Origin of the sequence: Streptomyces sp. NPDC050738 (assembly GCF_040654175.1) — a bacterium.
Classification (GTDB): domain Bacteria; phylum Actinomycetota; class Actinomycetes; order Streptomycetales; family Streptomycetaceae; genus Streptomyces.
Genome location: NZ_JBFAHN010000020.1, coordinates 1 through 109,438, shown reverse-complemented (window position 1 = coordinate 109,438; position 109,438 = coordinate 1). Strand labels below are relative to the sequence as shown.

The 109,438-nt window shown below is 70.3% G+C and carries 114 protein-coding genes and 1 pseudogene (1 of these 115 cut by a window edge); 50 read left to right on the top strand and 65 right to left on the bottom strand.

The window, feature by feature from the left end:
- Together AB0H78_RS34745 and AB0H78_RS34740 are read right to left on the bottom strand one after the other, a co-directional pair.
- Positions 1–391, bottom strand: the 5' portion of a protein-coding gene (locus AB0H78_RS34745; RefSeq protein ID WP_363238781.1) for a YciI family protein. 164 nt of this gene lie to the left of the window's left edge; 391 of the gene's 555 nt are visible here — the first part of the coding sequence; the start codon lies at positions 389–391; the stop codon falls past the left edge of the window.
- A 160-nt stretch (positions 392–551) separates the two neighbouring features.
- Entirely contained in the window at positions 552–1,142 is a 591-nt protein-coding gene (locus AB0H78_RS34740) for an NAD(P)H-dependent oxidoreductase (RefSeq protein ID WP_363238780.1), read from the bottom strand.
- Between the two features lie 66 nt (positions 1,143–1,208).
- Between AB0H78_RS34740 and AB0H78_RS34735 the strand changes: the two genes are divergently transcribed.
- Positions 1,209–1,970: an aminotransferase class IV gene (locus AB0H78_RS34735; RefSeq protein WP_363238779.1), complete on the top strand. Its 762-nt coding sequence runs from the start codon at positions 1,209–1,211 to the stop codon at positions 1,968–1,970.
- 8 nt (positions 1,971–1,978) lie between these two features.
- Here AB0H78_RS34735 and AB0H78_RS34730 read toward each other — a convergent pair whose 3' ends face one another.
- The 6 genes from AB0H78_RS34730 to AB0H78_RS34705 form a co-directional block, all read right to left on the bottom strand.
- The gene (locus tag AB0H78_RS34730) at positions 1,979–2,770 is read right to left on the bottom strand and encodes a TSUP family transporter (protein ID WP_363238778.1); all 792 of its coding nucleotides are present in this window, start codon (positions 2,768–2,770) and stop codon (positions 1,979–1,981) included.
- 37 nt (positions 2,771–2,807) lie between these two features.
- Positions 2,808–3,014, bottom strand: a complete 207-nt coding sequence (locus tag AB0H78_RS34725; protein ID WP_363238777.1) for a hypothetical protein — start codon at positions 3,012–3,014, stop codon at positions 2,808–2,810.
- Between the two features lie 40 nt (positions 3,015–3,054).
- The gene (locus AB0H78_RS34720) at positions 3,055–4,581 is read right to left on the bottom strand and encodes a ferredoxin reductase family protein (RefSeq protein ID WP_363238776.1); all 1,527 of its coding nucleotides are present in this window, start codon (positions 4,579–4,581) and stop codon (positions 3,055–3,057) included.
- 143 nt (positions 4,582–4,724) lie between these two features.
- Positions 4,725–5,378 carry a response regulator transcription factor gene (locus tag AB0H78_RS34715; protein ID WP_363238774.1) on the bottom strand — a complete coding sequence of 218 codons (654 nt, stop codon included), beginning with the start codon at positions 5,376–5,378 and terminating at the stop codon, positions 4,725–4,727.
- 13 nt (positions 5,379–5,391) lie between these two features.
- Positions 5,392–6,642, bottom strand: coding sequence for a sensor domain-containing protein (locus AB0H78_RS34710; RefSeq protein WP_363238773.1), 1,251 nt, complete (start codon positions 6,640–6,642; stop codon positions 5,392–5,394).
- Between the two features lie 49 nt (positions 6,643–6,691).
- Positions 6,692–7,312: a hypothetical protein gene (locus AB0H78_RS34705; RefSeq protein ID WP_363238772.1), complete on the bottom strand. Its 621-nt coding sequence runs from the start codon at positions 7,310–7,312 to the stop codon at positions 6,692–6,694.
- 202 nt (positions 7,313–7,514) lie between these two features.
- Between AB0H78_RS34705 and AB0H78_RS34700 the strand changes: the two genes are divergently transcribed.
- From AB0H78_RS34700 to AB0H78_RS34625, 16 genes are all read left to right on the top strand, one after another.
- Positions 7,515–8,672: an FAD-dependent oxidoreductase gene (locus AB0H78_RS34700; RefSeq protein WP_363238771.1), complete on the top strand. Its 1,158-nt coding sequence runs from the start codon at positions 7,515–7,517 to the stop codon at positions 8,670–8,672.
- Positions 8,673–8,679: 7 nt separating this feature from the next.
- Complete coding sequence (gene nirB / locus AB0H78_RS34695; protein ID WP_363238804.1) at positions 8,680–11,181, top strand: nitrite reductase large subunit NirB; 2,502 nt, start codon at positions 8,680–8,682, stop codon at positions 11,179–11,181.
- Positions 11,178–11,549: a nitrite reductase small subunit NirD gene (gene nirD / locus AB0H78_RS34690; RefSeq protein ID WP_363238770.1), complete on the top strand. Its 372-nt coding sequence runs from the start codon at positions 11,178–11,180 to the stop codon at positions 11,547–11,549. The genes nirB and nirD overlap by 4 nt, the downstream gene beginning before the upstream one ends.
- A 28-nt stretch (positions 11,550–11,577) precedes the next feature.
- Positions 11,578–12,126 (top strand): hypothetical protein, encoded by a 549-nt coding sequence (locus AB0H78_RS34685; protein WP_363238769.1) that lies wholly within the window; start codon positions 11,578–11,580, stop codon positions 12,124–12,126.
- 105 nt (positions 12,127–12,231) lie between these two features.
- Positions 12,232–12,864, top strand: a complete 633-nt coding sequence (locus AB0H78_RS34680; protein ID WP_363238768.1) for a LysE family translocator — start codon at positions 12,232–12,234, stop codon at positions 12,862–12,864.
- A gap of 216 nt (positions 12,865–13,080) precedes the next feature.
- Positions 13,081–14,541 carry an ABC transporter permease gene (locus AB0H78_RS34675; protein WP_363238767.1) on the top strand — a complete coding sequence of 487 codons (1,461 nt, stop codon included), beginning with the start codon at positions 13,081–13,083 and terminating at the stop codon, positions 14,539–14,541.
- Between the two features lie 27 nt (positions 14,542–14,568).
- Complete coding sequence (locus tag AB0H78_RS34670) at positions 14,569–15,261, top strand: ABC transporter ATP-binding protein (protein WP_363238766.1); 693 nt, start codon at positions 14,569–14,571, stop codon at positions 15,259–15,261.
- Between the two features lie 195 nt (positions 15,262–15,456).
- Positions 15,457–16,461 carry a LacI family DNA-binding transcriptional regulator gene (locus tag AB0H78_RS34665; protein ID WP_363238765.1) on the top strand — a complete coding sequence of 335 codons (1,005 nt, stop codon included), beginning with the start codon at positions 15,457–15,459 and terminating at the stop codon, positions 16,459–16,461.
- Between the two features lie 186 nt (positions 16,462–16,647).
- Complete coding sequence (locus tag AB0H78_RS34660; RefSeq protein WP_363238803.1) at positions 16,648–17,931, top strand: extracellular solute-binding protein; 1,284 nt, start codon at positions 16,648–16,650, stop codon at positions 17,929–17,931.
- A gap of 6 nt (positions 17,932–17,937) precedes the next feature.
- On the top strand, positions 17,938–18,936 hold the full coding sequence (locus tag AB0H78_RS34655) for a sugar ABC transporter permease (RefSeq protein ID WP_363238764.1): 999 nt from the start codon (positions 17,938–17,940) through the stop codon (positions 18,934–18,936).
- Positions 18,933–19,775, top strand: a complete 843-nt coding sequence (locus tag AB0H78_RS34650) for a carbohydrate ABC transporter permease (protein WP_363238763.1) — start codon at positions 18,933–18,935, stop codon at positions 19,773–19,775. Before AB0H78_RS34655 ends, AB0H78_RS34650 begins: the two co-directional genes overlap by 4 nt.
- Before the next feature lie 26 nt (positions 19,776–19,801).
- Positions 19,802–22,021: a glycoside hydrolase family 3 N-terminal domain-containing protein gene (locus AB0H78_RS34645; RefSeq protein ID WP_363238762.1), complete on the top strand. Its 2,220-nt coding sequence runs from the start codon at positions 19,802–19,804 to the stop codon at positions 22,019–22,021.
- A gap of 50 nt (positions 22,022–22,071) precedes the next feature.
- Positions 22,072–22,656, top strand: coding sequence for a TetR family transcriptional regulator (locus AB0H78_RS34640; protein ID WP_363238761.1), 585 nt, complete (start codon positions 22,072–22,074; stop codon positions 22,654–22,656).
- A gap of 89 nt (positions 22,657–22,745) precedes the next feature.
- A complete protein-coding gene (locus AB0H78_RS34635; protein WP_363238760.1) occupies positions 22,746–23,510 on the top strand; it encodes a glucose 1-dehydrogenase in 765 nt (254 codons plus the stop codon).
- A gap of 95 nt (positions 23,511–23,605) precedes the next feature.
- Complete coding sequence (locus AB0H78_RS34630) at positions 23,606–24,547, top strand: expansin EXLX1 family cellulose-binding protein (RefSeq protein ID WP_363238759.1); 942 nt, start codon at positions 23,606–23,608, stop codon at positions 24,545–24,547.
- A 32-nt stretch (positions 24,548–24,579) separates the two neighbouring features.
- On the top strand, positions 24,580–25,503 hold the full coding sequence (locus AB0H78_RS34625) for an oxidoreductase (protein WP_363238758.1): 924 nt from the start codon (positions 24,580–24,582) through the stop codon (positions 25,501–25,503).
- 21 nt (positions 25,504–25,524) lie between these two features.
- On the opposite strand, the gene AB0H78_RS34620 is transcribed toward AB0H78_RS34625, so the two are convergent.
- Both AB0H78_RS34620 and AB0H78_RS34615 read right to left on the bottom strand, forming a co-directional pair.
- Positions 25,525–25,929, bottom strand: a complete 405-nt coding sequence (locus AB0H78_RS34620) for a VOC family protein (protein WP_363238757.1) — start codon at positions 25,927–25,929, stop codon at positions 25,525–25,527.
- A gap of 134 nt (positions 25,930–26,063) precedes the next feature.
- The gene (locus AB0H78_RS34615; protein WP_363238756.1) at positions 26,064–26,585 is read right to left on the bottom strand and encodes a hypothetical protein; all 522 of its coding nucleotides are present in this window, start codon (positions 26,583–26,585) and stop codon (positions 26,064–26,066) included.
- Positions 26,586–26,694: 109 nt separating this feature from the next.
- On the opposite strand from AB0H78_RS34615, the gene AB0H78_RS34610 reads away from it, so the two are divergent.
- Positions 26,695–27,318 (top strand): hypothetical protein, encoded by a 624-nt coding sequence (locus AB0H78_RS34610; RefSeq protein WP_363238755.1) that lies wholly within the window; start codon positions 26,695–26,697, stop codon positions 27,316–27,318.
- Here the strand turns inward: AB0H78_RS34610 and AB0H78_RS34605 are convergent.
- Genes AB0H78_RS34605 through AB0H78_RS34595 form a run of 3 tightly spaced genes read right to left on the bottom strand, consistent with a single transcriptional unit; the run spans position 27,302 to position 28,650 of the window.
- Positions 27,302–27,712, bottom strand: coding sequence for a VOC family protein (locus tag AB0H78_RS34605; protein WP_363238754.1), 411 nt, complete (start codon positions 27,710–27,712; stop codon positions 27,302–27,304). The genes AB0H78_RS34610 and AB0H78_RS34605 overlap by 17 nt on opposite strands.
- Before the next feature lie 10 nt (positions 27,713–27,722).
- A complete protein-coding gene (locus AB0H78_RS34600) occupies positions 27,723–28,172 on the bottom strand; it encodes an AraC family transcriptional regulator (RefSeq protein WP_363238753.1) in 450 nt (149 codons plus the stop codon).
- A 40-nt stretch (positions 28,173–28,212) separates the two neighbouring features.
- A complete protein-coding gene (locus AB0H78_RS34595; RefSeq protein WP_363238752.1) occupies positions 28,213–28,650 on the bottom strand; it encodes a MarR family transcriptional regulator in 438 nt (145 codons plus the stop codon).
- A gap of 111 nt (positions 28,651–28,761) precedes the next feature.
- Here AB0H78_RS34595 and AB0H78_RS34590 point away from each other — a divergent pair, with 111 nt between their 5' ends.
- The 6 genes from AB0H78_RS34590 to pcaC are packed head-to-tail and all read left to right on the top strand — an operon-like array spanning position 28,762 to position 34,119.
- Positions 28,762–29,562: a CoA-transferase gene (locus AB0H78_RS34590; protein ID WP_363238751.1), complete on the top strand. Its 801-nt coding sequence runs from the start codon at positions 28,762–28,764 to the stop codon at positions 29,560–29,562.
- A complete protein-coding gene (locus AB0H78_RS34585; RefSeq protein WP_363238750.1) occupies positions 29,562–30,326 on the top strand; it encodes a CoA-transferase in 765 nt (254 codons plus the stop codon). Before AB0H78_RS34590 ends, AB0H78_RS34585 begins: the two co-directional genes overlap by 1 nt.
- Entirely contained in the window at positions 30,323–31,099 is a 777-nt protein-coding gene (pcaH, locus tag AB0H78_RS34580; RefSeq protein WP_363238749.1) for a protocatechuate 3,4-dioxygenase subunit beta, read from the top strand. The genes AB0H78_RS34585 and pcaH overlap by 4 nt, the downstream gene beginning before the upstream one ends.
- Positions 31,096–31,608 carry a protocatechuate 3,4-dioxygenase subunit alpha gene (pcaG, locus tag AB0H78_RS34575; RefSeq protein WP_363238748.1) on the top strand — a complete coding sequence of 171 codons (513 nt, stop codon included), beginning with the start codon at positions 31,096–31,098 and terminating at the stop codon, positions 31,606–31,608. The genes pcaH and pcaG overlap by 4 nt, the downstream gene beginning before the upstream one ends.
- A complete protein-coding gene (locus AB0H78_RS34570) occupies positions 31,595–32,977 on the top strand; it encodes a lyase family protein (protein WP_363238747.1) in 1,383 nt (460 codons plus the stop codon). The genes pcaG and AB0H78_RS34570 overlap by 14 nt, the downstream gene beginning before the upstream one ends.
- Positions 32,974–34,119, top strand: coding sequence for a 4-carboxymuconolactone decarboxylase (pcaC, locus tag AB0H78_RS34565; protein ID WP_363238746.1), 1,146 nt, complete (start codon positions 32,974–32,976; stop codon positions 34,117–34,119). The genes AB0H78_RS34570 and pcaC overlap by 4 nt, the downstream gene beginning before the upstream one ends.
- Positions 34,120–34,236: 117 nt before the next feature.
- Here the strand turns inward: pcaC and ppdK are convergent, their stop codons facing one another.
- On the bottom strand, positions 34,237–36,957 hold the full coding sequence (gene ppdK / locus AB0H78_RS34560; RefSeq protein ID WP_363238745.1) for a pyruvate, phosphate dikinase: 2,721 nt from the start codon (positions 36,955–36,957) through the stop codon (positions 34,237–34,239).
- Positions 36,958–37,564: 607 nt separating this feature from the next.
- The gene (gene dusB, locus AB0H78_RS34555) at positions 37,565–38,692 is read right to left on the bottom strand and encodes a tRNA dihydrouridine synthase DusB (RefSeq protein ID WP_363238744.1); all 1,128 of its coding nucleotides are present in this window, start codon (positions 38,690–38,692) and stop codon (positions 37,565–37,567) included.
- 52 nt (positions 38,693–38,744) lie between these two features.
- On the opposite strand from dusB, the gene AB0H78_RS34550 reads away from it, so the two are divergent.
- The gene (locus AB0H78_RS34550) at positions 38,745–40,199 is read left to right on the top strand and encodes an MFS transporter (RefSeq protein WP_363238743.1); all 1,455 of its coding nucleotides are present in this window, start codon (positions 38,745–38,747) and stop codon (positions 40,197–40,199) included.
- Here AB0H78_RS34550 and AB0H78_RS34545 read toward each other — a convergent pair.
- Positions 40,172–41,026, bottom strand: a complete 855-nt coding sequence (locus AB0H78_RS34545; protein ID WP_363238742.1) for a helix-turn-helix transcriptional regulator — start codon at positions 41,024–41,026, stop codon at positions 40,172–40,174. The genes AB0H78_RS34550 and AB0H78_RS34545 overlap by 28 nt on opposite strands.
- 101 nt (positions 41,027–41,127) lie before the next feature.
- Between AB0H78_RS34545 and AB0H78_RS34540 the strand changes: the two genes are divergently transcribed.
- Complete coding sequence (locus tag AB0H78_RS34540) at positions 41,128–42,576, top strand: MFS transporter (protein WP_363238741.1); 1,449 nt, start codon at positions 41,128–41,130, stop codon at positions 42,574–42,576.
- Positions 42,577–42,663: 87 nt separating this feature from the next.
- Here AB0H78_RS34540 and AB0H78_RS34535 read toward each other — a convergent pair whose 3' ends face one another.
- Positions 42,664–42,867, bottom strand: a complete 204-nt coding sequence (locus AB0H78_RS34535; protein ID WP_363238740.1) for a DUF6243 family protein — start codon at positions 42,865–42,867, stop codon at positions 42,664–42,666.
- Between the two features lie 112 nt (positions 42,868–42,979).
- Here AB0H78_RS34535 and AB0H78_RS34530 point away from each other — a divergent pair, with 112 nt between their 5' ends.
- Together AB0H78_RS34530 and AB0H78_RS34525 are read left to right on the top strand one after the other, a co-directional pair.
- Entirely contained in the window at positions 42,980–43,987 is a 1,008-nt protein-coding gene (locus tag AB0H78_RS34530; protein WP_363238739.1) for an aldo/keto reductase, read from the top strand.
- Between the two features lie 52 nt (positions 43,988–44,039).
- On the top strand, positions 44,040–44,621 hold the full coding sequence (locus AB0H78_RS34525) for a TetR family transcriptional regulator (RefSeq protein ID WP_363238738.1): 582 nt from the start codon (positions 44,040–44,042) through the stop codon (positions 44,619–44,621).
- A 15-nt stretch (positions 44,622–44,636) separates the two neighbouring features.
- Here AB0H78_RS34525 and AB0H78_RS34520 read toward each other — a convergent pair whose 3' ends face one another.
- From AB0H78_RS34520 to AB0H78_RS34505, 4 genes are all read right to left on the bottom strand, one after another.
- Positions 44,637–44,855 carry a hypothetical protein gene (locus AB0H78_RS34520; RefSeq protein WP_363238737.1) on the bottom strand — a complete coding sequence of 73 codons (219 nt, stop codon included), beginning with the start codon at positions 44,853–44,855 and terminating at the stop codon, positions 44,637–44,639.
- A gap of 61 nt (positions 44,856–44,916) precedes the next feature.
- Positions 44,917–45,738: a DUF4097 family beta strand repeat-containing protein gene (locus AB0H78_RS34515; protein ID WP_363238736.1), complete on the bottom strand. Its 822-nt coding sequence runs from the start codon at positions 45,736–45,738 to the stop codon at positions 44,917–44,919.
- Complete coding sequence (locus AB0H78_RS34510; protein ID WP_363238735.1) at positions 45,735–46,385, bottom strand: response regulator transcription factor; 651 nt, start codon at positions 46,383–46,385, stop codon at positions 45,735–45,737. The genes AB0H78_RS34515 and AB0H78_RS34510 overlap by 4 nt, the downstream gene beginning before the upstream one ends.
- Entirely contained in the window at positions 46,373–47,611 is a 1,239-nt protein-coding gene (locus AB0H78_RS34505) for a histidine kinase (RefSeq protein WP_363238734.1), read from the bottom strand. The genes AB0H78_RS34510 and AB0H78_RS34505 overlap by 13 nt, the downstream gene beginning before the upstream one ends.
- Before the next feature lie 176 nt (positions 47,612–47,787).
- Here AB0H78_RS34505 and AB0H78_RS34500 point away from each other — a divergent pair, with 176 nt between their 5' ends.
- Positions 47,788–48,192 (top strand): hypothetical protein, encoded by a 405-nt coding sequence (locus tag AB0H78_RS34500; protein WP_363238733.1) that lies wholly within the window; start codon positions 47,788–47,790, stop codon positions 48,190–48,192.
- Between the two features lie 46 nt (positions 48,193–48,238).
- Positions 48,239–49,036 carry an AAC(3) family N-acetyltransferase gene (locus tag AB0H78_RS34495; RefSeq protein ID WP_363238732.1) on the top strand — a complete coding sequence of 266 codons (798 nt, stop codon included), beginning with the start codon at positions 48,239–48,241 and terminating at the stop codon, positions 49,034–49,036.
- On the opposite strand, the gene AB0H78_RS34490 is transcribed toward AB0H78_RS34495, so the two are convergent.
- Both AB0H78_RS34490 and AB0H78_RS34485 read right to left on the bottom strand, forming a co-directional pair.
- The gene (locus tag AB0H78_RS34490; RefSeq protein ID WP_363238802.1) at positions 49,033–49,506 is read right to left on the bottom strand and encodes a GNAT family N-acetyltransferase; all 474 of its coding nucleotides are present in this window, start codon (positions 49,504–49,506) and stop codon (positions 49,033–49,035) included. The two genes, AB0H78_RS34495 and AB0H78_RS34490, sit on opposite strands and share 4 nt — an antisense overlap.
- An 18-nt stretch (positions 49,507–49,524) precedes the next feature.
- Positions 49,525–50,112: pseudogene (locus tag AB0H78_RS34485) on the bottom strand (GNAT family protein); the annotation flags it as partial.
- Between the two features lie 80 nt (positions 50,113–50,192).
- On the opposite strand from AB0H78_RS34485, the gene AB0H78_RS34480 reads away from it, so the two are divergent.
- Positions 50,193–50,771 (top strand): helix-turn-helix domain-containing protein, encoded by a 579-nt coding sequence (locus AB0H78_RS34480; protein ID WP_363238731.1) that lies wholly within the window; start codon positions 50,193–50,195, stop codon positions 50,769–50,771.
- Positions 50,772–50,868: 97 nt separating this feature from the next.
- Positions 50,869–52,176 (top strand): MFS transporter, encoded by a 1,308-nt coding sequence (locus AB0H78_RS34475; protein ID WP_363238730.1) that lies wholly within the window; start codon positions 50,869–50,871, stop codon positions 52,174–52,176.
- An 89-nt stretch (positions 52,177–52,265) separates the two neighbouring features.
- Here AB0H78_RS34475 and AB0H78_RS34470 read toward each other — a convergent pair whose 3' ends face one another.
- Positions 52,266–53,648: a glycine--tRNA ligase gene (locus AB0H78_RS34470; RefSeq protein WP_363238728.1), complete on the bottom strand. Its 1,383-nt coding sequence runs from the start codon at positions 53,646–53,648 to the stop codon at positions 52,266–52,268.
- A 167-nt stretch (positions 53,649–53,815) separates the two neighbouring features.
- Here AB0H78_RS34470 and AB0H78_RS34465 point away from each other — a divergent pair, with 167 nt between their 5' ends.
- From AB0H78_RS34465 to AB0H78_RS34450, 4 genes are all read left to right on the top strand, one after another.
- On the top strand, positions 53,816–54,784 hold the full coding sequence (locus AB0H78_RS34465; protein WP_363238727.1) for a metal ABC transporter substrate-binding protein: 969 nt from the start codon (positions 53,816–53,818) through the stop codon (positions 54,782–54,784).
- Between the two features lie 44 nt (positions 54,785–54,828).
- Positions 54,829–55,596 carry a metal ABC transporter ATP-binding protein gene (locus AB0H78_RS34460; protein WP_363238800.1) on the top strand — a complete coding sequence of 256 codons (768 nt, stop codon included), beginning with the start codon at positions 54,829–54,831 and terminating at the stop codon, positions 55,594–55,596.
- Positions 55,593–56,501, top strand: a complete 909-nt coding sequence (locus AB0H78_RS34455; RefSeq protein ID WP_363238726.1) for a metal ABC transporter permease — start codon at positions 55,593–55,595, stop codon at positions 56,499–56,501. The genes AB0H78_RS34460 and AB0H78_RS34455 overlap by 4 nt, the downstream gene beginning before the upstream one ends.
- A 70-nt stretch (positions 56,502–56,571) precedes the next feature.
- Complete coding sequence (locus AB0H78_RS34450; RefSeq protein ID WP_363238725.1) at positions 56,572–56,991, top strand: transcriptional repressor; 420 nt, start codon at positions 56,572–56,574, stop codon at positions 56,989–56,991.
- A gap of 51 nt (positions 56,992–57,042) precedes the next feature.
- Here AB0H78_RS34450 and AB0H78_RS34445 read toward each other — a convergent pair whose 3' ends face one another.
- Complete coding sequence (locus tag AB0H78_RS34445) at positions 57,043–57,885, bottom strand: isoprenyl transferase (RefSeq protein WP_363238724.1); 843 nt, start codon at positions 57,883–57,885, stop codon at positions 57,043–57,045.
- A gap of 15 nt (positions 57,886–57,900) precedes the next feature.
- Positions 57,901–58,650 (bottom strand): DNA repair protein RecO, encoded by a 750-nt coding sequence (recO, locus tag AB0H78_RS34440; protein WP_363238723.1) that lies wholly within the window; start codon positions 58,648–58,650, stop codon positions 57,901–57,903.
- A 67-nt stretch (positions 58,651–58,717) separates the two neighbouring features.
- Here recO and AB0H78_RS34435 point away from each other — a divergent pair, with 67 nt between their 5' ends.
- Complete coding sequence (locus AB0H78_RS34435) at positions 58,718–59,068, top strand: DUF1304 domain-containing protein (protein ID WP_363238722.1); 351 nt, start codon at positions 58,718–58,720, stop codon at positions 59,066–59,068.
- Between the two features lie 15 nt (positions 59,069–59,083).
- On the opposite strand, the gene AB0H78_RS34430 is transcribed toward AB0H78_RS34435, so the two are convergent.
- Positions 59,084–59,299 (bottom strand): hypothetical protein, encoded by a 216-nt coding sequence (locus tag AB0H78_RS34430; RefSeq protein WP_363238720.1) that lies wholly within the window; start codon positions 59,297–59,299, stop codon positions 59,084–59,086.
- Positions 59,296–59,532, bottom strand: a complete 237-nt coding sequence (locus AB0H78_RS34425; RefSeq protein ID WP_363238718.1) for a hypothetical protein — start codon at positions 59,530–59,532, stop codon at positions 59,296–59,298. The genes AB0H78_RS34430 and AB0H78_RS34425 overlap by 4 nt, the downstream gene beginning before the upstream one ends.
- Before the next feature lie 117 nt (positions 59,533–59,649).
- On the opposite strand from AB0H78_RS34425, the gene AB0H78_RS34420 reads away from it, so the two are divergent.
- Both AB0H78_RS34420 and AB0H78_RS34415 read left to right on the top strand, forming a co-directional pair.
- Positions 59,650–60,483 (top strand): helix-turn-helix transcriptional regulator, encoded by an 834-nt coding sequence (locus AB0H78_RS34420; RefSeq protein ID WP_363238717.1) that lies wholly within the window; start codon positions 59,650–59,652, stop codon positions 60,481–60,483.
- On the top strand, positions 60,465–60,653 hold the full coding sequence (locus tag AB0H78_RS34415; RefSeq protein ID WP_363238716.1) for a DUF397 domain-containing protein: 189 nt from the start codon (positions 60,465–60,467) through the stop codon (positions 60,651–60,653). Before AB0H78_RS34420 ends, AB0H78_RS34415 begins: the two co-directional genes overlap by 19 nt.
- Before the next feature lies 1 nt (position 60,654).
- Here AB0H78_RS34415 and AB0H78_RS34410 read toward each other — a convergent pair whose 3' ends face one another.
- The 10 genes from AB0H78_RS34410 to AB0H78_RS34365 form a co-directional block, all read right to left on the bottom strand.
- Positions 60,655–61,035 carry a DUF4440 domain-containing protein gene (locus AB0H78_RS34410; protein ID WP_363238715.1) on the bottom strand — a complete coding sequence of 127 codons (381 nt, stop codon included), beginning with the start codon at positions 61,033–61,035 and terminating at the stop codon, positions 60,655–60,657.
- Entirely contained in the window at positions 61,036–61,578 is a 543-nt protein-coding gene (locus AB0H78_RS34405; protein WP_363238713.1) for a hypothetical protein, read from the bottom strand.
- A gap of 101 nt (positions 61,579–61,679) precedes the next feature.
- Positions 61,680–62,279, bottom strand: a complete 600-nt coding sequence (locus AB0H78_RS34400) for a hypothetical protein (RefSeq protein WP_363238712.1) — start codon at positions 62,277–62,279, stop codon at positions 61,680–61,682.
- 1 nt (position 62,280) lies between these two features.
- Positions 62,281–62,913, bottom strand: coding sequence for a hypothetical protein (locus AB0H78_RS34395; RefSeq protein ID WP_363238711.1), 633 nt, complete (start codon positions 62,911–62,913; stop codon positions 62,281–62,283).
- Complete coding sequence (locus AB0H78_RS34390; RefSeq protein ID WP_363238710.1) at positions 62,910–63,557, bottom strand: hypothetical protein; 648 nt, start codon at positions 63,555–63,557, stop codon at positions 62,910–62,912. Before AB0H78_RS34390 ends, AB0H78_RS34395 begins: the two co-directional genes overlap by 4 nt.
- The gene (locus AB0H78_RS34385; RefSeq protein ID WP_363238709.1) at positions 63,554–64,837 is read right to left on the bottom strand and encodes a putative T7SS-secreted protein; all 1,284 of its coding nucleotides are present in this window, start codon (positions 64,835–64,837) and stop codon (positions 63,554–63,556) included. The genes AB0H78_RS34390 and AB0H78_RS34385 overlap by 4 nt, the downstream gene beginning before the upstream one ends.
- On the bottom strand, positions 64,834–65,157 hold the full coding sequence (locus AB0H78_RS34380) for a hypothetical protein (protein WP_363238708.1): 324 nt from the start codon (positions 65,155–65,157) through the stop codon (positions 64,834–64,836). The genes AB0H78_RS34385 and AB0H78_RS34380 overlap by 4 nt, the downstream gene beginning before the upstream one ends.
- Before the next feature lie 115 nt (positions 65,158–65,272).
- Positions 65,273–65,950, bottom strand: coding sequence for a response regulator transcription factor (locus AB0H78_RS34375; protein ID WP_363238707.1), 678 nt, complete (start codon positions 65,948–65,950; stop codon positions 65,273–65,275).
- Complete coding sequence (locus AB0H78_RS34370; RefSeq protein ID WP_363238706.1) at positions 65,947–67,134, bottom strand: histidine kinase; 1,188 nt, start codon at positions 67,132–67,134, stop codon at positions 65,947–65,949. The genes AB0H78_RS34375 and AB0H78_RS34370 overlap by 4 nt, the downstream gene beginning before the upstream one ends.
- A gap of 17 nt (positions 67,135–67,151) precedes the next feature.
- Positions 67,152–69,248, bottom strand: a complete 2,097-nt coding sequence (locus AB0H78_RS34365; RefSeq protein ID WP_363238704.1) for an MMPL family transporter — start codon at positions 69,246–69,248, stop codon at positions 67,152–67,154.
- A 200-nt stretch (positions 69,249–69,448) separates the two neighbouring features.
- Here AB0H78_RS34365 and AB0H78_RS34360 point away from each other — a divergent pair, with 200 nt between their 5' ends.
- Complete coding sequence (locus tag AB0H78_RS34360) at positions 69,449–69,832, top strand: DUF488 family protein (RefSeq protein ID WP_363238703.1); 384 nt, start codon at positions 69,449–69,451, stop codon at positions 69,830–69,832.
- A 42-nt stretch (positions 69,833–69,874) separates the two neighbouring features.
- Here AB0H78_RS34360 and AB0H78_RS34355 read toward each other — a convergent pair whose 3' ends face one another.
- Entirely contained in the window at positions 69,875–70,555 is a 681-nt protein-coding gene (locus AB0H78_RS34355; RefSeq protein ID WP_363238702.1) for a TerB family tellurite resistance protein, read from the bottom strand.
- A gap of 222 nt (positions 70,556–70,777) precedes the next feature.
- The gene (gene leuA / locus AB0H78_RS34350) at positions 70,778–72,526 is read right to left on the bottom strand and encodes a 2-isopropylmalate synthase (protein ID WP_363238701.1); all 1,749 of its coding nucleotides are present in this window, start codon (positions 72,524–72,526) and stop codon (positions 70,778–70,780) included.
- 295 nt (positions 72,527–72,821) lie between these two features.
- Between leuA and AB0H78_RS34345 the strand changes: the two genes are divergently transcribed.
- From AB0H78_RS34345 to AB0H78_RS34335, 3 genes are read left to right on the top strand one after another with little or no spacing between them, the layout of a single operon-like run.
- Entirely contained in the window at positions 72,822–73,883 is a 1,062-nt protein-coding gene (locus AB0H78_RS34345) for a M4 family metallopeptidase (RefSeq protein ID WP_363238700.1), read from the top strand.
- Positions 73,884–73,903: 20 nt separating this feature from the next.
- Positions 73,904–74,173 carry a protealysin inhibitor emfourin gene (locus AB0H78_RS34340; RefSeq protein WP_363238699.1) on the top strand — a complete coding sequence of 90 codons (270 nt, stop codon included), beginning with the start codon at positions 73,904–73,906 and terminating at the stop codon, positions 74,171–74,173.
- A 28-nt stretch (positions 74,174–74,201) separates the two neighbouring features.
- Positions 74,202–75,002, top strand: a complete 801-nt coding sequence (locus AB0H78_RS34335) for a GNAT family N-acetyltransferase (RefSeq protein ID WP_363238698.1) — start codon at positions 74,202–74,204, stop codon at positions 75,000–75,002.
- A 276-nt stretch (positions 75,003–75,278) separates the two neighbouring features.
- On the opposite strand, the gene era is transcribed toward AB0H78_RS34335, so the two are convergent.
- A complete protein-coding gene (era, locus tag AB0H78_RS34330; protein WP_363238697.1) occupies positions 75,279–76,229 on the bottom strand; it encodes a GTPase Era in 951 nt (316 codons plus the stop codon).
- 166 nt (positions 76,230–76,395) lie between these two features.
- Here era and AB0H78_RS34325 point away from each other — a divergent pair, with 166 nt between their 5' ends.
- Complete coding sequence (locus AB0H78_RS34325; RefSeq protein ID WP_363238696.1) at positions 76,396–77,673, top strand: ammonium transporter; 1,278 nt, start codon at positions 76,396–76,398, stop codon at positions 77,671–77,673.
- Complete coding sequence (locus AB0H78_RS34320; protein ID WP_363238695.1) at positions 77,670–78,008, top strand: P-II family nitrogen regulator; 339 nt, start codon at positions 77,670–77,672, stop codon at positions 78,006–78,008. The genes AB0H78_RS34325 and AB0H78_RS34320 overlap by 4 nt, the downstream gene beginning before the upstream one ends.
- Here the strand turns inward: AB0H78_RS34320 and AB0H78_RS34315 are convergent.
- From AB0H78_RS34315 to AB0H78_RS34290, 6 genes are all read right to left on the bottom strand, one after another.
- Positions 77,974–78,924, bottom strand: a complete 951-nt coding sequence (locus tag AB0H78_RS34315) for a DUF916 domain-containing protein (protein ID WP_363238694.1) — start codon at positions 78,922–78,924, stop codon at positions 77,974–77,976. The two genes, AB0H78_RS34320 and AB0H78_RS34315, sit on opposite strands and share 35 nt — an antisense overlap.
- Before the next feature lie 58 nt (positions 78,925–78,982).
- Positions 78,983–80,311 carry a beta-xylosidase gene (locus AB0H78_RS34310; protein ID WP_363238693.1) on the bottom strand — a complete coding sequence of 443 codons (1,329 nt, stop codon included), beginning with the start codon at positions 80,309–80,311 and terminating at the stop codon, positions 78,983–78,985.
- Between the two features lie 174 nt (positions 80,312–80,485).
- On the bottom strand, positions 80,486–80,932 hold the full coding sequence (locus AB0H78_RS34305) for a hypothetical protein (protein WP_363238692.1): 447 nt from the start codon (positions 80,930–80,932) through the stop codon (positions 80,486–80,488).
- Positions 80,932–81,285, bottom strand: coding sequence for a cytidine deaminase (locus AB0H78_RS34300; protein WP_363238691.1), 354 nt, complete (start codon positions 81,283–81,285; stop codon positions 80,932–80,934). Before AB0H78_RS34300 ends, AB0H78_RS34305 begins: the two co-directional genes overlap by 1 nt.
- 38 nt (positions 81,286–81,323) lie before the next feature.
- Complete coding sequence (locus AB0H78_RS34295) at positions 81,324–82,058, bottom strand: hypothetical protein (protein ID WP_363238690.1); 735 nt, start codon at positions 82,056–82,058, stop codon at positions 81,324–81,326.
- A 60-nt stretch (positions 82,059–82,118) separates the two neighbouring features.
- Positions 82,119–82,940, bottom strand: a complete 822-nt coding sequence (locus AB0H78_RS34290) for a helix-turn-helix transcriptional regulator (protein ID WP_363238799.1) — start codon at positions 82,938–82,940, stop codon at positions 82,119–82,121.
- A 163-nt stretch (positions 82,941–83,103) separates the two neighbouring features.
- Here AB0H78_RS34290 and AB0H78_RS34285 point away from each other — a divergent pair, with 163 nt between their 5' ends.
- Positions 83,104–84,531 (top strand): MFS transporter, encoded by a 1,428-nt coding sequence (locus AB0H78_RS34285; RefSeq protein WP_363238689.1) that lies wholly within the window; start codon positions 83,104–83,106, stop codon positions 84,529–84,531.
- Between the two features lies 1 nt (position 84,532).
- Here the strand turns inward: AB0H78_RS34285 and AB0H78_RS34280 are convergent, their stop codons facing one another.
- The 7 genes from AB0H78_RS34280 to AB0H78_RS34250 form a co-directional block, all read right to left on the bottom strand.
- Entirely contained in the window at positions 84,533–84,886 is a 354-nt protein-coding gene (locus AB0H78_RS34280; RefSeq protein ID WP_363238688.1) for an MmcQ/YjbR family DNA-binding protein, read from the bottom strand.
- A complete protein-coding gene (locus AB0H78_RS34275; RefSeq protein WP_363238687.1) occupies positions 84,883–86,181 on the bottom strand; it encodes a hemolysin family protein in 1,299 nt (432 codons plus the stop codon). The genes AB0H78_RS34280 and AB0H78_RS34275 overlap by 4 nt, the downstream gene beginning before the upstream one ends.
- Positions 86,178–86,675 carry an rRNA maturation RNase YbeY gene (gene ybeY / locus AB0H78_RS34270; protein ID WP_363238686.1) on the bottom strand — a complete coding sequence of 166 codons (498 nt, stop codon included), beginning with the start codon at positions 86,673–86,675 and terminating at the stop codon, positions 86,178–86,180. The genes AB0H78_RS34275 and ybeY overlap by 4 nt, the downstream gene beginning before the upstream one ends.
- A 12-nt stretch (positions 86,676–86,687) precedes the next feature.
- Positions 86,688–87,707: a PhoH family protein gene (locus tag AB0H78_RS34265; RefSeq protein WP_363238685.1), complete on the bottom strand. Its 1,020-nt coding sequence runs from the start codon at positions 87,705–87,707 to the stop codon at positions 86,688–86,690.
- A gap of 151 nt (positions 87,708–87,858) precedes the next feature.
- On the bottom strand, positions 87,859–88,962 hold the full coding sequence (locus AB0H78_RS34260; RefSeq protein WP_363238683.1) for a PfkB family carbohydrate kinase: 1,104 nt from the start codon (positions 88,960–88,962) through the stop codon (positions 87,859–87,861).
- 89 nt (positions 88,963–89,051) lie between these two features.
- The gene (locus tag AB0H78_RS34255; RefSeq protein ID WP_363238682.1) at positions 89,052–90,344 is read right to left on the bottom strand and encodes a glucarate dehydratase family protein; all 1,293 of its coding nucleotides are present in this window, start codon (positions 90,342–90,344) and stop codon (positions 89,052–89,054) included.
- Positions 90,341–91,294: a 5-dehydro-4-deoxyglucarate dehydratase gene (locus AB0H78_RS34250; protein ID WP_363238680.1), complete on the bottom strand. Its 954-nt coding sequence runs from the start codon at positions 91,292–91,294 to the stop codon at positions 90,341–90,343. Before AB0H78_RS34250 ends, AB0H78_RS34255 begins: the two co-directional genes overlap by 4 nt.
- A 70-nt stretch (positions 91,295–91,364) precedes the next feature.
- Here AB0H78_RS34250 and AB0H78_RS34245 point away from each other — a divergent pair, with 70 nt between their 5' ends.
- Both AB0H78_RS34245 and AB0H78_RS34240 read left to right on the top strand, forming a co-directional pair.
- A complete protein-coding gene (locus AB0H78_RS34245; RefSeq protein WP_363238679.1) occupies positions 91,365–92,147 on the top strand; it encodes an IclR family transcriptional regulator in 783 nt (260 codons plus the stop codon).
- A gap of 381 nt (positions 92,148–92,528) precedes the next feature.
- On the top strand, positions 92,529–93,893 hold the full coding sequence (locus AB0H78_RS34240; protein ID WP_363238678.1) for an MFS transporter: 1,365 nt from the start codon (positions 92,529–92,531) through the stop codon (positions 93,891–93,893).
- Here AB0H78_RS34240 and AB0H78_RS34235 read toward each other — a convergent pair.
- From AB0H78_RS34235 to hrcA, 11 genes are all read right to left on the bottom strand, one after another.
- Positions 93,857–94,861, bottom strand: coding sequence for an adenosine deaminase (locus AB0H78_RS34235; RefSeq protein ID WP_363238677.1), 1,005 nt, complete (start codon positions 94,859–94,861; stop codon positions 93,857–93,859). The genes AB0H78_RS34240 and AB0H78_RS34235 overlap by 37 nt on opposite strands.
- 14 nt (positions 94,862–94,875) lie before the next feature.
- Positions 94,876–95,784 (bottom strand): ribonuclease Z, encoded by a 909-nt coding sequence (locus AB0H78_RS34230; RefSeq protein ID WP_363238676.1) that lies wholly within the window; start codon positions 95,782–95,784, stop codon positions 94,876–94,878.
- A gap of 5 nt (positions 95,785–95,789) precedes the next feature.
- Positions 95,790–96,149 carry a histidine triad nucleotide-binding protein gene (locus AB0H78_RS34225; RefSeq protein WP_363238675.1) on the bottom strand — a complete coding sequence of 120 codons (360 nt, stop codon included), beginning with the start codon at positions 96,147–96,149 and terminating at the stop codon, positions 95,790–95,792.
- 60 nt (positions 96,150–96,209) lie between these two features.
- Complete coding sequence (locus tag AB0H78_RS34220) at positions 96,210–99,446, bottom strand: S41 family peptidase (RefSeq protein ID WP_363238674.1); 3,237 nt, start codon at positions 99,444–99,446, stop codon at positions 96,210–96,212.
- A 10-nt stretch (positions 99,447–99,456) separates the two neighbouring features.
- Entirely contained in the window at positions 99,457–100,401 is a 945-nt protein-coding gene (locus AB0H78_RS34215; protein WP_363238672.1) for a hypothetical protein, read from the bottom strand.
- 81 nt (positions 100,402–100,482) lie between these two features.
- Positions 100,483–102,774 carry a LuxR C-terminal-related transcriptional regulator gene (locus tag AB0H78_RS34210; RefSeq protein WP_363238671.1) on the bottom strand — a complete coding sequence of 764 codons (2,292 nt, stop codon included), beginning with the start codon at positions 102,772–102,774 and terminating at the stop codon, positions 100,483–100,485.
- A 21-nt stretch (positions 102,775–102,795) separates the two neighbouring features.
- Entirely contained in the window at positions 102,796–103,320 is a 525-nt protein-coding gene (locus tag AB0H78_RS34205; RefSeq protein WP_363238669.1) for a hypothetical protein, read from the bottom strand.
- Positions 103,321–103,369: 49 nt separating this feature from the next.
- Complete coding sequence (locus AB0H78_RS34200) at positions 103,370–104,104, bottom strand: 16S rRNA (uracil(1498)-N(3))-methyltransferase (protein ID WP_363238668.1); 735 nt, start codon at positions 104,102–104,104, stop codon at positions 103,370–103,372.
- A gap of 19 nt (positions 104,105–104,123) precedes the next feature.
- On the bottom strand, positions 104,124–105,197 hold the full coding sequence (locus AB0H78_RS34195; RefSeq protein ID WP_363238667.1) for a nitronate monooxygenase: 1,074 nt from the start codon (positions 105,195–105,197) through the stop codon (positions 104,124–104,126).
- A gap of 259 nt (positions 105,198–105,456) precedes the next feature.
- Positions 105,457–106,596, bottom strand: coding sequence for a molecular chaperone DnaJ (gene dnaJ, locus AB0H78_RS34190; protein ID WP_363238666.1), 1,140 nt, complete (start codon positions 106,594–106,596; stop codon positions 105,457–105,459).
- On the bottom strand, positions 106,597–107,613 hold the full coding sequence (gene hrcA, locus AB0H78_RS34185) for a heat-inducible transcriptional repressor HrcA (RefSeq protein WP_363238665.1): 1,017 nt from the start codon (positions 107,611–107,613) through the stop codon (positions 106,597–106,599).
- 165 nt (positions 107,614–107,778) lie between these two features.
- Here hrcA and AB0H78_RS34180 point away from each other — a divergent pair, with 165 nt between their 5' ends.
- Both AB0H78_RS34180 and AB0H78_RS34175 read left to right on the top strand, forming a co-directional pair.
- Positions 107,779–108,501 carry an MBL fold metallo-hydrolase gene (locus tag AB0H78_RS34180; protein WP_363238664.1) on the top strand — a complete coding sequence of 241 codons (723 nt, stop codon included), beginning with the start codon at positions 107,779–107,781 and terminating at the stop codon, positions 108,499–108,501.
- A 10-nt stretch (positions 108,502–108,511) separates the two neighbouring features.
- Complete coding sequence (locus tag AB0H78_RS34175; protein ID WP_363238662.1) at positions 108,512–109,327, top strand: DUF3097 domain-containing protein; 816 nt, start codon at positions 108,512–108,514, stop codon at positions 109,325–109,327.
- The last annotated feature ends 111 nt before the right edge of the window (positions 109,328–109,438 follow it).

The window sequence follows — 109,438 nt, the reverse complement described above, 5'->3', positions numbered from 1 at the left end:
CCTCACGGTTCGGCGGCAGGGCGAGGTCGGCCGCCTCTCCCTCGCCGAGGCCGAGCACCAGGTATCGGCTGCCGCCGGAACGGCCGCCGGGGTACTCCCACATGGTGGTCCCCAGCGTGTTGCGCCACCTGCGCACCAGCACGTCCCGGTACATGCCGGCCTGATAGCCGGGCTCGTCGAAGGCGAACGCGCGGGCGGTGGCGGCGTCGGGCAGGTCGACGATGTGCACGCTGCCGGTGGGTACGGCGTCGTCGTCGGGGCCGGAGAAGGTCGGGCCGCGGGCGATCAGCTCCTTCTCGTACCGGTCCATGTACGACCAGTGCGCTTCCAGCAGTTCGTCGCGCAGCGAGAGTGAGCCGATCCGGTCACGGTGATAACAGAGGAACTCCATGCGACCAGTTCCTATCACCCGGCCCGGACCGGAACCCACCCGATTTAGGGGGTGTCCGGCGGATCACGCCGCGGTCGCGGTGGCCTGGTCGGCGGTCACGGTCGGCTGACCCGGAGCCAGAGGGTGGCCCCCGCCTCGCGCAGGGGCCACCCTCCCCGCATCAACCTCCGTACGGACGGACCGACTTCGCCTCCCGAAGCGCCAGCGCCCACCAGGCCAGCTGGTCCAGCAGCACCTTCGCCGCGCCGTTCGGCGCCTCCGGGTCCTTGTGCGTGCCGTCCGTGTCGAACTGCCCGTGCACATGGTGGAAGCTGACCGTCTCGCGGACCGTCACCGTGTGCATCTCGGCGAAGACCTGGCGCAGTTGCTCGACCGCGCGCAGGCCGCCCGAGATTCCTCCGTAGGAGACGAAGGCTACCGGCTTGGCCTGCCACTGCGTGAAGTGCCAGTCGATGAGGTTCTTGAGGGACGCGGGGAAGGAGTGGTTGTACTCGGGCGTGATGACCACGAAGGCCTCCGCCGATTCCAGCTGGGGCGTGACCCGGTCGAGCACCGCCGCGACCTCGGGCGCGGGCGAGTGGGAGAGCGCCGTGGGGAGGTCCGTGTCGGCCAGGTCGAGCACCGTGATGTCGAGGTCGTCGTGGTGACGGGCCCGGTCGAGGAACCAGGTGGCGACCGTGTCGGCGAATCGGCCGTGACGGTTGCTGGCGATGATGACGGTGAGCCGCAGGGGCTTCGTGTTCGGGTCCATGCCGAGAGCGTCACACCTCAAGTTTGGTTGAGGTCAAGCAGGCCGGGTGGGACGTACCTTTGCCGCATGCACATTGAGATCGACGGCCGCCCCGTCCCCTCCCAGGCCCCTCTCGTCGTCCCTGCGTTCTTCTCGTACGGGCACTTCACCGCCATGCAGGTGCGGGGCGGGCGGGTCCGTGGGCTCGCACATCACCTCGGCCGGCTCGACTCCGCCACCCGCGAGCTCTTCGGCGCCGGTCTCGACGGCGGCCACGTACGGGAGTTGGTGCGCGGGGCGCTGGAGCGGGCGGGGGTGCTCGATGCCTCGACGCGGGTGTACGTGTACTGGGCCCCGGACGCCGAAGCCGCGACCCTGGCCGTCACCGTGCGGCCCCCGGCCACGATGGCCGAGTCCGCGCAGAGCCTGATGTCCGTTCCGTACGCGCGGCCCGTCCCCCACATCAAGCATCTGGGCGGATTCGCCCAGACCTACTACGGGCGGGCCGCCGTCGACGCCGGCTTCGACGACGCGCTGCTGACCGGGGAGGGCGGCGTGATCACCGAGGGCGCCATCACCAACATCGCGTTCTGGGACGGGGATGCCGTCGTCTGGCCCGATGCCCCCTCGCTGCTCGGCATCACCATGGCGCTGCTCGAACCGCGGCTTCCGTCCGTACGGCGCCGGGTGGCCCTGGACGGCCTGGGCGCGTACCGGGCGGCCTTCGTCACCAACTCGCAGGGCTTCGCGCCGGTGCGGCGGATCGACGGGACGGACTTCGGGGTGGACGAGGCGCTGATGAAGACGGTGGGCGAGGCCTACGCGGACGTCCCCTGGGACGAGATCTGAGGCAGGCCTCAGCCGGTCCACTGGTCGAACGCCAGCTTCGCCACCAGGGAGAACACCACCACCAGCAGGACTCCCCGCACGAACTCGCTGCCCTTGCGCAGCGCCATCCGCGCGCCCAGCATCCCGCCCGCCAGGTTGAACACCGCCATGATCGCGGCCAGTTCCCACATCACCACGCCCTGGTACGCGAACATAGCGAGGGCGCCTGCGTTCGTGCAGACGTTGACGATCTTGGCCGTCGCCGATGCCGTCACCAGGTCGAGGTGGAGCACCGCGGTCAGCGCGAGCACCAGGAAGGTGCCCGTGCCGGGGCCGAACAGGCCGTCGTAGAAGCCGATTCCGCCGCCGACCAGCACGATGGCCGTCGCGATGCGGGCCCGCGTCACTGGGGCGTCCCCCTGCTGGGCCGTGCCGAATGCAGGGCGCAGCATCACAAATGCCGCGACGGCGAGGAGCACCACCATGATCACGGGGCGCAGGACCGCGCTGCTGATGCCCGCCGCGAAGAAGGCCCCCGTCATGGAGCCGGCGAGGGCCGCGAGTCCTGTCCGTACGGCCATGCGCACATCGACCGGCGCCTTGCGCAGATACGTCACTGCCGCGCCCGTGGTCCCGACGATGGACACCGCCTTGTTGGTGCCCAGGATGTGCACGGCCTGGACCTGCGGCAGTCCGAGGAGCAGGGCGGGCAGCAGGAGCAGTCCGCCGCCTCCCACCACCGCGTCGATCCAGCCTGCCGCTGCTGCGGCGAGGCAGAGGAAGACGAGTGTGGTCAGGGAGAGGTCGGGCGGCATGAGCATGAACGCGACAGTAAGGAGCCGGTACGTGTCCTGTCCATCAATGGCCGGATTGCTGAGCCAGATCTGAGGTTCCCGCTGATGAGGGGGGTGTCCGGTCGGGTGCGGGCGGTGCCGTCGGGGTGACGACGGCGACCAGGACCGAGGCCGCGAGGGCGCTCGTACCGAGGAGAGCGGCGGCGAGGCGGCGGCGGGCACGGTCGGTGGGGGCGGCGCGTGGGGCGGGCGGTTTGCGGTGGCGGGCCATGGGGGGGGCTCGGCTCCTCGGTCGGTTCGGGGGTTCGGGGTCAGTACGTGAACTGCTCGGAGTGGATGCGGTCCTCGGGCACGCCCGCCTTCTCCAGCGCGGCGGTCGCCGCCGCCGCCATGCCGGGCGGCCCGCACAGGAACACGTCGTGGTCGGCGATGTCGGGGATCAGATTGCGCAGGGCCTGGGGCGCGAGGGGGTCGAAGGAGGAGTCGGAGGGGCCGAGGAGGTAGTGCAGGGCGGCCCGGCGGCGCTGCGCGATCTCCTCCAGCTCCGCGCGGAGGACGAGCTGGGCGGCGTTGTGCGCGCGGTAGAGGAGCGTCAGTTCGCCGGGGCCTGCCGGAAGGGTCTCGTACAGGACGCGCATCGGCGTGATCCCGACGCCGCCCGCGAGCAGCAGGACCTTGCGGCGGGTGCGGCGGTGGGCGGTCATCGCGCCGAAGGGGCCCGACGCCAGGACGCGGGTGCCGGTGCGCAGGCGGCGGATGCGGCGGGTGTGGTTGCCGACCGCCTTGACGGTGATGCGCAGGGTGTCGCCGTGTACGGGCGCGGAGAGCGAGAAGGGCAGTGCGGTGTGCCAGATGCGGCGCTGCAGGAAGCGCCAGCGGAAGAACTGGCCTGGTTCCACCTGGAGTTGGGAGAGGTCGATCCCCTGCATGACGACGGAGACGACGTCCGGGGATTCGTGGCGGACGGCGACGACGCGCAGGCTGTGGCGCAGGGCCTGGCGGATGGGGACGACCACCCGGTACCAGATCAGCAGCACGGCCACGGTCGCGTGCGCCATCGCCCAGAGCCAGACCGAGACGGCGCTGCTCGCGATGTCGGGTCCCACCAGCTGGTGGGCGAAGGCGAGTGCCGCGCCGACGTACGTGAGGAAGTGCACGGCGCGCCAGGTCTCGTGGGGCAGTCGCTCGCGGATACGGCGGACTGAGCTGACCCCGACAGCCGCGAGGAGGACGGTGCCGGCGAGGGCGGCCGCGATGCCGCCGTAGCCGAGGAGGTCGGTGGTGGCGGTGAGGAGGTCGGTGCCGGTGTGGGCGGCGTATCCGCAGAGGGCGAGGACGGCGTGGCCGGCGCAGAGGGTGAGGACGTAGCGCCCGCCGAAGGCGTGCCAGCGCGCGAGCCGGTCGGCGCCGACGCCGTGCTCGATGGCGGGGACGCGTGCCATCAGGAGGAGCATGGTGAGGATGCCGTATCCGGCGAGGAGTCCGGAGAGGTGCGCGCCGGAGGCGAAGATGGCGTCGAGCCGGGCGGATGCCTCGGCCTGCAGGACCCAGAGCGCGACGACGACGAACGCCCCGGCCCCGATCCCGGCGCGCAGGGCGCGGGGGGCGAGGCGCAGGGGCGGGGCAGGGTGCGACCCCGGCCGGGCGGCCGACACCCGCACAGCCGACGATGCGCGCCGGTGCGCACGCGGCGCACGTGGCGCACGTGGCGCACGCCGCGTCCTCCGGTCCGGCGCTTTGTGCGCGTCGCCCGCCTCCCCACGGGCTCCCGTCTGCTGCAGATACGCGGACAGCGCGGGATGGGTGGGGCGGTGCTGGTCGGGGGCCTCTGTCGTCACAGGAAGCGAATCTATGCGCGCGCGAGGGCGCGAAGGCCCTGGTCAGGGCTGCGGGAGCGATCCTTAAGGCGGGCTTGAGGAGCGGCTCAGCGGTGGTTAATCCAGGTTCCCGCAGGGGCCGGCGCCGGTGGTCACGGCGGCCTTCATGATGTGTGCTCCTCCAGGTAGCGCAGCACCGCGAGCACCCTGCGGTGACCGCCGTCGGACGGCGGCAGATCCAGCTTGGTGAAGATGTTCGCGATGTGCTTCTCCACCGCCCGCTCCGATACGACGAAGCCCGCGGCGATCGACTGGTTCGTACGCCCCTGCGCCATCAGCCCCAGCACCTCCTGCTCGCGCGGCGTCAGCGTGTCCAGCGCCGAGGCCCGGCGGCCGGCGCCGAAGAGCTGGGCCACCACCTCGGGGTCGAGCGCGGTGCCACCGGCCGCGACCCGGTGCAGTGCGTCGACGAACTCGCCGATGTCCACGACGCGTTCCTTGAGCAGGTAGCCGACGCCCGCCGCGCCGCCGCCCAGGAGTTGAGCGGCGTACTTGGTCTCCACGTACTGGGAGAAGATCATCACGCCGACTCCGGGCGACGACTCACGGATCGCGATCGCCGCACGCAGACCTTCGTCCGTATGGTCCGGGGGCAGCCTGATGTCGATCACCGCTGCGTCCGGGCGGTGTTCGGCGACCGCCGCGAGCAGTGCCTGCGCGTCCTCGACCGCCGCGACAACCTCCACTCCGCGCAGGCCCAGGAGCTGGACGAGACCGTCCCGCAGGATCGCGGAGTCCTCTGCGATGACGACGCGCATGGTGGTGGATCCTTCAGCGGTACGGGAGTTCGACGCTCACCACCGTAGGGCCTCCGGCCGGGCTGTCGCAGGTCAACGTGCCGTCCACGGTGCGCACCCGGGCCAGCAGCCCGGTCAGTCCGCTGCCCGCGCCGACCACCGCTCCCCCGCGCCCGTCGTCGCGCACGCTCAGGCGCAGCCTGTGCTCGTACGCCGTCACCGTCACCTCCACCCGGGTGGCCTCGCTGTGCTTTACGGCGTTCGCGAGGAGTTCGGCCGTGCAGAAGTACGCGATCGACTCCAGGGCGGGGGCGGGGCGTTGGGGGATGTCCGCGGTGACGGTGACCGGGAGCGCGCTGTCCGCGGCGAGCGTGGCGAGCGCGGTGTCCAGGCCCTGGTCGAGTACGGGCGGGTGGATGCCCTTGACCAGATGGCGCAGGTCGGCGGCCGCCTGCTGGGCGTTGGAACGGGCGGTGGCGACGACCTTGAGGAGGCTTTCGCGGTCGGCGTCGGCGGCAATGAGTTCGCCGATCATCGCGAGGTGCATGCCGAGTCCGACCAGCCGGGCCTGGGTTCCGTCGTGCAGATCGCGTTCGATGCGGCGCAGGGTCGCGGCGGCGTCGTCGACGGCCTGGGCGCGGGTCTCCTCCAGGGTGCGGATACGCCGGGCGGCGGCATCCGGGGCGAGGAGCCCGGCCAGCAGGAAGCGGTGCGGTACGAGGGACCAGCGGACGAGACGCGGGGCGAGCCAGAGCAGCAGGGCCCCGGCGACGACGACCGCCAACCACCTTGGCCAGGAGTCGAGTTGGACGCCGCCGATCTCCAGAGAGACATGTCGCGTCGATCCGTCGGGCTCGTGCACCGTGAAGTAGTTCCAGCGCTTGACGAGCGGGTGCAGGAGGAACAGCGCCCCGTACGCGTACCCGGCGATGACGGCGACCAGCGGCGGTGTCGCGGTCAGCGGTGCCGCGAGCGCGCAGCCGACGGCCCGCCGGCCGGACCGGTCGCCGAGGACGGCACGCCGCCAGCCGAAGGCTCCGGAGCCTGAGCCGCCGAGGGGCTGCGGCGCTTCGATGCGTACGTCCAGGAGCCGCCTGAGCAGCGCCCTTTGGAGTCCTCCCAGCGCGAGCGCCCCGCGCACGGTCAGCGCGATCAGCCAGGGCCCGAGCGGCGTCACGCTCAGCACGCCCCCGGCGACGAGCCCGGCGAGGACCAGCGCCAGGCCCGCCAGGGCGAGGGGCAGTGCCAGGAGCGCGTAGAGGAGGGCGCGCAGCGCGTTTCGCATGGGGTCAACCTAGAAGATCAGCGGGGAGGAGCAGAGAGGGAGAGCAGCGTCAGAGCTGGTGGATCACGGGGATGGAGAGCAGCGCGCACGCCGCGGCGACGGCCAGCGCGATCGCGGCCGTCCGCACCAGGCCCGTACGGTCCCTGCCGAGGAAGTCCTTGACCAGCCGGGTCTGCAGAGCGGCGAAGCCCTTCATGACCCAGGGGGTGAGGAGGAGGAAGCCCACTCCCCCGCCTGCGGCGTGCAGCGCCCACGCGCCGGCCATCGTGGGGCCGCCCCAGGCGCCCGAGGGGTCGCTGTCCGGGCGCAGCGGGTAGCCGATGTTGATCACCACGACCGTCCAGAAGTAGCAGGTGACCGTGGCGGCGATGAGGTTCAGCGGGGTGCTGATCACCGCGTGGGCGAGGGCGAGCGGGCCGGTGCGCGGTGGTGCGTCGACCTGTACGCCGAGCAGTCGGCGGGCCAGCGCGCGCTGGATGCGGCCGGCCGGGCCGCCGACCAGGGCGAGCGGGACGCAGAGGAGGCCGCCGGGGAGCGCGAGCACGATGTAGGCCAGCCTGCGCCAGGTCTGGGCGCGGAAGGGCTCGCGCAGGATCGTGCGCGGGATCACGCCGATCCGGCCTGCGGGGCGGAGGCTGCGGGCTGCCGGTACGTGCTGTGTGAGGTCCATGGCTCAAGGCTGCCGCTGTCTGCGGCCCCGATCGATCGTGCCTGCACGGAGGTCGGGGGTTCGGTTTACCCCACCCCCCTCGCACGGCCCCGCCTCACACCGACCGCCCTCACACCGTAAGGCCGACCGCGCTGAGCGCAACGTGCCCCGTGGGAAACGAACGGGATGCCGACGGGTAACACCCGGCCCGCACGCTGCGGGTATGCGCAACGACATCGTGGTGATCGGGAGCGGGACCGCCGGGTCCCGGCTGGCCCGGCAGCTGGGGGCGGGAGTCACCGTCCTCGGCGAGGAGCCGCATGCGCCGTACAACCGGGTGCTGCTCGCCGAGGTCCTCGCCGGACGGTACGGCGCGGATGTCATCGCCCTGCCCGACACCCCCGTACGCACCGGGGTGCGCGCCATGCGCATCGACCGCGAGGAGCGCCGCGTCCTGTGCGACGACGGCAGCGTCGTCCCGTACGGCACGCTCGTCCTCGCCACCGGATCCAACTCCGTGCTGCCGCCGCTGCGCGGGATGGGCGACGAACTCCCGGAGAACGTCCACCCGTTCCGTACGCTCGACGACTGCCTCGCGCTCTCCACCGCCGTACGCACCGGCACCCGCGCCGTCGTCATCGGCGGCGGCCTCCTCGGGGTCTCCGCCGCCCGTGCGCTCGCCCTGCGCGGCGCACAGGTCGTACTCGCCCACCAGGGCGAGCGGCTGATGGAGCGTCAGCTGGACGAGGCCGCATCCGCACTCCTCCGCACGCACCTCACCGACCTCGGCGTCGAGGTGCACACCGAGTGCCACGTACGCGGGCTGCGCGGCAGCGATGTCCAGCTCGCCGACGGATACGTCCTCGCCTCCGACCTCACCGTCCTGGCCTGCGGCGCCCGCCCCCGCACCGGACTCGCACGGGCCGCCGGGCTCGACGTGCGCCGCGGCATCGTCGTCGACGACGAGCTGCGCACCTCCGATCCGCACATCCGCGCCATCGGCGACTGCGCCGAGCACGACGGGCAGCTGTACGGACTCGCGGGCCCGGCCCTCGAACAGGCCGACGCCCTGGCCGAGTTGCTCTCGGGCAGGGACGGCGCCTACACCGGCACCCGCTCCCTGACCCGCCTGACCCTCAACGGTCCAGGACCGCTCGATCTCGCCGCCTTCGGCGAGACCACCCCCCTTCCGGGCGACGACGTGGTCGCCCTCGCCGACGCCACCCGCGGCGCGTACCGCAAGGTCGTCGTCCGCGGCGACCGCCTCGTGGGCGGAGTGCTCCTCGGCGATCTGACGGCCGTCGGCGAACTCGCCCGCACCTGGGAGGGCGACGAGCCGCTCCCCTCCACCCCGCTGTTCCACCTGCTTGGAGGCTCCTGAGATGTCGATGCCCACTCCCACGATCGTGGTCGTCGGCCACGGGATGGTCGGACAGCGCTTCCTGGAGGCGCTCGTCGAGCGCGGCCTGACCGCCACCCACCGGGTGGTCGTGCTCTGCGAGGAGCCTCGCCCCGCCTACGACCGCGTCAAGCTCACCTCGTACTTCTCGGGCAGCACCCCCGACGAACTCTCCCTGGTCGAGGCCGACTTCATGGCCGCCAACGGCATAGAGCTCTTCCTCGGCGACCCGGCGACCGCCGTGGACCGCAACGCGAAGACCGTCACCGCCCGCTCCGGGCAGGTCATCGGCTACGACACCCTGATCCTGGCCACCGGCTCCTACCCCTTCGTGCCGCCGGTCCCCGGCAAGGACCTCACGGGCTGTTTCGTGTACCGCACCATCGAGGACCTGCTGGCGATCGAGGAGTACGCGAAGACCTCCCGCGTCGGCGCGGTCGTCGGCGGCGGGCTGCTCGGTCTGGAGGCGGCCGGCGCGCTCAAGGGCCTCGGGCTGGAGACGCACGTCGTGGAGTTCGCGCCCCGGCTGATGCCCGTCCAGGTCGACGAGGGCGGCGGTGCGGCCCTGCTCCGTACGATCCAGAACATGGGCCTGGCCGTCCACACCGGTGTCGGCACGCAGGCGGTCACCGCCGGCGACGACGGCTCGGTCAACGGCATGTCGCTCTCGGACGGATCCACGGTCGCCACCGACCTCGTGGTCTTCTCCGCAGGCGTCCGCCCCCGCGACCAACTGGCCCGCGACTGCGGCCTTCTCGTGGGCGAGCGCGGCGGAGTCTCGGTCGACGAACAGTGCCGCACCTCCGACCCTTCGGTCTACGCGATCGGCGAGTGCGCGCTCGCATCCGACGGCCGCGTCTACGGCCTGGTCGCCCCCGGCTACGAGATGGCGCTGACCGTCGCCGACGCCATCGCGGAGAAGGAGAGCTCCTTCACCGGCGCCGACCTCTCCACCAAGCTCAAGCTGCTCGGCGTGGACGTCGCCTCCTTCGGCGACGCGCACGGCACGGCCGCCGACTGCCTGGACGTCGTCTACTCCGACTCCCGCTCGGGCATCTACAAGAAGCTCGTCGTCTCCTCCGAGGGCACGCTGCTCGGCGGGGTCCTGGTCGGCGACGCCGAGGCGTACACCCTGCTCCGCTCGCTCACCGGCTCGATCCCGCCGGTCGCCCCCGAGCAGCTGATCGCCCCCACCGGCGGGCCGGTCGCGCTGGGCCCCGACGCGCTGCCCGACGATGCGGTGATCTGCTCCTGCCACAACGTCACCAAGCACTCCATCCAGCAGTGCACGACCCTCCCCGAGGTGAAGAAGTGCACCAAGGCCGGTACGGGCTGCGGGAGTTGCGTCAAGCTCATCGGCCAGCTGCTCCCCGCGAGCGGCGACAAGGGGCTCTGCGCCGACTTCTCGTACACGCGCAGTGAGCTGTACGAGATCGTGCGCACCCTCGGCCTCACCTCCTTCGCCGCAATCCTCGACTCCCACGGCCGGGAGTCCGCACGCGGCGGCGAGGGCTGCGAGATCTGCAGGCCGACGGTCGGCTCGATCCTCGCCAGCCTGGGCAACGGCCACATCCTCGACGGCGAGCAGGCCGCCCTCCAGGACACCAACGACCACTTCCTCGCCAACCTCCAGCGCAACGGCTCGTACTCGATCGTGCCGCGCATCCCGGGCGGCGAGATCACCCCGGACAAGCTGATCGTGATCGGCGAGGTGGCCCGCGACTTCGGCCTCTACACAAAGATCACCGGCGGCCAGCGCATCGACCTCTTCGGGGCTCGGGTGGAGCAACTCCCCCTGATCTGGACTCGATTGGTCGACGCAGGGTTCGAGTCCGGCCACGCGTACGGCAAGTCGCTCCGCACGGTGAAGTCCTGCGTGGGCCAGACCTGGTGCCGCTACGGAGTCCAGGACTCGGTCCGTATGGCCATCGACCTGGAGATGCGCTACCGGGGCCTGCGCGCCCCCCACAAGCTGAAGTCGGCGGTCTCGGGCTGCGCCCGCGAGTGCGCGGAGGCCCAGTCGAAGGACTTCGGGATCATCGCCACGGCCAACGGCTGGAACCTCTACGTCGGCGGGAACGGCGGCGCGACCCCGCGCCACGCGGACCTCCTCGCCCAGGACCTCTCGGACGCCGAACTGGTGCGCCTCATCGACCGCTTCCTGATGTTCTACATCCGCACCGCGGACCGCCTGGAGCGCACCTCGACCTGGCTGGAGCGCCTGGAAGGCGGCCTGGAGCACCTGCGCGACGTGGTCGTGCACGACTCGCTGGGCCTCTGCGACGAGCTGGAGGCGATGATGCGGGCGCACGTCACCGGCTACCGCGACGAGTGGGCGGAAACGATCAACGACCCCGAGCGCCTGCGCCGCTTCGTCTCCTTCGTCAACGCCCCCGACACCCCGGACCCGTCGGTCGCCTTCGTCCCCGAACGCGACCAGATCAAGCCCGACCTCACGCTCCTCACCCTCGAAGGGACGCGAACCCTGTGACGCTGCAACTCCTCCTGGACGACGGCTGGTTCACCGTATGCGACCGCACCGAGCTGACCCCGGGCCGCGGGGTGGCGGCCCTGCTCCCCGACGGCACCCAGGCCGCACTCTTCCTGGACCGCACATCCCGCCCGTACGCGATCGGCAACCGTGACCCCTTCACCGGGGCGCACGTCCTGTCCCGGGGCCTCATCGGCTCCCACGAGGGCCGCACGTTCGTGGCGTCCCCGCTGCTGAAGCAGCGCTTCGACCTGGAGACCGGCGCCTGCCTGGACGACGACGAGGTCTCGGTCCCGTCCTTCACCTGCCGTATTGTCCCGTCCCACGAGAGCGACCTGCGAGCCAGGGCCGAACTCACCGCCACCTGATCTGCCGATGCCGGGCAAGGGGGAGATCGTGGACCGACCACTGCTGTTCCTCGACGTGGACGGGCCGCTCAACCCCTATGCGGCCAAACCGGAAAGACGACCCGCCGGCTACACCACGCTCAGAGTGCCCCAGGCCGGAGAAAGGCTGCCGCTCGGGCGGCGGCCCCTGCGGGTCTGGCTCAATCCCGAGCACGGGCAGGCCCTGCTGCGACTCGGCTACGAGCTGTGCTGGGCCACCACGTGGATGGGCGAGGCCAATCGGTGGATCGCCCCCGTGCTCGGCCTTCCCGAACTTCCCTTCGTCGATTTCGGCGACGCCCTGCTCCAAGAACGTCCCGACGCGGTCCACTGGAAGACCGGCCCTCTGGTGGACTACGCCAACGGCCGTGCCTTCGCCTGGGTGGACGACGAGCAGAGTGAGCTCGACGAGATGTACGTGACCGCCCACCATCGGGGCCCCGGGCTCCTCCACCACGTAAATCCGCGCATCGGTCTGCTGGAGGACGATTTCCGCACGCTCGCCGACTTTGCCCGGCACCTCGACACCTGCCCCGCTGAGCAGCGCACCGAGGGCTGAGCACGTGCGGGTGGGAACGTTCCTGGGACTTCCGGATTACCAAAAGCCGTCCCAGGTACTGGAATTGAGTCGACGCGTTTCCCCCCTGCGCTCAGGATGGAACCCATGGTGGATACATCTCTGTACGCGGCGTTCCTGGTCGCCGCCTTCGTGCTGTGCATCACTCCGGGCCCCGACATGATGTTCATCGTGGCCATCGGCGGGCGCGGTGGGCCGTCCACCGGCGTGATGGCCGCGCTGGGCGTGGCCAGCGCGATGCTCGTGCACGCGGTCGCCGCGGCGCTCGGACTGTCGGCGCTGTTCCTTGCGCTTCCGACGCTCTACCACGTGCTGCGCTGGGCGGGCGCGGCCTATCTGCTCTTCCTGGCGGTCAAGGCATTCCGTGACCGTTCGGTGCCGGGCGTGGGCGAGGCGGATGGGAAAGCCGGCCCGGTGAGGCGGCGGGCCTTCTGGCGGGGCGCTGTCACCAACCTGCTCAATCCCAAGGTGATCCTGTTCAACGTCTCGTTCCTGCCGCAGTTCGTGGACCCGGAACTCGGCCACGTGACCGTGCAGTTGCTGATCCTCGGCATGACGATCACCGTTATGGGATTCGCCGTCGACGGCTCGATCGGGCTGCTGTCCGGCCGGTTGTCCACCGTGCTCCGGCGCAGCCGGCGCGTGGCGCGAGGGCTCAACATCTTCAGCGGCACGGTGTTCGCGGGCCTGGCCGTTCGACTGGCCGCTGCGCCGAAGTAGCTCAGGAAGCAGCTCTGCTGACGGGGATCAATGCCTGAGCAGCCACGCCACCCGGTCCCAAGGGTGCGGTCCCCCGTCGCGCAGGAGGTTCAAGAGCGGGGTGACACGTCCGCATTCATATGCGGCTCACAACCTTCCCCCAGGCATCACGCAGCGTCGGTTCATAACTTGTGCCCCATCACCCCGTCCCCCTGGGGCACAACGGCGAGGAACCGGATGTTTCTGATCTATCTCAGGCGTGAGCTGAGCCGGCGCAAGAAGGCCGCTCTGGTGATCTCCATGGGCCTGGCGCTCGGCATCGCGCTGGTCATCACCGTCACCTCGGTGTCGGCCGGCATGAAGCAGGCCCAGTCCCAGGTGCTGAAGTCGCTGTACGGCATCGGGACCGACATGACGGTCACCAAGGCGGCCGAGGCGCCGTCGTCCAGCAGCAGCTCGCGGCCGAAGTTCGACTTCGACGCCCAGTCCAACGGCAGCAGCAAGTCCCAGAGCTCCGACCGGGTCATGACCGCGGGCGGCCAGACCCTGGCCTCCACCAAGGTCGCGGCCGTGGCGAAGCAGACCGGCGTCTCGAACGCGGTCGGGGCGCTCAGCCTCAACGTGATGAAGGTCGACGGCACCTTCACCCAGGGCAAGGCGAAGTCCACCACCGGCAGCTCCGGCCAGGGCGGCCCCGGTGGCGGCGAAGGCGGCGGTACGCCGGGCGTCCAGGGCGGCGGCGCCTCCTTCGACGTCAACAGCTACACGGTGTACGGGGTGGACACGGCCGACCTGACCCTCGGCCCGCTCTCCTCCTCGAAGGTCACCTCGGGTACGACCTTCACCACATCGCAGGCCAACTCCCAGGTCGCGATCGTGGATGCCTCGTACGCCAAGGAGAAGTCGCTCAAGCTGGGCGGCACGGTCACCATCAAGTCCAAGAAGTACAAGATCGTCGGGATCTCGACCGCGACCAGCGGTGACTCGGCGGCCAACGTCTACATCCCGCTGAAGCAGGCGCAGACCCTGGCCTCCTCCGCGAACAAGGTCTCCACGATCTATGTGAAGGCCACCGACTCGCAGAAGATCTCCGCCGTGAAGTCGACCATCCAGAAGAACATTTCGGGTACGACCGTCACCACGTCCGCCGACCTCGCCAAGACGGTCTCCGGCTCGCTCTCGACCGCCACCAAGCTCGCCACGAGCGTCGGCAAGTGGCTCTCCATCGCCGTCCTGCTCGCCGCCTTCCTGGTCGCGGCGCTGCTCACCTCCTCGGCGGTCAGCCGCCGGGTGCGGGAGTTCGGCACGCTCAAGGCGCTCGGCTGGAAGAGCGGCAAGGTCACCCGGCAGGTCGTCGGCGAGTCCTTCGTCAACGGGCTCATCGGCGGCGCTCTCGGCATCGGCATCGGTCTGGCGGCGGCGTACGTCGTCACCGCGATCAGCCCGACGATGACGGCCGAGCTCGGCTCCACCGCATCCAGCGGGAGCGGTGGCGGCCCCGGCGGCGGCATGGGCGGCGGCCCGGGCCGGCAGTCCGCGTCGAAGGCGATCGAGGTCGCCCTCTCCGCCCCGGTCTCCGTGACCACCATCGCCCTCGCGGCAGGACTCGCGATCGCGGGCGGCCTGATCGCCGGCGGCTTCGGCGGCTGGCGCGCGTCCCGGATGCGCCCGGCCGACGCGCTCCGCAGCGTCGCGTAACTCTCGAAATCCCCAGGAGCAACTCCCATGTACAAGCTCACCGGAGTCACCAAGCAGTACACGCGGGGCAAGGAGACCGTCCACGCCCTGCGCGGCGTCGATCTGGTCATCGAGGACGGCGACCACCTCGTCATCCAGGGCCCCACGGGCGGCGGCAAGTCCACCCTGCTGCAGATGATCGGCGCCCTGGACCGGCCGACGTCGGGCAGCGTCGAACTCGACGGGGTCGACCTGGCCCGCCTCAGTGAGGCCAAGCTCACCAAGGTGCGCTCGGAGAAGATCGGGATCATCTTCCAGAGCTTCAATCTGATCCCCACGCTCACCGCTCAGGAGAACGTGGAGACCGCTCTGGTCCCGATGGGCGTCAAGCCGGCCGAGCGGCGTGAGCGGGCGGCCGAGGCACTGCGTTCGGTGGGGCTCGGCGAGCGTCTGCAGCACGCCCCCTCGGAGCTCTCCGGCGGCCAGCAGCAGCGCGTGGCGATCGCCCGAGCGCTGGTCAAGAAGCCGAAGGTGCTGCTCGCCGACGAGCCCACGGGCAATCTCGACGAGGGCACCAGGGACGACATCATGGACGTGCTCACGACCATGTGCGAGGAGCACGGTCTGACCTTCATCATGGTCACCCACGACTCCGCACTGGCCGCGAAGGCCCCCCGCCTGGCCACGATCAAGGCGGGCGAGGTCACGGTCACCGAGCAGACGCAGAGCGTCGATTACTAGTTGCACGCCCCCCGGAGAGCCGGTCCGCGCCCCCAGCGCTGACCGGCTCTCCGGCGTACGCGGCCGGTATGCCGAACGCCGCCCTGCGTAAGCTCTGTCACTACACAGGCTTCATGGCTGTACCTTCCGGAACTCTTCTGCAAGATTTCAGGAAAGCGTCCGGAGCGGAGGGGAAGGTGGAAGAAGGTGGGGGAAATGGGCAAGGTGACCATCACCGAGATCGCGCGGGCGGCCGGCGTCTCGGTGCCGACCGTGTCCCGGGTGGTCAACGGCCGCTCGGACGTGGCGCCGCAGACCCGGGCGAGGGTCGAGGACCTGCTGCGGGAACACGGCTACCGCAGGCGCCCGACGGCACCCGGCGACCGCGCCGCACTGCTCGACCTGGTCTTCAACGACCTGGACAGCCCCTGGGCCGTGGAGATCATCCGCGGTGTGGAGGAGGTCGCGCACGCGGCCGGCATGGGCACGGTGGTCTCCGCGATCCACGACCGCGCCGGCTCCGCCCGGCAGTGGATGAAGAACCTGCGGGCGCGTGCGTCGGACGGCGTCATCCTGGTGACGTCGGTCCTTGAGCCGGGACTGCACGAGGAGTTGCACCGGCTCGGCGTACCGCTCGTGGTGGTCGATCCGGCCGGGTCGCCGACGCTGGACGCACCGACGGTCGGCGCCACCAACTGGGCGGGCGGGATGGCCGCGACGGAACATCTGCTCGCGCTGGGCCACCGCAGGATCGGCTTCATCGCGGGCCCGCCCCGGCTGCTGTGCTCGCGCGCCAGGCTGGACGGATACCGGGCCGCACTGGAGGGTGCGGGAATCGCGGTCGACGATGCGCTGATCGTGCAGGGCGACTTCTACCACGCGTCCGGATTCGCGGGCGCCGAACAGCTGTTGGCGCTCCAGGAGCCGCCGTCCGCGCTCTTCGCCTCCAGCGACCAGATGGCCCTCGGCGCCATCGAGGCGTTGCGCCGCCGGGGCCTGCGGGTGCCTGAGGAGCTGAGCGTGGTGGGCTTCGACGACCTCCCCGAGGTGCGCTGGTCGGCGCCGCCGTTGACGACCGTGCGCCAGCCGCTGACCGAGATGGGCAAGGTCGCCGCCCGTACGGTGCTGAGGCTGGCCAAGGGCGAGGAACTGGACTCCCCGCGGGTGGAGTTGGCCACCGAACTGGTGCTGCGGGCGAGCACGGCCCCGTACGCGGGCTGACGGCCCGCAGGCCGGCGCGGGCAGGGGCGGGGCGTGGGCGCCACGCCCCGCCCCGCCCGCGTAAAAGCTGAGGCTCAACTTCCGTTTCTGTGCGATCTGTTGACACGGGCTCATCACGTCCGTAACTTCCGGCTGCATCAGTCCGATAATTATCGGACTCCTTCCGGAAGGTGTGCGATGCGACCACTGGGCGACACTTCTCTGACCCGCCGGGGTTTTCTGGCCGTTTCGGCGGCGGGGCTCGGCGCCGCTGCCCTGAGTGCCTGCGGGAGCTCGGACGACAAGGGCTCGGACGGCAAGACGATCGAGTGGTGGAACATCATCACCACCCAGCCCGGGAAGCGCATCTGGGCCGCCCGCTGCAAGGAGTTCGAGAAGGCGAACCCCGGTGTCACGGTCAAGATCGTCACGCTGGAGAACGACTCGTACAAGGCGAAGATGACCGCGCTCACCGCCTCGGGCAAGCTGCCGGACATCTACCACACCTGGGGTGGCGGGGTCCTCAAGCAGCAGATCGACGCGGGCCTCGTCGAGGACATCACCGAGAAGATCGCTCCGTGGTCGGGCGGGTTCATGCCCGCGACGATGACGGCCTACCAGTTCGACTCCAAGACGTACGCCAACCCGTTCGATATCGGCTGCGTCGGTTTCTGGTACAACAAGGCGCACTTCGCCAAGGCCGGCATCACCACCCCGCCCACCACCTGGACCGCCTACCTGGACGCGGTGAAGAAGCTCAAGGCCGCGGGCATCACACCCATCGCGCTTGGCGGCAAGGAGAAGTGGCCGGGCATGTACTACTGGGCGTACCTGGCGATGCGCGTCGCCGGCCTCGACGCCATGCAGAAGGCCTCCACCGACAAGGACTTCACCGGCGAGGGCTTCGTGAAGGCGGGCGAGCACCTCAAGGAACTGGTCGATCTGCAGCCCTTCCAGACCGGATTCCTCGGCGCCACGTACTCCCAGCCGGGCGGCGAGGCGGCGGCCATGTCCAACGGCAAGGCGGCCATGGAGCTGATGGGCCAGTGGGCGCCCATCACACAGCAGGACCAGGGCAAGGGCATCGGCAAGGACCTCGGGTTCTTCTCCTTCCCGGCCGTCGAGGGCGGGGCGGGCAAGCTCACCGAGGTGTTCGGCGGGGGCGGCGGCATGGCTTTGCGCAAGGGGGCCCCGCAGACCGCGGTCGACTTCCTGAAGTTCATGTCCGACGTGGACTTCGGGAAGAAGCTGGTGACCGAGGCCGCAGCGGTACCGGTGCTCAAGGACGCGCAGAGCGCGCTGACCGACCCCAACCTCAAGATGGTCACGACCGCGATCGCCGGGGCCACCGGCTTCCAGCTCTACCTCGACCAGGCGTACGCACCCGCGGTGGGCCAGGAGATCAACGACAGCGTGGCCGCCCTCATCGCCGGATCCAAATCCCCCGAGGCCGTGACGAAGTCCATCACCCAGGTCGCGAAGAGTCAGTAGGAAACGATGACTTCGACCCCCACGCACATACGGAAGGAGCCGGCGGGCGCCCTGCCCGCCGCCTCCGCGCCCGGCGGGCCGGTGCGCCGCCCGACGGCCCGCCGGGTCCGCGACTGGCTGACGGCCTTCGCGTTCACCGTCCCCGCACTGCTGCTCTTCGGAGCGCTGGTGCTGCTGCCGATCCTGTTCGCGCTGTACACCGCGTTCTTCAACTGGGGCGGCTTCAACATGCCGTCCGACTTCGTCGGGATCGACAACTTCACCAAGCTCGTCAAGGACCCGGTCTTCCTGGGCGACTTGTGGCGCGGCTTCCTGCTGATCGCCTTCTCCCTCGTCCTCCAGCTGCCCTTCGCCCTGGCGATGGCGGTCATGCTCAACCAGAAACTGCGCGGCCGGGCCTTCTACCGGATGCTCTTCTTCGCCCCGTACGTCCTGTCCGAGGTCATCACCGGCGTCCTCTTCTCGATGATCTTCGCGCCGGACAGCGGACTGGCCGACCGGGTGCTGGGATCCATCGGCCTGGACGGCCTCGGCGGCCTGTGGTTCGCCGACCAGTCCACGGTTCTGCCGACGCTCTTCCTGGTGATGGGATGGAAGTACTTCGGCTTCCACATGATGCTGTACCTCGCCGGCCTCCAGGGCATACCGCCCGAGCTCCACGAAGCCGCCCGCCTCGACGGCGCGAACGCCTGGCAGCGCTTCCGCCACATCACCCTGCCGCTGCTCGGCCCGACGATCCGGATCAGCATCTTCCTCTCCGTGATCGGTGCCATCCAGCTCTTCGACCTGGTCTGGATCATCACCGCGGGCGGTCCCGACCATGCCTCGGAGACCCTGGCGGTCTCCATGTTCACGTACGGCTTCAAGCGCTATCAGGTCGGCTACGGCATGGCGATCAGCGCCGCGATCTTCCTGATCAGCCTGATCTTCGCCGTCATCTACCAGCGCTTCGTGATGCGCCGCGACACCGAGGGCGCCCTGACGAACATGCGAGGTGCGCGATGAGCGCGAACACCGCCCTGCGCAGGCGGCTGCGCACCCTGCCCGTGTACATCACGGTCTGGCTGATCGGCGTGGTGATGGTGACACCACTCCTGTTCGCGCTGATCTCCGGCTTCAAATCCACCAAGCAGCTGTCCGACAACCTCTTCGGGCTGCCCGATCCCTGGCTGACCTCGAACTACACGAGCGTCCTGGGCTCCATGGAGTTCTGGCGCTCCGTCGGCAGCTCGACGCTGATAGCGGTCGGCACCACGATCCTCACGGTCGGCGTGTCCGCGCTCGCCGCGTACGCGCTGGCCCGCTTCGCCTTCCGTGGAAGGGAGTTGCTCTTCTCGATCTTCACGATGGGGCTGATGCTCCCCTTCGCGGTGGCGATCATCCCGCTGTTCATCCTGCTGCGGACCATGGATCTGCTCGACAATCCGATGGGCGTGATCCTGCCGCAGGCCGCCTTCGGACTGCCCATCACCATCATCATCCTGCGCGGATTCTTCCGGGAGATCCCCGGCGAGATCGAGGAAGCCGCGATCCTCGACGGGTGCAGCGCCTTCGGCTTCTTCTGGCGCATCCTGCTGCCCATGGCCCGGCCCGCGCTCGGCACGGTCTCGGTCCTGGCGATCGTCGGGAGCTGGAACAACTTCTTCCTGCCCCTGCTGGTCTTCAACGACCCCAAGTGGTGGACCATCCCGGTCGGCATCCAGCAGTTCCAGGGCCAGTACTCCGCCGACACGGCCCGCATCTTCGCCTATCTCGTGCTCGCCATGGTCCCGGCCCTCGGCTTCTACGCCGTCGCCGAACGCCAGCTCATCGGGGGCATCACCCTCGGCGCGACCAAGGGCTGAACGCCCCGCCTTCTTCTAGGAGTTCGATGAACCACCCCTGGCAGGACACCGCTCTGCCCGCCCCGGCCCGTGCCGCCGATCTGCTCTCCCGGATGACCCTGGAGGAGAAGACCGCCCAGCTGTACGGCATCTGGCCGGACGCGAACAGCGACGGCGAGAACGTGGCCCCGCTGCAGAACGAGTTCTCCGACGACCTCGATCTCGACACCCTTCTCCCGTACGGCCTCGGGCAGTTGACCCGCCCCTTCGGCACCGCTCCGGTCGAACCGGCCGAGGGCGCCGCCCGTCTCGTCTCGCTCCAGCGCCGCATCGCGGGCGCCAACCGCTTCGGCATCCCGGCCGTCGCCCACGAGGAGTGCCTCACCGGCTTCACCGCCTGGAAGGCCACCGTCTTCCCGACCCCTCTCGCCTGGGGCGCCTCCTTCGACCCCGCCCTGGTGGGCGAGATGGCCGCGGCGATCGGCGCCTCGATGCGGTCCGTCGGCATCCACCAGGGGCTCGCACCGGTGCTCGATGTCGTACGGGATCCGCGCTGGGGGCGCACCGAGGAGTCGATCGGCGAGGACCCGTACCTGGTGGCGACCATCGGCACGGCCTACGTACGCGGCCTGGAGTCGGCCGGGATCGTCGCCACCCTCAAGCACTTCGCGGCCTACTCCGCCTCGCGCGGCGCCCGCAATCACGCCCCCGTCCCCATCGGCCCGCGCGAGCTGGCCGACGTCATCCTGCCTCCCTTCGAGATGGCGGTACGGGACGGGGGCGCCCGCTCCGTGATGGCCGCGTACAACGACGTGGACGGACTTCCCGCGCACGCGCACCCGGGCCTGCTGACCCAACTCCTGCGCGAGCAATGGGGATTCGCCGGGACAGTGGTGGCCGACTACTTCGCCGTCTCCTTCCTGGAGACCGCCCACGGACTCGCCGACACCCGGGCAGGGGCGGCGCGCCTCGCACTGGCCGCAGGCGTGGACGTGGAGCTGCCCGCGCTGCGCTGCTACGGGGAAGCACCGCTCCCCGAGGACCTGGTGGACCGGGCGGCGCTGCGTGTCCTGACGCAGAAGTGCGAACTGGGCCTGCTGGACGGCGAACCGCCCACCGCGCCCGACAGCGTCGATCTCGACCCGCCCCATATGCGGGACCTGGCACGGCAGTTGGCCGAGGAGTCGGTGGTCCTGCTGGCCAATACCCACGGCGCGCTCCCGCTGCCCCCGGACGCACGGATCGCCGTGGTCGGCCCGCTGGCCGACGACCCGGCGGCCATGCTCGGCTGCTACGCCTTCCCCCGTCATGTGGGCATCGAGCACCCGGAACTGCCGCTCGGGGTGGCCATCCCGACCCTCCTCGAAGCGCTGCGCGCCGAGCTTCCCGGCGCGGTCTTCGTGAGCGACCCGGCGGACGCGGACATCTGCGTGGCGGTGGTCGGCGACCGCTCGGGGCTGTTCGGGCGGGGCACCTCGGGCGAGGGCTGTGACGCGAAGGACCTCGAACTCCCCGAAGGACAGGGCGAGTTCCTCGACACGCTCCTCGCCACCGGCACCCCTGTGGTGCTGACCCTGTTCACCGGCCGCCCGTACGCCCTGGGCCGCTGGGAGGGCCGGGCGGCCGCGGTGGTCCAGGCGTTCTTCCCCGGCGAGGAGGGCGGCTCCGCGGTCGCCGGGGTCCTCGCCGGCCGGGTCAATCCCTCGGGGCGCCTCCCGGTGAGCATCCCGTACGAGGCGGGAGCCCAGCCCTGGACGTATCTCACCCCGCCGCTGGGCCTGCTCCACGGTGCCAGCACCATCGACCCGACGCCCCTCCACCCCTTCGGCCACGGCCTCTCGTACACGAGCTTCGCCTGGGACGCCCCGGAGGCGGACACCACCGAACTGCCCGCGGACGGCGGCGAGTCGACGATCCGGCTCACGGTCCGCAACACGGGCGAGCACGCCGGCACCGAGGTCGTCCAGCTGTACGTCCACGACCCGGTGGCCCGCGTCGCCCGCCCGGTGGTCCGCCTGGTCGGCTACGCGCGGGTCGATCTCGCCCCCGGCGAGTCGGCGGAGGTCCACGCCACCTTCCACGCCGACCTGGCGTCGTACACAGGACCCGAGGGCGACCGGATCGTCGAACCGGGCGCCCTGCAGCTGCACTTCGCCGCCTCATCGGCCCCGGCCGACATCCGGCACACGGTCGCGCTGACGCTGACCGGAGAGGAGAGGAGGGTGGGGCACGACCGGCGGATGCAGTGCGCGATCCGCGTCAAGTAGATCACCTATTTGCTTGACCGCTCGTTCCAATATTGCCTAAGGTCGACTCCATGGCCAGGACCAAGGAATTCGATCCGGACGCCGCGCTGCAGGCAGCCCTCGAGCTGTTCTGGCAGCGCGGCTACGAGGCGACGTCCATCGCGGACCTCGTCGAGCACCTGGGCATCGGCCGCGCCAGCATCTACGCGACGTTCGGCAGCAAGAGCGAGCTCTATCTCAAAGCGCTCGACCGCTACGACGAGATGCGCGACCCCGGACTGATCGCCGAGCTCTCCCGGCCGGGCCCCGCCCTGCCCGGGGTGCGGACCATGTTCCGGCGGTTCGCCGCCGAGTCCACCGCCGAGGATTCTCGCCTGCGGGGGTGTCTCGTCAGCAACACCGCGGCCGAACTGGGCCCGCACGACGCGGCCTGCGCCCGCCGTGTCGAGCGCAGCTGGGACCATCTGGAGACCCTGCTGCACGCGTCGCTGGTGCGGGCACAGGCCCAGGGCGAACTGCCCGCCGACCGCGATCCGCGCGCGCTCGCCCGGATGCTCCTCGTCCTGGCGCAGGGCCTGCGGATCGTCGGCAAGGCCTCGACCGACCCGGCCCGGGTGCACGATGCGGCCGAGCAGGCACTCGCCCTCCTGGACTGAACGCTCCACCCCCACCGCCCTGTTGACCCATGCCTTAATTATTGACCAATCGTTCCAATATTTCGCTAATTCGACACAAGGAGCTCCCGATGTCTGCTCGCTTCACCTCCCGGACCGCCCTCGTCACCGGCGCGGGCTCCGGCCTCGGCCGGGCCATCGCCCTGGCCCTCGCCGCAGAGGGCGCGAACGTCGTCGTCGCGGGCCGCACGGCCGCATCCCTGGAGGAGACCGTCGCCCTGATCGAGAAGGAGGGCGGCACCGCGGAGGCGGTCACCGCCGATGTGTCGGACTCCGCCGCCGTACGGGACCTGGTCGCGCGGACCGTGGAGCGCTTCGGCTCGCTCGATGTCGCCGTCAACAACGCCGGAGTCTTCCGGGGCGGCGCCCCGGTCGCCGAACTCTCCGAGGAGGACTGGAAGTTCCAGCTCGACATCAACCTCTCCGGCGTCCTCTACGGCCTCCAGGCCCAGGTCGCCCAGATGAAGAAGCAGCGGCACGGCGGCGCGATCGTCAACATCTCCTCCAACTTCGGCGTGCACCGCCGCGTGAAGGGCGCCGCCGGCTACATCGCCACCAAGGCCGCCGTCTCGGCCCTGACCCGCGCCGCAGCCCTGGACCACATCGCCGACGGCGTCCGTATCAACGCGGTGAGCCCCGGAGCTGCCGAGTCGGCGATGTCCCTGCACCCCGGCGAGAGCGACGCGGACCGCGCGGTCCGGATGAAGGAGGAGTCGCCGCTGGGCCGTATCTCCTCGGCCGCGGAGATCGCCGCCGCCGTCCTGTACCTGGCATCGGACGACGCGGCCTCCGTGGTGGGCACGGACCTGGTGGTCGACGGAGGGGCCGCCGCCTGACGCGGCAACCTTTTCGGCGTCGGTGACGACAACAGGAGTGGCAGGCCCCGCACGCCGGCGCCTCATCCGACGACGACTCCTGTGAGGGCACCCCCGTGACAGCTCGTACGCACCGACGCCGACCCCGCGCGGGACTGACCCCGATCGCGCTCCTGGCGGCCGGCGCGCTCGTGGCGCTGATCGCCACGCTCCTGGTGGTGCTGGACTCCGACGGTGGCGACGCCACCGCCGTGGGCACGGCCACGACCGCCGCAGCCACTCCGTCCGGCAGCCGTGCGTCCACCCCGGCGCCCGCCCCCTCACCCTCTCCCTCCCCGCACAAGTCGGCGAGCTCCAAGCGGCCGTCCCCCTCGCCCACCGCCGCCAAGGCGACCCGGTCCTCCGCCGCACCCCGCGCGGCTTCGGGGACGGCCTCGCTCGCGGGCCGCATCCGCCCGGGGACCACGTACCGGGGCATTGCCACCTTCTACGACACGAAGGACGGCGACGGCGCCTGCACATACGGCCCCGCGGGCACGGACATGACCGCCGCGATGAACACCGCCGACTACGAGGCGTCCAAGGCGTGCGGCGCCTACGTGCGCGTCCACGCGGCGAGCGGCGCCTCGATCACCGTACGCATCACCAACATATGCCCGGCACCGTGCGCTCCCGGCCAACTCGACCTCAGCCCGCAGGCGTTCGCGAAGCTGGCCGCCCCCGTCAAGGGCCAGATACCCATCACCTGGACCCTGCTCAGCCCGCCCACCTCACAGACGATCTCCCTCCGCTACAAGACCGGCTCCAGCCGCTACTGGTGCGGCATCCAGGCGATCGGCCACCGCAACCCCCTGGCCCGTCTGGAGGTCCGCACCTCCGCCGGCTGGCGCAGTCTGCCCCGCGCCACGTTCAACTACTTCCTCGCGGAGGACGGCACCGGCTGCGGCTCCGCGATCCGCCTCACCGACATCTACGGACAGCAGCTCACCGCCGGCAACGTCGCACTGCGCGCAGGGGCGGTGCAGCCCACGGGACTCCAGTTCGGGATGCACTCCTGAGGCCCTGCGGACACGGTCGTACCCTGGATCCCATGACCCAGGGCTGGAACGCGAGCGACATCCCCGACCAGAGCGGCCGCACCGCCGTCGTCACCGGAGCCAACAGCGGCATCGGTTACGTCGCTGCGCGCGAACTGGCACGCCGTGGCGCGCGCGTGCTGCTCGCGTGCCGCAGCGAGACCAGAGGCAAGGAAGCGCAGACCCGGCTCCAGCGCGAAGTCCCGGGCGCGGACGCCGAGTTCGTACCGCTGGACCTGGGCGACCTCGCGTCCGTACGGGACTTCGCGGCCGCCTATCCCCATGAGCGGCTCGATCTGCTGGTCAACAACGCCGGGGTGATGGCACTCCCGTACGGGCAGACGGCGGACGGCTTCGAGACGCAGTTCGGTGTGAACCACCTCGGCCACTTCGCCCTCACCGGGCTCCTCCTGCCGAAGCTCCTCGACACCCCGGGCGCCCGCGTCGTGTCCGTGTCGAGCGGGATGCACGCCATCGCCAATATCGAGATCGGTGATCTCAACAGCGAGCGCCGCTACCGGCGCTGGGTAGCGTACGGCCGCTCCAAGACGGCCAATCTCCTCTTCATCCACGAGCTCGCCCGGCGTCTGGCGGCCGCGGGATCCGAGGTCGTCGCGGCTGCCGCGCACCCCGGATACGCGGCCACCAACCTGCAGACGGCGGGCACCAAGATGGAGGGCCGTGCCACCGCGACGCGCATGGTCGAGCTCGGAAACAGGGTGCTCGCCCAGCCCGCGGAGGCCGGCGCCCTCCCCACCCTGTACGCGGCGACCGCGCCCGGCGTGCGCCCCGACTCCTTCACCGGCCCGGGCCGCCTGGGCTGGCGCGGCGCCCCCGCACCGTCCTGGCGGGCGAAGTGGACGCGGAACGACATCGCGAGCGAGCGGCTGTGGATCGCGTCGGAACAGCTCACGGGCGTGCCGTACAAGAAGCTCTGAGCCCAGGAGGCCCCGGAAGCCTCAGCCCTGGATCGCGGCCGGGTCCATCCACATGACCTCCCAGTGGTGGCCGTCCGGGTCCAGGAACGAGCGCCCGTACATGAAGCCGTGGTCCTGGGGCTCCTGCGCGGCCGATCCGCCGGCCGACAGCGCAGTGTCCACCAGCGTGTCCACCGCCTCCCGGCTCTCGGCGCTGAGACAGGTGATCGACTCGACGGTGGTCGCGGTGTCGGCGATCGTCCGCGTCGTGAAGGTCTTGAAGAAGTCCTCCTTGAGCAGCATCACGACGATCGTGTCGCTGATGACGATGCTGGACGCGTTCTCGTCGGTGAACTGGGCGTTGACCGTGTAGCCGAGCTTGGTGAAGAAGGCCTTCGAGACCTCCAGATCCTTGACGGGAAGGTTGACGAAGATCATCTGAGTCATGGCGCTGCGTCCTTCGCTCGTGGTGGCCGCCCCGTGGCGTGCCCTTCGGAAGTGTGGACGCCGGGGCGGCGGGAAACTCATCGCTCGAACGGAAACTCGTACGGAAAAAGCTTCCCGGTGATCCGCCGCCCCCGCTACTCGAGCCCGGAAGCCCGGAAGACGGCCTGCGCCTCCTCGCCGTCGATACGCTCCGCGAGCGCCTCCATGACCCCGCTGCCGGAGCGCAGCACCCCGCGCTCGCGCGCGCTGCGCACCCCCGCGTCCAGCCGGTGCCACAGCAGCGGATTTCCGACGAGCACCTCGGGGTCGATCTCGACCCGGTTCCCCAGCGCATCCAGCAGTACGAGGCGCGGGGCGACGCCGCCGGAGTGCCTCACCAGGGTCAGCTGCGCGGTGCAGACCCGGCGCTCGCCCAGCAGGCCGCGCACCGCGAGCCAGCCCTCGCCCGCGCTGACGCGCGGCGGGTACAGCACGACGAACAGGAGCGCCGCGAGCGCAGCCCACATCCCGCCCCGCAGCGCGCTCAGCGATCCGCGTCCGCCGTCCACGATCAGCAGCATGGCGAGGAGGGCCACCGCACAGAAGGCGGCGTCCCGCAGGTCCCTCCCCCACGCCCGGTCCTGGACGACCACGCCCGAGGGTAAGTCCGCAGCCACGCGGCGCGCCATGGAGCGTCACGGACACGGAAAGCTGAGCGAGTATCCCCACCTCAGGTGAGTACACGTACTCACGTGGCGGAGGCGGGCCCGATCAGAGACTGTGCACATGAGAAGAAGCCCTGCCGCGCAGCTCACCATCGCGACAACAGCCCTTGCCGTCATGACACTTGGTGCGTGCGGCACCGAGAAGGCGAACACCCCTGCGGAGCGGTCGAAGCCCGCGGTCGCCGCAGCGGCCCCCGCCGCGGTCCGTGCCTCGGCCCAGCAGGACGCGGGCTTCACGGCGATGCTGGCGAAGATCGCACAGTCGTGCCCTCCGAGCGCCCCGCCGAAGGGGCCGCCGACCGGCCCGAGGGAGTCGGACCCGCCCGGCTCGAAGGAGACGCCGCCGGACGACGCGTTCGTGCCCGTCGCCCCTACGGCGGGGCCCGAGGCCGAGTTGAACGCCCGCGACTGGTGTGCGAGCAATCTCCATGAGGAACGCATCGCCCAGGCGCTGTGGAATCTGAAGGATCCCACCCCCGCCAAGGTCAGGACGGTCCTGAACGGCCTCGGCTATGTCGACGAGCGCGTCCACGACCTCAAGCAGTCCGGGGCCACCACACGGTTCTTCCTCGACCTGCGCGAAAAGGGCGGGCGGCTCTGCCTGGAAGGTTCCGCGGCCGGCGAGCGGACCGTCATCGACAAGTGCGTGGCCCCCGTGACCGGCCCGTTCAGCCCAGTTGGTTGATGCGGATGTGGTTGCCCGCGGGGTCGCGGAAGGCGCAGTCGCGCACCCCGTACGGCTGGTCGATGGGCTCCTGGATGACCTCGGCGCCACTGGCCTGCACCCGGTCGAAGGTGCCGTCGATGTCCTTGGTGCCGAGGATGAGCCGGGCGTAGCTGCCCTTGGCCATCATCTCGGTGATCGTCCGGCGCTCGTCGTCGTTGAGGCCGGGGTCCATGGCCGGGGGCTCCAGGACGACGGAGATGCCGGGCTGGTCGGCGGGGCCGACCGTGATCCAGCGCATCCCGTTGTAGTCGACGTCCTTGCGCACCTCGAAGCCGAGGGTGTCGCGGTAGAAGGCGAGCGCGGCGTCCGCGTCGTCGTGCGGGAGGAAGGTCTGGTGAATGCTGAGGTCCATGGCATTCACGCTAGACCTGGCCCGGCGGGCGCGCTTCTCGATTCCTGACCGGCCGGGTCACCTGCTTCACGATGCACGACGGCATCTCCGCCGTGACCCCCTCCATCTGACGCCTGTAGGTGCTCGGCGGCACGCCCACCAGCTCGGTGAAGCGCGTGCTGAAGGTGCCGAGTGAGGAGAAGCCGACGGAGAAGCAGATGTCGGTGACGCTGAGGTCGCCGCGGCGCAGGAGCGCCATCGCGCGCTCGATGCGCCGGGTCATGAGATAGCCGTACGGGGCCTCGCCGTAGGCCCGCTTGAATTCGCGGCTGAGGTGGCCGGCCGACATGTGCACCCCGCGGGCCAGCGCCTCGACGTCCAGCGGGCGGGCGTACTCGCGGTCTATCCGGTCGCGGACCCTGCGCAGCTGGGCGAGGTCGCGCAGGCGCTGCTGCTGTGCCGCGTCGGGTTTGCTGCTCACCTGCGAAATCGTGCCACAGCGGGCTGAAACGCGCCCCGGCTCAGCCGCGCAGTTCCTCCGCCGCGTCCGCCACCCGCGCGATCAGGCGCAGCAGGGTCTGCTGCTCGCCCTCGTCGAGAGGCGCGAGGAAGACCTTGTTCATCCGCGCTGTCTTCGTGACCAGCCGCCGGTGCACCTTCCGCCCCTCCTCGGTGAGCGTCAGGACGTTGCGCCGGCCGTCCTCGGGGTCGCGTACGCGCTCCACCAGACCCCTTCTGGCGAGGCGCGCCACCAGGTCGGCGATGGTCGAGCGGTCGAGGCGTACGTGTTCGCCGATGGTCCGCTGGTCGGTGTCGGGCTTCTCGACCAATGCGTTGAGCACGGCGAACTGCGGGGACGTCGTCTCCTCCGAGACCATCGTCGTCCAGAGCAGCGTGTGCGCCTGCTGGAGCCGTCTGGCCAGGTGCCCCGGGTGCGTGGACAGGTCGGCGGCGGCCATGCTGGACTCCCGTTTGCTCTGTGCACTGACCCATTGACGTGCACTCAACTCGGTGGAAGTGTACGGCTTCGTCGGATAATTAATCAGTGCACTGAGTATATCGAGGTGGACATGGCAGAGATACGCCCCTTGCACGACGCCGTGGCGGACCTCATCCACGACGGGGACACCCTGGCGATGGAGGGCTTCACGCATCTCATTCCGTACGCCGCCGCGCACGAGGTCATCCGTCAGTCGATCACCGATCTGACCCTCGTCCGGATGACCCCGGACGTCATCTACGACCAGCTCATCGGCGCCGGCCTGGTGCGCAAACTGGTCTTCTCCTGGGGCGGCAATCCCGGCGTCGGCTCACTCCACCGCTTCCGCGACGCCGTCGAGAACGGCTGGCCCCGCCCCCTGGAGCTCGACGAGCACAGCCATGCGGGCATGGCCAACCGCTACGTCGCCGGGGCGTCCCGCCTCCCCTTCGCCGTCCTGCGCGGCTACCGCGGCTCCGACCTGGCGACGCGCACCGACACCGTGTCGACCGTCGTCTGCCCTTTCACGGGCGAGGAGTTGGCGGCGGTCGCCGCCCTCAATCCGGATGTCACCGTCATCCACGCCCAGCAGTCGGACGCGCAAGGCAACGTCCAGATGTGGGGTCTGACCGGGGTCCAGAAGGAGGCCGTGCTGGCGGCCGACCGGGTCCTCGTCACCGTCGAGGAGATCGTCGACACGCTGATTCCGCGCCCCGGCGGGGTGGTGCTGCCCGGCTGGGTGATCGACGCGGTCGCCGTGGTGCCCGGCGGCGCCCACCCCTCGTACGCGAGCGGGTACTCGGTGCGCGACAACGACTTCTACCAGGCCTGGGACCCCGTCTCGCGGGACCGCGAGGCCTTCGGCAAGTGGCTCGAGGAGACGGTGAGTTGATGAACGCGTACACCGGCGACGAACTGATGGAGGTCAACGCGGCCCGCGCGCTGGCCGGGGCGAAGACCTGCTTCGTGGGCATCGGCCTGCCGTCCACCGCCGCGAACCTCGCCCGCGCCACCGTCAACCCCGGCCTCGTCCTGATCTACGAGTCCGGCACCATCGGCTCCAAGCCCACCCGCCTCCCCCTCTCGATCGGCGACGGCGAGCTCGCCGAGACGGCGGACGCGGTGGTCCCGGTCCCCGAGATGTTCAACTACTGGCTGCAGGGCGGCCGTATCGACTTCGGCTTCCTCGGCGCCGCCCAGGTGGATCGTTTCGCCAACATCAACACCACGGTCATCGACCGCGGCCCCGACCGACCCGAGGGGCGCCTCCCCGGCGCGGGCGGCGCACCCGAGATCGCCGCCAACTGCCGTCAGGTGCTGATGGTCCTGCGTCATTCGCCGCGCAATTTCGTCGGCACACTCGACTTCATCACCACGCTCGGACACGGCAAGGGCCCCCACGACCGCGCCCGGCTCGGCCTGCGCGGCGCGGGCCCTGTCGCGGTCATCACCGACCTGGGCATCCTGCGCCCCGACCCGGACACCGCCGAGCTCACGCTCACCGACCTCCACCCTGGCGTCACGGTCGAGCAGGTGCGCGAGGCCACCGGCTGGGAGCTGCGGACAGCGCCGCACCTCCGATCGACCGCCCCGCCGGGCGCGACCGAACTCACCGCGCTCCGCGCTCTCAAGTCAGCGAGCAAGAAGGCCTCATGACGATCAGTCAGCAGCACATAGACGCGGAAGTCTCGACGCTGCGTGCGGCGTACGAGAAGACCCTGGCCGGCGGCGGCCCGGTCGCCCACCACCCCCGCCGCGACTACGCGCCGTACCGCAGCAGCGTCCTGCGCCACCCCCAACAGCCCCTCGTCGCCGTCGAGATCAGCGGCGACCCGGAGGCGGTGGAACTGACCGGCCCCGTCTTCGGCCCCGCGGACGTCTCGGAGCTCGACGGGGACCTCACGCGCCGGCACACCGGCGAACCTCTCGGCGAGCGCATCACCGTCAGCGGCCGGCTCCTGGACGGCCGGGGCCGCCCGGTACGCGGCCAGCTCATCGAGCTCTGGCAGGCCAACGCATCGGGCCGCTACGCACACCGCCGCGACCAGCACCCGGCGCCACTCGACCCCAACTTCACAGGCGTGGGGCGGGTGTTGACGTCTCCGACCGACGGCTCCTACTCCTTCACCACGATCAAGCCCGGCGCGTACCCCTGGCGCAACCACGAGAACGCCTGGCGCCCGGCCCACATCCACTTCTCGCTCTTCGGAACGGCCTTCACCCAGCGCCTGATCACCCAGATGTACTTCCCCGGCGACCCGCTCTTCGCCTACGACCCGATCCTCCACTCGGTGACCGACGACGCGGCCCGCGCCCGCCTGGTCGCCACATACGACCACGCCCTGTCGAGCCCCGAGTTCTCCCTCGGCTACCGCTGGGACATCGTCCTGGACGGCCCGTCCGCCACCTGGATCGAGGAAGGCCGATGACCGCCCCCTCCCCCCAACTCCCCACCCCTTCGCACACGGTGGGCCCGTTCTACGGCTACGCACTGCCCTTCGAGGGCGGCGGAGACATCGCCCCGCCCGGCCACCCGGACGCGATCACCCTGCACGGGTACGTGTACGACGGGGCCGGCGACCCGGTCCCCGACGCGCTCCTTGAGTTCTGGCAGGGCGACGGCACCCCCGGCTCTCTGCACCGCAACGGCGTCGACTGCACGGGCTTCGGGCGGGTCGGCACGGACGGGGCAGGCCACTGGACGGTACGCACGCTCGCACCGCGGACCCCGTACATCAGCGTCTGCGTCTTCGCCCGCGGCCTCACCCACCACCTCTTCACCCGGGCCTACCTGGACCACGGCCTCGACCCGCTGCTCACCGCGCTCCCCGAGGAACGCCGCCGCACGCTGCTGGCGGCAGCCGGGCCGCAGGGCACGTACCGCTTCGACGTCCGCCTCCAGGGCGAGGGAGAGACGGTGTTCCTTGACTTCCGCTGAGGCCGGGGCCGCCGACGTGGGCCTGCTGTCGCCGGTGAGCGCGGGCTCGCGGGCGGAGGCGGCGACGGGCGACCTGGCGTATCTGCAGGCGATGGTGGACGCGGAGGTGGCACTGCTGCGGGCGCGCGGCCTTGAGGCACCCCCGGTGGACGCGGCAGCTCTGGACGTACGGGAACTGGCGCTCGCGGCCCGGGCGGGCGGCAACCCGGTGATCCCGCTGGTGGCGGCGCTGCGTCCGCTGCTGGGCGAGGAGACGCACCGGGGCGCGACGAGCCAGGACATCCTCGACACGGCGACGATGCTGGTGGCGCGGGACGCGGTGGCGCTGACGGTGGCGGACCTGGAGAGGACGGCCCAGGCACTGGAGACCCTGGCGAGGACCCACAGGGACACCCCCATGCCGGCGCGCACACTGACGCAGCACGCGGTCCCGACGACGTTCGGCTTGAAGGCGGCGGGCTGGAGGAGCCTGGTACTGGACGCAAGGGACCGCCTGCGGACACTGAAGTTCCCGGCCCAACTGGGGGGAGCAGCAGGCACGATGGCATCGTTGTATGCCAGTGGGCAGTCGTTCCGCAGGGCGGAACGGGTGGGCACCCCCCCGACGCTGACTGCCGATCCCGACCCCGCAACGGGGTCTGGGGCGAAGCCCCAGTTCAGGGAAGGGGCGGGTCAGGGGACTCAGCCCGCCGCAGGCGCCGCCCCGCCCCCGCACACCCTCACACCCCTGGTCGAGTCCTACGCAGCGAACCTAAAGCTGACCACCCCGCCCCTCCCCTGGCACACCCTCCGCACCCCCATAGCCGACCTGGCAACCACCCTCGCCTTCACCACCACCGCCCTCGGCAAACTCGCCGCCGACATCCTCACCCTCTCCCGCACAGAAATCGCCGAACTCTCCGAGGCCACCGGTGGCACCTCATCCGCCATGCCCCACAAGGCAAACCCGGTCCATGCCACCCTCATCACCTCGGCAGCCCGCCAGGCCCCCCTCCTGGCCGCGACCCTCCTGACCTCGGTGATCGCCGAGGACGAGCGCCCGCCCGGCGCCTGGCACGCGGAGTGGCAACCCCTGCGCACCCTCCTGCGCCTCACCGCAGGCGCCGCCGAGCACGCCGCCGCGCTCACCGCCGGTCTGCGCGTCGACCCCGCCCGCATGCGCGCGAACCTCGACCTCACCGGCGGCCTGATCATCAGCGAGCGCCTCTCGGCAACGCTGGGCCGCGCCCGTACAGAAGAACTGATAGCCGAAGCGACGACCAAGCACGTCCCCCTCACCGACCTCATCCACGACCCCGACCTCTCGGACTCCGCCCAATACACCGGCGCAGCAGCCGAGTTGACGGACCGAGCCCTGGAGCGCCGATGACCGACCTGGCCCACCACACCCTCGAAGGACCCCGGTCCGGCGCCCCGTTGATCCTGGGCCCCTCCGTCGGAACATCTCTCCACGTCTGGGACCCCCAGCTCCCCGCCCTCGCCCGCACTCACCGCACCCTGCGCTGGGACCTGCCGGGCCACGGCGGCTCCCCCGCCTCCCTCATCCCGCTCGACGGCTCGGCGCGCATCGCCGATCTGGCCGCGCTGGTCCTGCGCCTCGCCGATGAACAGGGCTGGGAGCGTTTCTCGTACGCCGGGATCTCCATCGGCGGCGCGGTCGGTCTCCACCTGGCGCTTCACCACCCCGAGCGCGTGGACCGTCTCGCCCTGGTGTGCTCGGCGGCCCGTTTCGGCTCGGCGCCGACGTGGCGCGAGCGTGCGGCGCTCGTACGAGAAAAGGGCACCGCAACCATGGCGGCGAGCCGCCCGGGCACCTGGTTCTCACAGCCGTTCGCCTCAACACCCGCAGCCCGGGCGCTCCTTGACGACCTGCGCGCCACCGACGACGCCGCGTACGCAGCCTGCTGCGACGCCCTGGCCACCTTCGACCTGCGCGAGTCGCTGCCCGCCGTGAAGGCACCGACCCTAGTGGTGGCGGGCCGCGAAGACCCGGCCACTCCGCCCTCCAGCGCCCGCGAGCTGGCGGACGCGATCCCCGGCGCGACGCTCCTGGAAGTCGCGGGAGCGGCCCATCTCGCAGGCGTGGAGCGCCCGGAGCCGGTGACCGCCGCCCTGGTCCAGCACTTCGCGCCCACAACGGGGACAACCGGAACAGCCGTACGCCGCGCGGTACTCGGCGATGCACACGTGGACCGGGCGACCGCCGCGACGACCCCCTTCACGGCCCCGTTCCAGGACTTCATCACCCGGTACGCCTGGGGCGAGATCTGGACCGACCCGACGCTCGACCTCCGTACACGCAGCTGCATCACGCTCACCGCCCTGACCGCACACGGCCACCACACCGAGCTGGCGATGCATGTGAGGGCGGCTCTCACCAACGGTCTGTCCCGGGCCGAGATCGGCGCGGTCCTTCTCCAGACAGCGGTCTACTGCGGTGTCCCGGCGGCCAATTCGGCCTTCGCGACGGCCCAGCGGGTCTTCGACGAGTTGGACGCCGGCAACGCCTGAGGGGCGGCCGCCCCCGCACAGGGTGACCGCCCCTCGGGCGCTGGGGAATCCGGAGCCGCCGCAGGTCCGGTTCGGTGAGGGTCAGGCTCCCGGCCCGGCGGCGGCTCCGGAGGTCTGCTACCTGCTGTCGCTGCCGCGCGACTCCGCCGCCGCACGCCCGGCTTCGAGCCTGGCGACGGGAATGCGGAAGGGCGAACAGGAGACGTAGTCGAGCCCGACCTCGTGGAAGAAGTGCACCGACTCCGGGTCGCCGCCGTGCTCGCCGCAGACGCCGAGCTTCAGGTCGGGCCGCGTAGCGCGCCCGGCCTCGCAGGCGCTGCGCACCAGCGCGCCCACCCCGTCCCGGTCGATGGTCTCGAACGGGGAGACCCCGAAGATGCCCTTCTCCAGGTACGCGGTGAAGAAGGAGGCCTCCACGTCGTCGCGGCTGAAGCCCCACACGGTCTGGGTGAGGTCGTTCGTGCCGAAGGAGAAGAACTGCGCGGCTTCGGCGATCTGCCCCGCCGTCAGGGCGGCCCGCGGCAGTTCGATCATCGTGCCGATGGTCAGCTTGAGGTTGGCCCCGGTCGCGGCCTCGACCTCGGCGATGACCTGGTCGGCCTCGTCGCGGACGATCTCCAGCTCCTGGACGGTGCCCACGAGCGGGATCATGATCTCGGCGCGCGGGTCGCCCTTGGCGTTCTTGCGCGAGGCGGCGGCCTCGGCGATGGCCCGTACCTGCATGGCGAAGAGGCCGGGGATGACGAGTCCGAGCCGTACACCGCGCAGCCCCAGCATCGGGTTCTGCTCGTGGAGCTTGTGGACGGCCTGAAGGAGCCGCAGGTCGTTCTCGTTGGCGTCCTTGCGGGACTCGGCGAGGGCGACGCGCACGGACAACTCCGTGATGTCGGGCAGGAATTCATGCAGCGGCGGGTCGAGGAGCCGCACCGTCACCGGAAGTCCGTCCATCGCCTCGAAAAGCTCGATGAAGTCCTTCTTCTGCAGCGGCAGCAAGGCACCCAGTGCCTTTTCGCGCTCGTCGTCGGTGTCGGCGAGGATCAGCCGCTCCACGAGCTCGCGCCGCTCGCCGAGGAACATGTGCTCGGTACGGCAGAGCCCGATGCCCTGGGCCCCGAAGCGCCGCGCCCGCAGCGCGTCCTCGGCGTTGTCGGCGTTGGCGCGTACGCGCAGGCGGCGCACCCGGTCCGCGTACGCCATGATCCGGTGCACGGCGGCGACCAGCTCGTCCGCGTCGTCGGCGCCCGCGTGCATGCGCCCCTCGAAGTACTCCACGACGGGGGACGGCACGACGGGCACCTCGCCCGCGTACACCTTGCCGGTGGAGCCGTCGACGGAGACGACATCGCCCTCTTCGATGACGATCCCGTTGGGCGCGGTGAGCCGGCGCCGCTTGGTGTCGACCTCGATCTCCTCGGCGCCGCACACACAGGTCTTGCCCATGCCGCGCGCGACGACGGCCGCGTGCGAGGTCTTGCCGCCGCGGCTGGTCAGGATGCCCTCGGCGGCGATCATGCCGTCGAGGTCGTCGGGGTTGGTCTCGCGGCGGATGAGGATGACCTTCTCGCCGGAGCGCGACCACTTGATCGCGGTGTACGAGTCGAAGACCGCCTTGCCGACCGCCGCACCCGGGGATGCGGCGATGCCGCGCCCGAGCAGGTCGACCTTGGCGCTCTCGTCGAAGCGCGGGAACATCAGCTGCGCGAGCTGGGCGCCGTTGACACGCTGCAGAGCCTCGGCCTCGTCGATGAGCCCCTGGTCGACGAGCTGGGTGGCGATGCGGAAGGCGGCACCGGCTGTGCGCTTGCCGACGCGCGTCTGCAGCATCCACAACTGGCCGCGCTCGATGGTGAATTCGATGTCGCAGAGATCCTTGTAGTGGGTCTCCAGGGTCTCCATGATCTGCATGAGCTGGTCGTACGAGGCCTTGTCGATGGCCTCGAGATCGGCGAGCGGCACGGTGTTGCGGATGCCCGCGACGACGTCCTCGCCCTGGGCGTTCTGCAGGTAGTCGCCGTACACGCCCTGGTGCCCGGAGGCCGGGTCACGGGTGAAGGCGACGCCGGTGCCTGAATCCGGGCCGAGGTTGCCGAAGACCATGGAGCACACGTTCACCGCGGTCCCGAGGTCGCCGGGGATGCGCTCCTGGCGACGGTAGAGCTTGGCGCGGTCGGTGTTCCACGAGTCGAAGACCGCGTGGATGGCGAGGTCCATCTGCTCGCGCGGGTCCTGCGGGAACGCACGCCCCGCCTCCCGCTCGACGATCTTCTTGAAGTGCTTGACGAGCTTCTTCAGCTCACCGGCGGGGAGGTCGACGTCGCTGACAACTCCCTTGGCGTGCTTGGCCTCTTCGAGGGCCTCCTCGAAGAGATCGCCGTCGACGCCGAGGACCGTCTTGCCGAACATCTGGATGAGCCGGCGGTAGGAGTCCCACGCGAAGCGCTCGTCACCGGCCTGGGCGGTGAGCCCGACGACCGACTCGTCGGAAAGCCCGATGTTGAGGACGGTGTCCATCATCCCGGGCATGGAGAACTTGGCTCCGGACCGGACGGAGACGAGCAGCGGGTCGTCGGCCTGGCCGAGCCGCTTGCCCATCTTCTTCTCCAGGGCGTCGAGGTGTGCACTCACCTCGGCGCGGAGCTCGGCCGGTTCGTCGCCGCTGTCGAGGTAGACCTTGCAGGCGTCGGTGGTGATGGTGAAGCCCGGAGGGACGGGCAGGCCGAGATTGGTCATCTCGGCGAGGTTCGCACCCTTCCCGCCGAGCAGATCCTTCAAATCCTTGTTGCCCTCGGTGAAGTCGTAGACGAACTTCGTTACGTGAGGATCTTTGTTTTCCGACACGGGTCTCGACTCCTCGACGACGCGGTGGCTGCCCTGACGGCGAGGAACATACCCAGATCGAAGGCGTCTGGGTACGTCCACTTGCCCGTCATACGGCCTTAACCACTCGTCCGCCAGCAGATCGAAAGTGACGGACGAGTAGCAACAGCCCACACCCTGCGTTCACCTCTTAAAGTGAACAGTACGCAGCGCAACGGGAATTCTGCATTCCACTCACACCGGGTGAGGACGGCTCGATCCATCGAACGAGAAAAGGGTGGCACTCAGTGCCACCCTTTGGAGAGATGCATGCACCTCGAAATCGCTCATCTGAGCGCCACCCCTATCAAGGGTGGCGAGAATCACGCGCTGAGAACCCCCGGAATCCCAGATCCCGGACCCCTTCGTGGACACCGGCAGGCTGCCACGAGCACCATCCAGGTCCACGAGCAGCACCCGCCGACGGCGGGAAGCCCCACAGGAAAACCCGCACGATGCCCCTCTCCCCGCACGGGTGGTGCGGGTGGGAACCACAAGCGCGGCCGCAGGCCGTGCGCACCACCACGGGCCCGCGGCCGACAACGAACCCCGGCAACCCCACCGCGCCCACCCCAGCCGCACCCCCCACTCACCCTCCGGAGGAATCGAGCTCCGCCTCCGCGCTCACGCCCGAGCAGTCGTACGGGTCCTTGAGCCACCCGTCGGGCAGCACGACCCGGTTGTTCCCCGACGTACGCCCCCGGGGCCCGTCCGCCCCCACCGGCCACGCCTGGTCCAGGTCGAGTCCGCTCAGGTGAGCGTCCATCTCGGCCAGCGACGACGTCACCGCCAGCGCCCGCCGCATCTCGGAGCCGACCGCGAACCCCTTCAGATACCAGGCCACGTGCTTACGGAAGTCGATGACGCCCCGCGCCTCGTCCCCGATCCACTCCCCCAGCAGCTCCGCATGGCGCCGCATGATCACGGCAACCTCCCGAAGCGTCGGAGTGGCCCGCGCCTCGGACCCCTCGAAGGCGGCCACCAGATCCCCGAACAGCCAGGGCCGCCCCAGGCACCCGCGCCCCACGACCACCCCGTCGCACCCGGTCTCGCGGACCATCCGCAGCGCGTCGTCCGCGGACCAGATGTCCCCGTTCCCCAGCACGGGGATCTCGGGCACATGCTCCTTCAGCCGCGCGATCGCGTCCCAGTCCGCGGTGCCCCCGTAGTGCTGGGCGGCGGTCCGCCCGTGCAGCGCGATGGCGGTGACCCCCTCCTCGACAGCGATCCGGCCGGCGTCCAGATACGTCATGTGGTCGTCGTCGATGCCCTTGCGCATCTTCATCGTGACCGGCAGATCCCCGGCGTTGGAGACCGCCTCGTGCAGGATCGCCCGCAGCAGCGGCCGCTTGTACGGCAGCGCGGACCCGCCGCCCTTCCTGGTCACCTTCGGCACAGGGCACCCGAAGTTCAGGTCGATGTGATCCGCGAGATCTTCGTCCACGATCATCCGCACGGCCTTGCCCACTGTGACGGGATCCACCCCGTACAGCTGGATCGACCGAGGCGTCTCGGTCTTGTCGAAATGAATGAGATGCATGGTCTTCTCATTGCGTTCGACCAGCGCCCGCGTCGTGATCATCTCGCTGACGAACAGCCCCTTCCCGCCGCTGAATTCACGGCAGAGGGTACGGAAAGGCGCGTTGGTGATGCCCGCCATGGGGGCGAGCACGACGGGCGGCTGCACCTGGTGGGGGCCGATGTTGAGCGTGGTCATTCCCCCATTGTCGCGTACGCGGGCACTCATTAGTTAGCCGTACTATCGACACATGCCTGAGCTCAGCCACCGCCGGCGGATGCTGGTCCTGGCGATCTGCTGCATGAGCCTGCTGATCGTCAGTCTCGACAACACCGTCCTCAACGTCGCCCTCCCTTCCATGCAGAAGGAGCTCGACGCCTCCCTCGCCGGGATGCAGTGGACGATCGACGCGTACACCCTGGTCCTCGCCTCGCTCCTGATGCTCGCGGGCTCCACCGCCGACCGCATCGGCCGCCGCAAGGTCTTCAAGGCCGGGCTCGTCATCTTCAGCGTCGGATCGCTCCTGTGCTCCGTCGCCCCCAACCTCGAATCGCTGGTCGCCTTCCGCATGATCCAGGCGATCGGCGGCTCGATGCTCAATCCGGTCGCGATGTCGATCATCACCAACACCTTCACCGAACCCCGCGAACGCGCCCGCGCCATCGGCGTCTGGGGCGGCGTGGTCGGCATCTCGATGGCCGCGGGTCCGGTGATCGGCGGCCTCCTCGTCGACTCCGTCGGCTGGCGCTCGATCTTCTGGATCAACCTCCCGGTCGGCCTCGCGGCCCTCTTCCTCACCTGGCGCTACATCCCCGAGTCCCGCGCCCCCAAGGGCCGCCGCCCCGACCCCGTCGGCCAGCTCCTGGTCATCGCGCTGCTCGGCTCCCTGACGTACGCGATCATCGAAGCGCCCAAGGCGGGCTGGACCTCCCCCGAGATCCTGCTCTTCGCGGCGCTCGCCGTCGCCGCCCTCGTCGGCCTTCTCCTGTACGAACCCCGGCGCGCCGAGCCCCTCATCGACCTGCGCTTCTTCCGGTCCGCGCCCTTCAGCGGCGCCACGGTCATCGCGATCTGCGCCTTCGCCGCACTCGGCGGCTTCCTCTTCCTCAACACCCTCTATCTGCAGAACGTCCGGGGCCTCTCCGCCCTGCACGCCGGCCTCTACATGCTGCCGATGGCCGCCATGACACTGGTCTGCGCGCCGATCTCGGGCCGCGTCGTCGGCAACCGCGGACCACGCATCTCCCTGGTCGTCGCGGGCATCACGATGGCGGCCAGCGGACTGCTGTTCGCGGTCTTCGACGCGGAGTCCTCCCTGCCGCTGCTCTTCACCGGGTACGTCCTCTTCGGCATCGGTTTCGGCGCGGTCAACGCCCCCATCACCAACACCGCGGTCTCCGGAATGCCCCGCACCCAGGCGGGCGTGGCCTCCGCGGTCGCCTCCACCAGCCGCCAGTTCGGCCAGACGCTGGGCGTGGCCGTGATCGGAGCGGTGCTGGCCTCGGGCGTCGGCGCCTCTTCGTACGCGGACGGTTTCGTCGACGCGAGCCGTCCGGCCTGGTGGATCATCACCGGGTGCGGTCTGGCCGTACTGCTCGTGGGTCTGCTGACGAGCGGCACCTGGGCGCGTACGACGGCGCTGCGGACGGCGGAAAGGCTGGAGGCCCCCGAAACGGCTCAGGCCGCCACAGGCGCCAACGCGTAGAGCCGCTCCAGCCGCTCGCGGGAGTCCGCGTCGATCGGGACGTAGGTGACGAGCCGGGGGCCGGAGCTGGGGCCGAGCCAGAGGTTGGTGTGCTCCAGGTGCATCAGGCCGACATGGCGGTTCCGGATGTGCTTCGCCCGGCCGCCCTGGTCGACGATCTCGTGCTTGGCCCACACCTCCCGGAATTCGGGCGACTCGGTCTCCAGCCGCTTGACCAGCGCCTTCCAGGCGGGCTCTGCGAGGTGTCCGGCCATGGAGGCACGGAACTTGGCGGCCATCAAGCGGCTCGCCTCGCGTATCTCGACGACCGAGGCCCGCCACTCCTCGTCACAGAACGCCAGCCACAGGCTGTTGCGGTCCGCCGGGTCCAGCGCGTCCAGGTCCCGGTGCAGACGGCCGTACGTGCGGTTGTACGCGAGGATGTCGTACCGGCTGTTCATGATGCACGCGGGGATCGGATCGAGCTGCTCCATCAAGGTCCGGAGCGCGGGCGTGGCGGTGGGACAGTCGGCGTTCGGCGCGGGGTCGGCGGCCTCTGCGAGCGAGAAGAGGTGGGAGCGCTCGCTGCGGTCGAGCAGCAGCGCGCGGGCTATGGCGTCCAGGACCTGCGGCGAGACCTGGATCTCGCGGGCCTGCTCGAGCCAGGTGTACCAAGTGACCCCGACGGCCGCGAGGTGCGCGACCTCTTCACGGCGCAGCCCCGGTGTGCGGCGGCGGGCTCCGCGGGGCAGGCCCACCTGCTCGGGCGTGATGCGTTCGCGGCGACTGCGCAGGAAAGCGGCCAGCTCGTGCCTGCGTACATCGCTCTCGGGCGCCATGGTGGTCATGCATCCAGAGTGCCGCACCCGTCAGCCCGTTGCCAGGTACTGCTACTACCAGGATAAGGAGACTCTGGTACCCGTCTGAGTGCTGGAGGATTCTCGATGCCGTGAGTACTGCATCTGCGACCACCCCGTCCACCGCAACCCCGACCGTCCGCCGCCACGACCACTCCACCCCCGTGCTCGGCGCGCTCGGACTCTTCACCGTGCTGCTCGGTGGAGCGCTTCCTCTGATCGACTTCTTCATCGTCAACGTCGCGCTGCCGACCATCGAGCACGACCTCTCCGCGAGCACCGCCGTGCTGGAACTGGTGGTCGCCGGCTACGGAGTCGCGTACGCCGTCCTGCTCGTCCTGGGCGGCCGGCTCGGCGACATGGTCGGCCGGCGGCGGCTCTTCCTCCTCGGCATGGCGGCCTTCGGCCTCACCTCGCTGGCCTGCGGCCTCGCACCCGGTGCCTGGTCGCTGGTCGGAGCGCGGGTGGCGCAGGGCGCGGCGGCCGCGCTGATGATGCCGCAGGTGCTCGCCACCATCCAGGCCACGACCACCGGTGAGCGCAGGGCGAAGGCGATGAGCCTGTACGGCGCGACGGCCGGGCTCTCCATGGTCGCCGGGCAGATCCTCGGCGGCGTACTGGTGGCGGCCGACATCGCCGGCTCCGGCTGGCGTGCGATCTTCCTGGTCAATGTGCCGGTCGCGATCGTCGGCCTGGTGCTGGCGGCGCGTGCCGTCCCGGAGACCCGCGCCGAGAAGCCCGCCCCGGTCGACGTGCCCGGGACGCTGCTTCTCGCACTGTCCTTGATCACCCTGCTGGCCCCGCTGACCGAGGGAAGAGCGGCCGGCTGGCCGCTGTGGACCTGGATCTCGCTGGCCGTCTTCCCGTTCGCAGCGGCGGCCTTCTTCTTGACCGAACGGGCTGCGGACCGGCGCGGTGAGGTTCCGCTGGTGCCGCCGAGCCTGCTGCGGCTGCACTCGCTGCGCAGCGGACTCGCGATGGTGCTGCCCTTCTCGATCGGCTTCGGCGGCTTCATGTTCGTGATCGCCGTCGCCCTGCAGCAGGGGCTGCGCATGGGACCTGTCGCCGCCGGTCTGGCCCTGGCGCCGATGGCGAGCGCCTTCTTCGTCGCCTCGCTCGCCGGGCCGCGCCTGGTCGGCAGGTTCGGCAGCCGGGTGGTCACGGCGGGCGGCCTGATCCAGGCCGTGGGCGTGATCACGATCGCGGCGACCGTGTGGTGGGGCTGGGACGGACTCGGCATCGCGGGCCTGGCGCCGGGTACGGCGCTGGCCGGCTTCGGCCAGGGGCTCCAACTGCCCGTACTGATGCGGATCGTGCTGTCCGACGTCCCCTCCGAGCGGGCGGGCGTGGGCAGTGGGGTCCTGGCGACCACCCAGCAGTCCGCGCTGGCGCTGGGGGTGGCCACGCTGGGCACCCTCTTCCTGAGCCTGGCCTCCTCCGCGGGGATGCGGGAGGCGCTGGCGGTCACCTTGCTCATCCAGCTCGCGGCGATCGCGCTCACGGCACTCCTGAGCCTTCGACTGCCGCGCAGCGTCGGCTAGTCGGCGAGGCGAGAAGAGGCGAAGACAACTGTGGGCCCGGAACACCGAGGTGTTCCGGGCCCACAGCCATGCACAACAGAGGCGGGATCAGTCCTGTGCGTCGGCCTGCGCCGTCTCCGCGCCTTCGCTGCCCGCCGCCCGCTCACGCATCTTGCGGAGGAGGTCCTGCTTCTGGTCTGCCGCGGACTTGCGGTCGTCGGCGCTTGCGGTGGCCGAACTCTGAGCTCCGGAGCGGGAGATCTTCGTACGCTGCCCGCCCACGCCGAGAAGGTTGTTTCGACTCTTAGCCATGCAGGTCACAGTACCGGGCGGGCCTGGGCGGGGGGCGTGATTTCACGACCTGCTGACACATGACGACTGACAGATATTGAAATCTGTCAGTCGTCATGCCATAGTTGTCCGCATGAGTACTTCACGCACCCTCGGCTCCACCGGTCCCCAGGTCTCCGCCCTCGGCCTCGGCTGCATGGGCATGTCCGCGCTGTACGGAGAGGCGGACCGCACCGAATCGATCGCCACCATCCACGCCGCCCTGGACGCGGGCATCACGCTCCTGGACACCGGCGACTTCTACGGAATGGGCCACAACGAACTGCTCATCAACGAAGCCCTGCGCACCGCACCGGCCGCCCGGCGCGAACAGGCCCTCACCAGCGTGAAGTTCGGCGCCCTGCGCACCGTCGAGGGCGGCTTCACCGGGTACGACGGCCGTCCGGACGCCGTGAAGAATTTCGCGGCGTACTCCCTGCAGCGCCTCGGCACCGACCACATCGACATCTACCGCATCGCCCGCGTCGACCCTGACGTGCCCATCGAGGAGACCGTCGGCGCCATCGCCGAGCTGGTCGAGGCCGGCCATGTCCGCCACATCGGCCTCTCCGAGGTCGGCGCCGACACCATCCGCCGGGCCGCCGCCACCGCCCCCATCTCGGACCTGCAGATCGAGTACTCCCTGATCTCGCGCTCCATCGAGGCCGAGATCCTGCCGACCCTGCGCGAGCTGGGCATCGGCGTCACGGCGTACGGAGTCCTCTCCCGCGGCCTCATCAGCGGCCACTTCACCCGTGACCGCGAGCTGGCGCCGGGCGACTTCCGCGGGATGAGCCCGCGCTTCCAGGGCGACAACCTCCAGCACAATCTGAATCTGGTCGACGCACTGCGCAAGATCGCCGAGCAGAAGGGCGTGTCCGTCGCCCAGATCGCCATCGCCTGGGTGGCGGCCCAGGGTGAGGACATCGTCCCGCTGGTCGGTGCCCGCAGCCGCGACCGTCTCTCCGAGGCGCTCGGCGCACTCGACGTGACGCTCACCGCCGACGATCTCGCAGCCATCGAGCAGGCCGTCCCCGCCGGCGCCGCGGCCGGTGACCGGTACCCCACGAACCAGATGGCCCACCTGGACAGCGAGCGCTGACCTCCGGGTACGGTCGGCCGAGACCCACTCCTCCGAAAGGCGGCGCAACCACATGACGCCCGAAGCCCTGACTCCCGAGCGCATCCTCGAAGCGACCGAGGACGTGCTGCGGCGCCACGGCCCGGCCAAGGCGACCGTCGTGGACGTGGCGCGGGTCCTCGGAGTCAGCCACGGCAGCGTCTACCGCCACTTCCGCACGAAGGCCGCGCTGCGCGAAGCCGTCACCGAGCGCTGGCTCGGTCGCACGGAGGAGGCCCTCGCGAAGATCACCGCCGATGCCGCCGAGCCCGCCCCGGCCAAGCTGGAACACTGGCTGAGCACACTGTTCGAAGCCAAGCGCCACAAGGCGGGCGACGACCCCGAGCTGTTCGCCACGTACACCGTGCTGCTCGACGGAAGCAGCGTGGTCGAGCGTCATCTGGCCGAATTGCTGGGCCAGGTGCGGGAGATCATCGAACAGGGCGCGCGCGAAGGAGACTTCGCGGTGGACGATGCCGGGGCCGCGGCCCAGGCGGTGTTCAGCGCCACGGCCCGCTTCCACGACCCTGGTTACGCGGCGGAGTGGCGGCGGCCCACCATCGAAGCGGAGTTCAGTGCGGTGTCGGGCCTGCTGATGCGCGGGCTCCGGACGTAACGGACGCTGTCGGCGTCAGCCGGAGGCCGTGCCCGCGCCGGGGTCCACCGTGGCCTGGTGGGCGTCGGCCAGATGTTCCTCCGCCTTGAGCCACGGCAGGAACTGCGTGTTCTTGCGCCAGCCGCAGGTGTCGCAGGTCAACGCCCGCTGAATGCCCGCTTTCTGGACGTGTACGACATGTTCGCGTCCGTGCTGGTCCCATCTGCTGACCTTGCTGGTGGTCATGGACGGCATGGGTGCCCCCTTGCTCGGAGGCGGCCCAGTCTGCCGTACGGCCGAGATCACCAGCACCCGATCACCCTCGCGGATATCCGAGCCATACGGTTCCCGACCCCGAGGACGCGTCGATCACCCGGTCCGACGCCGGGTCGATGAGGGCGCTGTCGATCTCTCTGCTTCCCGAGCGGGCGGATCCCTGCACCCGGTAGCGGCTGCCCGGTGGAAGGGTCGCGGAGAATTCTCCCGAGCCGACCGAACCGGTCAACTCCCGGGGCGGGGCGGCGAAATCGAGCGACACCTCGCCCGATCCCGCGTGGGCGTCCACCGTCTGCGACCCGAGCGCCACACCCTCGACGGACCCCGAGCCCACCCGGACATGCGTCGGTCCGCGCACCCCGTACAGCCGCACGGATCCCGAGGTGGACTTCACGTCCAGCACGCCCGCGAGGCCGCTGACCCGTACCGGGCCCGAACCACTCACCACCTTCACGGAAATCCCTGCGGGCACCGCCAGTTCGAGCTTCACCGAGCAGCCCAGGCTGGTGAGGGCGAGCGTTCCGTCGCAGGCCGTGGACACCTTCAGGGTGTCGCCGTACCAGCTCTTGCTCACGACCGGCCGGCGCAGCGACCAGTTCAGCTCCTGGTGGATCCTCACCTCGCTGTCGGTCCCGGCGCTCACCGACACCTCGGAGCTCCCGCCGTCCACCTCCACCGCCTTCACCGGATGCTGCTCGGTGGTCTCGGTCGAGGTGTACGAGCGGGACTGGCGGGCGAGTTGGGCCCAGGCCTCGGCACTCACCGGCGCCACGATCAGCAGCGCACTGAGCACGGCGACGGTGATCCACAGACCACGGCGGCGCGGCCCGGGCGCCTGGGGCGGACGGGGCGCGTCGCTCATGCGGCGCCGTCGAGGAAGCGCAGTACGGCGAGGACCCGCCGGTGGTCGGCGTCCGCCTGCCCCAGGTCCAGCTTCGCGAAGATGCTGTTGATGTGCTTGGCGACGGCGCTCTCGCTGACCACCAGTTCCTTGGCGACGCCGGCATTGGACCGCCCCTCGGCCATCAGCGCCAGCACCTCGCGTTCGCGCGGGGTGAGCCGGTCCAGCGGATCGGGCCCGCCGCGCCGCAGCAGCAGCTGCGCCACGACCTGCGGGTCCAGCGCGGTGCCGCCGGCCGCCACACGCCGTATCGCGTCGATGAACTCCTCCACGTCCGCGACCCGTTGCTTGAGCAGATAGCCGAAGCCACCGCTCTGGGAGGTGAGCAGATCGGCGGCGTACCGCTCCTCGACGTACTGCGAGAGCAGCAGCACCGCGGTGTCCGGCCACTGCTGCCTGATCATCAGCGCGGCCCTGACGCCCTCGTCCGTGAAGCCGGGCGGCATCCGCACGTCCACCAGCGCCAGCCGCGGCCGGTGCTCCTCCACCGCGGCCAGCAGCCCCTCCGCATCGCCCGCTTCGGCGGCGACCTCGAATCCGGCCATCTCCAGGACCTTGACGAGTCCGATCCTCAGCAGGACCGAGTCCTCGGCGATCACAGCCCGCACGGCAGCTCCACAGTGATGACAGTCGGCCCCCCGCGGGGGCTGTTGATCCGGATCGTTCCGTCGACCGACCCTACGCGTTTGGCGAGCCCGGCCAGACCGGTCCCGCGCGAGGTGTCCGCGCCGCCGACCCCGTCGTCGGTGACGGTGACCCGCAGCCGGTCCCCGATGCGCTCGAGCTGTACGGAGACGTGCTCCGCGCGGGCGTGCTTGGCGACGTTGGCGAGGGTTTCGGACACCACGAAGTACGCCACCGCCTCCACGGTCGGCGACGGCCGCACCGCGATGTCGACGCTCAGCTCCACCGGCAGGGGCGCCCGGGCTGCGATCCCCGAGAGCGCCGCATCGAGCCCGCGGTCCTCCAGGACCGCCGGATGCAGCCCGCGCACCAGGTTGTTCAGCTCCTCGATGGCCTCTTTGGCCTCGCGGTGGGCCTCGTCGATGACCGCTCTCGCCTCCGGCGGCAGGTCGGTCAGCGTGGCCCGCGCGATCCCCAGGTTCATGGCCAGGGCCACCAGCCGCTGCTGCGCCCCGTCGTGCAAGTCCCGCTCGATACGCCGCCGTTCGAGGTCCGCCGCATCCACCACTCCCGCCCGGCTCTCCGCCAGGTCCTCCACGCGCCGCTCCAGCTCCTTGGCCCGGTTGGGACCCAGGAGCGCGGCGGCGGCGTTCGTGTCGACCCGTACGACCGCGGCGGCCAGCCAGGGTGCGGCCAGGAGGAGAAGCACCCCGACGACGGTGAGCAGCACGTACGCGTCGGTCCACCCCGGCAGACGTGCGTCGAGCGGCAGCGCCCACACCCAGGAGAAGACCAGCGCCCCGGCGGCACCCGCGATCCAGGCGCAGACGACGAGGGCCCCGGCGAGGCCGGCGAGCGGCGAGACGACGAGGTGGTAGCCGTACTGCCGCCAGGTCGACTCGGCCCGCAGCCGGCCGGCGAGGCCGCGCACGGTGTACCGCGCGTTCCGCCAACGGATCTTCGGGATGTCGAGGCCGAGCAGCGACCAGAAGCGGCTGCGCTGCACCGCGGTGAGCAGCGGATTGAGCAGGAGCACGAAGACCAGGGTGGAGACGATGTGCTTGGCGCTCGGGTGGGAGAAGGTGAACGCCAGGGCCAGCGCGATCAGTGCCGCCATGGGGACCCCGGCGACGGCGAAGGCGGTGTTGCGCCACGCCCAGGCCGACCACGGAGCGTGCCCGGCGGCCCAGGAGATGAAGCGCTTCGGCATGCCCACACCGTAGATGGCCAGCTCAGGAGGTGCCATCACCCTGCTGCCCGTATCGGGGGTAACGCTGGTGCCACCCCAAGTCGGACAGCAGCGTTACTGACGGTCGACGGCGGAGAAGGGACGGTTGATCGTGAGCCCGGGAGCCGGGTCCACGACCCCGAGAGGCAGTCCACGCCATGGCCGTCATCGCACTCAACGCCCGTTGCGAACCCCGGCAGTTGACGGGCCGCCTGCTCACCGGCGCGGGTCTGGCCCTGCTCCCCTGGATGGGATACATGGCAGCCACGATGCCTCCCGCGAAGGCCGCCGCGTGGATCGCCCTGGATGCGCTGGAGGCGGCCTGTCTCGTGCTCGCGGGCACCCGGCTGGCCCGTGGCAGCGGCGGCCATCACACGGCCGCCGCCGGCGCCGCGGCACTCCTGCTCGTCGACGCCACGACCGATCTGCTGACCGCGGCTCCCGGCGCCGAGCTGGCGCTCGCGGTGGCCATGGCGGTGGCCGCGGAGATTCCGCTGGCCGCGCTCTGCGCCGTACTGGCACGGCAGCCGCGCACGGAGACCGTTGTCAGTGGTGCCAGGTAGCTTCGGGAGAGTACGGAAACAGGATCGAGACCGCGATGGAGACACGATGGGCACGACGGAGCTGACGGCTGCCGACCTTCTGGAGGGCTGGCGCAAGGCGGGTGTGGAGGAGGGCATGACGCTGATCGTGCATGCCTCGCTCTCCAGCCTCGGCCCCGTGGCCGGCGGCGCCGCGACCGTGGTCGAGAGCCTGCGGACCGCGGTCGGCCCCTCGGGGACGCTGGTGGTGCCCGCCTTCACCTGGCAGGTCACCGATCCTGCCCCGGAGCACACGGGCGCCCCCGACCCTGCGACGGCCGCGCTCCGTGCCGCGGTGCCCGCTTTCCATGCCGATCTGCGGTCCACGGAGATGGGTGCGATATCCGAGACGCTCCGCGCCCTGCCCGAGAGCGTGCGCAGCTCTCATCCGCAGGCTTCGGTCGCCGCCGTGGGCGCCCGCGCCGCCGAGATCACCGCCCGCCAGCCCCTCGGTTTCGCGATAGGCCCCGACTCGCCCTTCGGCCGTGTCCACGAGGCCGGCGGCCACATCCTGCTGATCGGCGTGGGCCACAACCGCAACACCTTCCTGCACTACGCGGAGACGCTCACCCCGCGCCCCCGCCTCAAGCTCCGCCGCTTCCCCCTGGTCGTCGACGGCGAGCGCATCTGGGCGGAGACGGTGGACGTCGGCAATGACAACGGCAGGCATTTCCCCACGGTGGGGCGGGAGTTCGAGGAGTACGCGGGCACGGTGGAGACGACGGTGGGCGATGCCCCCTGCCGCCTCGTCCCGCTGGAGCCGTTCATCGCCTTCGCGGTCCCCCGCCTGACCGAACTGCTCGCCGAGGACGAGGCCGCAGCCTAGGAGGTGGCGACCGACGCCACCTGGTACACCTGCAGGCCGATCCGCTGCGCATGGCGCTCGTACACCGCCTGCGCCCGGAAGTTGTCGTCTCCCGTCAGCCACCGCACGGCGGCCCATCCCTCCTCGGCGGCGATCCTGCGCACCTCGCGGATGAGGGCGTCGGCGACGCCTTCGCCGCGGTGCGCGGGGTCGACGTAGAGATCGTCGAGGAAGCAGCCGGTCGCACCCCGCGTGGTCCAGTTCCAGGGCCGGTAGTGCGCGAGGCCGATGGGGCGGTCGTCCTGGTCGCGCGCCACGATGCAGTACGCCGCGGTCCCGGGATCCTGGATCCACGCCCAGACCCGGTCGACGTGAGAGGCATCGGCGTCGACGTCGTAGAAGGCGCAGTACTGCTCGAAGAGCGGCTGCCACCGCGCCCGGTCCTCGGGTCGTACGGCAGTGATCCTGACCCCTTCACCGCGCGTGCGCACCGCTCCCCGCGCCCCTTCGACCCGCGCGACGAGCCGCTGCTTGGCGACGCCCCACTCCCCGCTCAGCATCGAGAAGTACACGCTGTCGCGCCAGCTCCCGTCCGGACGGCGCCGCTCGCGCCGGTGCACACCCTCACGGTGTGCGCCGAGGGCGGCGATGGCGCGCTGCGAACGGGTGTTGAGGATGTCGGTCTTCCACTGCACGCGCCCCATCCCGAGATCCTCGAAGGCGTGGGTGAGCAGCAGCAGCTTGGCTTCGGCGTTGACGGCGGTGCCCCACCAGGCGCGTCCGTACCAGGTCCAGCCGATCTCGACGCGCTCGTCCTCGGCGGACGGGTCCAGAAAGGTGGTCCAGCCGACGGCCTTTCCGCTCTCCGACTCCACCACCGCGAAAGGGGTGATGGGGCGTGCGCCGGGCGCCAGCAGCGACTCGACCACGGAACGCATCTCGGCCTCGGTGCGCGGCGTCTCCACCGGCAGCAACCCCCAGACCCCGTCATCCCCGCCGCCTGCGGCGAAGAGGTCGGGGACATGGGCGAGCGTCAGGGGTTCGAGGCGGATGTGCTGCCCCTGGAGCACAACGGGGGCCGGGATCTTGGCTGTCATGACGCCGATCGTAGAATTCTTTTGCACTGTTCACAAGATCGATTCGCACTAGTGCAATCCAATCCCGGTAGCCTGCGGACATGCCCAGTGAGAAGCCCGTCAGGACGATCGACGCCCGCAGCCTGCGGGCCCTGGCGCACCCCCTGCGGGTGCGCATGCTGGAGTCGCTGCGGCTGAACGGGCCCGCGACCTCGTCCAAGCTGGCCGAGGAGTTCGGCGAGAACACCGGCACCGTGAGCTGGCATCTGCGCAACCTCGCCGAGCACGGGTTCATCGAGGAGGAAGTCGACCGCGGCACCAAGCGGGAGCGGTGGTGGCGCGCCGTCGAGGGGACCCATGTGCTGCACAGCTCGGAGATGCGCAAGAACCCGGAATCGCGCGCGGCCGTCGACCTGTATCTGCAGGAGATGGTGCGCGAGGTGAACGAGAAGCTGACCACCTACCTCGCACAGGACTGGCCTGTCGAGTGGGAGCGGTCCTGGCTCCTCGGGAACTGGGACGACCTGCGGCTGACTCCGGAGCAAGTCGACGCGTTGAACGCCGAATTGACGGGCGTCATCGAGAAGTACACCTCCCCGAAGGGGGCCGAGCCCGAGCCGGGAGCCCTGCCGGTCAGCGTGCAGCTCCAGACCTTCCCGCGCCACGAGGGCAGGCGCTGACCCGGCAGTCACGCCGCGGAAAAAGATGCGGAGAAAGTTGCAGAGACTTCTCTGCAACCACTATGCAGAGAAGTCTCTGCAAGGTAGTTTCATGGTCATGACGACGACGGACGACTCCCCGCGCACCACCCCGCGCCGCCGCAGCCTCCTCCTCCGCAACCGCGACTTCCGCTCGCTGTGGACCGGCTCGACGACCGGCAGGTACGGCGCCTCGGTGACCTCCGTCGCCCTCCCCCTCGTAGCCGTCACCATGCTCCACGCCTCCACCCTCCAGGTGGGCCTGCTCACCGCCGCGACCTGGCTCCCCTGGCTGCTCATCGGGCTCCCGGCCGGCGCCTGGGTGGACCGGCTGCCGCGCCGGCCGGTCATGCTGGCCGCCGACGCCGCCGCCCTCCTGCTCTTCGGCGCGATACCCGTTGCCGCCTGGCTGGGTCTGCTCTCGATGACGTATCTGCTGGTCACCGCAGTCCTCGTGGGGACAGCGACGGTCTTCTTCCAGACCGCCTACACCGCCCTGCTCCCCCACCTCGTCGCACCCGAGGACCAGGCCGAGGGCAACGCCAAGCTGCACGGCGGCGAGTCGGCCGCTCAACTCGCCGGCTACGGATCCGGGGGCTTCCTGGTCCAGGCGATGGGCGCGGCCAACGGACTCTTCGTCAACGCCGCCACCTTCGCCGTCTCCTTCGCCTGCGTCCTGCGCATCCGCCACCGCGAACCCGCGAAGCCCGCAGTCGTCCGACGACGCGGTGCGCTCGCCCGGGAGATAGCCGAGGGGCTCCGGCTGACCTTCGGCGACGGATATCTGCGCGCCCTCGCGATCAACAGCGGCGCCTCCAACCTGGCGCTGATGGCCTACCAGTCGATCCTCGTGGTCTTCCTGGTCCGCGAGGTCCACCTCACCTCGGGCACCATCGGCGCCCTGATGACCGGCGGCGGCATCGGCGGCATCCTCGGCGCGTTCGCCACCCGCCGCCTCGCGGCCCGTATCGGCACCGCTCGCGCCCTGCTCTTCTTCGAGATGGCAGTCCCGTCCCTGGCCCTGCTCATCCCGCTGACCACCCGAGGGTTCGGCCTGGTGCTCTTCGCGATCGGCTACAGCGCGGTGTCCTTCGGGGTGACCGCCGGGAACATCCTGTCCTCGACCTTCCGCCAGCAGTACTGCCCGGCGGACATCCTGGGCCGGACCGCCACCTCGGGCCGCTTCCTCAGCTACGGCACGATCCCGCTCGGCGCCCTCCTCGGCGGCACGCTCGGCGAGACCCTGGGGACCCGGCCCGCCCTGTGGATCTGCATATCGGGCCTCCCGCTCGCGGCCTCGCTGCTGTTCTTCTCCCCGATCCGCCGCCACCGCGATCTGCCGACGCAGCCGCCCGCCACGGCCCGGGCACTGCAGACCGCCGCCTGACGCCTCTTGACCAGCGCCGTCCGGGCAGCACCGAGCCCCCGGTCCCAACTCCTGGGACCGGGGGCTCGGTTGCGTACGTACAGGTGCTGCTAGCAGCCCAGCAGGCGGCTGCCGAGGTACGTCTGGATCTGGTCCAGCGAAACGCGCTCCTGCTTCATCGTGTCGCGCTCGCGCACGGTCACCGCGTTGTCGTCCAGGGTGTCGAAGTCGACGGTCACGCAGAACGGCGTGCCGATCTCGTCCTGGCGGCGGTAGCGGCGGCCGATGGCGCCCGCGTCGTCGAACTCGATGTTCCAGTTCTGCCGCAGGTCGGACGCGAGGCCCTTGGCCTTCGGCGACAGCTGCGGGTTGCGCGACAGCGGCAGGACCGCGACCTTGACCGGGGCCAGGCGGTGGTCGAAGCGCATCACGGTGCGCTTCTCCATGACGCCCTTGGCGTTCGGGGCCTCGTCCTCGTTGTACGCGTCCAGCATGAAGGCCAGCATCGAGCGGCCGACACCGGCTGCCGGCTCGATGACGTACGGCGTGTAGCGCTCGCCCTTCTCCTGGTCGAAGTAGGAGAGGTCGGTGCCGGACGCCTTGGCGTGCGCCGAGAGGTCGAAGTCGGTGCGGTTGGCGACGCCTTCCAGCTCGCCCCACTCGCTGCCGCCGAAGCGGAAGCGGTACTCGATGTCAGCGGTGCGCTTGGAGTAGTGGGAGAGCTTCTCCGCCGGGTGCTCGTACCAGCGCATGTTCTCTTCCCGCATGCCCAGGCCGCGGTACCAGTTCCAGCGCTGCTCCATCCAGTACTCCTGCCACTGCTCGTCCTCGCCCGGCTTGACGAAGAACTCCATCTCCATCTGCTCGAACTCGCGCGTGCGGAAGATGAAGTTGCCGGGCGTGATCTCGTTGCGGAAGGACTTGCCCATCTGCGCGATGCCGAACGGCGGCTTCTTGCGCGAGGACTGCTGGACCTGGCCGAAGTTGGTGAAGATGCCCTGCGCCGTCTCGGGACGCAGGTACGCGACCGAGCCGCTGTCCTGCGTCGGGCCGAGGTGGGTGGAGAGCAGACCCGAGAAGTTCTTCGGCTCGGTGAAGGTGCCCTTGTTGCCGCAGTGGGGGCAGTTGATGTCGGCGAGGCCGTTCGCGGGGGCGTGGCCGTGCTTCTCCTCGTACGCCTCCTCCAGGTGGTCCGCGCGGAAGCGCTTGTGGCAGGAGGTGCACTCGGTAAGGGGGTCGCTGAAGGTCGCGACGTGGCCGGAGGCCTCCCAGACCTCGGGGGCCAGGATCACGGACGAGTCGAGACCGACCACGTCCTCGCGCGCGGTGACCATGTAGCGCCACCACTGGCGCTTCAGGTTTTCCTTCAGCTCGACACCCAGCGGACCGTAATCCCAGGCAGCCTTCTGGCCACCGTAGATCTCACTGCACTGGTAGACGAAGCCACGGCGCTTGCTCAGGCTGACGATGGTGTCGATCTTGTCGGCGGCCACGGTGCTCTCTTCATTACGACGACGGCGAACGGCGGAATGCTTCAGGTTACCGGCGGCCGCACCCCCTGGATCAAATCGGTATCGGGTAAGAGCCTGCACAGACCGTGCGAGAGCCCCCCGAACCTCCTTGTTGACAATCGTTTCCACTTTAGTTGAAAATGAGTGTCATGAACGTTCGACGCCGCCTCATACCCGCGACCGCCACCGCCGGAGCCGTAGCCCTAGGCCTCGTGGTCCTCTCCGCCTGCTCGGGATCGCCCGCCTCCACGGCGAAGGCCGAGGGGAAGCTGGATGTGATGGCGTCCTTCTATCCCATGCAGTTCCTGGCCGAGGAGATCGGCGGCGACCACGTCTCGGTCACCAACCTCACCAAGCCCGGCGTCGAGCCGCACGACCTCGAACTCAGCCCCCGCCAGACCGCCTCCCTCTCCGAGGCCGACGCGATCATCTACCTCAAGGGCCTGCAGCCCGCCGTCGACGACGCGATCGCCCAGTCCGGCGTGAAGAACGTCGCCGACGCCGCATCGCTGACCTCCCTGGAGGACCACGGCACCGAGGTCGACGGCCACGACCACTCCACCGGCGACAACCACTCGCACTCCGAGGGCGAAGCGGGCGCCGACCCGCACATCTGGCTGGACCCGGTGAAGTACGCCGAGGTCGCCAAGGGCGTGAACAAGACCCTCGCCGCCGCGGATCCGGCCCACAAGGCGGAGTTCCAGAAGAACACCGACGAGCTCGTCAAGGAGCTGGGCGGGCTCGACACGGAGTTCGAGACGGGCCTGAAGAACCGCACCTCGGACACCTTCATCACCACCCACGCCGCCTTCGGCTACCTCGCCGAGCGCTATGGCCTCACGGAGGAGGCCATCAGCGGGATCGACCCGGAATCGGAGCCGAGCCTCTCCCGTGTGAAGGACCTCCACGCGCTGGCCAAGGAGCACGACGTCTCCACCGTCTTCTTCGAGACCCTCGCCAGCCCGGACACCGCCAAGACTCTCGCCGGCGACCTCGATCTGAAGACCGACGTCCTGGACCCGCTGGAGGGAATTACCAAGAAGTCCAAGGGCGATGACTACTTCGAGGTCATGAGGTCGAACCTGGCGGCACTACAGAAGGCCCTCGGCGCGAAGTGACCCCGGCACGCACAGCAACAGCAGCAACGGAGGCGCGACCCGTGATGGAAAACGAATCGGTCATATCCATGCGCGCGGCCACAGCCACGCTCGGCTCGCGCCCGGTGCTGCGCGGCATCGATCTCACCGTGCGCCGCGGCGAGGTCGTCGCCCTGCTCGGCGCCAACGGCTCGGGCAAGTCGACCGCCGTACGCGCCCTGATCGGCCAAGTCCCGCTCACCGGCGGCGAGATCAAGCTTTTCGGCACCCCGCGCGCCAAGTTCCGCTCCTGGTCGCGCATCGGTTACGTACCGCAGCGCACGACGGCTGCGGGCGGCGTGCCCGCGACGATCCGCGAGATCGTCGCCTCGGGGCGGCTCTCACGCAGGAAGCTCGGCATCCTGACGAAGGCCGACCGGGCAGCCGTCTCACGCGCGATCGAGACCGTCGGCCTCGCCGACCGGGCAGGCGACTCCGTCAACGCGCTCTCCGGCGGCCAGCACCAGCGCGTGCTGATCGCCCGTGCACTCGCCTCCGAACCCGAGCTGCTGATCATGGACGAGCCGATGGCGGGCGTCGACCTGGCCAGCCAGGAGATCCTCGCGCAGACCCTGCGCGAACAGGTCGAGGGCGGCGCGACGGTCCTTCTCGTACTGCACGAACTCGGCCCCCTGGAGCCGCTGATCGACCGCGCGGTGGTCCTGCGCGACGGCTGCGTCACCCACGACGGCCCGCCCCCCGAGTCGCTCGGCCAGCACGCGCTGCCCGGCCACGACCACGTCCACCCCCACAGCTCGTCCGCCGAGCCGATCCGTACGGGACTGCTGACATGATCACGGAAATGCTTCAGGCGCCCTTCATGCAGCGGGCGCTCATCGCCGCCGTCCTGGTCGGCATCACCGCCCCCGCCATCGGCATCTACCTCGTCCAGCGCCGCCAGGCGCTGATGGGCGACGGCATAGGCCACATCGCCATGACCGGCGTCGGCCTCGGCTTCCTGCTCAACACCAGCCCGGTCTGGATGGCGATGGCGGTGTCGGCGCTGGGTGCCGTGGCCATGGAACTGATCCGCAGTTTCGGCAAGATGCGCGGCGACCTCGCCCTCGCGATGCTCTTCTACGGCGGTATGGCAGGCGGTGTCCTGCTGATCAACCTGTCGGACACCGGCTCAAACGCCAACCTCATCACCTACCTCTTCGGCTCCCTGTCCATGGTCTCGCCCGCGGACGTCACGGCGATCGTCGTCCTCGCGGCCTTCGTGATCCTGGTGACGGTGGGCCTGCGGCGCCAGCTCTTCGCGGTCAGCCAGGACGAGGAGTTCGCCCGGGTCACGGGCCTGCCGGTCCGCGCCTTGAACCTCCTCATCGCGATCACGGCGGCGGTCACGGTGACCGTGGCGATGCGCGTGGTGGGCCTGCTGCTGGTGTCCGCGCTGATGGTGGTCCCGGTGGCGGCGGCGCAGCAGATCTCGAAGTCGTTCGCCGTGACGTTCACGCTGGCCGTGGCCATCGGCACGGCGGTATCACTCACCGGCACCGTCACCTCGTACTACCAGGACGTGCCGCCGGGTCCGACGATCGTGATCGCCGCGATCGCCATCTTCATGGTCCTCACCGCCCTCGCCGCTCCACTGGCGCGAAGGCGGGCCAGGTCCACGGAGGCGGTACAGGCGGCGGACGCGTCCTGCGCGGTGGAAGTCCCGGCCGCACGTAGCTCCGCGGACTCGGTCAAGGCCTGATCAAGCTGGCACAATGGCCCGGTACGGGAACGGGCATGCAGGGCGCACGGACGACGGCGAGGAGGCACCTGTGAACGCGGGAGCACCAGTACGGGGCCGGTCGACCCGGCAGCGGGCCGCGGTGGCGGCGGCACTCGACGAGGTGGACGAGTTCCGCAGCGCGCAGGAGCTGCACGACATGCTCAAGCACAAGGGCGACTCGGTGGGCCTGACCACGGTCTACCGCACGCTCCAGTCGCTCGCCGACGCGGGCGACGTGGACGTGCTGCGTACGAGCGAAGGCGAATCGGTCTACCGCCGCTGCTCCACGGGCGACCACCACCACCACCTGGTCTGCCGCGTCTGCGGCAAGGCGGTGGAGGTGGAGGGCCCGGCGGTGGAGAAGTGGGCGGAGACGATCGCCGCCCAGCACGGCTACGTCAATGTGGCCCACACGGTGGAGATCTTCGGCACCTGCGCGGACTGCGCGGGCTCCTCGGCGGAGGGCTGACCCCGGCTAACCCCGGTCGTAGCAGGCGTACGCGCCGTCCGGCCCGCGCAGTCAGCGCGGGTCGTTCTCCTTGCTCAGGGCTTCCAGCTGCTCGTTGGGGATCGCTCCGCCGAAGCGCCGGTCCCTGGACGCGTACTCCAGGCACGCGCGCCACAGGTCGCGCCGGTCGAAGTCCGGCCACAGGACGTCCTGGAAGACCATCTCCGCGTAACTGCTCTGCCACAGCAGGTAGTTGGACGTGCGCTGCTCGCCGCTCGGCCGCAGGAACAGGTCCACATCCGGCATGTCCGGGTAGTACAGATACTTCGCGAAGGTCTTCTCGTTGACCTTCGCGGGGTCGAGCTTCCCGCTCGCCACATCGCGTGCCAGCGCCTGCGCCGCGTCCGCGATCTCGGCGCGGCCGCCGTAGTTCACGCAGAAGTACAGGGTCATGGCGTCGTTGTCGACGGTCTGCTCCTGCGCGACCTGGAGCTCCTGGACGACCGACTTCCACATCTTCGGCATGCGGCCCACCCAGCGGATCCGGATGCCGAGCTCGTCCATCTCGTCGCGCCGGCGCCGGATGACGTCCCGGTTGAAGTTCATGAGGAAGCGGACCTCGTCGGGCGAGCGCTTCCAGTTCTCGGTGGAGAAGGCGTACAGCGACAGATTCTTGACGCCCATCTCCAGGCACCCCTTGAGGACGTCGAGCACGACGCCCTCGCCGACCTTGTGCCCCTCGGTGCGCGGCAGCCCGCGCTCCTTGGCCCAGCGGCCGTTGCCGTCCATCACGCACGCCACATGCTTGGGGACCAGCTCGCCGGGGATCTTCGGCGGTACGGCACCCGAGGGGTGCGGCTCGGGGATCTTGTAATCGCGCTGTCCGCGCCCACCCAGGATTCCGCGTCGTGCCATGTTGGAACTACTCCCTCAGTTCTTCTCTACGTATCGCAGCGAGCGCAGTCCGCGCTCCAAGTGCCAGTGCAGATAAGCCGATACGAGTCCACTGCCCTCCCGCACATGCCGCGCCTCCGCCGCCTCCGCGCCCGCCCAGTCCCCCGTGAGCAGCGCACTCAGCAGCGCAACGGCCTCCGCAGAGGGTACGACGCTGCCGGGCACCCTGCAGTCGCCGCATATGACGCCGCCCGCCGCGACCGAGAAGAACCGGTTCGGGCCGGGCAGCCCGCACTTCGCGCAGTCCTCGAAACTCGGCGCGTATCCGTTCACGGCCAGCGACCGCAGCAGAAAGGCGTCCAGGATCAGATTCGGCGCATGCTCGCCGCGCGCGAGCGTCCGCAGCCCGCCCACGAGCAGCAGATACTGCTGCACGGCGGGCTCGCCCTCGTGCTCGGTGAAGCGCTCGGCCGTTTCCAGCATGGCGGTCCCGGCGGTGTAGCGCGCGTAGTCCGTGACGATCCCGCCACCGTACGGAGCGATGATCTCGCTCTGCGTGCACAGGGGCAGCCCGCGCCCGACCAGTTCGCTCCCCCGCGCGAAGTACTGCACGTCGACGTGCGAGAACGGTTCGAGCCGCGCCCCGAATTTCGACTTCGTACGCCGCACTCCGCGGGCGACGGCGCGCACCCGCCCGTGCCCGCGGGTCAGAAGCGTGATGATGCGGTCGGCCTCACCGAGCTTCTGGGTCCGCAGCACGATGCCGTCGTCCCGGAACAGACTCATGGCGCCCATTGTCCCTCACGGCCGCACCCGGCTGGCAGGCCCCGCCAATCGCTGCGAACCTGGCCGCATGTCAACGCTCGCGACCGTCCTGGTGCTGCTGATCGCCGTACTCCACGTCTACATCATGGTCATGGAGATGTTCCTGTGGACCGGCCCCCGGGCAAGGGCGTCGTTCGGCCTGACCCAGGAGTTCGCCGAGCAGACGAAGTCCCTCGCGGCGAACCAGGGCCTCTACAACGGCTTCCTGGCGGCGGGTCTCTTCTGGGGCGCGATCGCGGACGACAGGGCGGCCAAGTTCTTCTTCCTCATCTGCGTGGCCGTCGCGGGCCTGTACGGAGCGGCCACCGCCAGCCGCAAGATCCTCTTCGTCCAGACGGTGCCGGCGGCACTGGCGCTGCTGGCGCTCGCCCTGTCCTGAGCGTCCCCGCCCCCTTCACGGCACCTCACCCCGGCTCCGGGCATTGGCGTACGCAGTCACCGCGCTCATCCGCTCCTGCGTGGTGGCCTCCCGTACGCCCTCGGGTGCGCAGACCCGCACCCGCCCGCCGCCGACAGGCCGGAGCCGCAGACTGGGCCCCTCGGCCCCGACCACGAGCCACACCTTCCCCGTACGCCGGTCGACGACGTACGCCCCAGCCTTCACGCTCACCGCTCCCGCCCCGCTTCCCGCAGTGCGGCCACGATGCGCCTCGCCCCGTCCACGGAGCAGTACCCGAGATCCAGCGCCGGACAGGGGGTTTCTCTGGCGTAGGAAAGGGGATCGACCCGCAGCGACGGAAGCACGACACCAATTCCCGCGAGCGCATCCCGCAATTCGACCACCGCTTCATCAGCCTCTTCCATACACACCACCGCATGACCCGCCTTCTGCTCAGCCTCCATCGTGGCTCCCCTTCCTGATCCGAATTCACGCTTCCCTTCATCAAGATGGAGGCATGCGGCTAGGATTGGCAGAGGTATGCGCACTACAACGCTGGCGCAGTGCAAGGGAGTTCGGCCATGGCCAACGTTTCCAGGCAGACGGCGTGGGAGTACTTCGGCGAGGAACTGAAGCGGTTGCGGGAGGCGGCGGACCTGACTCAGGCGGAACTCGGAGTGCGGGTGTTCGTATCCGGCGGATACATCGGCCAATTCGAACAGGCAATTCGCAAGCCGCAGTTGGATGTCGCCCAGAGGATTGACGAGGTGCTGCAATCCGACGGTATTTTCGAGCGGATGTGGCGCAAGCTGATCAATGACAGCAGGTATGCGGAGTACTTCGCGCATGTGGTGGACCTGGAGCGGACGGCGACCAAGATCTGCGAGTTCGCGCCGACGGTCGTCCCCGGCTTGTTGCAGACGGCGGAGTACGCGCAGGCGGTCACGATCGCCGCCAACCCGTTCGTCACGGACGAGTACGTCGACGAGAAGGTGTCCGCCCGCCTGGAGCGCGCGGGCATCCTCAAGGACGCTACAAGGCCCGAGTATTGGGCCGTGCTGCACGAGTCGGCGCTGCGTATCCCGGTGGGCGGTCAGGCCGCGATGGCCGGGCAGCTGGACCACATCGCGGGGCTGATGCGGGACAGGATGGCGATGGTGATGGTGATCCCGTTCGCGGCCGGGGCACATGCGTCCATGCTCGGAGACCTGCGACTCATGGAGTTCGATGACGCCCCGCCAACTGCCTATACAGAGACGTCCTTTTCGGGAACGCTGCTCGACGATCCGGCGGTGGTGAAGCGCGCCCGCCGCGCCTACGATCTGATCAGGGCCGTCGCACTGTCGCCGGAGGCGTCCCTGACCCTGATCGAATCGGCAGCGGAGGACTTCAGACGATGCACACGTACGACCTGAGCAACGCCCGCTGGCGCAAGAGCACGTACAGCAACGGCGAAGGCGGCAACTGCCTAGAAGTCTCCGACGACCACCCTGGCATCGTCCCCGTCCGCGACAGCAAGCAGCCCCACGGGCCAGCTCTCCTCATCCCCGCCGAAAGCTGGACGGCCTTCCTGGCCACGCTCTGAGTCAGTCGCCTCGAACCGGCGTGCCCTGGTGATAGAGCAACCGCCAGTCCGCCCCTTCGTGCGCCCGGCGCCAGATCGAACTCCGGCGGGCCCGCTCGTCGCCGAACGCGGTCTCATACGTGAGGTGCACGAGCCCGGGCGCCAGCAGCACACCCGCCATCCCCGAGGCCTCGTAACGGGGCCCGTCCTCCGCCCCGCCCTGCATCTCGGGCAGCGCGGCAAGCATCTCCGCGTACGTCCACCGCCGCCCCGAGGCGCCGACCTCCACGAAGTCGGGATCCAGCAACTGGGCGGCCTGCGCCCGCGACGTCCGCACGCCGGGATCCATGAGCCGCAGCTCACCGGCAATCGCTGCGGCCACCTGCTCCGATGCGCTCTGCATCTACCGGTACCCGTCGCTCACATTGCCGCTGATCCCACCGGTCTTGGCCAGCGCCATTCGATCGCGGTCCCGCGCGAGATCCACGCGCTGCTCCATGCTCAGCCGGTAGCGGATACTCAGGAGCATGAGCGCATTTCCGCCGGGCAGCGCGATGACCCCACCGAAGGGGAGGTCGCCCGCGAACCAGGCGCCGTGCTCCAGTTCAGGCGTCCAGCGGTTCCACTTCAGTGGATTGCGCGCCACCATTCCACGCGTCCAACCAGCGTCGTCATCGGCTGACCTGAGCTGAACCGCGACTCCCATGGCTTCCTTGGCGCCCTGAGTCCTGCGGACCCCCTCCCGGTATTCCCACCGGTAGCTCCGCAGCACCTTGCGAATCTTGTGCAGACGCCGCAGCGAACCGTAACTCGCGCCCACGAAGAAGAGGAGGACCAGGAACGCCAGGACCCAGAGCGTGGCCACGGGGTTCTGCTTGGAGCCATAGGTGTCCTGGCTCTTCATGCCGACCATCGCCAGCGAACCCACGGTAAGAACGGGCCACACCAGCAGCCGGGTCCTCACCTTCCAACGGGCCCGTTCCCATGCTTTCCGCGTCTCCGCGTGGTCGAAGGCGCAATCGAGCAGTGGAACGCGATCGCCGTACGTCACTTCCGTCCTCCCCGAAGGCGTGCCTGCTTCGCCGTGGCCAACCGTGCTCGACCCGCCGCCTCCCTGGCGATGTTCAGCTCCTCCCACTCCCGGGGCTCCGCCAGGAAGAGCTCATCCGAATCGGGTTGCAGGATCACACCGCCGAAGATGTCGTCGCCTGCGAACCACACCTCGGCCCCCTCCTTCGGAATCTCCCGACGCCGCCCGAGAGCCTCGGTCGCCGCCATTTCGGGCGACAGGTCAATCCCCTCGCGTCCGAGCAGCACGACCATTTTCCACCCACCGGCGCCAGTCATTCGCTGCTGTTCAATCATGGGGGACCTTGGAACCAATGGGTATGCAGCAAGCACGCGCTTGCACGTACCTACCCAGAGGAGCGACCGCGGAAGGGTCCTGAGCGTGTACAGGAGGCCGCCGATTCCCAGGAGCGCGAGGGGGAACAAGAACCCGCTGTGGAACGCCGGAGCCGGAACAATGAGAAGCGCGGAGACCAGGACAATCGTGGCGTAGCGCCTGAAGATGAGCGAGCGCGCTCTATCAAGCACTCTCCGAATATCGATGTCACCGAGCTCGGTCCCGCCGAATACGCTCTGCACGTCAGTACGCCGCCGATTTCCTGGGCCAACGGCTGTCGATCCGGGCCCTCTTGGCCTTCGCGATCCGCTCCGCACCAGCCTGCTTCCGCTCAGCGGCCATCTCGTTCCACTTACTGGGCTGCATGAACAGAATCCTGTCGGTACCAGGGACGATCATGACCCCGCCGAACAGAGGATCCCCCGCAACCCACACACCATCCACAGCGGACGCAGGCCAGTCACCGCTGTCGACTGCATCGATGGCCCGCATCCTGGGCGCCTTGCCTTCTGGTCCTCTGGCCGACAGCAAGAACACCGTTCCGTGCAAGATCCAGCCCTTCTCCCGCTCGATGACCCGGGGCCACATCTCCAAGCGGTACTCACGCAGCACGCGTCCGCTCAATCGTGCCCAGATCAGTCCGCTGAGAAATCTGACCAGTTCGAACATGAAGTAGGCGGCCGCCGCGACAGTCAAGGGAATCAGGTAGGTGACCCCCGTCAGAGGCTGCACGAGGAAGGCGACCGCGCCGATCCCACCGCGTACCGCAAAGCGCTTCAGAACTGCCGCTCGCGCGTGCCTCAGAATCCGCTGCTGGTCCGTTGTGTCGGGAGCCTGCAATTCCCGGGCAGGCTGGGACATCTCATTCGCCGTCATCCGAAGTCGCTCCTCATTGCGTTGGCCACACCATTGTCCGAATCGTCCGCCGAGGTGGGATCGGTGAATGTGACGGTGTGTGCCACTCCGATCAGTACGCGCAGATAGTCGTCCGCGCGATCCACAGCCGCAGTCACCAACTGCACGAGGATGATCTCTGCCGAATCGGCGTCGGGCACCGCAATGGTGCCCTGCCAAACGGTCTCCTGGGACCCTGTGCCAGGCGCCGGTGAACGTCGCCGCTCTTCGGCCAGAAGTCCCGTTCCGCTCGGCAGCGCCAGTGGCCTGACGCCTTCGCCCGGTCGACTGCGATCTGCCGTACCCACCATGTTCGCAAGAACCAGCTTCGGGTCCGCCCCTGCCGACGACACACCGGCGACGGTGAGGACCGAGAACGCGTAGCCGCCCTGATCATCCGGGTGGACACCGATCGCGCAGCCTTGCACTCGCTCCGAGTTCAGCAGCGTCACCGTGCCGGCGTAGAACTGAAGCACCTCTGCGGCGCGCTCGCGCATCTCCTCGGGCAGGCTCAGCACCTGCTCAACCAGCGCCTCGATGCGGTCGAGAGACGGGTGAAGGTCCAACTGTGCATATCCGTACGGAATTCCGTACCAGAACGCAGGCCGCTCGACGTCGTACGTCATGCCACTCCCAGAAGTCCGGCAAGTGAGTGCAGCGTGGCACCGGACTTGAGCACCTCCGCCGTATTGTGCGCGGCACCTTCCTCCGGAACCACACCCAGGCTCTCCCCCGAAGAGACCAGATTCGCCCCCACGTTCACGCCGTTGACGCTGATGTCCGCGACGCGCTTGGCCGCCTCCTTGCCGCCTGCAGCGATACCGGCGGCACCCTCTCGGGCACTCGTCTCAGCGGTCCGTGAGAATGCAGGAACGACATCCTTGACGAACTCCGTCGCCTTCGCCGAAGCGGACACCACTTCCCCGCCTTCGCCGGCCATCCGCGCGGCTCCTGCAACTTCCTTTCCCGCGGTTCCCAATGCCCCAATTCCCGGAACCACTCCCAGGGCGTCGCCGGCGACGGAGGACCATGCACTGAAGGTGTCCATGTTCCACCCCGCCTTGTCACCCCACAATGCCGATCTGAATTCTGGATCAGTCATGTTCTTCGTCATGGAAGCGGCACTTGCCACCACCGCGATCCCCGCGAAAAGCGGCGCCAGCGGCGTCGGGAAGAGCGCCAGCATTCCGGCGATGGCTCCGATCGTCCCCGCGTGCTCGTAGAGGAAATCGCCAACCGCCTTGATGCCGTCCCAGATGGCGTCAACAGCCTTGCTCAGCCAGCCCGGTTCGCGCGGCGCGAGCTTGTCCGTCGCGTCGTCGAGTGCTCTGGCGATGCCCTCCGCCTGGTCCGTGTGCTGGTGTTCCAGCTCCTCCGCCTTGCGGATGACGTCGTCGTACGCCGCGTTCGCGCTGTTCAGCGCCGTCGTGGCCTCGCCCAGGCTCTTCTCCGCCGCGCGCAGCCGCTCCGTGGCCGTGTCCGCCTCTTCCTGCGACGGGAAGGTCTGGCCGGCCAGCTTGAGGTCCGGGTGGCCGGCCGCCGCGTCGTGGCGCCGCTGTGCCGTGACCGTCGCCGTCTTCTTCTCGGCCGCCGCCTCGTCGTACTTCTTCGCCAGGTCCCGGTTCGACGTCAGATCGCCGTCCCAGATCTTCAGCTGGGCCGAAGCCTTCTCCAGCGAGCGCGCCGCGTTCTTGATGTACGTCGGCAGCTCGCCGTCGATCGCCTCGCGGAACGCCGTCGCCGCGTCGCCCTCCCAGTAGCTGCTCTCACCGATCAGCTTCTGGAGCTGGGCGTGGCAGTTGCGGAGTGCCGTGGCCGCTGAAGTGACCTTCGACTGGAGGGCGTTGACCTCTGTCGGGACACCGGGTGCCGGGTCCCAGCCGAGGTTCGGGTAGGGAGTTGTCATGACGGGGTACCGCCCGATGTCGACTCCGCCGCCATCTTCTTGAACGCCTGTTCCAAGGCCTTCTCGACCTCTTCGTAGGCCTGCTTGTTCGTCTTCACGCCCTCGCCGACCGCGTCGACCATCTTCTTCGTCTGCTCGGACCCGTACTTCCAGCGCTCCTGGAAACCGTCGCACGCCTCGTCCAGGCGCGGCGTACCGATCTGGTCGGCACGCACGTGCCCGAGTGCGGCTCGCGCCTCGTCCAGGTCCTTGATGCAGGTGTCCAGGGTTCTCAGGAAGGCACCGAGCTGGTCGGTGTCCGTCTTGAAGTGGTCCCCCATGTCGCGCGCCTCCCGTTGGCTGGAACAGACCGGAATCGAGTGTTCCATCAGCAGTGGCGGTCGATTGTACGGAGCAAGCGGAGGGGGTCATTCCGGCGGGGGTGGAGGGGCGCGGTCAGCCGTCCTGCATGCCCGGGACCACCAAGCCCGATTCGTACGCAATGATCACCAACTGCGCCCGGTCCCTAGCACCCAATTTGCCCATGATTCGGCTGACATGCGTCTTGGCCGTCAGCGGCGAAAGCCCCAGGCTCTCCGCGATCTCCGCATTGTTCAGACCCCGTCCCACCAGCCCCAACACCTGGCACTCACGTTCAGAGAGACCGTCCGGGCCGCCCGTTGACGGGGCCTCCCGCGTCCGCAGGACCCGGGCGATCAGGCGGGCCGTCGGGCCCGGGGAGAGCAGGGCGTCGCCCGCCGCGACCACGCGGATCGCGTCCAGCAGGTCCGCCGGCTTCGTGTCCTTCACCAGGAAGCCCGATGCGCCCGCGCGCAGCGCCTCCACCACGTGTTCGTCCGTGTCGTACGTGGTGAGGACCAGCACCTTCACCCCGGCCAGATCCTCGTCCGCCGCGATCAGGCGCGTCGCCGCGATGCCGTCCATCTCCGGCATCCGGACGTCCATCACGATCAGATCCGCGCGTGACGTACGGGCCAGCGTCACCGCCTCCCGGCCGTTCGCCGCCTGGGCGACCACCTCCATCCCAGGGGCGGAGTCCACCAGCATCGCGAAGGCTGCCCGGACCAGCGTCTGGTCGTCCGCCAGCAGGACGCGGATGGGTTCCAGGGTCATTGCCGCAACTCGCTTTCTTCCAGCGGGAGTTCCGCCCGCACCTCGAATCCGCCACCCCACCGCGGCCCCGCCGTCAGCAACCCGCCCACGGTCCGCGCCCGCTCCCGCATCCCCACGATCCCGAAGCCGGAGCCGGATGTGCCGCCCTGTGCGCTGCCGTCGTCCGCGATCCGCACCTGCAACGTCCCCGCCTCGCCGTACACCGCGACACGGATCCGCGCACCCGCGCCCGCGTGGCGTACCGCGTTCGTCAGGGACTCCTGGACGATGCGATACGCAGCCGCCTCCACCGCCGGCGCCATCGCCAACCCCTCGACGCGCAGGTCGAGTTCGGCCGATGACGCCTTCACCAGACCCGGCAGCGCCGTCAGGTCGGGCAGCGGGTCCGACATACCCCCCGCGCCGTCCGCCCGCAGCACCTCCAGCGTCGTGCGCAGCTCGCCCCGCGCCGTACGGCACGTCTCCGCGATCCCGTCCAGCGCCTTGGCGATCGTCGCCCGGTCCAGGCGGTCAGGGTCGACGGTGAGGATGTGCGAGGCGACCGACGTCTGCACGCCGATCAGCGTGATCGAGTGGGCCAGGAGGTCGTGCAGGTCGCGGGCTATTCGCATCCGCTCGTCCGTCACCCGCTGCTCGGCCTCCCGCTCCGCCCGGGCCTTGAGCGAGGCCACGTAACTCCGGTAGACCCGGACGTCCACCCCGCAGAACAGCACCGCGACATTCCAGCCCGAGATGCGCAGCAGCTCCATGCCGGTGTGGTGGCTGATGGTCGTCACCACCGTGACCATCACGGTGAGGGCTCCCAGGCCGGCCAGCAGGGTGCGCATCGGGCGGCCGGTCGACGCCACCGTGTAGAGGATGATGATCGACTGCGGGAGCACGGCGCTGTGCGAGTTGTCGAGCGCGTGGTACGGCGCGACGAAGGCGACCAGAGCGAAGAACGCCCGCACCGGATTCACCCGCCGCAGCGCCACGGTCGCGGTCGCCCCGGCGAGCAGCAGCCAGCCGACCGCATCCGGCACCCTGGCCGGATCGGCGACCAGCGCGAGGACGACGGACAGCGCACCGGCGCCCGCCGCGAGGAGGGCGTCGGTGCGCCGGCGGTACGGCGCGTCCATCGGGTCGCGGTTGACGACCGTCAGGACGCGCTCGCTGAAGGGTGAGAGTGCGGACACGGTCACCATCTTCCAGTACGTGGTCCTCAGCCGACCCGGGCCATTTCGGCTTCGGTCGGTGCTGCGGGCGGGGAGGCGGGCGTACGGCTCAGCTCGCCCGGCCACCACACCTTCCGGCCGAGGGCCACGCTGGCCGACGTCACCAGATACGTACGCACCAGGAAGGTGTCGAGCAGCACCCCCACCGCGATCACGAAGCCCATCTCGGCGAGGCCCGCCATCGGCATGTCGATCAGGACCGCGAAGGTCGCCGCCAGCACCAGGCCGGCCGAGGCGATGACCCCGCCCGTCGTGCGCAGCGCGGTGAGCGCGGCGGCCGACGTCTCGGCCCCGGACAGGGACTCCTCGCGCATCCGGTGCATCAGGAAGATGCCGTAGTCGACGCCGAGCGCCACCAGGAAGACGAAGGAGAGGAGCGGGAGGCCGGGGTCCATGCCCTTGAATCCGAAGAGCGGTTCGAAGACCAGGCCCGCGATCCCGAGCGAGGCACCCCACACCGCGACCACCGCGGCGATCAGCATCAGCGGGGCGACCAGACTGCGCAGCAGCACGACGAGGATCAGCAGAACGGCGACGAGCACCAGCGGGACGATGATCTTGACGTCCCTGGCACTGGTGGACTCCAGGTCCATCGCCTGGGCGCTCGGCCCGCCGACGTACGCCCCGAGTTCGCCGTCAAGTCCCGTGCGCAGCGCCCGGATCGTGACCTTCTCCCCCGCCGACTCGGGCTTCGCGGTGGCGACGACCGAGATCTCCGTCCAGCCGCTGCCGCTGCGGCCAGGCGTCACGGAGGCGATGCCTCGGGTCGTACGGGCCTGAGCGACGACCTGCGCCGCCTTGTCCGCGGGGGCGATCACGGTGATCGGCCGGGTGGAGCGTTCGGGGAAGGCCGAGGCGAGGGTCTTCGCCGCGGTGATCGACTCGGGGTTGGAGGTGAAGGAGTCCTCCTGCTTGAGATCGCCGGGCATGCTGAAGACACCCAGCGCGAGAGCTCCGAGCACCACCGCACCCGTAAGCAGCACCGCGACCGGACGCCGGCCCGCCGAGCTGCCCATCGCGGCGAAGAGCGAGCGGCGCTGCTTGGGCTCGCTTCCGTAAGCGGGGACGAGCGGCCAGAAGACCCTGCGGCCCAGGAGCACGAGGATCGCGGGCAGCAGCGTCATCATCGCGAGGAGTGCGCAGAGCACGCCGACGGCGGCGATCGGGCCCATGCCGCGGCTGCTGTTGAGGTCGGCGGCCAGCAGGCAGAGCATGCCGACGGCGACCGTGCCGGACGAGGCGACGACCGCGGGGCCGCTGCCGCGCAGCGCGGCGGCCATGGCTTCCTGCGGGTGGGCGAAACGGCGGAGCTCCTCGCGGTAGCGGGCGACGAGCAGGAGGGCGTAGTCGGTGCCCGCGCCGAAGACCAGGATGGTCATCACGCCCTGGCTCTGGCCGGTGACCGTGATGTCGAAGCCGCGGTTGAGGCCGTAGACGACGCCCATCGCCAGCGCGTCGGCGACGCCCGCGCAGACGAGGGGGACCAGCCAGAGCATGGGGCTGCGGTAGATGATGATCAGCAGGATCGCGACGACGGCGACCGTCGTGTAGAGAAGCGGCCCGTCGAGCGACGCGAAGACCTCCTTCGCGTCGACGTCCATCGCGCCGGGGCCGCCCACCTCGACGCTCAACCCGCCGCTCCCGTCGGCGACTTCACGTACATCGGTGACGAAGGTCTTCTTCGCCTCGTCGTCCTGGCCCGGCTCGGTACTGGAGACCGGATACATCAGGGTCGCGCCGTCCTTGGACGGGACGGCGTGCGGGGTCGCGGTGAGGTGGTGGCCGCGGGAGATCGCGTCGACCTGACGGCCGGCGGCCGCCTTGTCGGCGGCGGTGAGCCCGCCGTCACGGTGGTAGACGAGGACGAGGTCGGTGGACTCGCCGCCGGGCAGCCGGTCCTGGATCTTGGCGGCCTGGGTGGAGTCGGCGCCCGCGGGGAGGTAGTCGACGGCACGGTTCTGCTGTACGTCGGCGAGCTTGCCCGCGAGGGGACCCGCGACGGCTACGACGGCGATCCAGAACGCGAGCACGCTCCAGGGGAGCCAGCGGCGTGGTCGTACGGTCTTCTTCGATGCGGCCCTCACGGGGGCCTCCCCTCCTGGGCGGTTGTCCGGTCCTCACCAGACTCCCGTCGCGAGGGGCACGAATCGTCGCACCGGTGACGGAGTTGGGGCCTACTGCCTGGGGTGACGGAGGATGGCCGCTACTCCCCGGGGAGTACGCACTCGCGGGCCGCGACCCGGCGGGGCAGGGTGGAGGCAGGACACCGCCCCGAGGAGACAGCATGTGCGCCGACCGCCCCGAGTTCACCGTCCGCCGCGTGTACGACCCGCCGGGCCCGGACGACGGAACCCGCGTCCTGGTCGACCGGCTGTGGCCGCGCGGGGTGTCCAAGGAGCGCGCGGCCGTCGACGAATGGCCCAAGTCGGTGACGCCCTCGAACGAACTGCGCCGCTGGTACCACGCGGACCGCTCCCGCCGCGCCGACTTCGCCGACCGTTACGCCGCCGAACTCGCCGCCCCCGAGGCCCGCGAGGCGCTGGCGCACCTGGCCGAACTGGCGCGCCGGGGCCCGGTCACCCTGGTGACCGCGGTCACCGACGTGGCGCAGAGCCACGTACCGATCCTCCAGGCAGCGCTGACCGACTTCGGCCCGTCCGGCGATTGAGGGCAAGCGGCCGAAGGACGCCGAAGGACGCTTACCGGGGCTCTACGACGGCGTCCGCGCGGCCGCCGCGAGCAGCCGCGCCGTATCGTCCTCGCACAGCGCCAACGCCCCGCCCACCGCCGCGAGCACCTCACGCTCGGCCGGGCGGTACGGGCCGTCCGCCAGCGCGATCCGCGCGCCCTGCATCAGGATCGACTCCCGGCCCGCAGGGGCCAGATGCGGGGCCAACGGCCCCAGTACCTCGTGCAGTTCGATGGAGAGCGCGACCCCGCACGGGTCCGCGTCCGCGTCCGCCGACAGCGCCTCCACCAGAATCCCCAGCTGCTCTTCGCTGCAGTCGTCGAGCCCGGCCGCCCGCAGCGCGGACGCTGCCACGGCCGTCGCCGTACGCGAGGAGGAGCCGCCCGCGGCGAGCACCGCGAGGGCGACCGTCTGCACGGCGTCCCGCAGCATCGAGGAGAAGCGCGTGGTCGTCGGGTGGTCCAGGGCGTCCAGGCCGAAGTGGCTCTGGCAGGCGGCGCATTCGACGACCGGGCCCTGGCTGCCGCGCGACATCAGCGGTACGCCGAGGACCGTCAGCCGGCGGCGTCCGGTGAGGCGCCGGTAGTTGCGGTCGCCTCCGCACTCGGCGCAGAAGAACTCGCCGTCGCCGACGGTTTCCCAGGTGGTACGTACAGCCCAGATGATCGACTTCTTGCCGCTTTGACCTCGGGCTGGCAGCACGTCGCACCTCCGTAACGCCCCGGCAACATTGCCGCGTTGACGTGATGTTAGCCACATCAGTGATGTGGCGTCAGCACCTCGGCAGGAGATGGCTCGGACCCGCCCCCGTGAAACAGGGGACGGGTCCGGAGAATTGCGAGGTCAGAAGGTGTTCCTACGGCTTCCACGCCACCCGCGCATCGAATATGCGACCGGCCTGGCAGGAAGACCGAAAAGGCTCCTTCAGCGCGCGGCCCGGTTGACCGCCGAGATGACCGCCTTCAGCGAGGCGCGCGTGGTGTTCGCGTCGATGCCGATGCCCCACATGACCTTGCCGTCGATCGCGCACTCGATGTACGAGGCGGCCAGCGACTCCGCGCCCTCGCTCATCGTGTGCTCCTGGTAGTCCAGCAGCCGCGCGTCCACGCCCGTCGCGGACAGTGCCGCGAAGAAGGCGGAGATCGGGCCGTTGCCGGTGCCGGTCAGCACGGTGTCGACGCCGTCGACGACCGCCTCGACCGTCAGGGTGTCGCGCCCGTCGGTGTCGGTCGTGGTCTGGCCGGAGCGCAGCTGGATGCGGCCCCAGGCATTGTCCGGGTTGGGCAGGTACTCGTCGCGGAAGACCGACCAGATCTCCTTCGGCGTGACCTCGCCGCCCTCGGCGTCCGTCTTCGTCTGGATGATCTTCGAGAACTCGATCTGCATCCGGCGCGGCAGGTCCAGCTTGTGGTCGTTCTTCAGGACGTACGCGATCCCGCCCTTGCCGGACTGGGAGTTGACCCGGATCACGGCCTCGTAGGAGCGGCCGACGTCCTTGGGGTCGATCGGCAGGTACGGCACCGCCCACTCGATGTCGTCGACCGTGACGCCCTTGGCCGCCGCGTCCGCCTCCATGGCGTCGAAGCCCTTCTTGATGGCGTCCTGGTGGGAGCCGGAGAAGGACGTGTAGACCAGATCACCCGCGTAGGGGTGGCGCGGGTGGATCTCCATCTGGTTGCAGTACTCGGCGGTGCGCCGGATGTCGTCGATCTGCGAGAAGTCGATCTGCGGGTCGACGCCCTGCGAGAAGAGGTTCATGCCCAGCGTCACCAGGTCGACGTTGCCGGTGCGCTCGCCCTGCCCGAACAGACAGCCCTCGATACGGTCGGCGCCCGCCATCAGCGCCAGTTCGGCGGCGGCGACGGCGGTGCCGCGGTCGTTGTGCGGGTGGACGGACAGGCAGATGTACGGGCGGCGCGTCAGATTGCGCGACATCCACTCGAAGCGGTCCGCGTGGGTCGAGGGCGTCGAACGCTCCACCGTGGCAGGCAGGTTGAGGATGATCTCGCGGCCCTCGCCCGGCTGCCATACGTCGCATACGGCCTCGCAGACCTCCAGCGCGAAGTCGATCTCGGTGTCGGTGAAGATCTCCGGCGAGTACTGGTAGCCGAAGGTCGTCTCCGGGCCCAGGATCTTCTCCGCGTACTCCATGACCAGGCGCGTGCCGTCGACGGCGATCTGCTTGATGTCTTCCTTCGAGCCGCGGAAGACGACCCGGCGGAAGGTCGGCGCGGTCGCGTTGTACAGGTGCAGGGTCGCGCGGTGGGCGCCGCGCAGGGACTCCACGGTGCGCTCGATCAGGTCCTCGCGGGCCTGGGTCAGGACGGAGATCGTCACGTCCTCGGGGATCGCGCCCGGCTCCTCGATGATGGAGCGTACGAAGTTGAAGTCGGTCTCGCCGGAGGCGGGGAAGCCGACCTCGATCTCCTTGTAGCCCATCTTCACCAGCAGGTCGAACATCTCGCGCTTGCGGGCGGGGCTCATCGGGTCGATCAGCGCCTGATTGCCGTCACGCAGATCGGTGGACAGCCAGCGGGGGGCGGCGGTGATGCGCTTGTTCGGCCACGTGCGATCGGCGATGTCGATCTGCTCGTACGGCTGGTACTTGTGCACCGGCATCCCGGACGGCTTCTGCGTCTGGGTGGCATTGGTGATCGGCGTCTGGTTCGACATCTGCGTAGGGCTCCTCGTGTCCGTCTTTGGGGACGGCCGACGGTTTCGCTGCAACGCCAAGACCCGCGGGGAGGGGGTCGGCCTACGACTACAGACCCTCGCCGCGGCAGCTAAGAAGAAGCAGCCCGAAACGCATGATGTCGGAAGACTAGCCCAGCACCCCCGCGAGCGCCGTACCCGTATCAGTATGCGGGACTCCCGATACGTAACGCCCAAACGGTGATCGTTCACTCCTTTTCATCAATCATGGTGGCAACTAGTGACAGTGGCATGACCCAGTGCCATGTTGCGGAGCATGGAAGCAACACATCCCGTCTTCTGCACCATCGTGCCGCCCCATGCCCTCGACAAGCTCGCGCAGGCCGAGGACCCCAGCATCGCGAAGGCCGCCCGCCGCACCCTGGTCGCGGACGCCGCCCAGCGCACCAGCCGCCGGCTGACCACGGTGCTCGGCGCACCGACCGTCGCCCCGCCCAAGGGCGCCGCCGCCGACGCCGTGCACCGCACCATCTACGACGCCCGCCACACGCAGGACCTGCCCGGACGCAAGGTCCGCGGCGAGGGCGACAAGCCGGGCAAGGACGCGACGGTCAACCGTGCGTACAACGGCCTCGGCGCCACCTTCGATCTCTATCTGAAGGCGTACGCGCGCAACTCCATCGACGGCGACGGCATGCCGCTGGACGCGACGGTCCACTTCGACCGCCAGTACAACAACGCCTTCTGGGACGGCGAGCGGATGGTATTCGGCGACGGTGACGGGGAGATCTTCCTCGACTTCACCCTCCCGATCGACGTCATCGGCCACGAGCTGACCCACGGCGTCACCCAGCACACCGCGAACCTGACCTACTTCGGCCAGCCGGGCGCGCTGAACGAGTCGATGTCGGACGTCTTCGGCTCCCTCATCAAGCAGTACTCGCTCGACCAGGACGCCCACCAGGCCGACTGGCTGATCGGCGCCGGCCTGCTCGCGCCGAGGATCCACGGGGTCGCCCTGCGCTCCATGAAGGAGCCGGGTTCGGCGTACGACGACGCGGTCCTCGGCAAGGACCCGCAGCCCGCGACGATGGAGCACTACGTCACCACCGGCCGCGACAACGGCGGCGTCCACATCAACTCGGGCATCCCCAACCACGCCTTCTACCTCCTCGCCGAAGCGCTGGGCGGCAAGGCCTGGGAGAAGGCCGGGCAGATCTGGTTCGACGTCCTGACCGGCGGCGCACTGGGCAAGCAGGCCATGTTCGCGGACTTCGCCCGCCTCACGGTCGCGGCCGCGCGCACCCGCTTCGGCGAGGGCGACGAGCAGCAGTCGGTGCTCAAGGCCTGGTCGCAGGTGGGTGTCCCGACGAGCTAGCAGCGAGTAGAACAGGGCCCATGCGTATTCAGGTACGGAGGACGGGCGGCTTCGCCGGCATCGAGCGCCACGCGGAGATCGACACGGCGGGCCGCCCCGACGCGAGCGAATGGCACGCCCTGGCCGACCAGGCACTGGCCGGGGGCAGGCCAGCGCCGCCGGCCGGGGTCCCGGACGGTTTCCACTACGAGATCACGGTCGACGGCGCCCGCACGGTGCACTGCGCGGACCCGCATCTCACGTCGGCGCAGCGCGAGTTGGTCGCACGCGTCCTAAAAGAGGGTGCCTGAGCTGGGAATATCGGCTTGACTGCGCTCCATGACGACCCTGAACGCCCTGGAGCAGTACTACGACGGTGTGCCGCGACTCGGCGCCCGCACAGAGGACTTCGGCCCGCTGACCCTCTTCGTACGCGAAGGGGCCGGCTGGCCCTTCTACGCGCGCCCGACGCCCGGCTGGACCGGACCCGCGGCCACGACCGCGGACGTGGACCGGGTGCGGGCGCGCCAGCGGGAGCTGGGTGTCCCCGAGGCGTTCGAATGGGTGGCGGAGACAACTCCGGCTCTGCGCAAGGCGGTTGAGGAGTCCGGCCTAGAGGTCCACGCCCACCCCCTGATGGTCCAGGACCCGACGGCGCCCGCCCCCGCCCCGCACCCCGCGGTACGTGTGCTCACCGCCGACGACCCCCTCCTCTCCGCCGCCCTGGCCGTCCCGCACGTGGCGTTCGCGACGCCGGGCACGGCGGTGGGCGCCGCGGGCCCAGCGGAACTGGCCGCTCAGATCGAGGCAAGCCTGGGCGACGGCCGCGCGGAAAGCGTCGCAGCCCGCATCCGGGCGGGCCATACGGCACTGGCGGCGGCGGTGACGGAGGGCACGGCGCTCTGCTCGGGGCTGCACAACCCGTTGAACGGCGTCACGGAGGTCGCGGCGGTGGGCACGTTGCCGTCGGCCCGCCGCCAGGGCCTTGGCCTGGCGGTGACGGCGGCGCTGGTCGCCGACGCGCGGGCACGGGGTGTGGAGACGGTGTTCCTGTCCGCGGACAACGAGGACGTGGCGCGGCTGTACAGCCGACTGGGCTTTGCCCGGGTCGCGACGGCACTGATCGCAGAGGCGGGATAGCGGGCCCGGGGGTTCCCCCACCCCGCCCCTTCCCGAAACCGGGGCTCGCTGCCCCGGCCCCCGCTTCCGGAGGCTCCGCCCCCGGACCCCCGCTCCTCAATCGCCGGAGGGCTTGAATGTGCCCGGGGGAAATCAAGCCCGTCCGGCGATTGAGGACGAGCGGCCGGAGGCCGCGACAGGGGGCCCCGGGGGCGCAGCCCCGTGCGTTCCGGCCCTGGCATGGGGTCCGGGGCGGAGCCCCGGTTCGGGAAGGGGCGGGTTGGGGAAAGTCTCCCGTCAGAAGCCCAGCTTGCGGAGCTGCTTCGGGTCCCGCTGCCAGTCCTTCGCGACCTTCACATGAAGGTCCAGGAACACCGGGGTCCCCAGCAGCGCCTCGATCTGCTTCCGCGACTTCATCCCGACATCCTTCAGCCGGGCCCCCTTGGGCCCGATGATGATGCCCTTCTGGCTCGGCCGCTCGATGTAGACGTTCGCGTGGATGTCCAGCAGCGGCTTGTCCGCCGGACGGCCTTCGCGCGGGATCATCTCCTCGACGACCACCGCGATGGAGTGCGGAAGCTCGTCCCGCACACCCTCGAGCGCCGCCTCACGGATCAGCTCGGCCACCATGACCTGCTCGGGCTCGTCCGTGAGGTCGCCCTCCGGGTACAGCGGCGGGCTGATCGGAAGCAGCGGGGCGATGAGATCGGCCAGCAGGTCGACCTGGTCGCCCGCCACCGCCGAGACGGGAATGATCTCCGCCCACTCGAAGCCGAGCTCGATGGCGAGCTGGTCGAGCGCGATGAGCTGCTCGGCCAGGGCCTTGCCCTCGACCAGGTCCGTCTTCGTGACGATCGCGATCTTCGGGGTCTTCTTGATCCCGGCGAGTTCCTTGGCGATGAACTTGTCGCCGGGGCCGAGCTTCTGGTCGGCGGGCACGCAGAAGCCGATGACGTCGACCTCGGCCCAGGTCGTACGGACCACGTCGTTCAGCCGCTCACCGAGCAGCGTGCGCGGCTTGTGGAGCCCGGGAGTGTCCACCAGGATCAGCTGCGCGTCCGTGCGGTGCACGATGCCGCGCACCGTGTGACGCGTGGTCTGCGGCCGGTTCGAGGTGATCGCCACCTTCTGCCCGACCAGAGCGTTGGTGAGGGTGGACTTGCCCGCGTTGGGGCGACCGACGAAGCAGGCGAAGCCGGCCCTGTGGGTCACTTCGGCGGCTTCGGACGCGGGGGTGTGAACGCTCATACGCCCTATTCTCCCCGATCCCGCGGGCAGTGCCGACCAGCCCGCACGGCGTGAGGTTCCGGTAACCCCTCCGCAACACGAAATCCGTACGAAACATGCGTGCAGCGGATGCGAAACGCAAAGGAGCGAGCCTCTACCGGACCCCGACCCGGAGAGGTGCCCCTCCGTGACCCGTATCGACACCGGCGACACCGCCTGGCTGCTCGCCGCGACAGCCCTCGTCCTCCTCATGACCCCCGGACTCGCGCTCTTCTACGGCGGCATGGTCCGCACCAAGAGCGTCCTGAACATGCTCATGATGAGCTTCGTGTCGATCGCGCTGGTCACCGTCGTGTGGCTGCTCGCCGGCTACTCCCTGGCGTTCGGGGACGACGCGGGAGGCGGCCTCATCGGCGGCCTCGACCACTTCGGCATGGCGGGGATCGGCGTCGGCAGCGTGCACGGCACCGTCCCCACGCTCCTCTTCGCGACCTTCCAGCTGACCTTCGCGATCATCACCGCCGCACTGATCAGCGGAGCGGTCGCCGACCGCGCGAAATTCGCCGCGTGGCTGGTCTTCGTGCCGGTCTGGGCGCTGCTCGTATACGTTCCCGTCGCGCACTGGGTGTGGGGTCCCGGCGGCTGGATCCTGGCGAATCTCAAGGCTCTGGACTTCGCGGGCGGGCTGCCGGTGGAGATCACCTCGGGCGCGTCGGGTCTCGCGCTCTGCCTCGTGCTCGGGCCGCGGCTCGGCTTCAAGAAGGACGCGATGCGGCCGCACAACATCCCGATGGTGGTGATGGGGGCCGGACTGCTCTGGTTCGGCTGGTTCGGTTTCAACGCCGGCTCCGCGCTCGGCGCCAACGGGCTGGCCGCCGCCGCGTTCCTCAACACCCTGGCCGCGGGCTGCACCGGCCTGCTCGGCTGGCTCTTCGTGGAGCAGAAGCGCGACGGCCACCCCACCACGCTGGGCGCCGCCTCGGGCGCGGTGGCGGGACTGGTCGCGATCACCCCGGCGTGCGGGGTCGTGGGGCTCGTCGGGGCGCTGGTCGTGGGGCTCGCCGCGGGTGTGCTCTGTTCGTACGCCGTGGGGTGGAAGTTCAAGCTGAACTACGACGACTCCCTCGACGTGGTGGGGGTGCACCTCGTCGGCGGGATCGTCGGGACGCTCCTCATCGGGCTGTTCGCGACGTCCTCGATGACGGGTGGCCCCGAGGGGCTGCTGTACGGCGGCGGGCTCGGGCAGATCGGCCGGCAGACCCTCGCCGTGGCCGTCGTCGGGGCGTACGCCTTCCTCGTCACGTACGGGATCGGCAAGGCCATCGACAGGCTGATGGGCTTCCGGGCGGAGGAGGAGCACGAACAGCGGGGCCTGGACCTGACCGTGCACGCCGAGAGCGCCTACGATCACGGGGTTCTGGGGCACGGGGCCCCGCTCTCCGCCACACCGAAGGTGCACCCATGAAGCTGGTCACGGCCGTCGTGAAGCCGCACAAGCTGGACGAGGTGAAGACCGCGCTCCAGGAGCTCGGCGTGCACGGCCTCACCGTCACCGAGGCGAGCGGCTACGGCCGCCAGCGCGGGCACACCGAGGTCTACCGGGGCGCGGAGTACCGCGTCGATCTCGTCCCCAAGGTCCGCATCGAGGTGGTCGTCGGGGACGAGGACTCCGAAGCGGTGATCGACGCCGTCGTGCGCGCCGCGCACACCGGCAAGATCGGCGACGGCAAGGTCTGGGCCGTCCCCGTCGAGACGGTCGTACGCGTCAGGACGGGCGAGCGCGGCCCCGACGCACTCTGAACACACCCACCGCGCCCGCCACGCAGAAGGCCAGGAGCAGGGCGGCGAGCCACGGCAGCGAGAAGAACGACGCGCTCGCGGACTCCTTCACGTCCAGGGCACGGGCGGTCAACGTGATGTCGCCCCACTCCAGTTGAGGCGCGTCCGACCAGGGTTCGGTGAGTTTCACCTGCTGACCGGGGAGGAGTTCGGAGGGGACCTTCTCGAGGTCGCGTGCCAGCAGCGTGCGGCCGAAGACACCCTCCGCCTTCAGATGCACCTTCGGGTCGAGGGTGACGTTGCCGGTGTTGCGCAGGGTGTACGTGATGAGGGTGCTGCTCTTCCCCGTACCGGGAATCAGCGGCTGGCTGTGGTCGAGGCTGACGTGCTCGACGGCGAGCCCGCTCACGGTCGGCCCGGTCACCCGCAGATAGACCCGGGCCCCGACCGCCCACTGGACGCCGACCGCGACATCGCCCTTGGCCTTGGCGACGCGCTCGTCGAGGGCGACGAGGGCGCCGGGGTGGTCACCGGGCATCGCCCCCTCGGGAACGGTCAGGGTGAAGGGCACGGTGAGAGCGGAGCGCGGCGGGACGGTGACCCGGCTCTGGCCGGGGCGGACCCAGGCTCCGACGCCGGTCTGCTTCTCCTTGAGGCTGCGTACGGCGAAGCCGCCGTCGCGCTCGGTGTTGTAGGCGTCGGCCCCGTACAGGCGGAAACTCAGCGGCTGCGCCGTCTTATTGGTGACGGTGACCTTGTCGGTGATGGTCGTGCCGGGGTCGGCGGAGAGATAGAAGTACGGGCGGCCGCCGAGCTGGGAGGCTGCCGGGAAGACCGACCAGCTGCCGTTGTCGGCGGCCTGGGCGGGCGTTGCGTTGACGACCGCGGCGAGCAGTGCGGAAAGTGCTGCGAGGAGGAGTGCGGAGAACTTGCGCACGGTGCGGATACCCCCAGGTAAGGGTGGGCCGACGGGTGCGCCCCGGCCCACCGGGCGGTCAGCTGAGGGTGAGGGTGAGGGTGCCGGAGTACGCACCGGGCGCGGTGAACGCCGGAACGTTCAGCGAGACCTTGGCGCCGGCGGTGAACTCACCGCCGGTGAGGGCCCCGTTGGGCGTCGAGGCGAGGGTCGCCCCGGCGCTCCCGACCGTCCCCGCCGAACCGGCGGCGCAGGTGCTGGGGCTGCCCGTCTTGGTGGCGCAGACCGGAGTCCAGGAGAGCTGGTCGGCTCCGATCGAAGCACCGGAAGGACCGGTGAAGCCGGTGACCTTGCCGGTCAACGACCAGCCTGCGGGTCCGCCGCGGAAGTCCTTGACGGTGACCGTCTGCAGGTCGCCGGTGGATGCGCCGCCCTGGCCGAAGTCGACGGCCGACATCGCGACGGTGTCACCGGCCTGGGACATCGACAACGTCCCTGCCTTCACCGAGGAGTTGAGCTTCTGGGTGAGGTCGCCGGGGTTCACCACGGGAGTGACGGAGTACGCGGCCGGGCCCGCACCCTTCGTGGGGTCCCAGGTGGCGCCCTCGTACACGACGATGCCTGTGGTGGCCGGGTCGCTGACCTTGAGCGCCGCGCCGATCGTGCCGGAGGCGGGCACGGTGAAGGTCATCGTGTCGGCCGTGACACCGGTGCCGTTCCAGCCCGCTGCGGTCGCCTGGGCGCCGGGCGTCCACTTCGTACCCGAGATGACCACCCGGTCACCGGGGTTCCCCGAGGCGGTGGCCAGCGCGATGGTGCGCTCGTTGACCGGGCCGCCGCCGTCCGTCGCCGTGACCGTCTCGGAGACGGGCGCGGGTCCGTTGGTGACGGTGCAGGGGGTGTCCAGCTCCATGATGTAGCTGGTGTGGATGTTGTAGTCGCCGGGCGAGAGCGTGATCGCGCCGGGCGCGGTCACCTTGAACGTCCCGGTCATGGAGAACGGCGGGAAGGCACCCTTCGCGGGTACCGGGTCGTTCTTCTTGGGTCCCGCGACCGTGATGCTGCCGCTCTGGGCGCCGGCGAGGGCGACCTTGCCGGTGGGCGTCATGATGTCGGCGGGGAGCGCGAGGTCGACCGGGTTGCTCGCGGCCGGCTTGGTGATGGTGTACGTCACGGTGACCGTGTCGCCCACCTTGGGGGCCGCGTTGTCGACGGTGATCTGCGCGGTCGTGGTGCCGTCGATCGGCGGGATCCCGGCGATGGCGGGCGGGATGCAGTGCGTCGCGAAGTCGACTGCGGTGGAAGCGGCGGTGGCGTTCGCCGCCCCGCCCAGAACCCCCCCGCCGACGGCGAGGGCGGCCACGCCCAGCGCGGCGGCCCAGCGGCGTCTTCGTGTTCCTCTTGCCATGATGTGGCCCCTCCTGAGGGAACGCGGCGCAGCGGCTCTTCTGCGCCGACAGGGGGCCATTGACGAGGGGTGGCCGAAAGAAGTCAATGGAACCGAAATGCACTGACTGATGGCACGTCAGATGCTGTCAAGATCCCGCAAACCGCAGGTGGGGGCCGGAATGCCGGCCACCGCTCAGCTGCTCGCGGGAGAGCAGGCCGGCCGGCGCTTCCTGCGCCGTGCGAGCCCTTCCGCCACCAGGGCGGCAACGAGCACGGCCGCCACCAGGACCCCGACGGAGAAGTCCAGCCAGTCCACGGACTCGCCCCGCACCAGATGGAGTGCGGCGGGGATCCCCAGCCAGAGCCCGCCCACGGCGAACAGCCCGACCGAAAGACCGTTCGCGATGCCGGCCGCGCGCTTGCGCCCGTAGCTCTTCAGCAGCAGTGCGGTCGCCCAGGCGGCCACCGCGAACGGCCAGAAGGTCTGCGCCTCCAGGCCGTTGCCGAGCGCCCAGTCGACCAGGCCGCCCACCCCTGCGACGCCACTCCCCACCAGCGTGACCCAGGCCAGGATCCGCTCGTTGCGCCGCTGGCGTGCCCGCTTCCCCGACGGGCCGAGCACCTTGCCCCCGCTGCCCATCAGCCCGCCTGGACCGAGGCGCGCAGCTCGCCGTCGAGCCCCGCGAGGAGCACCGGGGTGTCCGGGCCGCCCAGGTCGCGTACGGCCGCACGGTCCGCATCGGAGGCGGCCGCCGCCTCGCTGACGACCGCGGCGGCCTCCAGGGACTGCGCCCCCGAAGCCACCGCCATCGCGACCGCGGTCTGCAGCGCGGAGAGCTTCAGGGACTCCAGCGACACGGTCCCGGCGACATACGTACGTCCGGTCTCGTCGCGTACGGCAGCACCTTCGGGCACACCGTTGCGCGCCCGCGCACTGCGCGCCAGCGTGATGATCTTGCGGTCTTCGGGGCCGAGGTCGGCGAGGTCGCTCATGGGGTCAAGCATAGGAAGCGTCCCGCCGGACCGCGGGGTCAGGCCTGCGGGGAGGCGGCCTCAAGGCTCGCGGCAGCCTTCGTCAGGGCCTTGTTGAACGCCTTCTGGCCGCGCTCGCCGCCGTCGCCCCAGTTATTGAAGAGGCTGGTGATTCCGGCGCCCGACCTCACGGAGGCGACCTCCGCGTCGATGACCCAGTCGCCGCTCTTGATCGAGAGGTGGAATCCGAGGGTCTCGTCACCGAGTGCGGGAACGGCGAACTTCCCGATCGTGACCTTTGTGGGCTTGCCCTCGTAGCTCGCCGAGAAGGTGCCGCACGCCTTGACAGCGGCGGCGAGGGACTTCATCCCGGCCTGCGCCGCGGCGGCGGTCCCGTAACCGCTCACATCCTGGGTGATGAAGCTCTTGCCTGCGCGGTCGGCGAAGACCCGCTGGTCGTTCACCTTGTAGTCGCTGACGACCCGGCCGGTGTTGAACTGCGTCACCAGGGGCGTGCACTGCGCGTTCTTCGGCTTCGTGAGCGCGTACTGGCTCGCGTCGGCGGGATCGATGACGGTGTCCTTCTCCAGCTTCCAGCCGGAGGTCAGATCCGCGGCCGTCACCAGGACGCCCTTCGCCTGGTCCGCCGTCATCGGCTCGGGCCCGGCCGGTGCGGAGGGTGCGGACGCATCCGCCTTCGCCTTGCCGTCCTCTCCGCCGCCGCACGCCGCGACCAGCACAAGGGCGGAAGCGGCCAGGGCGGCAGCGGCTGTTCGACGAGTACGGGTTTGCACGTGTGACTCCCAGGAGTGGTATAGACCTCCTGGAATCATAAGCTCCTTATAAGGGCGGTTCTACCCGGCGACCGGATACATCGACCCCCGCCGGCCCTCCGGCGAGTCCAGCCACTGCAGCTTGGCCTCGGTGCCGGTGTCGGGCAGCGGGGTGTGCAGCACGATGGAGAGGTCGGGGCGGGCCGGAATCCTGAGGTTGGTGGACTCCACGTAGAGCGTGCCGACGACCGGGTGCTCGATCTCCTTCTGCACCTGACCGCTGGGGGCGATGTCGCGGCGGGCCCACAACTCGGCGAATTCCGGGCTGAGTTCCGCCGCCTCCTCGATCACCGCGCGGAACCCCTCGTCCTCGGGGTGCTCGGAGCAGGCGGCCCGGTACTGGGCGACCACATGGTGCGCGATCGCGTCCCAGCCCTTGCTGCGCGAGCGGTAGATGGGGTCGGTGAAGAAGGCGATCAGGCAGTTCTGCACGATCTCGGGGCGCATCGCGAGGACCATCGCGGCCGCGTCGTTGTACTGCACGGTGTTCCAGTAGCGGTCCATGATGTGCGCCGGGAACGGCATCCAGGCGTTGATCAGCCGGCCGAGGCCCTCGCACATGTCCGTGCTGGCCGGGTCGACCTCGGCGGGCGGCGGGTTGAGTCCTGCCAGTACGTACAGATGCCGCCGCTCGGCGCTGCTCAGCTTCAGCACGCGCCCCACCGAGTCCAGGACCTGCGGCGAGACGGTGATGTCGCGGCCCTGCTCCAGCCACTGGTACCAGGAGACCCCGACCCCGGCGAGGACGGCGACCTCTTCGCGCCGCAGTCCTGGCGTACGGCGCCTGGCCCCGCCGTCGGGCAGGCCCGCCTCGGACGGACTGACCCTGGCGCGGCGGCTCATCAGGAACTCGCGCAGTTCGCTGAGCCGGTGCGTTTTGGGGTCCTGTGCGGTGTTCCGTACCGGGCTGGCCACGTCGACTCCCCCTGTGATGCTGACTGGTGGTCCGAACACCAGCATAAGTTGCCGCTCCCCACCCTTGCCGGGGAAGGCCGAGGGTGAGGTCATGGCGATCGACACCGCATCCTCAACCACCGCACCGGGCACCGTCCCGGCCCCCGCCCCGACAGCCCCGGAGCAGCTCTCCCGCCGGGCCAAGCTCGTCCTTCTCGTCCTGTGCGCCGCCCAGTTCATGGTCGCGCTCGACTTCTCCGTACTGAATGTGGCGCTGCCCGTCCTGGGCAAGGACCTCGGCATGAGCCAGTCGGGACTGCAGTGGGCGGTCACCGCCTTCGCCCTGCCGTCGGGCGGATTCCTGCTGCTCTTCGGGCGCATCGCCGACCTCTTCGGCCGCCGCAAGCTGTTCCTGACCGGCCTCGCGGTCTTCGGCGCCGCGTCCGTGCTCGCCACCCTCGCCTGGAACCCCGAGGTCTTCCTCGCCGGGCGGGCCCTGCAGGGCCTGGGCGCGGCGGTGATCGTACCGACCGGGATGTCCCTGCTGACCACCACGTTCCCCGAAGGCCCGCAGCGCAACCGGGCGTTGGGCATCAGCGGCACCCTGATGTCGCTGGGCTTCACCGTCGGCATGGTGCTCGGCGGCGTACTGACCGACACGCTGGGCTGGCGCTCGACGATGGGCCTGCTCGGCATCGTCTCGGCGGCCGTGCTCGTCCTGGCCCCCCGGCTGCTGACCGAATCGCGCAACCCGGTCCGCCCGCGCCTCGACGTTCCCGGCGCGGTCACCGTCACCGGCGGGCTGCTCGCCCTGATCTACGCCCTGTCGACCGCCGCCCAGAAGGGCTTCGGCCACGCCGACGTCATCGGCACCCTGGTCGCCGGAATCGCCCTGCTCGCCGCCTTCGTGGCCGTCGAGACCAAGGCCGAGGCCCCGCTGGTCTCCCTGCCGATGCTGAAGCGCCGCACCGTGGCCTGGGGCAATGTGGGCGGCCTGATCACCTTCTCGATGATGTCGACGGTGATCTTCGTCCTCACCCTCTACCTGCAGGAAGTCCTGAACCTCTCGTCCTTCGAGACCGGTCTCGTCTTCGGGGTGCAGGGTGTGATGTCGGCCGTCGCCGGCGCCCTCGCGTCGAAGGTCATCGGCCGCTTCGGCGCCCGCCGTGTCCTGGTCGTGTCGCTGCTCGGCCAGGGCCTGTTCATCGCGGGACTGCTGACCATCGGCACGCAGAGCGGCGCACTGCTCGCGACGCTGTTCGTGTCGGTGTCGAGCATGTTCCACCTCGGCGCGATCATCTCGTACGGACTGACCGTCACCTCAGGAGTCCCCGACGAGGAGCAGGGTCTGGCGACCGGCCTGGTCACCACCACCCAGCAGGTCGGCCTCACCATCGGCATCCCGCTGCTCGGGGTGCTGGCCACGACACAGGGCGACCTGTTCACCGGGGTGCGGACGGTCCTGGTGCTCGACGCGGCGATCCTGGTCGTGGCGGCGGGCCTGGTGGCCGTGGGCCTCGGCCGCCGGAAGACCCAGTGATTCAGGGCCGGTCGAGCCGCAGGCGCTCCGCCTTCGGCAGACCGGCCACCACCAGGTCGTACGAATCCTCGATGAGCTCCCGGACCATATGGTCCGGGAGCTCTCCCACGGTCACGGTGTTCCAGTGGCGCTTGTTCATGTGCCAGCCGGGGACGATCGCCGGGTGCTCCTCGCGGAGGCGGACCGCGATCTCCGGCTCGCACTTGAGGTTGACGGTGAGCGGTTCGCCGTCGAGGTGGGAGAGCGCGAAGAGCTTGCCCAGGACCTTGAAGACGGAGGTCTCCGGGCCGAAGGGGAACTCCTCGGCGCTCGCGTTGAATTCCAGGCAGAACGCCCTGAGTTCCTGCGGTGTCATTCCGCTTCCCCCTCCCCCGCGGCCGGCTCGACCGGCTCCGCCAGTACGGTCACGATCTTGTTCCTGCGTCCGGCCGGGGACTCCGCGGTGAGCCGCAGCCGCCGTCCGTCCGGGAGGTCGACGATCGCCGTGGCACCTGCGATCGGGACCCGGCCGAGCGCCTTCGCGAGCAGGCCGCCGACCGTCTCCACGTCCTCGTCGTCGTACTCGTCGATGCCGTACAGCTCGCCGAGGTCGTCGATGTCCAGACGGGCGGTGACCCGGAAGCGGTCGTCGCCGAGCTCCTCGACGTGCGCCTCCTCCTGGTCGTACTCGTCGGTGATCTCGCCGACGATCTCTTCGAGGATGTCCTCGATGGTGACGATGCCGGCCGTGCCGCCGTACTCGTCGATGACGACGGCGACGTGGTTGCGCTCCAGCTGCATCTCGCGCAGCAGGTCGTCCGCGTTCTTGGTGTCGGGCACGAAGGTCGCGGGCCGCATCGCGGTGGAGACGAGGTCGGCCTCGGCCTCGCGGTTGATGTGCGTCTTGCGGGCCAGGTCCTTGAGATAGACGATCCCGACGATGTCGTCCTCGTTCTCCCCGGTCACCGGGATCCGGGAGAAACCGGAGCGGAGTGCGAGGGTGAGCGCCTGGCGGACCGTCTTGTGGCGCTCGATGCAGACCAGGTCGGTGCGCGGGACCATCACCTCGCGCACCAGGGTGTCGCCGAGCTCGAAGACGGAGTGCACCATACGGCGCTCGTCGTCCTCGATCAGCGACTCCGCCTCGGCCAGGTCGACCATGGCGCGCAGCTCGGCCTCGGAGGCGAACGGCCCCTTGCGGAAGCCCTTGCCGGGGGTCAGTGCATTGCCGATGAGGATCAGCAGCTGCGGGATCGGCCCCATGATCCTGGCCAGCGGAAGCAGGACGTACGCCGCCGCGGTCGCGGTGTTGAGCGGGTGCTGGCGTCCGATGGTGCGCGGTGAGACGCCCACGGCGACGTAACTCACGAGCACCATCACACCGATGGCGATGGCCAGGGCCTGCCAGGTGACGGTGAATTCGCGAAGGCAGACGTACGTGACGAGCGCGCCGGCCGCCATCTCGCAGGCGACGCGCACCAGCAGCGCCACGTTCAGATAGCGGGTCGGGTCCTCCGCGATCTCGGCGAGCTTCGCGCTGCCGCGCCGCCCGGACCGCACGGCCTCGGCGGCCCGGAAGCTGGAGGTACGGGCGATACCCGTCTCCGCACAGGCCGCCAGCCAGGCGACGACGACCAGTGCGACGGCGCCGACGATCAGCTGTGCGGTCATGAGACGGTCGGCGCGGGGGAAGGCCCGGTCATGCCCTTCTCCGACCGCCAGCCGTCCACGATCCCCGCCTGGAGGCCGAACATCTCGACCTTCTCGTCGGGCTCCTCGTGGTCGTAACCGAGCAGATGCAGCAGTCCGTGCACGGTGAGCAGCTGGAGCTCCTCGTCCATGGTGTGCTCCGTCTCGGCGTCCTTGCCCTGCTGCTCGGCGACTTCGGGGCAGAGCACGATGTCACCGAGGAGCCCCTGCGGGGGCTCCTCGTCGTCCTTGGCCGGCGGACGCAGTTCGTCCATCGGGAAGGACATGACATCGGTCGGGCCCGGAAGGTCCATCCACTGGATGTGCAGCTGCTCCATGGCGTCGGCGTCCACGACGATCACCGAGAGCTCGGAGAGCGGGTGGATGCGCATCCGCGCGAGGGCGTAGCGGGCGATGTCGAGAATCGCCTGCTCGTCGACCTCGGTTCCGGACTCGTTGTTGACGTCGATCGACATGGTGCGTGTTCGCTACTTCCCGGTGTTGGCGGCGCCGTCGGCGGCGCTGTCGTGCTTCTCGTACGCGTCGACGATACGGCCGACGAGCTTGTGCCGTACGACATCGTTGCTCGTGAGCCGCGAGAAGTGCACGTCCTCGATGCCGTCGAGGATCCGCTGCACCTCGCGCAGCCCGCTCTTCGTGCCGCCGGGCAGGTCGACCTGGGTGACGTCGCCGGTGACGACCATCTTGGAGTCGAAGCCGAGCCGGGTCAGGAACATCTTCATCTGCTCGGCGCTGGTGTTCTGCGCCTCGTCGAGGATGATGAACGACTTGTTGAGCGACCGGCCGCGCATGAAGGCCAGCGGTGCGACCTCGATCGTGCCGGACTCCATCAGACGCGGGATCGTGTCCGGGTCGATCATGTCGTGCAGCGCGTCGTAGAGCGGCCGCAGATACGGGTCGATCTTCTCCGTGAGCGTGCCCGGCAGGAAGCCGAGGCGCTCGCCCGCCTCGACGGCGGGGCGGGTCAGGATGATCCGGTCGACCTGCTTGGCCTGCAGCGCCTGGACCGCCTTGGCCATGGCGAGGTACGTCTTGCCGGTGCCGGCCGGGCCGATACCGAACACGATCGTGTTCTGGTCGATCGCGTCGACGTACCGCTTCTGGTTGAGGGTCTTGGGGCGGATCGTACGGCCGCGCGAGGTGAGGATGGGATGGGTCAGCACCTCTGCCGGGGTCTCCACCGAGCCCCCGCCGTTGCCGTTCGCCTTGAGCATGGCGATCGAGCGTTCCACTGCGTCCTCCGTCATCGGCGCGCCGGTGCGGAGCACCAGCATCATCTCGTCGAACAGTCGCTGGATGACGGCGATGTCGGCCGGTTCCCCCGTGGCGCTGATCCGATTGCCCCGGACATGGATGTCGGCCGCCGGGAAGGCCTTCTCGATCACGCGCAGCAGCGAGTCGCCGGATCCCAGGAGCAGCACCATCGGGTGCGCGGCCGGGATGCTGATCTGGGCGCTTGCCTGCGGCTGTGTGGGTGTCTGAGTCATGGGCCGGCCACTCGGGCCTGCACATACCTCCCATTACAGGGTTCTCGCTGCTCGACAACCTCTGGACTGCCAAGCCTACGACTCGTCACTGACAACACCGAGGGGTTTTCCGTACCGCTTCGGCACCGCTTGGGCACTGTTCGCGCACCGTTCAGGGGGCGCGGAAGCCAATAGTGGGCACCGCCCTGCGCAGCGGCCACGGTCTCGTCGCCGCGGGCAGCAGCTCCGACAGGAAGGCATAGCGCCGCAGGGCGGCCGGGTCCTGGTCGTCGTAGGACGACACATGGCTCCACCAGGCGGCCACCTCGACCCAGCCGGGCGCGGAGAGGGAGCCGCCGAATTCCTGGACGGAGAGCGCCGCGGTGAGCCCGGCGAAGGCGAGGCGGTCGGCGAGCGGCCAGCCCGCGAGGGTCCCGGTGACGAAGCCCGCCACAAAGACGTCACCGGCGCCGGTGGGGTCCAGCGCTTCGACGGCGATGGCGGGGACCTCGGCGGTCTCCCCGGTCGCCCCGTCCACGGCGTACGCACCGTCCGCGCCCAGCGTCACCACGGCGAGCGGCACCTTCTCGGCCAGGGCACGGGCGGCGGCGCGCGGGCAGTCGGTGCGGGTGTAGCGCATGGCCTCCTCGGCGTTGGGGAGGAAGGCCTCGCAGTGGCCGAGATCCTCCAGCGCGGCCAGGTCCCAGCGGCCCGTCTCGTCCCAGCCGACGTCGGCGAAGACCTTGGTCCCGCGCCCCGCGGCGTGCGCCACCCAGTCCTGGTCCGCGCCGGGCCCGAGCGACGCGACGGCGGCCCGGGCGAGCGGCGGGCAGGTGGGCACGGAGCCCTCGGGCGGCGGGGCCTCGTGGCCGTGCGACACCATGGTGCGCTCGCCCTCGTACGCCATGGAGACGGTGACCGGGGAGTGCCAGCCGGGGACGGTGCGCGAGCGGCTGAGGTCGATGTGCTCGCCCTGCTCCAGGGCGTCCCAGCAGTACTCGCCGTAGTGGTCGTCGCCGAAGGCTGCGGCCAGCGACGTGCGCAGCCCGAGCCGGGCCAGCGCGGTGGCCATGTTGGCCACCCCGCCGGGGCTGGATCCCATGCCGCGCGCCCAGGACTCGGTGCCGCGGACGGGGGCGGAGTCGAGTCCGGTGAAGATGACGTCGAGGAACACGGTGCCGGTGAGATAGACGTCGCAGGCCGGGTCCTCGGGGGCGCGGAGCCCGTCGAGGGGATCGATGGTGTTCTGGCTCTTGCGGTCGTCGTCGGTCTTCACCGTGGGCTCCCCGTACTCAGCTGCAGGTCCCGCCAGTGTGCCAAACACCTCTGACACATGGCGTGACCTGCCATGACGAGCTGCGCCGGTCACCAGCGGGGCAGCGCCGGGCTCGTCCAGTCCTCGTGTCCCTTCGCCTTGCGCATCGCCGCCGCGTCGTCGCGGTCGCGCATCGTGCCGTCGTCGTCCAGCCAGCGCTGGTGGAGACGGGCGAGGGTCCCGCGGTCCAGTTCCACGCCGAGGCCGGGCGCGTCGGAGACGGTGAGACAGCCTTCGCTGAAGACGTGGCGGGCGGTGATCACGTCGTCCGTCTGCCACGGGTAGTGGCTGTCGCAGGCGTAGTCGAGGTTGGGGACGGTCGCCGCGACGTGGGTCATGGCGGCGAGGCTGATGCCCATGTGGGTGTTGGAGTGCATGGAGAGGCCGACCCCGAAGGTGCGGCAGATCGCGGCCAGTTCGCGGGTCGCGCGCAGCCCGCCCCAGTAGTGGTGGTCGGAGAGGACGACCTGGACGGCGTCCGTCATGAAGGCCTCGCGGATCTCGGGGATCGTCGTCACGCACATGTTGGTGGCGAGGGGGACGTCCGTACCGGCCGAGACCTGGGCCATGTTCGGGGTGCCGGGGGTGGGGTCCTCGAGATATTCGAGTACGCCCGCGAGCTCCTCGGCGACCTTCAGGGACGTCTCCGGGGTCCAGCCGCCGTTCGGGTCGAGGCGCAGGGGGTGGCCGGGAAATGCCTCGGCGAGCGCCTTGACGGCGGCGACCTCCTCGGCGGGCGGGAAGACGCCGCCCTTGAACTTGAAGGAGGTGAAGCCGTAGTCGTCCACGAAGCGGCGGGCCTGCGCGACGATGCCCGCCGGGTCGACCGCCTCGCCCCAGGTGTCGGCCTCGCCCGCGCCTCCGGGGTGCTCGGCCCATCGGTAGAAGAGGTAGGCGCTGTACTCGACGGTGTCGCGGACCTTGCCGCCCAGCAGCTCGTGCACGGGCACCCCGTACGCCTTGCCGAGCGCGTCCAGGCAGGCCACCTCGAAGCCCGAGATGATGGAAAGCCGCAGCTTGTCGGCGGTCTGGACGCCGCGCAGACCACCGACGTCAACCGCGTTGTCGACTCGCGCCTCGTCCACACCGACCTGCTCGGCGAGCGTGAAGAGCCCATTGAGGTCGGAGATGGAGTGGCCGACGAGGAGGTTCGCGTACGGGCGCGCCAGCTCCAGGTACTTGGTGTCCCCGTAGGTCTCGCCGATGCCGCTGACACCGTCCTCGGTGACGACCTCGATGACCAGACGCGGGGTGTACGGCTGGTGCACGCCCTGGACGTTGAGGAGCGGCGGGTCGGAGATCAGGACCGGCGTGAGACGGACCTCGGCGATGGTCAGGTTCATACGGCGGCTCCTACGAGGTCGAGTCCGGTGGCGAGCAGCTTCTCAAGTACGGCGAGGTCGTCGGCCCCCGGGTCGGTCAGCGGCGCGCGGACCCGCCCGACGCGCTCGCCGCGCAGCCGGGCGGCGGCCTTGACCAGGGAGACGGCATAGCCCGGGACGCGGTCGCGGAGCTCGACGAGGGGGACGTAGAAGCCGCGGAGCAGCTCGTCGACGCGTGCGTGGTCGCCGTCGCGGAGTGCGGCGAAGAAGGCGCCGGCGATCTCGGGGGCGAAGGCGTGGACGGCGGAGGAGTAGGCGGGGATGCCGATGGTGGCGTAGGCGCGGGCCTGGATCTCGGCGGTGGACGCCCCGTTGAAGAAGAGGAAGCCCTCGGGCGCGGCGAGGGTCAGGCGCTGCAGCCGGTCGAGGTCGCTGTGCCCGTCCTTGAGGCCTACGACGCCGGGGATCGCGGCGATCCGACGCAGGCTGTCGGCGGTGAAGGAGACCTGCCCGCGCTGGTACGCGATGAGCGGCAGCCGGGTCCTGGCAGCGATCTGCTCCAGCTGCGCGACGAGCCCGTCCTGCGGGGCGGAGACGAGGTAGTGCGGCAGGACGAGGGCGGCGTCGGCGCCCGCGTCCTCGGCGATCCGGGCGAACCGTGCGGCCTGCGCCCAGCCGTAGCCGATGCCGGCGACGACGGGCACGCGCCCGTCGGTCACCTCCACGGTGGCGGTGACGACCGCGCGGTACTCGTCCTCGTCGAGCGAGAAGAACTCCCCGGTGCCGCAGGCGGGGAACACGGCGCCTGGCCCGGCGGCCAACTGGCGCTCCAGGTAGGCCCGGTATCCGTCCAGGTCGAGCTCGCCGCCCGCGCCGAAGCTGGTCAGCGGGAAGGACAGGACGCCGCGCCCCATGCCCTCCCGTAGCCGCTCCACCGTCTCTGTCTCCGTATGTAGATGCTGTCCACGCATGAAAATGGAGACTAGATACATGGACGGGGAGCGTCAAGGGGGCCGTCGCCCGCTTACGTACGATCAGGCCATGCCAGAGACCGGAGGCGTACGCGAGGTGAAGTCGGCGGGTCGCACCGTCGAGCTGCTCGAAGTGCTGGCCGCACGCGGCGACCGCCCCGCGCGGCTGCGCGAACTCGCGGAGGAACTGGGCGTTCCGCGCAGCTCCATGTACGCCCTGCTGCAGACCCTGATCGACCGCGGCTGGGTCCGCACGGACGCGACGGGCTCGCTCTACGGCATCGGCATCCGCGCCCTCCTCACCGGCACCAGCTATCTGGACACCGACCCCAGGGTGCGGGCCGCCCGCCCCCACCTCGACGAGGCGTCGACCGCGCTGGGCGAGACGGTGCACATGGGCCGGATCGACCGGGACGACGTGGTGTACCTGGCGACGCGGGAGTCGCACGAGTACGTACGGACGATCAGCCGGGTGGGCCGCCGCCTCCCCGCCCATGTGGGCGCCCTGGGCAAGGCGCTCCTCGCGGAACGGGCGGAGAGCGAGCTGCCCCGGGGCGAGCTGGAGCGCTTCACCGCGCGGACGCACCGCGACGGGGCGTCGCTCGCGGCGGACCTGGCGCAGGTGCGGGAGCGCGGCTATGCGATCGACCGCGAGGAGGGGGTGCAGGGGATCGTCGGCTTCGGTTTCACCCTGCGGTACGAGGCTCCGGCGGTGGACGCGATCAGCTGTTCGGTGCCGGTGGGGCGGCTGACGGAGGCGCACGAGAAGGAGATCGTGGCGGTGATGCGGGAGGCGCGGGCGCGGATCGAGGCGGCGGCGGTGCCGCTGCCCGGGGCCCCCGACTGGCGCTGACCCCCCCTGCCCCTGGGGGCTCCGGCCCCCAAAATCAAGCCCGTCCGGCGATTGAGGACAGGTGGCCGGAGGCTTCGTACAGGGGCCCGGAAGCCCGCCCCCGCCACGCGGCGGAGCCGCAAAATGACACAGCGGGAAGGGACGGGGCGGGGGCTCTTCCGCGCAGCGGCCGCCCCACCCGCGGACCAGCGGAAACGCCCTCGCATACCCGGCAACACCCGCCACAAACGCACCGTGTCGCACATCACACACCCACCGCTTTTCCGCAGCGCCGCCACTTGATACAAATTGGCCGCGCACTCCTGTCCCACGGGTCAGTTGAGTGGCACCCCTCCCCGCAGTACCCCTCCTTTGCCGCGCCCTCATTCTCAGGAACAGCCCGTGCCCCCGCGCCCGCGCGCAGCCGCCTCCGTCTGGCCGCTCGTCGCTCTCTTCACCGCCGGCTACCTCGCCGCGTACCTCCTCCCCACCACCGTGGCCCGCCTCGGCGAGTCCCTCCGACTCGCCCCGACCCAGGCCGGGTTGATGGGCAGCACGCTGCTCCTGGCCTCCGCTTCGGCCGGATTCGCCCTCGCCTCCCGCGTCGAGCGCATCGGCGCGACCCGCCTCGCCCGCGCGGGTCTCCTCCTGATGCTGATCGGCTACGGAACCGCCGCGGCGACCACCACCGTCCCCCTCGTCCTGCTCGGCGCCGCCCTCGGCGGCATCGGCTCCGGTACGGCGACGACCGTCGCCGCCGCCTCCATCGCCGCGCAGCGCGACCCCCACCGCTCCTCCGCGCTGGGTCTGCTCTCCGTCTCGGCGACCGCGGGCGCGCTGTACTTGACCATCCCCCACCTGGGCGGCGGCCACCGCACCCCGTTCCTGGCCCTGGCCGGCATCGCGGTGCTCGCCTGGCCCGCGGCGGGAAGGCTGCGGACCTCGCACCACACCACCACCCCCGCCACTGCCCCGCGCACCCCGCTCCCCTACCTCCGTGCGGGGCTGGCCCTGGCCGGCGCGATCGCGCTCTGGTCGCTCGCGCAGAACTCCCTCTGGGGCGTCAGCAGCCGCATCGGTCTCGACCAGGCGGGGCTGAGCGAGGTCACGACGGGCGCGGTCTTCGCGGCCGGGCTCGGCGCGGGTCTCCTCGGGGTGACCGCCGCGACCGCACTCGGCGCACGCCTGGGCCGGGCGCTGCCGATCGGGGCGGGCACGGCGGTGATCGCCGCGTGCATCGCGCTGGCCGCCTCCGCCCACGACCTGGCGTCGTTCGCGACGGGCGAGATCGCCTGGAACGCGATCTACCCCGTCGTCCTCTCGTACCTCATCGGCCTGGCCGCATCCCTTGACCCGCGCGGCCGTTGGGCGGTCCTGGTGGGCTCGGCGTCCTCACTCGGGACGGCCTGCGGCCCGGTCACCGGGTCGACGCTCGCCGCTCACGCGGGCTACCCGGCGATGGGTCAGATCCTCTGCGTACTGCTCCTGCTCCTCGCCGTCCCGATGACGGCGGTCGCCCTGCACACCGCGGGCCGCCCGCTGGTCCCCGGCGCGGTGCGCCGCAGGGGCGGCGCACCGGCGGCGCTGCTCGCGGCGACGACCGGCGCGACGCCGGGTACGGTCCCGCAGCTGGGCGCGCCCGAGCAGCAGGTCGCGGAGATCGAGGTCTCCGCGCTGCCGCCCAGGCCGCTCAGGATCCGTACGACACGGGCCCGCAACCGCACACCCACTCAGCCGAAGTCGTACGCCTCGACCTCCGCCAAGTAGCGCGCCCGCAGCTCCTCGTCGTCGTCCAGGAAGCTGGCCAGGAAGGAGTTCCTGGCCAGCTCGCGCAGCTGCTCGTCGGTGATGCCGAGCTCGGCGCGCACCGCGTCGAAGGTGTCCCCCGCGTACCCGCCGAAGTAGGCGGGGTCGTCGGAGTTGAGGGTGCACATCAGACCCACGGCGAGCATCTTGGGCAGCGGGTGGTCCTTCAGCGTCTTGACGGTGCGCAGCCGGACGTTGGAGAGCGGGCAGAGCGTCAGGGGGATCCGCGCGAACACGAGGCGCTCGACCAGCTTCGGGTCCTCGATGCAGCGCAGCCCGTGGTCGATGCGCTCGACCCCGAGCACATCCAGGGCCTCCCAGATGTACGAGGGGTCGCCCTCCTCACCGGCGTGCGCGACCCGCCGCAGCCCGAGCGCGGAGGCCTCCTCGTACACATCGGCGAACTTCGAGGCCGGGTTCCCCACCTCGGCCGAGTCGAGCCCGACCGCGACGAACTTGTCGAGGTACGGGACGGCCGCGTGCAGCGTCTCCATCGCGGACTCGACGGACTGGTCGCGCAGGAAGCAGAGGATCAGCCGGGTGGAGACCCCGTGCGTCTCCTGGCTCCTGTCCAGCGCCCGCGAAAGCCCGCCGATGACGGTGCCGATCTCGACGCCGCGTGCGGTGTGCGCCTGCGGGTCGAAGAAGATCTCCGCGTGCCGGACGCCCTGCGCGGCGGCCCGCGCGAGATAGGCGTCGGCGAGCTCCTCGAAGTCCTGCTCGGTCCTGAGCACGGCCATCAGCGCGTAGTACAGGTCCAGAAACGTCTGCAGATCATCGAACGCGTACGCGGCGCGCAGCTCGTCGGCGGTGGCGTACGGCAGCTCGATGCCGTTGCGCGCGGCGAGCGCGAAGGCGAGCTCGGGCTCCAGAGTGCCCTCGATGTGCAGGTGCAGCTCGGCCTTGGGGAGGGGTGCGGGGGAAGACATCCCCAAAGCGTAGGTCAGCCGCGCTTCGGAAGCGGAATCCGATCGAGGTCACGCGCCACGGTCAGCTCGCCCTCGTAACCGGCCGCCCGGGCCTGCCGCTCGAACTCCCCCGGATCGGTGTACCGCTGCGAGAAGTGAGTCAGTACGAGATGACGCACGCCGGCGTCGGCGGCGACCCGCGCGGCCTGCCCGGCGGTCAGATGCCCATGGTCCTCGGCGAGCCGCAGATCCTCGTCGAGGAAGGTCGACTCGATGACGAGCAGGTCGCACCCCTCGGCCAGCTCACGGACCCCGTCGCACAGCCGTGTGTCCATCACGAAGGCGAACCGCTGCCCGCGCCGCGCCTCGCTGACCTGCTCCAGCGTGACGTCACCGACGACGCCTTCGCGCTGGAGCAGCCCGACGTCCGGCCCCTTGATCCCGAACTCGGCCAGCTTCCCGACCAGCATGCGCCGCCCGTCGGGCTCGACGACGCGATAGCCGTACGACTCCACGGGATGGGAGAGCCGCCGCGCCTCCAGCCGATAGGAAGGCGTCTCGGCCAACACCCCGCCGTCCCCTTCGCACGGGACCTGCGCGATGTCGACGGACTCCCGGTAAGCGGTCGAGTACCGCAGCCGTTCGAAGAAGTGCTGCCCGCTCGCCGGATAGTGCGCCGTGACCGGATGCGGAACCTGGTCCAGATTGATGCGCTGGATGACGCCCGCGAGCCCGAGCGAATGGTCCCCATGGAAATGGGTGACGCACAGCCGGTCGATGTCGTGCGCGGCGACCCCGGCGTGCAGCATCTGCCGCTGGGTGCCCTCTCCGGGATCGAACAGGAACCCCGCGCTGTCCCAGCGCAGGAAGTACCCGTTGTGGTTGCGGTGCCGGGTCGGGACCTGACTGGCGGTCCCGAGCACGACCAGCTCTCGTGACGACAACGCGCTTATCCGGGCGGCCAGTTGAGCCCGCGCCCGCCCAGCACATGGGCGTGCGCGTGGAACACGGTCTGCCCGGCGCCGGCGCCGGTGTTGAAGACGACGCGATATCCGCTCGCGTCGACCTTCTCGTCGGCGGCGACCTGCCCGGCCTCGCGCAGCACGTCGGCGGCGATCTGCGGCTCGGCGGCGGCGAGCGAGGCGGCGTCCGGGTAGTGCACCTTGGGGATCACCAGGACGTGCGTCGGCGCCTGCGGGTTGATGTCGCGGAAGGCGACGGTGGTCTCGCTCTCCCGCACGACGGTCGCCGGGATGTCTCCCGAGACGATCTTGCAGAACAGACAGTCGGTCTGCGGTTCTCCCGCCATGACCCGCCTCCTCGGTCGCTGATGATCAGTTGTCCGGGCAGCCTACCGGCCGGCCCTCCGTCAGAGCCCCGGCAGCTCCGGCGCCTTCTTCGCCGGGGTCGTCTCCAGTTCCGCCAGGGCGATCTCGATCGCCTTGTCCAGCTGGGGGTCGCGCCCGGCCGCGTAGTCCTGCGGTGTCATGACGACCTCCACGTCCGGGTCCACGCCGTAGTTCTCGACGCCCCAGCCCTGGCCCTCCAGCCAGAAGGAGTACTTGGGCTGGGTGACCAGCGTCCCGTCGACCAGGCGGTAACGGCTGTCGATGCCGATCACGCCGCCCCACGTCCGCGTGCCGACCACCGGGCCGATGCCCAGCGCCTTGATCGCCGCGTTCACGATGTCGCCGTCCGAGCCCGAGAATTCGTTGGCCACCGCGACCACCGGGCCGCGCGGCGCGTCCGCCGGATAGCTGAAGGGGTGCATGCCGCGCGGGAGATCCCAGCCGACGATGCGGCGCGCCAGCTTCTCCACCACCAGCTGCGAGGTGTGACCGCCGCGGTTCTCGCGTACGTCGACCACCAGGCCCTCGCGGGCGACTTCGACGCGCAGATCGCGGTGGAGCTGCGCCCAGCCCGAGCCGACCATGTCCGGGACGTGGAGGTAACCGAGGCGGCCCCCGGAGTGCTCGTGGACGTACGCGCGCCGGTCCGCGACCCAGTCGTGGTAGCGCAGCGCCTCCTCGTCGGCGGTCGGTACGACCACCACATGGCGCACCTCGCCGCCGCCCGCCGGGGCGATGGTGAGCTCGACCGGCTTGCCCGCCGAACCCGTCAGCAGCGGTCCAGGACCCGTCACCGTGTCGACCGGGCGGCTGTCCACGGCCAGGATCACGTCACCGGCGCGCACCGCCACACCCGGCGCGGTCAGCGGGGAGTGGGCGTGCGGGTCGGACGTCTCGGTGGGCAGGATGCGGTCGACGCGCCAACTGCCTTCGTCCGTACGGGAGATGTCCGCCCCGAGCAGCCCCTGGCGGGTCGTGTCCGAGCTCCAGCCGCCCATCGGGTTGACGTAGGCGTGCGAGGTGGCCAGCTCGCCCTGCACCTCCCACAGGAGGTCCACGAGGTCGCTGTGGGTGGCCACCTTCGCCAGGACCGGACGGTAGCGGTCCAGGACCCCTGTCCAGTCCAGGCCGCCCATGTCGGGGCGCCAGAAGTTGTCCCGCATGACGCGGCCGGCCTCGTCGTACATCTGGCGCCATTCGGCGGCCGGGTCGATCGTGTGCCGTACCCGCGACACGTCCACCGTGATGTTGCTGTCGCTCTCGTCGTCGTGCGAGGCGCGGCGGTCCGAGGGGACGACCCTGAGCTTGCCGTCGCCGCGCAGCAGCACCCGCTTGCCGTCTCCGCTCACCGCGAAGTGGTCGGCGTCGTCGGCGAGTTCCTCGGTGCGCAGCTGCGTCAGGTCGTAGCGGACGAGGGCCGTGGTGGGGCCCGGGTCGTCGGGCGTCGCACGGGTCGTGCCGAGGACGCCGCGCAGCGGGTGGCGCAGCCACAGGACGCCGTCCTTGGCGGCACGGAGCGTGGAGTAGCGGCCGGCCTCGACGGGGAAGGGGATGATCCGGCCCGCGAGTCCTTCCAGGTCGATACGGGTGACGGGGGCGGTGCTCTCCTCCGTACCGCTGCCGCCGTCCCCGCCCTTGTCGGAGGACTTCTTGTCCTTGTCGGCCTCGAAGGGGCGGCCGTGGCGCTGCGGCCCGAAGGGCGAAGGGGTCGTCGCGGCAAGGGTGATGAGGTGGGGGCGGCAGCTGACGGCGAAGGACATGTCGAAGACGTGCGCGTCGTAGACCGGGTCGAAGGACCGCTCGGAGAGGAAGGCGAGGTGCAGCCCGTCGAGGGTGAAGGCGGGCTGATAGTCCTTGAAGCGGAGGGGAGTCGCCTCGGTGACGGTCAGGTTCCCGGTGTCGGCGAGCTTGAGCTGGCGCAGGTCGCCGACACCGGGGTGCGACCAGGCGAGCCAGCCGGAGTCGGGCGAGAAGACGAGGCCGCTCGCGTCGCCGTTGTCGCTGCGGTCGACTTCCCGTACGTCGCCGGAGGTACGGTCCACGAGCAGGACGCGCCCGTCGTGCGCGGCCACCGCGACCCGCCCGCCGTCGGGCGCCACCGCCAGGTCCAGGACGCGGCCGAGCTGCCCGCCCGCCAGCCGGCGCGGAGCCGAGCCGTGGGCGGCGCCGGTCGCCGGAGCGAATTCGAGGGCGTCCTCGCCGTCCGCGTCCGTCACCCAGACCACGTGCTCCTCGCCGTCCACCCGGAAGGTGTGCGGCAGCCGCGCCCGCACGCCCGGTTCGGCGGCCAGCGCGCGCGAGGGGCCCTCGCGGTGGGTCAGCCAGTGGACGGTGCCGCGCACCAGGACCGCGCTGCCGCGTCCGGTGTGGTCGGGCGAGGCGACGACGTGGTGCCGGCCGGCGTGCAGCGGGTGCGGCTGGAGGTCGGCGCGCTGGCCGCCGAGGCGGATCTCGATGCGGCGGGGCTCGGTGGCGTCCGACAGGTCGTCCAGGAGCCAGAGTTCGCCTGCGGACGCGTAGGCGACGCGGGTGCCGTCGGTGGTGGCGTGGCGGGCGTAGAAGCCTTCGGCCGGGGTGTGGCGGCGGAGGTCGGAGCCGTCGGGGAGCGAGGAGTAGACCGCGCCGACGCCCTCGTGGTCCGAGAGGAAGGCGATACGGCTCCCGACCCACATGGGGCATTCCATGTTGCCGTCGACGTCGGCGTGGATCCGGGCGAAGGAGTCCCCCTCGCCGATCCACAGCTTGCCGGCCGTGCCGCCCCGGTAGCGCTTCTGCGCCGCCGCCTCGCGGGCCATGGTCGCGGAGAGCAGCAGCATCTGGGACCCGGGGCCGTACGCCAGTCCCCCGACAGGCCCATAGGGCAAGGTCGTTGCGGGTCCACCGTCGAGCGGGATCGACCGCGCCCAGCTGCGCCGCAGCGAGACCTGTCCATGCGTGCTGATGGCGAGGACGTCGCCGTCCGGGGTCCAGCCGCGCACCGAGGTGCGGTGGTCGCCCCAGTAGGTGAGCCGCTTGGAGGGTCCGCCGTCGACCGGTGCGACGTGCACCTCGGGTGCTCCGTCGCGCGTCGACGACCAGGCGACCGACGCCCCGTCGGGGGAAATCCGGGGCTGGGTGACGGGTCTGTTGTCGGCGCTGACGCGCCACGCCCGTCCGCCGTCGAGCGGCGCCACCCAGATGTCGTCCTCGGCGGTGAAGGCCACCAACTCGCCCTGGACATGCGGATACCGGAGATATGCCGTCTGCGTCGTCGTCACGCTGATCAGATTAGTCGCCGAGCCCCGCCAGCCGCAGCTGCCCGTACTCGCGGTGTGCGAGCGGCAGCCGGTAGACCGCGCCCGTCCTGGACGTACCGGCCTGCGGGATGACCACCGACGAGCGCACCAGCGAGGCGAATTCGGCACCGCCGGCGAAGACCGTGCGCACCTGCTCCTCGGTGAACGTGCCCTCGAAGGCGGAGATACGCGCCCACAGCAGCCGCTCCGCCCTGGTGCACAGCTCGTGGCTCCAGTCGATGGCCCGCAGCAGGGTCCGGTGGCGCGGCGGGTCCTTGGGGCCGTCGGTGAGCACCGTGAAGCGGCCTCCGGGGACGGCGAGGCTGGCGTACAGGCGCTGCGCGGGCATCAGGCGCAGGGAGCGCGCGGCGAGGAGGATGGAGAGCGGGTCGCCGTCGAGGCGCCCGGCGATGAGCCGGCCCCAGTAGTTGGGCAGGTCGACTCCCTGCGTCGCGGCCTTCTCGGTGAGCATGTCGACCGTCTGCTCGGGCGGCAACGGCCGCAGCGCGACGGACTGTTCGCCGGGCACGCCGAGCGCCTGACGGCTGGTGGTCAGTATCTGCAGCTGGGGGCAGTGGTCGTGCAGTCTGCCCACGAGATAGGCACACCCCGTCCGCACGTGCTCGCAGGTTTCGAGCAGGAGCAGACCGCGCCGCCGCGAGAGCAGCTGGAGCACCGCGAGCACCGGATCGGCGCCCTGCTCCGGCGAAGTATGCAGCGCGGCGGCCACCGCGTGCGGCACGAGGGCGGCGTCCTGGCAGGCCGAGAGGTCGGCCCGGAAGACGGGCAGTTCGATGGATTCGGCGATCCGTGCGGCGAGGTGCGACTTGCCGACACCCGCCGGTCCTGTGAGGGTGACCAGGCGGGTCGAGGACAGCCGGTCGAGGAGCGAGTAGACCTGGGACTTGGGCTGAGGACTTGACTGAGCTGCGCACATGAGAGAAGCGTGGCGGGCGCGAGGCCGGCTGCGCGCGTGCGGAGGCCGAAGATCCGCATACCTAAAACAGCAGCTGAACCCCTACCTAGGTAGGTCGGCGCGGGCGATCTCGGCACGTACGAGAGCGGCGATCTCCCCGCGCGAACCGAATCCCAGCTTGGCCAGAATGTGCTCGACGTGCGCGTCGGCGGTCCGCTTGGAGATGACGAGCTTCTCGGCGATCTCCCGGTTGGACAGGCCCTGGTGGACGAGGGTGGCCACCTCGCGCTCGCGCCGGGTGAGGGCGTCGAGGGTACGTACGGAGGACGGCGCGGCGTCCTCCACCACGGGGTCCCCCAGCGCGAGGGCGACCGTCCGGCGCATCCCCAGCGTCTCGCCCTCGGCGTACAGCCGCGCGAACTCCTCTTCGCCGAGCGCCCCTTGGCACTGCGTACGGAGCTGGGCGTCCATCGCCAGCAGCACCGGATCGTTCAGCAGGAGCGGTACGAGTCCGCGCCGGACCGCGGCCGATCCGCCCGCGAGCTGGGCGGCCTCCGCGCACCGCCCCTGCATGATCAGCGACCACACCAGGAGGGCGGTGAGGTTGGCGATGCCGAAGGTGTCGGGGAGCCGCGCGTACCCCCGCAGCCCGCGCCGCGCGTACTCCATCGCGCCCACCGGGTCGCCCGCGGCCATCCGGGAGAAGGTCAGGGTGATGTAGGTCGTGCCCGCGGCCCAGACCTCGCCGCGCGGGAAGTTCTCCAGGGAGCGCAGCAGCAGGGGTTCGGCGCCCGCCACGTCCATCTGACGGCCGAGGCGCATGCCGCGATTGCGGTCGAGCCAGGCCTGCAGATACGGGCTGTCGAGCGAGCGCACGAGCGGCTCGACCTCGTCGTCGGTGCGTGCGGACTCCTCGTTCCGGTCGAGGTGCAGATAGGTCGTCCCGAGGTAGAGCAGATAGAGAGCCTGGGCGAACCGGTCGCCCACGCTCTCCGCCTCCGCGGCCGCCTGCAGATACTCCGGGATCCCCGGCTCCATGTCGCCGTTGAGCCCCATGCACAGGGCGTGCTGGAAGCGCAGGAGCGCCCGGTCCTGCACGGTGCCCTCCGCCGTGGCCAGGCCTCGCTCGCCCCAGCGAAGCCCCTCCGCCAGCCTGCAGCGGCCGACCCACAACGCGTGGAGCGAGGCGATGAGCCCCACCCCGTCCGCTTCCTCGCCGGGTGTGGACAGCGACCACTCCATGGCGGTACGGAAGTTGTCGATCTCCAGGTCGAGCCGGTGGGTCCAGCTGACCTGTTCGCCGCCGAACCAGGCGGCGTATCCGTCCCGGGCGAGCCGCAGATAGTGGTCACGGTGGCGGCGTGCGATGCCGGGCAGGTCCGCGGACGCGGCGAGCCGCTCGGCGCCGTACTCCCGGATGGTGTCGAGCATGCGGTAGCGATCGCCGTCCTCGCTCTCCTCGCGCACGACGACCGACTTGTCGACGAGGCCGATGAGATGGTCGACGATGGCGTACGCATCCAACTCTGCGTCCGCACAGACCCGTTCGGCCGCATCGAGGTCGAACCCGCCGGCGAAGAGCGAGAGCCGCGCCCAGAGCGTCTGCTCCTCGGGTGTGCAGAGCTCGTGGCTCCAGTCGATGGTGGTGCGGAGCGTCTGATGGCGAGGGTGAGCGGAGCGCCCGCCGCCGAGGGCGCGGAAGCGGTCCTCCAGGCGGCGGAGCACCTGCTCCAGGGGGAGCGCCCGCAGGCGTACGGCGGCGAGTTCGAGGGCGAGCGGAATCCCGTCGAGGCGGCCGCAGAGGGCGAGCACCTGCTCGCGGTTGGTGTCGGCGAGGACGAATCCGGGGCGGGCGGCGGCGGCCCGCTGCACGAACAGGCCGACCGCGTCGGACTCTTCGAGCGGTGCGACGGCGAGAGCGTGCTCGGCGGGCACGTCGAGGGCCTGCCTGCTGGTGAGCAGCAGCCGCAGCCCGGGACACGAGCTCAGCAGGATCTCCGCGAACAGCGCGCAGGCGTCGACCAGATGCTCACAGGTGTCGAGGACCAGCAGCGTCTGCTCCGGCCGCAGGAACTCCACCACCATGTCGAGCGCACTGCGGTCACTGGTCTCGGGCAGCCCGAAGGCGGCGCCGACCGCGTGCGGAAGCAGCTCCCCGTCCTTGACGCCGGCGAGCTCCACCATGCGTACGCCGTCCCGGAACCGGTCCGCGAGCGAGGCCGCGGCCCGCACCGCTATCCGGGTCTTCCCGACCCCTCCGGGCCCGAGCAGCGTCACCATGCGCGCCTCGCCGAAGAGTGCCCGGACAGCTTCGATCTCCGACTCCCGGCCGATGAAACTCGTCATCTCGCTGGGGAGTTCACCGCGCTGCCATGCCCAGCCGGTTCCCGCCATGCACCCATATTAGGCGCGGGCTCACTTGCCTTGCGGCTGTTCGGTGACAGTGACCGTCACGGTGACCGTGGGCCGCGCGCCCCCGCCGCCGCCTTGGGCCGGGGGTGTCGTACGTCGTGAATTCCCTCCGCTGGGCGTGGCGTTGCAGTCGCCCAGCACACTGGCCGTGAACATGATCTTCGCACCGACCTTCGCGGTCAGGTGCCCCCGCACGCACGACCCGTCGCGCACATAGGTCACGGTCCCCTTGACGGTGATCTCCTTGCCGTCGGACGTACGCCCCTGGCAGTCGACGCTCGCCTTGCTCGGCGACGCGCTCGGCTTCGCGGTGCCCCCGCCGGAGACGGTCGCCGTACAGCTCAGCCACTGCACCTTGACCCCGGCCCGCTCCAGCACCTTGGTCGCCATCTGATCGGTGGTGTAGGCGACGGCGGCGGAGTTCATCCCGTCCACCGGATCGCAGGCGGAGAGCCCCACCACAGCGGCCACGGCGGCGCCTGCCACCACGAGGCCCCGCCGGTTTCGTAACCGTCTCCATGCCCCCATGAAGGACAGGGTCCCACCGCGACGGCCGCCTCCGACAGACCCTGTTCGGTCAAGTCCAGCGGCCCGTGAGTCCCAGGAGCAGAGCGGAGGCGGCAGTACCGGCCGTGGAGGTGCGCAGCACGCTCGGCCCCAGCACGTACGGCTCGGCGCCCGCCTCGGCGAAGGCCTTCAACTCCTCGGGGGACACGCCCCCTTCGGGCCCCACGACCAGCACGATCGACCCCTGCGCCGGAAGCGCGGCAGCGGCCAGCGAGACGCTCCCCGCCTCGTGCAGTACGGCCGCGAAGTCCGCGGTGGCGAGCAGCGCGGCCACCTGCTTCGTGCTCATCGCGTCGGCCACCTCGGGAAACCGCACCCGGCGCGACTGCTTCCCCGCCTCGCGTGCCGTGTTCCGCCATTTGGCCAGGGACTTGGCGCCCCGCTCGCCCTTCCACTGCGTAATGCAGCGCGAGGCCTGCCACGGCACGATCCCGTCGACACCGACCTCGGTCATGGTCTCGACGGCGACCTCCCCGCGATCGCCCTTGGGCAGCGCCTGTACGACGGTGATACGCGGCGAAGGCTCCTCCTCGGCCCGCGCCAGGGTCACCTCGACGTGGAGGCGGTCCTTGCCTTCGGCCGAACTCACCACGCACTCGGCCCAGTTGCCCCGCCCGTCGGTCAGGACGACGTCCTCACCCGCCTGCAGCCGCTTCACCGAAACGGCATGCCGCCCCTCGCCTCCGTCCAGCACGAAGGCACCCGCACCCGGCACCGCATCGACCACAAAAACAGGCGCAGTCATCCCGCACTCCTCATGATGTTCAGAACCTCGCGGCCAACGCGGTCCGTGCCGCGTCCAGTTCACTTGCCAGCACCTCGACCAGCTGCGCGGCGGGAAGCTCCCGCGCCTGCCGGTGCCCCTGCCCCGCCCAGAGCGCCATGCCCTGCGCGTCGCCCACCCCGGCGGCCGCCTTGCGCAGCCCCGCCGTGAGGTGGTGCACATGGGGGTACGCGGCCGGGGCGTAAGGACCGTGCTCGCGCATGAAGCGGTTGACCAGACCGCGCGCGGGCCGCCCGGTGAAGGCCCGGGTGAGCTCGGTCCGTACGAACAGCGGGTTGGTCAGCGCCTGCTTGTGCAGCACGTTCGCCCCTGACTCCGGGCAGACGAGGAACGCCGTCCCCAGCTGCGCGGCCTCCGCTCCCGCCGCCATGACGGCCGCGATCTGCGAGCCGCGCATCAGCCCGCCGGCGGCGACGATCGGCATCGGCACGGTCTCGCGCACCTGCGCGACGAGCGCGAGCAGCCCGAACCCCGCGCGGTCCGTCTGCGGGTCGTCCCGGTGTGTCGACTGGTGCCCGCCGGCCTCGATCCCCTGCACGCACACCGCGTCGGCACCGCACCACTGGGCGGTCTGCGCCTCTTCGGGCGTGGTGACCGTGACGATCGTGTACGTACCCGCCCGGTCGAGGGCGTCCAGCACGTCGCGCGGGGGGCAGCCGAAGGCGAAGGAGACGACCGGCACGGGGTCGTCGAGCAGGATGGCCAGCTTGGCCTCGAACCCGTCGTCGCCGGCGCCGCAGGCGTCGAGGTCCACCAGGGACGTCTCGTACCAGGAGGCCTCGCCCGCGAGTTGATGCCGGTAGACCTCGACGGCCGCCCGGTCGGGGGTGTCCTGCTGCGGCATGAAGAGATTGACGCCGAAGGGCTGCGCCGTCAGCCCGCGCAGCTGCTTGATCTCCTCGTACATGCCGTCGGCGGTCTTGTACCCGGCGGCAAGGAACCCGAGCCCCCCGGCCTCGGACACCGCGGCGGCCAGCCGCGGCCCGGAAGCACCGCCGGCCATGGGCGCCTGCACGATCGGATACCGACAGAGGTCGGCCAGAACAGAGGACATAACGGCATCGTGCCATGCCCTCCGGGCGGGGCCGAATCGACTCTTCCGGCCCCCGTCGCCTGTTGTCCTCAATCGCCGGACGGGCTTGATTTTGCCGGACTGGGCTCATGGATCTTGCCCGGTGTTCGGTGTCGCATCCAAACGCACCTCATGCGGCCATTGAGCAACCCCCACCCGCGCCGGCCACCTCCGCGAGAGCGGCGGCGGCTTAGCCGCACAGGGGGGCGGTCCGGGGGCGGAGCCCCCGAAACCCACCCACCTAGCGACCGTTGAACGCGTCCTTCAGCCGCGAGAACAGACCCTGCTGGCCGGGCTGGAACTGCCCGATCGGCCGCTCCTCACCCCTCAGCTTCGCCAGATCCCGCAGCAACCGCTCCTGCTCGGCGTCCATCTTCGAGGGCGTGAGCACCTCGACGTGCACGATGAGGTCACCGCGCCCGCCACCGCGCAGATGCGTGATGCCGTGCTGGTGCAGCGGAATCGACTGCCCCGACTGCGTACCGGGCCGGATGTCGATGTCCGACATCCCGTCCAGCGTCTCCAGCGGCACCTTCGTACCGAGCGCGGCCGCCGTCATCGGGATGGTCACCGTGCAGTGCAGATCGTCGCCACGGCGCTGGAACACCGCGTGCGGCAGCTCGTGGATCTCTACGTACAGATCACCGGCAGGACCACCGCCGGGGCCGACTTCGCCTTCGCCGGCGAGCTGGATCCGCGTGCCGTTGTCGACACCGGCCGGGATCTTGACCGTAAGAGTCCGCCGCGACCGGATCCGCCCGTCGCCCGCACACTCCGGGCACGGAGTCGGAACGACGGTGCCGAAGCCCTGGCACTGCGGGCAGGGCCGCGAGGTCATGACCTGGCCGAGGAACGACCGGGTGACCTGCGAGACCTCGCCGCGGCCGCGGCACATGTCACACGTCTGGGCGGACGTGCCGGGAGCCGCGCCTTCACCGCTGCAGGTCGTACAGACCACGGCCGTGTCGACCTGAAGGTCCTTGGTGGTCCCGAAGGCCGCCTCGTTGAGGTCGATCTCCAGCCGGATCATCGCGTCCTGGCCGCGCCGCGTCCGCGACCGCGGCCCGCGCTGGGACGCCGTACCGAAGAAGGCGTCCATGATGTCCGAGAAGTTGCCGAAGCCGCCCTGGCCGAAGCCACCGGCTCCGCCGCCTCCGCCCGAAGCGGACAGCGGGTCGCCGCCCAGGTCGAAGACCTGCTTCTTCTGGGGGTCCGAGAGGACCTCGTAGGCGGCGTTGATCTCCTTGAAGCGCTCCTGCGTCTTCGGGTCCGGATTCACATCCGGGTGAAGCTCGCGGGCAAGGCGCCTGAAGGCCTTCTTGATCTCGTCCTGGGAAGCGTCGCGGCGCACGCCGAGTACGGCGTAGTAGTCCGTGGCCACTTACGACTCCGCCAGGATCTGTCCGACGTAACGTGCCACTGCGCGTACCGCTCCCATCGTTCCCGGGTAATCCATGCGTGTGGGGCCGACGACCCCGAGTTTGGCGACTGCCTCGTCGCCCGAACCGTAGCCGACCGCGACGACCGATGTGGACGTCAGGCCTTCGTGGGCATTCTCATGCCCGATACGTACGGTGATACCGGACTCCTGCGCCTCACCGAGCAGCTTCAGCAGGACGACCTGCTCCTCCAGCGCTTCCAGCACCGGCCTGATGGTCAGCGGGAAGTCGTGCCCGAACCGGGTGAGGTTGGAGGTGCCGCCGATCATCAGCCGCTCCTCGGTCTCCTCGACCAGGGTCTCCAGCAGAGTGGCCAGCACCGTCGAGACGGTGCCCCGGTCCTCCTGCTCGAAGGATTCGGCAAGATCCTGCACGAGCTGCGGCACATCGGCGAACCGGCGCCCCACGACCCTTGAGTTGAGCCGCGCCCGCAGATCCGCGAGCGAGGTCTCCCCGAAGGGGGCGGGGCAGTCGATCATGCGCTGCTCGACACGGCCGGTGTCCGTGATCAGCACCAGCATCAGCCGGGCCGGCGCCAGCGAGAGCAGCTCCACGTGCCGCACCGTCGACCGCGTGAGCGACGGGTACTGCACGACGGCCGCCTGCCGTGTGAGCTGTGTGAGCAGCCGCACGGTCCTGGCCACCACGTCGTCGAGGTCGACGGCGCTGCCCAGGAAGTTCTGGATGGCACGCCGCTCCGGCGACGACAGCGGCTTGACGCCCGCGAGGCGGTCGACGAAGAGCCGGTAGCCCTTGTCGGTGGGGATACGCCCGGCACTCGTGTGCGGCTGGGCGATGAACCCCTCGTCCTCCAGGGCGGCCATGTCGTTGCGGATCGTGGCCGGCGAGACGCCGAGGCTATGGCGCTCGGTGAGCGCTTTCGACCCGACCGGCTCCTCGGTGCCCACATAGTCCTGGACGATGGCGCGCAGCACTTCAAGCCTGCGTTCACTGAGCATCGCGCACACCTCCAGCTGTCGTCCCTTGGCACCTGCCTGGCACTCTGTGCGTACGAGTGCCAGCAATCCCCCCAGTGTACGGCGGCCTGCCTGCATCGAAGCAAGGCGGAGTGCGGCCAGACACGCTACCGCGACGGAGCGTGCCACCCGGGATAGCGTCGCGGTATGGACGTCACTTGGGAAGACTGCGGTTGGGAACGGCTTGGTCCGGATGTCGGCCGCCGCCGCCTTCCCACCTGGGACGCGACCGTGGGACTGGTGGTGGGCGAGGGCACAGCCCTCCTCTTCGACACGGGTTCCTCACTCCGTGAAGGCGCCGAGATCCGCGCCCAGGCGGAGCAGCTCGTCGGCCGGAGAGTGACGCACATCGCTCTCAGCCACCCGCACTTCGACCACGTCCTGGGCACGGCGGTCTTCTCCGGCACCGAGGTGTACGGCGCTGCGGGCCTTGACGCACTGTTCGCACGGGGTGCGGACGAGCTGGCGTCGGACGCGGTACGCCAGGGCGTCCCCGAAACGGAGGCGGCGGAGGCTGCCGATCTTCTCGTACGGCCGCATCACGCGGTCTGCGGCGAATGGACCCTGGACCTGGGCGGCGGCCGCCAGGTGCTCCTCGCCAACATCGGCCCGGCCCACTCGGGCCATGACCTGGTGGCCGTGGTCTCCACCACCCCGCCGATCGTGTTCTGCGGAGATCTGGTGGAGGAGTCGGGTGAGCCGCAGGCGGGCCCGGACGCCGTACCCGCCCAGTGGCCCGCGGCCCTCGACCGCCTCCTCGCGCTGGGCGGCGAGGACGCCCGCTACGTCCCGGGCCACGGCGCGGTGGTGGATGCCGCGTTCGTACGCGCCCAGCGGGACGCGCTGGCCGCGCGGATCGTGGTGTCGTAGCGTCTGCGAAATGCGCAGCTACAACGCCGACTTGACGCCCCCGTGGAAGAAGTCGACCCCCGCCCCCACTGTCCCTGCCGATCCCGACCTGGTGGTCGAGGAGGTCACGACGGGCTTCTGCGGAGCGGTGATCCGCTGCGAGAAGACGGCGGAAGGCCCCACGGTGACGCTGGAGGACCGCTTCGGCAAGCACAGGGTCTTCCCGATGACCCCGTCGGCCTTCCTCCTCGACGGCCGCCCGGTCACGCTGGTACGCCCGTCGGCGGCAGCAGCTCCGCAGCGCCCGGCCCGTACGGCATCGGGATCGGTGGCGGTCCCGGGCGCGAGGGCGAGGGTGGCACGCGCGGGCCGAATCTACGTGGAGGGCCGGCACGACGCGGAACTGGTGGAGCGGGTCTGGGGCGACGACCTGCGCATCGAGGGTGTGGTGGTCGAGTACCTGGAGGGCATCGACGACCTCCCCGCGATCGTGGCGGAGTTCGCCCCCGCGGCGGACGCGCGCCTGGGCGTACTGGTGGACCACCTGGTCCCCGGCTCGAAGGAGTCTCGTATCGCGGCGGAAGTCTCCAGCGACCACGCCCTGATCGTCGGCCACCCGTACATCGACGTCTGGGAGGCGGTGAAACCGTCGAGCGTGGGGATCAAGGCATGGCCCCGGATCCCGCACGGCCAGGACTGGAAGACGGGCATCTGCCGGTCGCTGGGCTGGCCGGAGAACACGGGGGCGGCGTGGCAGCACATCCTGTCCAAGGTCCACTCGTACAAGGACCTGGAACCTCAACTGCTGGGCAGGGTGGAGGAGTTGATCGACTTCGTGACGGCGTAGCAAAATCAAGCCGTCCGGCGATTGAGGACCGGGGGCACGCGCTACTCGGGCGTCGCCTTCTTCGAGAACGCACCCGAACTCCTCGACCAGCCAGGGGAGTTCGCCTACGAC

What these genes read in the sequence shown, in the direction of transcription:
- AB0H78_RS34740 (WP_363238780.1), bottom strand. Translation starts at nt 1,142, where the DNA reads ATGGACCCGAACACGAAGCCCCTGCGGCTCACCGTCATCATCGCCAGC.
- AB0H78_RS34735 (WP_363238779.1), top strand. Translation starts at nt 1,209, where the DNA reads ATGCACATTGAGATCGACGGCCGCCCCGTCCCCTCCCAGGCCCCTCTC.
- AB0H78_RS34730 (WP_363238778.1), bottom strand. Translation starts at nt 2,770, where the DNA reads ATGCTCATGCCGCCCGACCTCTCCCTGACCACACTCGTCTTCCTCTGC.
- AB0H78_RS34725 (WP_363238777.1), bottom strand. Translation starts at nt 3,014, where the DNA reads ATGGCCCGCCACCGCAAACCGCCCGCCCCACGCGCCGCCCCCACCGAC.
- AB0H78_RS34715 (WP_363238774.1), bottom strand. Translation starts at nt 5,378, where the DNA reads ATGCGCGTCGTCATCGCAGAGGACTCCGCGATCCTGCGGGACGGTCTC.
- AB0H78_RS34710 (WP_363238773.1), bottom strand. Translation starts at nt 6,642, where the DNA reads ATGCGAAACGCGCTGCGCGCCCTCCTCTACGCGCTCCTGGCACTGCCC.
- AB0H78_RS34705 (WP_363238772.1), bottom strand. Translation starts at nt 7,312, where the DNA reads ATGGACCTCACACAGCACGTACCGGCAGCCCGCAGCCTCCGCCCCGCA.
- AB0H78_RS34700 (WP_363238771.1), top strand. Translation starts at nt 7,515, where the DNA reads ATGCGCAACGACATCGTGGTGATCGGGAGCGGGACCGCCGGGTCCCGG.
- nirB (WP_363238804.1), top strand. Translation starts at nt 8,680, where the DNA reads ATGCCCACTCCCACGATCGTGGTCGTCGGCCACGGGATGGTCGGACAG.
- AB0H78_RS34680 (WP_363238768.1), top strand. Translation starts at nt 12,232, where the DNA reads ATGGTGGATACATCTCTGTACGCGGCGTTCCTGGTCGCCGCCTTCGTG.
- AB0H78_RS34675 (WP_363238767.1), top strand. Translation starts at nt 13,081, where the DNA reads ATGTTTCTGATCTATCTCAGGCGTGAGCTGAGCCGGCGCAAGAAGGCC.
- AB0H78_RS34670 (WP_363238766.1), top strand. Translation starts at nt 14,569, where the DNA reads ATGTACAAGCTCACCGGAGTCACCAAGCAGTACACGCGGGGCAAGGAG.
- AB0H78_RS34665 (WP_363238765.1), top strand. Translation starts at nt 15,457, where the DNA reads ATGGGCAAGGTGACCATCACCGAGATCGCGCGGGCGGCCGGCGTCTCG.
- AB0H78_RS34655 (WP_363238764.1), top strand. Translation starts at nt 17,938, where the DNA reads ATGACTTCGACCCCCACGCACATACGGAAGGAGCCGGCGGGCGCCCTG.
- AB0H78_RS34650 (WP_363238763.1), top strand. Translation starts at nt 18,933, where the DNA reads ATGAGCGCGAACACCGCCCTGCGCAGGCGGCTGCGCACCCTGCCCGTG.
- AB0H78_RS34645 (WP_363238762.1), top strand. Translation starts at nt 19,802, where the DNA reads ATGAACCACCCCTGGCAGGACACCGCTCTGCCCGCCCCGGCCCGTGCC.
- AB0H78_RS34640 (WP_363238761.1), top strand. Translation starts at nt 22,072, where the DNA reads ATGGCCAGGACCAAGGAATTCGATCCGGACGCCGCGCTGCAGGCAGCC.
- AB0H78_RS34635 (WP_363238760.1), top strand. Translation starts at nt 22,746, where the DNA reads ATGTCTGCTCGCTTCACCTCCCGGACCGCCCTCGTCACCGGCGCGGGC.
- AB0H78_RS34625 (WP_363238758.1), top strand. Translation starts at nt 24,580, where the DNA reads ATGACCCAGGGCTGGAACGCGAGCGACATCCCCGACCAGAGCGGCCGC.
- AB0H78_RS34620 (WP_363238757.1), bottom strand. Translation starts at nt 25,929, where the DNA reads ATGACTCAGATGATCTTCGTCAACCTTCCCGTCAAGGATCTGGAGGTC.
- AB0H78_RS34610 (WP_363238755.1), top strand. Translation starts at nt 26,695, where the DNA reads ATGAGAAGAAGCCCTGCCGCGCAGCTCACCATCGCGACAACAGCCCTT.
- AB0H78_RS34605 (WP_363238754.1), bottom strand. Translation starts at nt 27,712, where the DNA reads ATGGACCTCAGCATTCACCAGACCTTCCTCCCGCACGACGACGCGGAC.
- AB0H78_RS34595 (WP_363238752.1), bottom strand. Translation starts at nt 28,650, where the DNA reads ATGGCCGCCGCCGACCTGTCCACGCACCCGGGGCACCTGGCCAGACGG.
- AB0H78_RS34590 (WP_363238751.1), top strand. Translation starts at nt 28,762, where the DNA reads ATGGCAGAGATACGCCCCTTGCACGACGCCGTGGCGGACCTCATCCAC.
- AB0H78_RS34585 (WP_363238750.1), top strand. Translation starts at nt 29,562, where the DNA reads ATGAACGCGTACACCGGCGACGAACTGATGGAGGTCAACGCGGCCCGC.
- pcaH (WP_363238749.1), top strand. Translation starts at nt 30,323, where the DNA reads ATGACGATCAGTCAGCAGCACATAGACGCGGAAGTCTCGACGCTGCGT.
- pcaG (WP_363238748.1), top strand. Translation starts at nt 31,096, where the DNA reads ATGACCGCCCCCTCCCCCCAACTCCCCACCCCTTCGCACACGGTGGGC.
- pcaC (WP_363238746.1), top strand. Translation starts at nt 32,974, where the DNA reads ATGACCGACCTGGCCCACCACACCCTCGAAGGACCCCGGTCCGGCGCC.
- dusB (WP_363238744.1), bottom strand. Translation starts at nt 38,692, where the DNA reads ATGACCACGCTCAACATCGGCCCCCACCAGGTGCAGCCGCCCGTCGTG.
- AB0H78_RS34550 (WP_363238743.1), top strand. Translation starts at nt 38,745, where the DNA reads ATGCCTGAGCTCAGCCACCGCCGGCGGATGCTGGTCCTGGCGATCTGC.
- AB0H78_RS34545 (WP_363238742.1), bottom strand. Translation starts at nt 41,026, where the DNA reads ATGACCACCATGGCGCCCGAGAGCGATGTACGCAGGCACGAGCTGGCC.
- AB0H78_RS34535 (WP_363238740.1), bottom strand. Translation starts at nt 42,867, where the DNA reads ATGGCTAAGAGTCGAAACAACCTTCTCGGCGTGGGCGGGCAGCGTACG.
- AB0H78_RS34530 (WP_363238739.1), top strand. Translation starts at nt 42,980, where the DNA reads ATGAGTACTTCACGCACCCTCGGCTCCACCGGTCCCCAGGTCTCCGCC.
- AB0H78_RS34525 (WP_363238738.1), top strand. Translation starts at nt 44,040, where the DNA reads ATGACGCCCGAAGCCCTGACTCCCGAGCGCATCCTCGAAGCGACCGAG.
- AB0H78_RS34520 (WP_363238737.1), bottom strand. Translation starts at nt 44,855, where the DNA reads ATGCCGTCCATGACCACCAGCAAGGTCAGCAGATGGGACCAGCACGGA.
- AB0H78_RS34515 (WP_363238736.1), bottom strand. Translation starts at nt 45,738, where the DNA reads ATGAGCGACGCGCCCCGTCCGCCCCAGGCGCCCGGGCCGCGCCGCCGT.
- AB0H78_RS34505 (WP_363238734.1), bottom strand. Translation starts at nt 47,611, where the DNA reads ATGCCGAAGCGCTTCATCTCCTGGGCCGCCGGGCACGCTCCGTGGTCG.
- AB0H78_RS34500 (WP_363238733.1), top strand. Translation starts at nt 47,788, where the DNA reads ATGGCCGTCATCGCACTCAACGCCCGTTGCGAACCCCGGCAGTTGACG.
- AB0H78_RS34495 (WP_363238732.1), top strand. Translation starts at nt 48,239, where the DNA reads ATGGGCACGACGGAGCTGACGGCTGCCGACCTTCTGGAGGGCTGGCGC.
- AB0H78_RS34480 (WP_363238731.1), top strand. Translation starts at nt 50,193, where the DNA reads ATGCCCAGTGAGAAGCCCGTCAGGACGATCGACGCCCGCAGCCTGCGG.
- AB0H78_RS34475 (WP_363238730.1), top strand. Translation starts at nt 50,869, where the DNA reads ATGACGACGACGGACGACTCCCCGCGCACCACCCCGCGCCGCCGCAGC.
- AB0H78_RS34465 (WP_363238727.1), top strand. Translation starts at nt 53,816, where the DNA reads ATGAACGTTCGACGCCGCCTCATACCCGCGACCGCCACCGCCGGAGCC.
- AB0H78_RS34460 (WP_363238800.1), top strand. Translation starts at nt 54,829, where the DNA reads ATGGAAAACGAATCGGTCATATCCATGCGCGCGGCCACAGCCACGCTC.
- AB0H78_RS34455 (WP_363238726.1), top strand. Translation starts at nt 55,593, where the DNA reads ATGATCACGGAAATGCTTCAGGCGCCCTTCATGCAGCGGGCGCTCATC.
- AB0H78_RS34445 (WP_363238724.1), bottom strand. Translation starts at nt 57,885, where the DNA reads ATGGCACGACGCGGAATCCTGGGTGGGCGCGGACAGCGCGATTACAAG.
- recO (WP_363238723.1), bottom strand. Translation starts at nt 58,650, where the DNA reads ATGAGTCTGTTCCGGGACGACGGCATCGTGCTGCGGACCCAGAAGCTC.
- AB0H78_RS34435 (WP_363238722.1), top strand. Translation starts at nt 58,718, where the DNA reads ATGTCAACGCTCGCGACCGTCCTGGTGCTGCTGATCGCCGTACTCCAC.
- AB0H78_RS34425 (WP_363238718.1), bottom strand. Translation starts at nt 59,532, where the DNA reads ATGGAGGCTGAGCAGAAGGCGGGTCATGCGGTGGTGTGTATGGAAGAG.
- AB0H78_RS34420 (WP_363238717.1), top strand. Translation starts at nt 59,650, where the DNA reads ATGGCCAACGTTTCCAGGCAGACGGCGTGGGAGTACTTCGGCGAGGAA.
- AB0H78_RS34415 (WP_363238716.1), top strand. Translation starts at nt 60,465, where the DNA reads ATGCACACGTACGACCTGAGCAACGCCCGCTGGCGCAAGAGCACGTAC.
- AB0H78_RS34410 (WP_363238715.1), bottom strand. Translation starts at nt 61,035, where the DNA reads ATGCAGAGCGCATCGGAGCAGGTGGCCGCAGCGATTGCCGGTGAGCTG.
- AB0H78_RS34395 (WP_363238711.1), bottom strand. Translation starts at nt 62,913, where the DNA reads ATGACGGCGAATGAGATGTCCCAGCCTGCCCGGGAATTGCAGGCTCCC.
- AB0H78_RS34390 (WP_363238710.1), bottom strand. Translation starts at nt 63,557, where the DNA reads ATGACGTACGACGTCGAGCGGCCTGCGTTCTGGTACGGAATTCCGTAC.
- AB0H78_RS34385 (WP_363238709.1), bottom strand. Translation starts at nt 64,837, where the DNA reads ATGACAACTCCCTACCCGAACCTCGGCTGGGACCCGGCACCCGGTGTC.
- AB0H78_RS34380 (WP_363238708.1), bottom strand. Translation starts at nt 65,157, where the DNA reads ATGGGGGACCACTTCAAGACGGACACCGACCAGCTCGGTGCCTTCCTG.
- AB0H78_RS34375 (WP_363238707.1), bottom strand. Translation starts at nt 65,950, where the DNA reads ATGACCCTGGAACCCATCCGCGTCCTGCTGGCGGACGACCAGACGCTG.
- AB0H78_RS34370 (WP_363238706.1), bottom strand. Translation starts at nt 67,134, where the DNA reads ATGGTGACCGTGTCCGCACTCTCACCCTTCAGCGAGCGCGTCCTGACG.
- AB0H78_RS34360 (WP_363238703.1), top strand. Translation starts at nt 69,449, where the DNA reads ATGTGCGCCGACCGCCCCGAGTTCACCGTCCGCCGCGTGTACGACCCG.
- leuA (WP_363238701.1), bottom strand. Translation starts at nt 72,526, where the DNA reads ATGTCGAACCAGACGCCGATCACCAATGCCACCCAGACGCAGAAGCCG.
- AB0H78_RS34345 (WP_363238700.1), top strand. Translation starts at nt 72,822, where the DNA reads ATGGAAGCAACACATCCCGTCTTCTGCACCATCGTGCCGCCCCATGCC.
- AB0H78_RS34340 (WP_363238699.1), top strand. Translation starts at nt 73,904, where the DNA reads ATGCGTATTCAGGTACGGAGGACGGGCGGCTTCGCCGGCATCGAGCGC.
- AB0H78_RS34335 (WP_363238698.1), top strand. Translation starts at nt 74,202, where the DNA reads ATGACGACCCTGAACGCCCTGGAGCAGTACTACGACGGTGTGCCGCGA.
- era (WP_363238697.1), bottom strand. Translation starts at nt 76,229, where the DNA reads ATGAGCGTTCACACCCCCGCGTCCGAAGCCGCCGAAGTGACCCACAGG.
- AB0H78_RS34320 (WP_363238695.1), top strand. Translation starts at nt 77,670, where the DNA reads ATGAAGCTGGTCACGGCCGTCGTGAAGCCGCACAAGCTGGACGAGGTG.
- AB0H78_RS34310 (WP_363238693.1), bottom strand. Translation starts at nt 80,311, where the DNA reads ATGGCAAGAGGAACACGAAGACGCCGCTGGGCCGCCGCGCTGGGCGTG.
- AB0H78_RS34305 (WP_363238692.1), bottom strand. Translation starts at nt 80,932, where the DNA reads ATGGGCAGCGGGGGCAAGGTGCTCGGCCCGTCGGGGAAGCGGGCACGC.
- AB0H78_RS34300 (WP_363238691.1), bottom strand. Translation starts at nt 81,285, where the DNA reads ATGAGCGACCTCGCCGACCTCGGCCCCGAAGACCGCAAGATCATCACG.
- AB0H78_RS34290 (WP_363238799.1), bottom strand. Translation starts at nt 82,940, where the DNA reads ATGAGCCGCCGCGCCAGGGTCAGTCCGTCCGAGGCGGGCCTGCCCGAC.
- AB0H78_RS34285 (WP_363238689.1), top strand. Translation starts at nt 83,104, where the DNA reads ATGGCGATCGACACCGCATCCTCAACCACCGCACCGGGCACCGTCCCG.
- AB0H78_RS34280 (WP_363238688.1), bottom strand. Translation starts at nt 84,886, where the DNA reads ATGACACCGCAGGAACTCAGGGCGTTCTGCCTGGAATTCAACGCGAGC.
- AB0H78_RS34275 (WP_363238687.1), bottom strand. Translation starts at nt 86,181, where the DNA reads ATGACCGCACAGCTGATCGTCGGCGCCGTCGCACTGGTCGTCGTCGCC.
- ybeY (WP_363238686.1), bottom strand. Translation starts at nt 86,675, where the DNA reads ATGTCGATCGACGTCAACAACGAGTCCGGAACCGAGGTCGACGAGCAG.
- AB0H78_RS34265 (WP_363238685.1), bottom strand. Translation starts at nt 87,707, where the DNA reads ATGACTCAGACACCCACACAGCCGCAGGCAAGCGCCCAGATCAGCATC.
- AB0H78_RS34255 (WP_363238682.1), bottom strand. Translation starts at nt 90,344, where the DNA reads ATGAACCTGACCATCGCCGAGGTCCGTCTCACGCCGGTCCTGATCTCC.
- AB0H78_RS34250 (WP_363238680.1), bottom strand. Translation starts at nt 91,294, where the DNA reads ATGCGTGGACAGCATCTACATACGGAGACAGAGACGGTGGAGCGGCTA.
- AB0H78_RS34245 (WP_363238679.1), top strand. Translation starts at nt 91,365, where the DNA reads ATGCCAGAGACCGGAGGCGTACGCGAGGTGAAGTCGGCGGGTCGCACC.
- AB0H78_RS34235 (WP_363238677.1), bottom strand. Translation starts at nt 94,861, where the DNA reads ATGTCTTCCCCCGCACCCCTCCCCAAGGCCGAGCTGCACCTGCACATC.
- AB0H78_RS34225 (WP_363238675.1), bottom strand. Translation starts at nt 96,149, where the DNA reads ATGGCGGGAGAACCGCAGACCGACTGTCTGTTCTGCAAGATCGTCTCG.
- AB0H78_RS34215 (WP_363238672.1), bottom strand. Translation starts at nt 100,401, where the DNA reads ATGTGCGCAGCTCAGTCAAGTCCTCAGCCCAAGTCCCAGGTCTACTCG.
- AB0H78_RS34210 (WP_363238671.1), bottom strand. Translation starts at nt 102,774, where the DNA reads ATGGCGGGAACCGGCTGGGCATGGCAGCGCGGTGAACTCCCCAGCGAG.
- AB0H78_RS34205 (WP_363238669.1), bottom strand. Translation starts at nt 103,320, where the DNA reads ATGGGGGCATGGAGACGGTTACGAAACCGGCGGGGCCTCGTGGTGGCA.
- AB0H78_RS34200 (WP_363238668.1), bottom strand. Translation starts at nt 104,104, where the DNA reads ATGACTGCGCCTGTTTTTGTGGTCGATGCGGTGCCGGGTGCGGGTGCC.
- AB0H78_RS34195 (WP_363238667.1), bottom strand. Translation starts at nt 105,197, where the DNA reads ATGTCCTCTGTTCTGGCCGACCTCTGTCGGTATCCGATCGTGCAGGCG.
- hrcA (WP_363238665.1), bottom strand. Translation starts at nt 107,613, where the DNA reads ATGCTCAGTGAACGCAGGCTTGAAGTGCTGCGCGCCATCGTCCAGGAC.
- AB0H78_RS34180 (WP_363238664.1), top strand. Translation starts at nt 107,779, where the DNA reads ATGGACGTCACTTGGGAAGACTGCGGTTGGGAACGGCTTGGTCCGGAT.
- AB0H78_RS34175 (WP_363238662.1), top strand. Translation starts at nt 108,512, where the DNA reads ATGCGCAGCTACAACGCCGACTTGACGCCCCCGTGGAAGAAGTCGACC.